This window comes from Streptomyces sp. NPDC002784, assembly GCF_053592135.1.
The window spans coordinates 277,251-389,835 of record NZ_JBSFVD010000004.1 but is presented as its reverse complement, the minus strand read 5'-3'; the positions used below and the strand labels follow the sequence as shown (position 1 = coordinate 389,835).

Here is a 112,585-nt window from a genome sequence, read left to right as displayed (position 1 = left end):
GATCCTGATCGCGGGCGTCTGGGCGTCATGGGGGACCGCCCAGCACGTGATGCTCACCAAGGGGCGCGAGCGCGGCACCGTAGAGGTGACCCGCTGCGCCGAGGACACCTGCACCGGCCCTTACACCCCCCTCTCCCAGGGCTCGCAGCCCCGCGAGCGCGTCGTCATCGAGCACACGGCCGCCGTCCGCAAGGGCAGTACCTACACGGTCATCATCAAACCGGGCTCCGACGACGTGGTCCGCTCCGGCCCGTCCGGCATCCTCTACGCCTGGGTCCCGTTGGGCGGCGCACTGCTGCTGGCCTCGGTCGTGGTGGCGGGCGGCCTCCGCCGCACCCGGGCCGCCTGGGCCCTGGCGGGCACCGGAACCGCCTTGCTCACGGCGGCCTTTGTCACCGTCTGAGCAGTAACCCTGTGAAGAAACCGAGTGTTGTCCGTTCGTGATTGACCTGGAGCCGGGGCCGGCCGGAAGCTGAGCCGCCCCCTCCACTTCCGCCCGTTCCCCGTCACGAAGCTGGACTGCCCATGCGTACCCTCACCCGCGCCGGCGCCCTGTCCGCCGTCGCCTCGGCGGCCCTGTTCCTCGCCCCCGCCGCCCATGCCACCCCGCCCGGGGACAACGGCACCGTGAAGATCCACGACGCCACCACCGACGAGGAGCTGCGCCACAACGAGCCCCGCGTCTGCTCCTTCTACCTCGACGCCTTCGGCTTCGACGGCGGCCAGCAGGTCGACTGGCACATCGAGTCCTGGGCCCCGACGGCCGGCGTCAAGGGCGAGACCGTGAAGTCCGGCGAGCTCACCCTGGACAGCGAGGGCCACGGCCGCAGCGACGACATGACGCTGCCCGACGGCCACTACAAGCTGTTCTGGAACTTCGAGGGCGAGAAGGGGTCCGCCAAGCACAAGGTCTTCTGGACGGACTGCGAGGAGACCGAGGAGACCGAGGAACCCGGCAAGCCCGGGCAGTCCGGCATCCCGTCCCCGGACACGAGCGCCACCCCCACCCCCACCGCCACTCCCCCTTCCGGCGCCGAGTCGTCGGCCGCCCCCTCCCCCCAGGGCGGCGGCAGCGGCCCCGAGGGCGACCTCGCCGAGACCGGCAACGGCGCCCCGGTCGGCCTGCTGACCGGCATCGCGGCCACCCTGCTCGCCGCCGGCGGCTACCTCCTCCACCGCCGCCGCTCGGCCTGACCCACCCCCCAGCACACGGCGGTGCCCCCGAGCCGGTACGAGGCTCGGGGGCACCGCCGTTGCGCGAGGAACCGTCAGCCGGTGTTGCGCAGCCCCGCCGCCACGCCGTTCACCGTCAGCAGCAGCGCCCGGGACAGCAGCGGATCCGCCTGCTCCCCGGCGGCCGCCGCCTCGCGCTGGCGCTTGAGCAGGGCGACCTGGAGGTAGGAGATCGGGTCCAGATAGGCGTCCCGGATCGAGAAGGTCTGCTTCAGCACCGGGGTCGCGTCCAGCAGCTCCGCCTCGCCCGTCACCTTCAGCACCTCGCGCACGGTCAGCTCGTGCTCGGCCTTGATGGTCTCGAACACGTGCTTGAGCTCGTCGGGGACGAGGGTGTCGACGTAGTGCTGGGCGATGCGCAGGTCCGTCTTCGCGAGCGTCATCTCCACGTTGGAGACGAAGTTGCGGAAGAAGTGCCACTGCTCGTGCATCTCGTCGAGCACGGTGCCCAGGCCCGCCTCGCGCAGCGCCTTCAGCCCGCTGCCGACACCGAACCAGCCGGGGACGATCTGCCGGGACTGGGTCCAGCCGAACACCCACGGGATGGCGCGCAGTCCGTCGAGGGAGACACCCGAGCCGGGACGGCGGGAGGGCCGCGAGCCGAGGTGCAGGTCGGCGAGCTGGTCCACCGGCGTCGACGCGAGGAAGTACGTCGGCAGGTCCGGGTCCTCCACCAGGCGGCGGTAGGCGGCGTGGGCCGCGTCGCTCACCACGTCCATCGCCGCGTCCCAGCGTGCGAGGGCCTCGTCGGACTGGCGCGGGGCGGTGTGCAGGGCGGACGCCTGGAGCGTGGCCGCGACCGTCAGCTCCAGGTTCTCCCGGGCCAGCGACGGCACCAGGTACTTGTCGGAGATGACCTCGCCCTGCTCGGTCACCTTGATCTCGCCCTCCAGGGTGCCCCAGGGCTGGGCGAGGATCGCGTCGTGCGAGGGGCCGCCGCCGCGGCCGACGGTGCCGCCGCGGCCGTGGAAGAGCCGCAGCCGTACGCCGTAGCGGTGCGCCACGTCACGCAGCCGCCGCTGCGCCCGGTGGATCTCCCACTGCGAGGTGGTGATGCCGCCGAACTTGGAGGAGTCGGAGTAGCCGAGCATGACCTCCTGGACATCACCCCGCAGCGCCACCAGACGCCGGTAGGACGGGTCGGAGAGCATGTCCTCCAGGATCGTGTCGGCGGCCTTGAGCTCGTCCGTCGTCTCCAGCAGCGGCACGATGCCGATCTTCGCCCAGCCGGCGTGCAGATCGATCAGCCCGGCCTCCCGGGCCAGCACGGCGGCGGCGAAGACGTCGTCGGCGCCCTGGCACATCGAGATGATGTACGACTCGATGACCTCGGGCCCGAAGACCTCCAGCGCCCGTCTGACGGTCTGGAAGACCCCGAGCGTCTTCTCCCCGGCCGCGTCCACCGGCGCCGGCGAGGGGGCCAGCGGCCGCCGGGACCTGAGCTCCTTGGCGAGCAGCTTGCCCCGGTAGTCGCGCGGCATGTCCGCGTACCGCCAGGACTCCTCGCCGAGCCGGTCGAAGAGCTGGCCGAGGGCGTGGTGGTGGGCGTCGGCGTGCTCGCGGACGTCCATCGTGGCGAGCTGCAGGCCGAACGCGGACAGCGTGCGGATCGTGCGGTTCATCCGACCGTCGGCGAACAGTCCCCCGCGGTGCTCGCGCAGCGAGGTCTGGATCAGCACCAGGTCGGCCAGCAGCTCGCCGGTGCCCAGGTAGTCGCGGCCCGGCTCGTGCGGGATGCCCTTGGCCAGGCGCTGCTTGGTGTTCTCCAGCTTCTGCCGGATGCAGGTGGCCTTGAGCCGGTAGGGCTCCTCGGCGTTCAGCCGCTTGTAGCGGGGGCTGATCTCCGGCAGGCGCTCCAGGTCCTCGTTCAGCGACTCCAGCAGCTCCGGCGTGGCGCCCGAGTAGCGGATGGAGTTCGACAGGAAGCCGCGCAGCTCGTCGATCATCTCCAGGGCGTCGTTGATGCCGTGCTCGTGCTGGAGGATCAGCACGTCCCAGGTGACCTGCGGGGTGACGTTGGGGTTGCCGTCGCGGTCGCCGCCGATCCAGGTGCCGAAGGTGAGCGGCCGGGTCTCGTCGGGCAGCTTGACCCCGACCCGCTCCAGCTCGGCGGTGAGGTCCTCCAGGACGTCCCCGACGGCGCCGGCGTGCAGCTCGTCGAGGTAGTAGATGGCGTTGCGGGCCTCGTCGGCCGGCTCGGGGCGCACGACGCGCAGTTCGTCGGTCTGCCAGATGAGGTCGATGTTCTCCGCCAGACGGGTGTCGTAGCGGCGGCGGTCGGACTCGATGACCGGGGTCTCCAGCAGGGCGGCGATGCGCCGGAGCTTGTTCAGCACCGAGCGGCGCGCGGCCTCGGTGGGGTGGGCGGTGAAGACCGGGCGGACGTTGAGGTTCTTCACCGTCGCCCGCAGGTGCTCGGGGTCGGCGTCCTTCAGCCGGTCGGCCGTGCGGGCCAGCAGACCGCCCTCGGCGGCGCGCTTGGCGCGCAGCTCCCGGCCGCGGTGCACCTGCTCGGTGACGTTGGCGAGGTGGAAGTAGGTGGAGAAGGCGCGGACCAGCTTGGCCGCGGTGTCCAGTTCGGTGCCGCGCAGCAGCTCCGCCGCGGCCTCGCCGTCCTCGCGGGTGAGTCGGCGGACCCTCTCGACCAGCTCGAGAAGCTCCGGACCCTCCTGCCGGACGAGAGTCTCGCCCAGGAGATCGCCCAGCCGCCTGATGTCGGCGCGCAGCTCGGTGCTGGTCGACGTGGTGCTCGTAGTCAGGTCGTCGGCACTGCTCACAGATGCGGCTCCTTGCAGTGTTGAAGCTCGTCCGGGAGGGAACCCGTCAGCACGTCCCGCGCGGCGGCTGCCGCATACGGGACGGAGATCCGGGAAAAATTCAGAGCGGACCGCGCTGTCCGACCGACTCCAAGGATAGGTGGCCGTGCGGACGCGCAGACTCACGGGCTCTTGCCGCCGGGCGACGCGCTGCCATACTTACGACGCCGTAGGTTACGGAACCGTAGGTACCGTTGTAACGGAACCAGGGCACGGTTCCCGGAACCACCCGGCATCAGCCTCACCACCCACGACCCCACAGGGGACGCCCATGACCACGAGCTCCGATGTGATCGAAGACGCCCCGCAGGCGAACGACGACACCCCCGTACCCCCCGCCACGCTGGGCGGCGAGAAGAAGGGGGCGCTCGAACAGTTCGCGCTGCTCCTCTTCATCGTCGTCCCGTTCCTGGCACTGGCCGCGGCGGTGCCGCTGGCCTGGGGCTGGGGCGTGAGCTGGCTCGACCTCGGTCTGCTGATCTTCTTCTACTACTTCGCCTGCCACGGTGTGACCATCGGCTACCACCGCTACTTCACCCACGGCTCCTTCAAGGCCAAGCGCCCGCTGCGCATCGCGCTCGCCATCGCCGGCTCGATGGCGGTCGAGGGCCCGCTGGTCCGCTGGGTCGCCGACCACCGCAAGCACCACAAGTTCTCCGACGCGGAGGGCGACCCGCACTCCCCGTGGCGCTACGGGGAGACCCTTCCGGCGCTGATGAAGGGCCTGTGGTGGGCGCACATCGGCTGGATGTTCGACGAGGAGCGCACCCCGCAGGAGAAGTACGCCCCGGACCTGATCAAGGACCGGGCGATCCGCACGATCTCCCGGCACTTCCTCTACTGGACGATCCTGTCACTGGCCCTGCCCGCTCTGATCGGCGGCCTGGTGACGATGTCCTGGTGGGGCGCGTTCACGGGCTTCTTCTGGGGCTCGCTGGTCCGGGTGGCGCTGCTGCACCACGTGACCTGGTCGATCAACTCCATCTGCCACGCGGTCGGCAAGCGGCCCTTCAAGTCGCGGGACCGGTCGGGCAACGTGTGGTGGCTGGCGATCCTGTCCTGCGGCGAGTCCTGGCACAACCTGCACCACGCCGACCCGACCTCGGCGCGGCACGGAGTGATGCGCGGGCAGGTGGACTCCTCCGCGCGGCTCATCCGCTGGTTCGAGCAGGCGGGCTGGGCGTACGACGTCCGCTGGCCGTCACGCTCGCGTATCGATTCCCGCCGGAACGCCGAGGATGACGGCTCCCGACGGGGGGCGGATGCCGCGAAGGCGGCATGATTGACGACGTGGCGACCGACTCCAGCAATACCCCGAGCAACGAGAAGCCGCGGCGCGCGCGCCGTACCCGGATGACCGGTGCGGAGCGTCGCCAGCAACTGCTGGAGATCGGTCGCACCCTCTTCGCCGCGAAGGGCTTCGAGGCCACGTCGGTGGAGGAGATCGCGGCGAAGGCCGGGGTCTCCAAGCCGGTGGTGTACGAGCACTTCGGCGGCAAGGAGGGCCTGTACGCGGTGGTGGTGGACCGTGAGATGCGCCGCCTGCTGGACATGGTCACCAGTTCCCTGACGGCGGGCCACCCGAGGGAACTGTGCGAACAGGCGGCGTTCGCCCTCCTGGACTACATCGAGGAGTACACGGACGGCTTCCGCATCCTGGTCCGCGACTCCCCCATCCCCCAGTCCACGGGCTCCTTCGCCTCCCTGATCTCGGACATCGCCACCCAGGTGGAGGACATCCTCGGCCGGGAGTTCAAGAGCCGGGGCTTCGACCCCAAACTGGCCCCCCTCTACGCCCAGGCCCTGGTCGGCATGGTCGCCCTGACCGGCCAGTGGTGGCTGGACGTCCGCCGCCCGAAGAAGGCGGAGGTGGCGGCCCATCTGGTGAACCTGGCCTGGCACGGCCTGGACGGCCTGGAGGCCAAGCCCCACCTGATAGGCCGCCGCAAGGCCTAGCGGCGCCGTGCGCCTCCCGGTGCGCCTGTCGAGTCGGACGGAAGTCCTCCTCAATGCCGAGGGAGCTGGACATGGTCGACGGCGGTGATCAGCCCGCCTCCTTGCGGGCCACGGCGAAGATGCGGCGGAACGGGAACATCGTGCCGTGCGGTCCCGCCGGGTAGGCCGCGCGCAGGGCCGCCCGGTACTCGGCGAGGAACGCCTCCCTGGCCTCCGGGTCGTCGGCGAGAGCCGCCAGCACGGGCCTGAGACCGGTGCCCTTCACCCAGTCCAGGACCGGGTCCTCACCGGGCAGGAGAGGGATGTACGTCGTCTCCCAGGCGTCGACCGTGCAGCCGAGGGCGGTCAGCCGCTCCAAGTAGGCCGCGGGCGTGAGCACCGCGTCGCCGTGGCGCAGGGTGCCGTCCAGGCCGTGCCGGTCGGCCAGCTCGCGCATCAGGCGGTGGCTCGGGGAGTCGAAGTTCCCGGGGACCTGGAAGGCGAAGGTGCCGCCGGGCACGAGTCCGTCGATCCAGTCGGCGAAACGGTCCGCGTGACCGGGGATCCACTGCAGGGTGGCATTGCTGACGATGAGGTCGTACGGCTCCGTGGGCGTCCAGATCCGGACGTCGGCGTGGGCGAAGTCGAGGCGGGGGTCTGCGTGGGCCCGGGCGTAGGCGAGCATCTCCGGGGAGTTGTCGTAGCCGGTGACGCGGGCGGTGGGCCAGCGCTCGGCGAGGACGGCGGTGACGTTGCCCGGCCCGCAGCCGAGGTCGGCGATGCGGGGGGCGGCGCCGGGCAGGTCGGGGACCCGGGCGAGCAGATCGGCGAAGGGGCGGGCGCGGTGACCGGCGTGACGCAGGTACTGCGCGGGGTCCCAGGTAGGGGCGGCGGCAGCGGACATGGCGGGGCCTCCTGTCTGTCGTTCTCCAGCCTGCCCCGAAGGTATCTTGACGTCAAGAGACTTCACATCGACACAACCACTACACTGATCGTCATGGAGGACGAGGTCGATCGGCTGGTCGCGGCGTGGCGTCGGGAGCGCCCGGACCTCGACGTGGAACCGCTGGAAGTGCTCAGCCGTGTCAGCAGGCTGGCCCGGCACCTGGATCGGGCGCGCCGGCTGGCCTTCGCCGAGCACAGCCTGGAGCCGTGGGAGTTCGATGTGCTCACCGCGCTCAGGCGCGCGGGCACGCCGTATCAGCTCTCCCCCGGGCAGCTGCTGACGCAGACCCTGGTGACCTCCGGCACGATGACCAACCGCATCGACCGGCTGGCGAAGAAGGGCCTGGTGGAGCGGCTCCCCGACCCCAGCGACCGCCGGGGCGTGCTCGTCCGGCTCACCGACGAGGGCCGCGACCGAGCGGACCAGGCCCTGGCCGGCCTGCTGGACCAGGAGCGCGCCATCCTCGCGGAGCTCTCCCGGGCCCAGCGCGGTGAACTGGCCGGGCTGCTACGCCAGTTGACGGCCCCGTTCGACAACATCCCGGGCTGAACCGCAGGGACGGGCCCCTCACGCAAGTTGGCCGCCCCGTTCCACCACGTCTCCCGTCAGGTCCACCGGGCCCACCCCTGCACGGCGTGCGAGCGCGACCGCGGCCAGGGTGCTGTGGACGCCCAGTTTGCCCAGGACGTTCTGCATGTGGGTGCGGACGGTGTGCGGGGACAGGTACAGGCGCTCGGCGACCGCCTTGCGCCCCAGGCCCGCCACCATGCACCGCAGGACCTCCCGCTCGCGCGGGGTCAGCGACTCCACCAGCCGCTCGCTCTCGGTGCGGTGCTTGCGCGCGGCCGTCAACTCGCGCAGGACGCCGGTGAGCAGGGCCGGCGGAAGATGCGTCTCCTCGCGCAGCACCCCGCGGATGACGGTCAGCAGCCGGGACAGCGAGCAGTCCTTGGCCACCCACCCCGACGCCCCGGCCTGGAGCGCCAGCGCCGCCCGCCGCGGGTCGTCCTTCTCGGCGAGCACCACGATCCGCACCCCGGGCTGCGCGGTCCGCACCCCGACCACGAGGGAGATGCCGTCGACCAGACCGTCCTCCCCCACCTCCTGGACCGGCACGGCGGACCGTACGCCCGGTGCCACGCCCCCCAGATCGGCGTCGACGAGCAGGACGTCGTACCGGCGCCCCTCGGCGGCGGCGCGCTCCAGGCTGCGCAGCGCGGCCGGACCGCTGCCCGCGGCGGAGACGTCGACGTCGGGCTCGGCGGCCAGGGCGGCGGCGAGCGACTCGGCGAAGATGCGGTGGTCGTCGACGACCAGGACTCGGATGCGAACCACTGATACCCCCACTGGTCCGGAGTACGAAGACCGGCGCGGGTACGACACCCAGGGGTGATCGCAGAGCCGCACGGCCGCCGCCGTGCAGAAACTGTTACCCCCACCGCGGGCGTCGTACCCGACTGTCTCGCCCCCTGATCAGCACCGGCCCCCACCGGCGCTGTTCATCAGAGTACGGGCGGGGGCCGGGAGCGGAAGGCAATTTGCAGAACTGGCCCGTTCACACGTTTATGGTGAGCCGCATGTTCCGAATGGTGACAGAAGTCGACAAAGAGCGGCGCGATCTTCTTCGCGCCCGGCTGCGGGAGACCAACACCGCGGCCTCCCCGGTCATCAGCGCGCTGCGCGGAACCCCGGGTGAGCGTGAACTGCCGCTCCACATCTGGATGCTGGACAGCGAGGGCGGCCTGGCCGGCGGCCTCGTCGGGCACACCTGGGCGACCTGGCTCCATGTGACGTACCTCTGGGTCGACGCACGGCACCGCGGGGCGGGGCTCGGTTCGCGGCTGCTCGCCGAGGCGGAGCGGCTGGCGCGCGAGGAGCGGGGCTGTGCCGCCGTACGCCTGGAGACGTGGGACTTCCAGGCGCCGGAGTTCTACCGGCGGCTGGGGTACGACGTGGTGTGCGTGATCCCCGACTATCCGCCGGGGATCACGGAGTTCACGCTGACCAAGCGGCTGGGCTGAGACGGCGGGCGCCCGCCGCGGGGACCGCCTCGAAGACGCGCGGGGCCGTGAACCCGGCTGCCGCGAACGCCTCCTGGACCGCCTTGGTGATGGTGTCCACGTCCGCCGCCTCGGCCAGCACGATCGCCGAGCCGCCGAAGCCGCCGCCGGTCATCCGGGCGCCCAGGGCGCCGGCCGCGAGGGCGGTGTCGACGACCAGGTCCAGTTCGGGGCAGGAGATCCGGAAGTCGTCGCGCAGCGAGGCGTGGCCCGCCACCAGCACGGGCCCGATCGCGCGGGTGTCGCCGGACTCCAGCAGCGACACGACGCGCTCCACCCGCTGGTTCTCCGTCACGATGTGCCGGACCAGGCGGACGATCTCCTCCTCGTCGCCGAGGCGTTCCAGCGCCGCGTCGAGCCCGTCGTACGGCACGTCCCTGAGCGCGTCGACGCCGAGCAGTGCCGCACCCTTCTCGCAGCCCGCGCGGCGCTTGCCGTACTCGCCCTCGTTGTGGGCGTGCTTGACGCGGGTGTCGACCACGAGCAGGCGCATGCCCTCGGCCGCGAGGTCGAAGGGGATCTGCTTCTGGGCGAGGTCCCGGGTGTCGAGGAACAGCGCGTGTCCCTCCTCGCAGCAGGCCGAGGCCGTCTGGTCCATGATCCCGGTGGGGGCGCCGACGTAGACGTTCTCGGCGCGCTGGCACAGCCGGGCCAGCTGCCACCGCGGGAGCCCGAGGCCGTACAGGTCGTTGAGCGCCAGGGCGATCACCACCTCCAGGGCCGCCGAGGAGGACAGGCCCGCGCCCGCCGGGACCGTCGAGGCGAGGTGGACGTCGGCGCCGGTGACCGGGTGCCCGGCCTCGCGCAGGGCCCAGACGACCCCGGCCGGGTACGCCGTCCAGTTCCGGTCGCTCTCCGGCGCGAGGTCGGCCAGGCGCAGCTCCACCACTCCGCCCTCGATGTCCGCCGAGTGCAGGCGCAGGACGCCGTCCGTGCGCCGGGAGACGGCCGCGACGGCCGTGTGCGGCAGCGCGAAGGGCATCACGAAACCGTCGTTGTAGTCGGTGTGCTCACCGATGAGGTTGACGCGGCCGGGCGCCGACCAGACTCCTTCCGGGCCGGTTCCGTAGAGCTCGACGAAACGGTCCCGCACCTGCTGCCCCACTACTGCTCCCTTGTGATCTTCTGCGCGAACTCCCAGGCGTCCGCGACGATCCCCGCGAGGTCGGCGCGCGACGGGTTCCAGCCCAGCTTCTCCCGGGCGGTGGCGGCGGACGCCACCAGGACCGCCGGGTCGCCGCCCCGGCGCGGGGCCACGATCTCGGGGATCGGGTGCCCCGTCACCTTGCGGACCGTCTCGATGACCTCGCGCACCGAGAAGCCGTTGCCGTTGCCGAGGTTGCAGATCAGGTGCTCGCCGGGCCGGGCGGCCCGCACGGCGAGCAGGTGGGCGTCGGCCAGGTCCGCGACGTGGATGTAGTCGCGCACGCAGGTGCCGTCCGGGGTCGGATAGTCGTCGCCGAAGACCGAGATGGCGTCCCGGCGGCCCTGCGCCACCTGGAGGACCAGCGGGATCAGGTGCGACTCGGGGTCGTGGCGCTCGCCGAACTCGCCGTAGGCGCCCGCCACGTTGAAGTAGCGCAGCGACACCGCGGCCAGGCCGTGGGCGACCGCCTCACTGGTGATCATGTGGTCGACGGCGAGCTTGGAGGCGCCGTACGGGTTGGTCGGCTCGGTCGCCGCGGTCTCGGTGATCGGGACCTGCGTCGGCTCGCCGTAGGTGGCCGCCGTGGAGGAGAAGACCAGCTTGCGCACGCCCGCCTCGCGCATGGCGCCGAGCAGGGCCATGCTGCCGCCGACGTTGTTCTCCCAGTACTTCTCGGGCCGTACGACCGACTCGCCGACCTGGGAGGAGGCGGCGAAGTGCAGCACGGCCTCGTAGGAGGGGTCCAGCCACTTGCCGGCGTCGCGGATGTCGCCCTCGACGAAGACCGCGCCCGCGGGCACGCCCTCGCGGAAACCGGTGGAGAGGTCGTCGAGCACGGTGACCTCGTGGCCCGCCTCCAGCAGATGCTGGGCGACCACACTGCCGACGTAACCCGCGCCACCGGTGACCAGGTACTTCATGAACTCGCTACCTCTCGCAGTCGCTCGGCCGCGCGCTCCGGCGGCACGTCGTTGATGAACACGCTCATGCCGGACTCGGAACCCGCGAGAAACTTCAGCTTGCCGGAGGTGCGGCGGATGGTGAAAAGCTCGAGGTGCAGCGCGAAGTCGTCACGGACGACACCGTCGAACTCCTCCAGCGCGCCGAACGGCGCCTGGTGCCAGGCGGCGATGTACGGCGTCACAGGCTCCGCCTCGCCGAAGATCCGGTCGAAGCGCTTCAAGAGTTCCAGATAAACCTGGGGGAATTCTGAGCGCGCGTCCTCGTCGAGCCCCAGCAGATCCGGCACCCGGCGGCGCGGATACAGGTGGACCTCGTACGGCCAGTGCGCGGTGTAGGGCACGAAGGCGACCCAGTGTTCACTCGCGAGGACTACGCGCTCGTCGGCGAGTTCACGCTCCAGGACGGCGTCGAAGAGGTTCTGGCCGCCGGTGGCCTCCTTGTGCTGGGCGACCTGGCGCAGCATCAGCGCGGTGCGTGGGGTGGTGAAGGGGTAGGCGTAGATCTGCCCGTGCGGATGCCCGAGGGTCACCCCGATCTCGGCGCCGCGGTTCTCGAAGCAGAACACCTGCTCGACGGAGGGCAGATGGGACAGCTCCGAGGTGCGGTCGGTCCAGGCGTCCAGCACGAGACGCGCCTGCTCCTCGGTGAGTTCGGCGAAGGAGGCGTTGTGGTCGGAGGTGAAGCAGACCACCTCGCAGCGGCCGGAGTCACCGGCCAGCGAGGGGAAACGGTTCTCGAACACCACGACGTCGTAGGAGGAGTCCGGGATCTCGCTGAGCCGGTCGCCCTGCGAGGGGCACAGCGGGCACTCGTCGGCCGGCGGGTGGTAGGTGCGGCCCTGCCGGTGCGAGGCGATGGCGACCGCGTCGCCGAGCAGTGGATCCCGCCGGACCTCGGAGGTGGTGACCGTGCGTTCCAACGGCCGCCGGTCCACCGCGTCCCGCACGCCGTCGTCGCGCAGGTCGTAGTAGATCAGCTCGCGACCGTCGGCCAGTCGGGTCGAGGTCTTCTTCACGCCGGACTCCCTATTCGAGCCACACACTCATCAAACAGAACTCAACACATCGAAACATGGCTCCCCTCAACCGTCAACATCACAATCCAACAAAGACGACCATCAGAAGTGTTCAATTACTGAACGCGGAGGCGTAGGTTCCGCTACGGATCAGTTCGCGCAACGAAGCGAGTACGTATGGAAACCCCCACATATCTGGCCGCCGAGCTACGGCTCCCCACCAACTGGCTCGACTACACGATCCTCGGCATCTACTTCGTCGTCGTCCTGGGCATCGGCTTCGCGGCCCGCCGCTCGGTGAAGACGAGCCTCGACTTCTTCCTCTCGGGGCGCTCCCTGCCCGCCTGGATCACCGGTCTGGCGTTCATCTCCGCCAACCTCGCCGCCACCGAGATCCTCGGCATGGCCGCCAACAGCGCGCAGTACGGCGCCTACACCGTGCACTGGTACTGGATCGGCGCCATCCCCGCGATGGTGTTCCTGGGCCTGGTGATGATGCCCTTCTACTACACCAGCAGGGTGCGTTCGGTCCCCGAGATGCTGCTCCTGCGCTTCGACAAGTGGGCGCATCTGCTGAGTTCGGCTCTGTTCGCTTTCGCCGCCATCCTGATCTCCGGTGTGAACCTGTACGCCCTCGCCATCGTGGTCGAGGCGCTGCTGGGCTGGCCGCAGTGGGTGGCGATCGTGGTCGCCGGCGCCTTCGTGCTGGCGTACATCACGCTGGGCGGTCTGTCGTCGGCGATCTACAACGAGGTGCTGCAGTTCTTCGTGATCCTCGCGGCGCTGATCCCGCTCGTCGTGCTGAGCCTGAAGAAGGCGGGCGGCTGGGACGGCCTGACCGACACGCTCACCAAGTCCCAGGGTGCGGACTTCACCACCGCCTGGGGCGGCACCGGCATCGGCAGCGACAACCCGCTGGGCGCCAACTGGCTGACGATCGTGCTGGGTCTGGGCTTCGTGCTGTCCTTCGGCTACTGGACGACGAACTTCGCGGAGGTCCAGCGCGCGCTGTCGGCGAAGAACCTCAGCGCGGCGCAGCGCACCCCGCTGATCGCCGCGTTCCCGAAGATCTTCATCGTCTTCCTGGTGATGATCCCCGGGCTCGCGGCGGCGGCCCTGGTCCCGGGCTTCGGCACGGCGGAGTCGGGCTACCAGTACAACGACGCCATCCCTTACCTGATGGAACAGCTGCTGCCCAACGGCGTGCTGGGCATCGCGGTGACCGGCCTGCTGGCGGCCTTCATGGCGGGCATGGCGGCCAACGTCTCGTCCTTCAACACGGTGTTCACCAACGACATCTGGGCGCGGTACGTGGTCAAGGGCCGCGAGGACGGCTACTACGTCGGCTTCGGCCGCCTGATCACGGTCATCGGCGTCTGCGCGTCGGTGGGCACGGCGTTCCTTGCCTCGTCCTTCTCGAACATCATGAGCTACCTCCAGACCCTGTTCTCCTTCTTCAACGTGCCGATGTTCGTGGTCTTCATCGTCGGCATGTTCTGGAAGCGGGCGTCCGCGAAGTCCGGTTTCTGGGGCCTGCTCGCGGGCACGGTCGCCGCGATGGTGAACTACTTCTGGGTCTACAAGCAGGGCATCGTCGACATCCCCACCGACCAGGGCGCCAACTTCGTCTCGGCGATCGTCGGCTTCGTGGCCGGCGGGGTCGTCATGGTCGCCGTCTCGATGTTCACCGCCCCGAAGCCGGCGGAGGAACTCGCGGGCCTGGTCTACGGCACCCGCTCGCCCGGCATGTCCGAGGCGCCGGCCGAGGGCGACGACGCCTGGTACCGCAAGCCGGCCCTGCTGGGCTGGGGCGCGATCGTGCTCGCGGCCGCCTGCTACATCCCGTTCTCGTTCTGACGCGGGAGGATTGAGAGACCATGTCTGACCACCACGGATACTCCGAGAAGGACGTCCAGCGGGAGGTCTCCGAGCTGGAGGCCCAGTCCGCCACCGCGGCCCGCATCTTCGACCTGCGCCGCATCATCGGCGGCCTCTTCGTCGTCTACGGCGTGATCGTCACCATCGCCGGCATCAACCCCTCGGACGCCACCCTGGACAAGGCCGAGGGCATCAACATCAACCTCTGGACCGGCCTGGGCATGCTGCTCCTCGGCATCTTCTTCCTGACCTGGCTGAAGCTGCGGCCCACACCGCCGCCGACGCCGGTCGAGGCGCCCGCGGACGAGCGGAAGTAATCGGCACGGGGGTGCCCGCGCGGGCACCCCCGACTCAGGCCTCCGGTGACGGCGACGAGGGCGGCAGCGGTCCCGCCCGGTCCAGCAGGCCCGTGCGGGCCGCCAGGGCCGCCGCCTCAAGGCGGGAGCCGACGCCCAGTTTCATCAGGACCCGCTGCACGTGCGTGCGGGCCGTCGACGGAGCGATGCCCATGCCCGCCGCGATCAGGCGGGTGTCCTCGCCGTCGGCGACGCGGACCAGGACCTCCACCTCCCTCGGGGTGAGCATCTGGAGCAGGCGCTGGCCCTCGTCGTCCGGCTGGGCCGCCGGGTTGAGCAGCTCGCTGAAGGCACCTTGGAGCAGTTGCGGGGCCACCGCGGCCTCACCCGCCCTCGCCTTCATGATCGCCCGTTCCACTCCCTCGATGCGCTCGTCGTGCCGTACATAGCCCGACGCCCCCGCCGCGAACGCCGCCGCGATTCCCCGGGGACTGGGCACCGGGCCCAGGACCAGCACCGCCACCTGCGGGCGTTCCCGCTTGATCTTCACCACCGGGTCGAACATCCCCGGCTCGGCCGGTGTCGCCGTCCCCAGCAGGCACACCTCCGGCGCCCTGGTGATCACCAGCTCCGCCGCCCCCGCGGCCGGTGCCGCCGCGGCCAGCACCCGGTGCCCCCGCAGCTTCAGGGCCGAGGCCAGCGCCTCGGCGAGCAATCGGTGGTCGTCGACCACCATGAGCCGAACTCCCATCGAGCAACCCCCCAGATCCCCACACGTCCCCACCCACACGTCCCCGGACGCACCCCCGGGGATGCCCCCGGAAGCTACACGCTTGTTCGACGTTGCGCTCCCCCTACTGGAGAGATGTGCCCCGGATCGCCGAAATTCCTCTCATTCGCGGGTGATGAGCGGTAAGTGCACGGCCCCGCCCCTGAACAGGGACGGGGCCGTGCCACAGGCGTTCGATCGGCTACTTCGCGCCGAAGCCGATCACCAGGTACTCCTCCTCGCCGGTGCTGCCGAGTTCGCTGGCGAAGACGTCCGACATGAACAACCGGCCCTGGCCGTACAGGATCTCGGCGTAGTCGGGCAGCATGCTGCGCTCCACGTCCATCACCGATTCCGTGGCCGGGTTCTCCATCAGCTTCGTCTCCTTGAAGGAGCCGCCGTCGAGGGACACGACCTGGCCGCCCTTGTCGTACGGGCCGCGCTTGTACGCGATCAGGTTCGGGCCGTCCATGCGCAGCGGCACCAGCTCGTAGTTGTCCCCGGCGTCGGCCCGCTGGCCGGTCGGCTTGCCGGTGGCCAGGTCGAAGGAGACGATCTCGTTGGTGTCGCTGTACTCGGCGGTGCCGTCGCGCTTCTCGGTCGGCAGGTAGAGCCGGTCGTTGCCCACGGCGAGCTGGCGGCACTCCTCGACCTTGGTGATGCCGTCGCAGCTGGCGTTGTACTGCTCGCCCGGCGCGGAGATGCGGGTGCGCAGCTTGCCGGTCTTGTTGTCGATGGAGAAGAAGTCCGAGATGCCGCTGCCGTCCCCGGCCGCGTCACCCACGTCGGCGGCCACCACCAGCGGCTCGGTGGAGACGACGCTGGCGTACTCGATGCCCGTGTCCATCTTGTACTCCGAGATCACCTTCCCGGACTTCGGGTCGATGTTCTGGATGCTCAGCTCACGGTCGCCGTACTGACCGCACTTGCGCACCGCCACCAGCTTGGGGCCGCCCGCGTAACCGGCGTCGTAGCAGGTGTCGGTCGCCTTGGGTGCCCAGAGCTGGTCGCCGGTGGCGATGTCGAAGGCGGCGCCGCCGCTGGTGCTGCCGGCGGCGACGGTGCTCGCGCTGACCGTGACGTTGTCGAAGCTGATCGGCTGGGTGCCGCTCTCGACCGTCTTGGTCCACAGCTTCTTGCCCGCGTCGAGGTCGATCGCCGCGACCTGGCTGCAGCCGTAGGACGGGTTGGCCTTGGTGGGCATCTTCGGCTGGTAGGTGATCGCCGTCTTGTTGTCCTCGGTGGCGTGGTTGCTGCCCTGGCAGACCGGGCCGGGGAGCTCGATCGTCCACAGCTTCGTGCCCTTGTCGGGGTCGTAGCCGACGACCTCGGCGACGCCGCTCTTGGCGTACACCGTGTCGGTGAGCCAGGAGCCGACCGTGGGGATGGTCCGGTCGTCCTTCACCTCGGGGGCCGGGACCTGGAAGAGCACCTTGGAGTTGGGGTCGGCGGGCACCTTCTCCGTCGCCTTGCCGCCCGCGGTGCCACCCGTGCCGCCGGTGTCGCCACCCTTGTCACCGCCCTTGTCGCCGCCACCGCCGGTGCCGCCGCTGGAGCTCGCGGTGTCGTCCTTGCCGCCGTCGTCGTCGGAGGACGAGGCGTACCAGACGCCGCCGCCGATGATCAGGGCGATCGCCACGACCGCGGCCACGATGATGGCCATCTGCGCGTTGATCTTCCGTCCACCGCCCGGCTGTCCCGGCTGCGGCTGCATCGGCATGGTGGGCTGACCGGGATAGCCGTAGCCGGGCTGCTGGCCGTAGGGCGGGGTCGGCGGCTGGCCGTACGCCGGCTGCTGGCCGTACGCCGGGGTGGCGGGCTGGCCGGGGTAGCCGTAGCCCGCGGGCTGCTGGGGATAGCCGTAGCCCTGCGGGGGCGTCGGCGGCTGCTGCGGTGCCTGGGGGGCGCCGAAGCCGGGCTGCTGGGCGGGCTGTTGGGGCTGCTGCGGCGCGCCGAAGCCGGGCTGCTGCGGCGGCTGGTCCTCGGGCGGGCCGAAACCGCCGCCCGAGGGGGGCTGGTTGGGCGGCGGGGGCGGGGGCTGGGTCATGGTGTGGCTACCTCGGGAAGGGGGACGACGGGGAACGGGACGCGGGAGCGGCTCACTTGCCGAAGGCGAGCATCAGCTTCTCCTCCGTCTCGTCGCTGCCGGACAGGCGCGTGGTCGACAGATAGAAGCGGCCGTCGACCCAGTCGTAGGTCCCGGAGTAGAAGCTGTCCTCGATGTCGGCCGTGCCCGTGGGGTTCTGCAGCAGCTTCACCGGCTTGTGGCCGCTGCCCGTGGTCGGGATCGACACGACCTGGCCGCCCGACTCCCAGGACGGCTTGACGTAGGCGATGAGCTTGCCGCCCTCGACCTTCAGCGGCAGCATCGTCTCCTCCGCCGGCGACTTCACGCGCCACTTCTCCTTGCCGCTGGCGAGGCTGATCGCGACGATCTCGTTGGCGCCGGTGGTGGCCTCGGTGGGCAGGTACAGCGTCGAGGCGTCGGCGGCCACGCCCTGGCAGCCGCGCAGGTCACGCTGGAGGACGGCCCAGCCGCACTCGGGGGAGAAGCTGTCGTCGACGTCGACCTGGGACTTGATGGAGCCGCCGGAGCCCAGCGTGGAGATGTTCCACGCGTCCTTCTTCTCGTTGGTGCTGTAGACGACGACCGGGTTCAGGGAGTAGATGCGCCCGACCGTCCAGCCCTTGTCGGGCTTCCAGGTCCACTTGGCCTTGCCGGTCTTCGGGTCGAGCTCCTGCACCTCGTCGTGCTCGTTGGTGCCGCCCGCGCCGCAGGACGAGACGGCGATCAGCTTCTCGCCGCCCGCGAAGGCGGTCGGGAAGCAGGCGTCGCCGTACTTCTTCTTGTCCCAGAGCTTCTTGCCGGTGGTGACGTCGTACGCCGTACCGGACTGCGAGCGGCCCACCATCAGCGTGTTGCCGGTGATGGACATCTCGATCTGGAGGGTGCTGTCGAAGAGTTCGCCGTCGGCCACCTCGCCCTGCCAGCCCTTCTCGCCGGTGTTCAGGTCGAGTTCCTGGAGCTGGTTGCACTCGGCGCGGTCGCTGGCGCCGCTCATGTACGCGATGACGACCTTGTCGTCGGCCGTCTTCTCCGGGGTGACCGAGCAGATCTTCTGCGGGAAGGTGATCGGGTCCCAGGCCGGGACGCCGTCGCCGACGCCGTAGGCGAAGACCTGCTTGTACGCGGCCTTCACCGCCGTCTTGTCGGTGATCCACATGCCGGGGGCGTCGGCACCGGAACCGGGCGCGTCCGGCGCCTCCTTGTACCAGAGCACCTTCGCCTCGCCGGCCTTGCGGCCCTCGTTGAGGTTCTCCGGGTCCTCGCCGCCGTCGCCGCTGCCGTCCCCGGGGTTGACCGGGTCGTCGGAACCCTTGGGGTCCTCGCTCCGCTGCGCGACCGGCTTCTTCTTCTTGCCGCCGTCGTCGTCACCGCCGGCCACCGCGAACACGGTGCCGCCGACGACGAGCAGGGCCACCACCGCGGCACCGACGACGAGCGCGGGCTTGCCCTTGAAGGGGTTGCGGGAGCCGCCGGGCGGGGTGGGCGCGCCGGGGTACTGGGGCTGCTGCGGGTAGCCGTACCCGGGCTGCTGGCCGTAGGCGCCCGGCTGCTGGGGCTGGCCGTAGGGACCCGGCTGCCCGTAGGGGCCCGGCTGCTGGGCGTACGGGCCGGGCTGCTGGGGTGCCTGCGGGTAGCCGTAACCGGGCTGGGGCCCGGCGGGCGGCGGGCCCTGCGGGGGCGGGGGCGTCTGAGGCGGGCCCTGCGGGGGCGGCGGGGTCCCCGGCGCGCCGAAGCCGCCCTGCGGCGGCGGGTCCTGCGGCGCGCCGAAACCGCCGTGCGGCGGCTGGTTGGGCGGCTGGCTCATCAGCGGTTTCCCCCTTGTGACCGATGTGGCGCCGCGCTCTGTGGCGCTGCGTTTCCGCCACACCCGTTGTATTCAGACGGTTCTCAGACCGCCTCCTTCTATCACTCGGCACCGACAACCCACCGGGCCGGTGAACGCCTGTTCCCAAGGGACGACCGGCTCGTGATACCGCCGTTACGCGCCTTCACCCGCCCTTCACGCCGCTTACGCGTCCTCCGCCAGCTCCAGCCAGCGCAGCTCCAGCTCCTCGCGCTGTCCGGCCAAGTCCCGCAGCTCGGCGTCGAGTTCCGCCACTTTCGCGAAGTTGGTGGAGTTTTCAGCCATTTGGGCGTGCAGCTTGGTCTCCTTCTCGGCGACCTTGTCGAGCTGGCGCTCGATCTTCTGCAACTCCTTCTTGGCGGCGCGCTGGTCGGCGGCGCTCCGGTCGGGGGCGGCCTTCTCGACGACGGGCGCCGCGGCGGCGGCCGCCTCCTCCATCCGCCGGCGCCGCTCGATGTACTCGTCGATGCCGCGGGGCAGCATCCGCAGGGTGGCGTCACCGAGCAGGGCGAAGACCCGGTCGGTGGTGCGCTCGACGAAGAACCGGTCGTGGGAGATGACGATCATCGAGCCGGGCCAGCCGTCGAGGACGTCCTCCAGCTGGGTCAGGGTCTCGATGTCGAGGTCGTTGGTGGGCTCGTCGAGGAAGAGGACGTTCGGCTCGTCCATCAGCAGCCGCAGCAGCTGCAGCCGGCGCCGCTCACCGCCGGACAGGTCGCCGACCGGCGTCCACTGCTTCTCCTTGTTGAAGCCGAACGTCTCGCACAGCTGCCCGGCCGTCATCTCGCGCCCCTTGCCGAGGTCGACCCGCTCCCGCACCTGCTGCACGGCCTCCAGCACCCGCAGGTTCGGGGCGAGTTCGGCGACCTCCTGGGAGAGGTAGGCGAGCTTGACGGTCCGGCCCACGGAGATCCGGCCGCCCGCGGGCTGCGCCTCCCCCTCGGTGCGGGCCGCCTCCGCCATCGCGCGCAGCAGCGAGGTCTTCCCGGCGCCGTTGACGCCGACGAGACCGATCCGGTCACCGGGACCGAGCTGCCAGGTGACGTGCTTGAGCAGCACCTTGGGACCGGCCTGGACGGTCACGTCCTCCAGGTCGAAGACGGTCTTGCCGAGCCGCGAGGAGGCGAACTTCATCAGCTCGCTGGTGTCCCGGGGCGGCGGCACGTCCTTGATGAGCTCGTTGGCGGCCTCCACCCGGAAGCGCGGCTTGGACGTGCGCGCGGGGGCGCCGCGGCGCAGCCAGGCCAGCTCCTTGCGGACCAGGTTCTGCCGCTTGGTCTCCTCGGTGGCGGCGATGCGCTCCCGCTCGGCCCGCGCGAAGACGTAGTCGGAGTAGCCGCCCTCGTACTCGAAGACGTCGCCCTTCTGCACGTCCCACATGCGCGTGCACACCTGGTCCAGGAACCAGCGGTCGTGGGTCACGCACACCAGCGCGGACCGGCGCTCGCGCAGGTGCTGGGCGAGCCAGGAGATGCCCTCGACGTCGAGGTGGTTGGTCGGCTCGTCGAGGACGATCAGGTCCTGTTCGTCGATGAGCAGCTTGGCGAGCGCGATACGGCGGCGCTCGCCACCGGACAGCGGCCCGATCACGGTGTCCAGGCCCTGCGGGAACCCGGGCAGGTCCAGGCCGCCGAAGAGGCCGGTGAGCACGTCCCTGATCTTGGCGTTGCCCGCCCACTCGTGGTCCGCCAGGTCCCGGATGACCTCGTGCCGCACGGTGGCGGCCGGGTCGAGGGAGTCGTGCTGGGTGAGCACGCCGAGGCGCAGCCCGCCGGAGTGCGTGACCCGGCCGGTGTCGGCCTCCTCCAGCTTGGCCAGCATCCGGATCAGGGTCGTCTTGCCGTCGCCGTTGCGGCCGACCACCCCGATCCGGTCCCCTTCGGACACGCCGAGGGAGACGCCGTCGAGCAGGGCACGGGTGCCGTACACCTTGCTGACGTTCTCGACATTGACCAGATTGACGGCCATTACTCTCCTGCCCAGGGGGATCGATCGACCCTCCAGGGTAGTCGTCGCGCCGGGCCCGCGGATCCGGTGTCCGGCGACGCCCCTACGCGGAGACCACGGTGGCGCCCGGCGCCGGTCCCGTGGCCACCCGTACCGCCCGGCAGGTGCCGGACGAGCGCAGCGACTCGGCCACCTTCAGCGCCGCCTCCGGGTCCCGCGCGAGGAAGGCCGTCGTGGGGCCCGAGCCGGAGACCAGCGCGGCCAGCGCACCCGCGGAGCGGCCCGCGGCGAGGGTGCCGGCGAGTTCGGGGAAGAGGGAGAGCGCGGCGGGCTGGAGGTCGTTGGAGACGGCCGCGGCGAGCGCGTCGGGGTCGCCCCCGGCGAGCGCGCCGAGGAGGTCCTCGGAGGCGACCGGCTCGGGGATGTCGCGCTCCTCGGCGAGCCGGTCGAACTCACGGAAGACGGCCGGCGTGGACAGCCCGCGCGAGGCCATCGCGAACACCCAGTGGAAGGTGCCGCCGGTCTCCAGCGCGCGCAGCTTCTCGCCCCGTCCGGTGCCGAGCGCGGCCCCGCCGACCAGGCTGAACGGCACATCGCTGCCCAACTCGGCGCAGATGTCGAGGAGTTCGTCCCGGGAGGCGCCCGTGCCCCACAGCGCGTCGCAGGCGAGCAGGGCGCCCGCGCCGTCCGCGCTGCCGCCCGCCATGCCGCCGGCGACGGGGATGTCCTTGGCGATGTGCAGCCGCACGTCGGGGCTGATGCCGTACCGCGCGGCGAGCGCCTCCGCGGCCCGCACGGCGAGGTTCGTACCGTCCAGGGGGACCTGGCCGGCGTCGGGCCCCGTGCAGGTGACGCGCGGGCCGCCCGCCGACGCGGTGACGGTGACCTCGTCGTACAGGCCGACCGCGAGGAAGACGTTGGCGAGGTCGTGGAAGCCGTCGGGGCGGGCGGCGCCCACCGCGAGCTGGACGTTGACCTTGGCGGGGACGCGGACGGTGACGCTCACTGGGGACCGGACTCCTTGTGCTCGGCGATCCGCGCGAACTCCTCGACCGTCAGGGCCTCTCCGCGCGCCTGCGGGGAGACGCCCGCCGCGACGAGCGCCGCCTCGGCGGCCGGCGCGGACCCGGCCCAGCCGGCGAGCGCGGCCCTGAGCGTCTTGCGCCGCTGCGCGAAGGCGGCGTCGACGACGGCGAACACCTCCTTCTTGGAGGCGGTGGTCCTCACGGGCTCGCCGCGGCGGACGAGCGACACCAGCCCGCTGTCCACGTTCGGGGCCGGCCAGAAGACCTTGCGGCCGATCGCTCCGGCCCGCTTGACCTCGGCGTACCAGTTCGCCTTCACGGACGGCACGCCGTACACCTTCGAGCCGGGCGGCGCGGCGAGCCGGTCGGCGACCTCCGCCTGCACCATGACGAGGGTGCGCTCGATGCTCGGGAAGGTGTCGAGCATGTGCAGCAGCACGGGTACGGCGACGTTGTACGGCAGGTTCGCCACCAGCGCGGTCGGGGCGGGGCCCGGCAGCCCGGTGACGTGCATCGCGTCGGAGTGGACCAGCGCGAACCGGTCGGCGCGGCCGGGCATCCGGGCGGCGACGGTGGCGGGCAGCGCGCCCGCGAGGACGTCGTCGATCTCCACGGCGGTGACCCGGTCGGCCACCTCCAGCAGCGCGAGCGTGAGCGAACCGAGCCCGGGCCCGACCTCCACGACCACGTCGTCGGGCCGCACGTCCGCGGTGCGGACGATGCGGCGCACGGTGTTCGCGTCGATCACGAAGTTCTGGCCACGCTGCTTGGTGGGCCGCACACCGAGCACGTCCGCGAGTTCACGGATGTCGGCGGGGCCCAGAAGGGCGTCGGGGGTGGGGCTGCTGCTCACGGGACAAGGGTACGGGCCGGGAAGCGGACGCCCTCACCCCTGCAGCCGCGCCCCGCAGTGCGGCCACGGGCTCGCCCCGCGCTGGACGTACAGCTTCTTCGCGCGCAGGGTCTGCTCCGCGGCCGGTGCGTCCTGGGGCCGTCCGCTGCCGCCGAGGCTCCGCCAGGTCTGCGTGTCGAACTGGTACAGGCCCCCGTACGTCCCCGACGGGTCCACCGCCTGGGGGCGCCCGCCCGACTCGCACGCCGCGAGCCCCTGCCAGTTCAGGTGGTCCGCCCCCCGCACGGACGTCGGCATGGGCCTCGTCCCCACCTTCACCACCTGGGTCCGGGGCGCGCGCACCACCTCGCTGCCGAGGCGCCGCGGCTTCTGCCGGACGCCGTTGACGGTGACCAGGGAGTACGTGACCCGGCGCAGCCCGGGCTGCCCGGCGCGCTCGACGACCTCGGTGCCCCGGAACAGCGAGGGATCCTCGCTGCGCCTGACGTCGAAGGGGATCTCCTCCTCGCGGACCTCCTTGGTGCCGGTGATCCGCAGCACGGTCACCGTCTGCCCGTCGCGCGGGAAGCTCCCGGGCGGCACGGAGGTGGCGTCCCGGCCGCGCAGGGTGATCCCGGCCTCCTCGACGACCTCCCGGACGGTCGCCGCGTTGGTGCGCACGGTACGGGCCCGGCCGTCCGCCATGATCGTCACGGAGCGCTCGGTGCGCACGTCGAGCGCGAGCCCCGCCCGTCCGATCCGCGTGGAGCGCGCGGCGGACAGGTAGGCCCCCTCCGCCCGCACCCCCCACTGCCCGAGCGCCTCCTCGACCGTGCGCGCCGTCGTCCACACCTCGCGCCGCTGTCCGTCGACCGTGAGCCGCACGGGGCGCCCGTAGCGCACCGCGACCTCGTCACCGCTGCTGAGTTCCGTCCCCGGGGCGGGGGCGACCACGTCGTGCGCCCCGACCTCCACGCCCTCCTGGGCGAGCAGTTCGGTGACGTCGTCGGCGAAGGTGTGCAGGGTGCGCGGGCGGCCGTCGACGTTCAGCTCGATCGCCTTGTCCTTGGCGACGAAGGCGGTGGTGCCGCCCGCCAGGAACGCGACCACCAGCGCCTGCGGCAGCAGCCGGCGCACGGAGCCGTCCGCACTGCCCGGGTACCGGCCCTTGCGCCGGCGCGCGCCCCGCCGCGCCGGAGCGGCCCGCACCACCGGCGCGAGCGCCTCCTCCTCGGGCACCCACGGCTCGTACGGTCCGGCCACCCCGTACGCCAGCGTCTCCGCGCTGTGCAGATCACCGGGGGGCGCGTCGAATCCGCCGTACGCCTGCGGCGGGTACGTCTCGTACTGCGACCTGCTGCTCACGTCGCCACGCTCCAGTGGGGCAGAGGGGTCCCGATCGGGCCCCCAGAACCTAGCGGAGCGAGTGTCACTCTCCAAAGCGACGCGACTACGCACCGTCGCGAGCCGGTGGGGCGTCAGTAGCCGAAGGCGCGGGCGGTGTTGGCGCCGAGGGCCGTCGCCAGCGCGTCCTCGTCGATCCCGCGCACCGCGGCCATCGCGCGCACCGTGACCGGAATGAGATAGGGGGCGTTGGGCCGTCCGCGGTAGGGCGCCGGCGTCAGGAAGGGGGCGTCGGTCTCCACCAGGAGCAGTTCCAGCGGGGCCACGGCCACCGCGTCCCGCAGGTTCTGGGCGTTCTTGAAGGTGACGTTGCCGGCGAAGGACATGAAGTATCCGGCCGCGGCGCAGATCTCCGCCATCTCGGCGTCACCGGAGTAGCAGTGGAAGACGGTCCGCTCCGGGGCGCCCTCCTCCTTCAGCACCCGCAGGACGTCCGCGTGCGCGTCGCGATCGTGGATGACCAGCGCCTTGCCGTGCCGCTTGGAGATCTCGATGTGGGCGCGGAAGGAGCGCTCCTGCGCCGCCTTGCCCTCGTCACCGGTGCGGAAGTGGTCGAGGCCCGTCTCGCCGACGGCCTTCACGTGCTCCAGCGCGGCCAGCCGGTCGATCTCGGCGAGCGCCGCGTCCAGCCCGGCGTCGCCGCCGGGTTCGCGTGCCCCCTGCCGGGACCAGCCGTCGGGGTCGCCGTGGACGATGCGGGGCGCCTCGTTGGGGTGCAGGGCGACCGCCGCGTGCACATTGGGGAACGCCGCCGCCGTGTCCGCGGCCCACTGCGAGCCGCGTACGTCGCAGCCGACCTGCACGACCGTCGTCACCCCGACCGACGCGGCCTTGGCGAGCCCTTCCTCCACGGTGCCGGTCTGCATGTCGAGGTGGGTGTGGGAGTCGGCGACCGGCACCCGGAGCGGTTCCGGGAGCGGCGGCGCCGCGTTCTTGTCGCTGGAGGAAGGCATGCCCCGATCCTACGAAAGGGGGCGCCAGCGACTGTTGGCCACCACCGCATCAGCGGCTCCCGGCCTGCCCCCACCGCGTCAGCGGCCCTTGGCCCGCCCCCACCACGTCAGCGGCTCCCGGCCGCCCCCACCACGTCAGCGGCTCTCGGCCGCCCCCACCTCAGCAGCGCCAGGCCCGCCACCACCCCGTCAACGGCTCTGGCCGCCACCACCGCGTCAGCAACTCCAGGCCGCCCCCACCCCGTCAGCGGCTCTCGGCCCGCCACTACCCCATCAGCAGCCCCAGGCCCGCCACCACCCCATCAGCAGCTCCAGGCCGCCCCTACCCCATCAGCAGCCCCAGGCCCGCCCCCAGCCCGTCAGCAGCTCTCGGCAGCCCCCACCGCGTCAGCGGCTCCCGGCCGCCCCCACCCCGTCACCGGCTCTTGGCTGCCACCACCGCGTCGAAGACGATCCGCTTGGGCAGGCCCGCCTCCGTCGCCACCGCCGCGATGGCCTCCTTGCGCCGTTCGCCCGCCTCCTCGCGCACCCGCACCCGGCGCACCAGTTCCTCGGGCCCGATCTCCTCGGGCCCCTTCTCCGGCGCGCCCTCCACGACCACGGTGATCTCGCCGCGCACGCCCTCGGCCGCCCACGCGGCCAGCTCGGAAAGCGGGCCGCGCTTGACCTCCTCGTAGGTCTTGGTCAGCTCCCGGCACACCGCGGCCCGCCGCTCCTCGCCGAAGACGGACGCCATCGCGGCGAGGGTGTCGTCCAGGCGGTGCGGGGCCTCGAAGTAGACGAGCGTGCGCCGCTCCTCGGCGACCTCCCGCAGCCGCGAGAGCCGCTCGCCCGCCTTGCGCGGCAGGAACCCCTCGAAGCAGAACCGGTCCACGGGCAGCCCGGACAGCGCGAGCGCGGTGAGCACGGCGGACGGCCCGGGCACGGCGGTGACCTTGATGTCCCGCTCGACGGCCGCGGCGACCAGCCGGTACCCCGGGTCGGACACCGACGGCATCCCCGCGTCCGTGACGAGCAGCACCCGCGCGCCGCCCAGCAGTTCGTCGACGAGTTCGGGGGTCCGGGCGGACTCGTTGCCCTCGAAGTAGGACAGGACCCGCCCCTTGGGCGTGACGCCGAGCGCCTGGGTCAGCCGGCGCAGCCGCCGGGTGTCCTCGGCCGCGACGACGTCGGCGCCGGCGAGTTCCGCGGCGAGCCGGGGCGGGGCGTCCGTGATGTCGCCGATCGGGGTGCCTGCCAAAACAAGGGTTCCTGTCACGTTTCCATCCTCGCAGGCGCCATGCGCGGGACTCCCACAGAAGGGTTCCCTACGATGGCGCGGTGACCAGTACAGCGTCGTCCATGGACTCCACGGACACCCGGCAGGGCCAGGCGCCGCACGACCAGCGGCCCTCGTGGCAGCAGCGGCTGCGCCGATTCGGATATTCGGCGGGGCCCAGAGCCGACGTCCGCGACCGCCTGGTGCCGCCGTACGTGCAGCCCGGTCCGCGGCTGTGGGCGGTGCTCGGAGCGCCGCCGGCCCTCGCCGGCCGGCTGGTGCGCTGGTCGGGCTGGGGCGGTCCGCTGCTGATCACGCTGTTCGCGGGCGTGCTGCGGTTCTGGAACCTGGGCAGCCCGAAGGCGGTGATATTCGACGAGACGTACTACGCCAAGGACGCCTGGGCGCTCGTCCACCGCGGCTTCGAGGTCAACTGGGACAAGAACGCCAACGACCTGGTCCTGTCCATGGGCGACAAGGTCCAGCTCCCGTCGGACGCGGCGTACGTCGTGCATCCGCCGGTCGGCAAGTACGTCATCGGGCTCGGCGAGCTCATGTTCGGGTTCGACCCGTTCGGCTGGCGGTTCATGACCGCGCTGCTCGGCACGCTGTCCGTGCTGATGCTGTGCCGCATCGGCCGCCGGATCTTCCGCTCCACCTTCCTGGGCTGCCTCGCGGGCGCCCTGATGGCGGTGGACGGGCTGCACTTCGTGATGAGCCGCACCGCGCTGCTCGACGGCGTGCTGATGTTCTTCGTGCTGGCCGCGTTCGGCTGTCTGGTCATCGACCGCGACAAGGCGCGCGAGAAACTCGCCGCCGCCCTGCCCGCGGACGCCGACGGCCGGGTCCGCCCGGACGCGCACCTCGCCGAGACCCTGCGCCTGGGGTGGCGCCCCTGGCGCTGGACGGCCGGCCTGATGCTGGGCCTGGCCATCGGCACCAAGTGGAACGGCCTGTACATCCTGGCCGCGTTCGGCCTGCTCACGGTCCTGTGGGACGTCGGTTCCCGCAAGGTGGCGGGCGCCCGCCGCCCGCATGCGGCGGTGCTCAAGCACGACCTGGGCTTCGCGTTCCTGGCCACCGTGCCGGTCGCGGTCCTCACGTACATCGTGTCCTGGACCGGCTGGATCCTCTCCCCCGCCGACGGCTCCGGCGGCTACTACCGCAACTGGGCCGCCACCGACGGCAGGAACAGCGACTGGTCGTGGCTCTTCCCGGACTGGTGGCGCAGCCTGTGGCACTACGAGTCCCAGGTGTACGAGTTCCATGTCGGCCTGTCCTCGCCGCACACGTACGAGTCCAACCCGTGGAGCTGGCTCGTCACCGGCCGCCCTGTCTCGTACTTCTACGAGTCCCCCGCGCCCGGCAAGGACGGCTGCCCGGTCGACGCGGGCGAGAAGTGCGCGCGCGAGGTGCTGGCGATCGGCACGCCACTGCTGTGGTGGGTGGCCGCGTTCGCGGTGCTGTACGTGCTGTGGCGCTGGTTCTTCCGCCGCGACTGGCGCGCGGGCGCCATCGCCTGCGGCATCGCGGCCGGCTATCTGCCCTGGTTCATGTACCAGGAGCGGACGATCTTCTTCTTCTACGCCGTGGTGTTCCTGCCCTTCCTGTGCCTGGCCGTCGCGATGCTGCTCGGCGCGATCGTCGGACCGCCGAAGTCGAGCGAGACCCGCCGGGTGGCGGGGGCGACCGGCGCGGGCGTGCTGGTGCTGCTGATCGCCTGGAACTTCATCTACTTCTGGCCGATCTTCACCGGCACCGCGATTCCGATCGACGACTGGCGTTCACGCATGTGGCTGGATACCTGGGTATAGCAACAATCCGGGAACACCCGCCCCCGCTGTCACACCCTCCCTTTACAGTGCGAAGACCACTGGGGAAACGGGGAGGGACAGCCCAATGGGCAAGGGGGTGAAGGCCGCCGTCATCGGGGGCGTGTTCGCGGTGATGGTGGGGGGCGCCGGATACGGCGCCTACAACGTGGTGTCGGCGCTGGACGGCGACGCGAACGGGCCCGCGGTCACGCGGACCGGGCCGCCGAGCGGGGACGAGGTCGAGGAGACGGCCGGGAAGTTCTTCGCGGCCTGGGAGAAGGGGCAGGCGGCCGAGGCGGCGTCGTACACCAACTTCGACCAGGCGGCCCAGCCGCTGCTGACCGCCTACGAACAGGCCGCGCACATCACCGGCGTGAAGATCACGCCGGGGGCGGCGAACGGCGGGGTCGTGCCCTTCACCGTCGACGCGAAGGTGTCGTACGAGGGGAAGAGCAAGCCGCTCACCTACAAGAGCGAGCTCAAGGTCGTGCGGGGAAAGACCTCCGGGAAGGCGCTGGTCGACTGGGATCCGGCCGTGGTCCACCCGGAGCTGAAGAAGGACGACACCCTCGTCACCGGTGAGTCGGAGAGCCCGCCCATCGAGGCCGTGGACCGCGACGGACAGGTGCTGACGAAGGCGAAGTACCCCTCGCTCGGCCCCGTCCTGGACACCCTGCGCGACCGCTACGGCGACAAGGCCGGCGGCACGCCCGGCGTCGAGCTGGTGATCCGGCACGCCGCCGAGGGCGCCGCCGACACCCCGCTGCTCACGCTCGCCGCGGGCAAGGCGGGCACGCTGCGCACCACGCTGAGCGCGGGCGTGCAGGCGGCGGCCGAGCGGGCGGTGAAGAGCTACGCCGAGTCGTCGGTGGTGGCCGTCAAGCCGAGCACGGGCGAGGTGCTGGCGGTGGCGAACCACCGCGAGGACGCCTTCAACGCCGCCTTCGAGGGCCGGGTCGCGCCCGGCTCCACGATGAAGATCATCACCGCGGCGATGCTGATCGACAACGGTGTCGCCTCGATGAACGGCCCCGCCCCCTGCCCGGACACCGCCACCTGGCAGAGCCAGACCTTCAAGAACCTGCCCGGCCTGGCCGCCAACGAGAGCGCCACGCTCGCCGACACGTTCATGCGCTCCTGCAACACCGGCTTCATCAAGCTCGTCGACGAGGAGCCGCTGACCGACGCCTCGCTGACCGCGGAGGCGCAGGAGCGGTTCGGGCTCGGCAAGGACAACTGGAAGACCGGCATCTCCTCCTTCGACGGCAGCGTGCCCGCCTCCACCGGACCGGACCGCGCGGCCAACGCCATCGGCCAGGGCCAGGTCCAGATGAGCCCGCTGAACATGGCGTCGGTCACAGCCACCGCGATCACCGGAACCTTCCGGCAGCCGTACCTCGTCTCCCCCGACCTGGACGGCCGGCCCCTGGCCACCGCCCAGGGCCTGCGGCCGGACACCGCCGCCCAGCTCAAGCAGATGATGCGGCTCACCGCGACCCAGGGCACCGCCCGGGACGTGATGGCCGGGCTCGGCGGCGACATCGGCGCCAAGACCGGCTCCGCCGAGGTGGACGGACAGACCGCCAACAGCTGGTTCACCGGCTTCCGCGACGACGTCGCCGCGGCGGCGATGAGCGTGTCCGGCGGACGCGGCGGCGAGGCGGCGGGCCCGATCGTGAAGGCGGTGCTGGCGGCGGGTGGCTGACGTCACCCGCCGGGGTTCGGGACTCTAGGGTGGTCCCCTCGTTGGGCTGACGGGAACCTCGGGATCTCGCGGAGGATCGGAAGACAGTGGGCAAGAGAAGGCGCGTCGCCGAGCGACGGAAGACGAGTCCCGCGGTGCTGGCCGGCGGGGCCATCGCCGTGGTCGCCGTCGGCGCGGCCGTGGCCGGCTACGCGCTGTACGGCGGCTCCTCGGCGGCCGAGGACCGCGGGCGCAGCACCTCCGCCGGCGAGAAGACGGTGAGGACGGGCCCCCTGTCCGCCCGGGAGGTCGCCACCGCCTCCCGTGCCTTCCTCACCGCCTGGCAGCAGGGCAGCGTCGCCGGGGCGGCCGCGGCCACGGACGACGCGGCGGCGGCCCGCAAGCTGCTCACCGGTTTCACCGAGGACGCCCGGGTGCGGGACGTCACGCTCACCGCGGGCACCCCCACCGGCGCCGAGGTCCCCTTCTCCGTCAAGGGCACGGTGACCCACGGCAAGCTCAGCAAGCCGCTGGCCTACGACAGCGCGCTGACCGTCGTACGGCGGCAGACCGACGGCGAACCGGTCGTCGCGTGGCGGCCGTCCGTCGTCCATCCCGACCTCAAGGACGGCGACACCCTGGTCACCGGCGAGTCCGGCACCCCGCCGGTCAAGGCGCTCGACCGGGAGGGCGGCCAGCTGACGACCGCGACGTACCCCTCGCTCGGCCCCGTCCTGGACTCGCTGCGCGAGAAGTACGGCAAGACGGCGGGCGGCAAGGCGGGCATCGAGCTGCGCGTGGCCCGCGCGAAGAAGTCCGAGGCGGCGGAGAAGACCCTGCTGGAGCTCAGCAAGGGCACGCCGGGCACCGTGAAGACGACCCTGGACCCGGCCCTCCAGGCCGCCGCCGAGGAGCAGGTCGCCAAGAAGGCGCGCTCCTCGGTGGTCGTGCTGCGCCCCTCCACCGGCGAGATCCTGGCCGCCGCGAACGCCTCCAAGGGCTTCAACACCGCCTTCCAGGGCTCCCTGGCGCCGGGCTCCACCATGAAGGTCATCACCTCCTCGCTGCTCATCGAGAAGGGCCTGGCCTCGGCGGACAAGGCGCATCCGTGCCCGAAGTACTTCACGTACGGCGGCTGGAAGTTCCAGAACGACGACAAGTTCCTGATCAAGGGCGGCACCTTCAAGGCGAGCTTCGCGCGCTCCTGCAACACCGCCTTCATCAGCCAGGCGCCCGAGCTGGACGACGACAGCCTCACCCAGCAGGCCCAGCAGGTCTTCGGCCTCGGCCTGAACAACTGGTCCGTGGGCGTCTCGACCTTCGACGGCGCCGTCCCGGTGCAGTCGAAGGCGCAGATGGCGGCCGAGCTGATCGGCCAGGGCGGGGTGCGGATGAACCCGCTGAACATGGCGTCGGTGTCCGCGACGGTGAAGTCGGGCGTCTTCCGCCAGCCCTACCTGGTCCCCCCCGAGGTGGACGGCCGCGAGCTGGCGACGGCCTCGCGCACGATGTCCGCCGGCACGCTGTCCCAGCTGCGCGAGCTGATGGCCTATACGGCGGCCTACGGCACGGCGGCCGAGGCGATGGCCGGGGTGAGCGGTGACGTCGGCGCCAAGACCGGCTCGGCGGAGGTCGACGGCCAGAAGAAGCCGAACGGCTGGTTCACCGCGTACCGGGGCGACCTCGCCGCCGCGGGCGTCGTCCAGGCGGCCGGGCACGGCGGGGAGACGGCGGGGCCGATCGTGGCCGCGCTGCTGAAGCGGGGCGGCTGACTCAGCCGCGTACGGGCTCGGCGGCCGCGATGTAGGTGCGGCGCAGGAAGCGCAGCAGCGCCTTGGTCTCGAACTGCACCACCGAGACGCCCTGCGCGGAGTGGAACTCCACCACCGCCTGCACCCGGCCGCACGGCCACACCCGGACCTCACCGCTGCCGGCCGGGGCGCGCAGCCCCTGTTCCAGCAGCGCCCGGTCGCACGTCCATTCGTGCGACCCGGGCAGTCCGAACCGCACCGCGCGGGGGTCGCGGTCGGGGTCGTAGCGCAGGACGACCGGTACCGCGTCCCGGTCCTCCTGCACGCGGACGTCCGTGTCCGTGACGATGTGGGCTCGTGCGTACTGCTCGACTACGGACATCGGACGGCCCCTTACGCTGAGCGACCTATGCGAAAGCTGTGAATCCGCTTCCTCTCCAATGTCGCATATTTCCCGCCGGGCGCCCGCGGGGGCCGGAGACTCTGCGCCGGTTGTTCACCTCCGCACGCTCTTGCAAGACGTTCGCAACAAGCCACTATCATCGAACGGTGCATGTGCCTGATGGATTCATAGACGCCCCCACGTCGGTCGCGACCGCAGCGGTCGCCGCCGCCGCGGTCGCCGTGAGCCTGCGCGGCGCGCGCCGCGAGCAGGGCGGAGAACGCGCCGCGCCGCTGGCCGGCCTGGTGGCCGCGTTCATCTTCGCGGTGCAGATGCTGAACTTCCCCGTCGCCGCGGGCACCAGCGGCCATCTGCTCGGCGGCGCGCTCGCCGCGATCCTCGTCGGCCCCTGCACGGGCGTGCTGTGCGTGTCCGTGGTGCTGCTGATGCAGGGCATCCTCTTCGCGGACGGCGGCCTGACCGCGCTCGGCGTGAACATCACCAACATGGCCGTGGTCACCACGGTCGTGGCGTACGGCCTCTTCCGCGCCCTGGTGAAGCTGCTGCCGCGCACCCGCCGCTCGGTGACCGTCGCCTCCTTCGTCGCCGCGCTGGTCTCGGTCCCGGCGGCGGCACTCGCCTTCACGCTGATGTACGCGATCGGCGGCACCACGGACGTCTCCATCGGCAAGGTCGCGGGCGCCATGGTCGGCGTGCACCTGCTGATCGGCATCGGCGAGGCGGCGATCACGGCACTGACCGTGGGCGCGGTGATCGCCGTACGCCCCGACCTCGTGTACGGCGCGCGGGACCTGCGTCAGCGGCTGCAGCTGCGGGTCGACGGCGAGCTGGTCGACGTCCCGGCGGCCGACGGGGCGGACGCGGCGCCCGTCGCGGCGCGTGCCTCCCGCCGGACGCTGTGGATCTCGGGCCTGGCCACCTCGCTCGTCCTCGCCGGCGTCGTCAGCTTCTACGCCTCCGCCGATCCGGACGGTCTGGAGAAGGTCGCCGCCGACAACGGCATCGACGAGAAGGCCGAGGAGCACGCCTACGCCGATTCGCCGCTGGCGGACTACGGCGTGAAGGACGTGGATGACGCCCGCCTGTCCGGGGGGCTGGCGGGCGTCATCGGCGTCGGGGTCACGGTCGTCGCGGGCACCGCGGTGTTCTGGACGGTGCGCAGGCGGCGCGCGCACGAGGACGCCTCGCCCGTGAGCACGAGCGTCTGACATGGGCGCCGGGCACGCCCACCGGCTCTACCGGCACGGGCACTCCCCCGTGCACGGCCTGCCGCCGCACACCAAGCTCGCCGCGACGATCGCGTTCGTGGTGGTCGTGGTGTCCACCCCGCGGGAGGCGATGTGGGCGTTCGGCCTGTACGCCGTCCTGCTCGCCGGCGTCGCCTGCCTCGCGCGCGTGCCCGCCGGCTTCCTGCTCAAGCGGCTGCTGATCGAGGTGCCCTTCGTCGCGTTCGCGGTGCTGATGCCGTTCGTGGCGGAGGGCGAGCGGGTCGAGGTGCTCGGCGTGTCGCTGAGCGTCAGCGGCCTGTGGGGCGCGTGGAACGTGCTGGCGAAGGGCACGCTCGGCGTCGCCGCGTCGGTGCTCCTGGCGTCCACCACCGAGCTGCGCGAGCTGCTGCTCGGCCTGCAGCGCCTGAAGCTCCCGCCCCTGCTGGTCCAGATCGCGTCCTTCATGATCCGCTACGGCGATGTCATCACCGACGAGATGCGGCGCATGCGCATCGCGCGCGAGTCGCGCGGGTTCGAGGCGCGCGGCGTGCGGCACTGGGGGGTGCTCGCGAAGACGGCGGGCGCCCTGTTCATCCGCTCCTACGAACGCGGCGAGCGCGTGCACCTGGCCATGATCAGCCGCGGGTACGCAGGTGCCATGCCGGTCATCGACGAGGTGACCGCGTCCCGGGCGCAGTGGACGTACGCGCTCACCCTCCCCCTCGCCGCCCTCGTCGTATGTCTGCTGGGATGGACGCTGTGACAGCTTCTCTGGAGGTCTCCGGCCTCGCCTTCGCCTACCCCGACGGCCACCAGGCCCTGTTCGGCGTCGACTTCCGTGTCGCACGCGGCGAACGGGTCGCGCTGCTCGGCCCGAACGGCGCCGGCAAGACCACCCTGGTGCTGCACCTCAACGGCATCCTGACCGGCGGCACCGGCACGGTGAAGGTCGCGGGGCTGCCGGTCGGGCGGGAACACATGGCGGAGATCCGGCGCAAGGTCGGCATCGTCTTCCAGGACCCCGACGACCAGCTCTTCATGCCGACGGTCCGGGAGGACGTGGCCTTCGGCCCCGCCGCGGCCGGGCTGAAGGGGGCCGCGCTGGAGGAGCGCGTGGACCGGGCGCTGGAGCAGGTCGGCATGGCCGCGTTCAAGGACCGGCCGCCGCACCATCTGTCCTTCGGGCAGCGCCGCCGGGTGGCCGTGGCGACGGTGCTGGCGATGGAACCGGAGATCCTGGTCCTGGACGAGCCGTCCTCCAACCTCGACCCCGCCTCCCGCCGCGAACTGGCGGACATCCTGCGCTCGTTGGACGTGACCGTGCTCATGGTCACCCACGATCTGCCCTACGCGCTGGAGCTGTGCCCGCGCGCGCTGGTCCTCAGCGACGGGGTGATCGCCGCGGACGGCCGGACCGGGGAACTGCTCGCGGACGAGGACCTGATGCGGGCGCACCGGCTGGAGCTGCCCTTCGGCTTCGACCCGCGGTCCGTCCCGGCCGCTCCCGCTCCGACGAGACCCGCGGGAACATCGGCGTGACGATCCTGCTTGGGTGAAGGGAAGACGCAGGCACCGGGCGGCGGGACGAGGAGTACGGGCGTGGACGTGAACGGCACAGTGGCCGAGGGCTTCGAGCCGGTCCGAGAGGCGTTCGCACGGAACTTCGCGGCGCTCGGGGACCGGGGCGCCGCGGTGGCCGTGTACCGGGACGGCCGCAAGGTGGCCGACCTGTGGGCCGGCACCAAGGACATCGACGGCACCGCCCCCTGGCGGCGCGGCACCGCGCAGGTCGTGCGCTCGGCGACCAAGGGCGTCGCCGCCGCCGTACCACTGCTGCTGCGGCAGCGGGGGCTGCTGGACCTGGACGCGCCGGTGGGTGAGTACTGGCCGGAGTTCAAGGCGCGGGGCAAGGAGCGGGTGCTGGTCCGGCACGTGCTGGGCCACCGGGCCGGGCTGCCGGTGCTGGACCGTCCGCTCAGCCCGGCGGAGGCGCTGGACCCGGCGAAGGGTCCCGAGGCGGTCGCCGCGCAGGCCCCGGCCTGGGAGCCGGGCAGCGCCCACGGCTATCACGCGCTGACCTACGGCTGGCTGCTCGACGGACTGGTGCGCCGGGTGACCGGGCAGGGCGCCGGGGAGTGGATCGCGGCGCAGATCGCCGGGCCGCTGGGCGCCGGCTTCTGGCTGGGGCTGCCCGCCGCGGAGGAAGCCGCGGGGCGGGCGGGACGGGTCGGCCGCATCGACGGTCCCGAGCCCTCCTCCGGTGCGGTGCTGCGCGCCCGGCCCAAGCGGTCGGTGACCGAGGCGTACGCCGACGCCGGCTCGCTCACCCGCCGGGCCTTCGCCGCGATCACCCCCTTCCCCGACCAGAACGACCCGGCGTACCGGGCGGCCGCGCTGCCCGCCACCAACGGCATAGCGACCGCCGACGGCCTCGCCCGCGTCTACGCGGCGCTGATCGGCGAGGTCGACGGCGTCCGGCTCTTCGACGAGGCCACCGCCCGGCTCGCCCGCACGGAGGAGTCGGCCGGCCCGGACCGGGTGCTGGTCGTCAACACCCGCTTCGGCCTCGGGTTCATGCTGCACGGCAGCGCGTCCCCGTTCCTGTCCCCCGACTCCTTCGGCCACCCCGGCCGCGGCGGCTCGCTCGGCTTCGCCGACCCCGCCTCGGGCATCGCCTTCGGCTATGTCACCAACGGCTTCCGCAAGACGGTGACGGCGGACCCCCGTGCGCAGGCACTGGTGCGAGCGGTACGGGAGTCGCTCACGCGGGGCGCGTGACCCTCAGGCCCCGCGCCTCATACGTGGATCGGGTGCGAGGTCCGCCCCGACGCCGCGTCGATCTCCCCGTGCGCCTTGGTCAGCAGCTGCATGGCGAGTTCATTCAGCGCACGCGCCCCGGCGATCTCCTCGCCGACCCGTGGCTGATTCGCGTCGGTGTGGTGGCGGCTGGCGTGCCCCTGGGCCCGTACCTCGGACCCGTCGGGCAGACGCACCATCGCCGCCGCGCGCGTGTGCTGGTCGTCCTCGCTGAACTCCATCTCCACGTGCCATCCCACTGTGGTCCGCATCATGACGATCACCTCCGGAACCGTTGCTTCCAGGGTGCTCCTCCAGCCACCTTCCGCACCACCGCACGCACCCGGAATGGGCGGGCGGTTCCGGGGCGTTGAGTGGATCATGACGTCCGACGAGCGCACGATCACCCACCCGGCCACGCTCCACGACCCCACCCCGTTCGGCTACAGCCACGCCGTCTGAATCAGCCCGGCCGTGAGGTGGGTGCGTCTCGGCCGACCCGAGCGGGGTCCGGTGCGTGCAGCTGCGAGGCGGAGGCGGCTGGGGTCCCTCTCTGGGGGAGGCCGTGCCAGACCCCGCGGCACCGGGGTGATCCCAACGGCAGGGGCTAACCCGCCCGCAGCATCAGTCCGATCCCCACCACCAGCAGGCCCGCCGCCACGATGCGTGGTGTTCCGAACCTCTCCTTGAAGAACACGGCGCCGATCGCCGCCCCGACGATGATCGAGGACTCCCGCAGTGCGGCGATCGGCGCCAGGGCCGCCCGGGTCTGGGCCCACAGGACGAGGGCGTAGGCCGCCACGGACAGGGCCGCGCCGAGCAGGCCGAGCGCGGCGAACGGCCGCAGGACCGCGGCCGTGCCGCCCCGCCAGCGGTGGAGCGCGTACGCCGGGATCACCACGCCCTGCACGGTCATCAGCCAGGCGATGTAGCCGAGGGAGGAGCCCGAGGCCCGCACGCCGAGGCCGTCGACGACCGTGTAGGCCGCGATGGTCAGGCCGGTCGCGAGGGCCGCGCCGATCGCCGCCCAGTCCGGCCGGCGTCCGCGCAGCCCCCACAGGGCGACCCCGGTCAGCCCCGCGCAGGAGACGACGACACCGGCGGCCGCCCAGCCGTCCGGTACCTCGTGGGCGAAGAGCGCGGCGAGCACCGTGACGACCAGCGGCGCGGTGCCGCGGGCGATCGGGTAGGCCTGCCCGAAGTCGCCGAGCCGGAAGGACCGCATCAGCAGGGCGTAGTAGCCGATGTGGATCACCGCGGAGGCGAGCAGATACGGCCAGGCCCCGGCCGCCGGAACCGCCGTGAACGGCATCAGCGCGAGCCCGATCACCACGCCGCCCCCGGAGATCAGGGCGAACCCGGCGAGCTTGTCGGGGATGTGGTGGGCGAGGGCGTTCCAGCCGGCGTGGGTGACCGCGGCCAGCAGGACGGCGGCCGCGACCAGTGGCGTCACGCGTCGCGCTCGCGCACGTCCACCAGGGTGCCGCCGGCGTGGGCGATCAGGGTCTTGGGTTCCATGGGGAAGACGGTGTACGGCGTGCCGGCGGCGGCCCAGACGAGGTCGTGGTCGAGCAGCGAGCGGTCGGCGAGCACCCGCGTACGCGTGCGGTGCCCGAAGGGCGGCACCCCGCCGATGGCGTACCCGGTGGTCTCCCGGACGACGTCCGCCTTCGGCCGGGTGACCTTCCCGGCGCCGAGTTCCCGGCGCACGAGCTCCACGTCGACGCGGGAGGCCCCGTCCATCAGGACCAGCACCGGCACCCCGTCGGCGGCGAAGATCAGGGACTTGCAGATCTGGCTGAGCTCGCACCCGATCGCGGCGGCCGCCTCCGCGGCGGTCCGGGTGGCCTCCGGAAAGCGCCGGATCCGTTCCTGCACGGCGCCGAGCCCCCGTTCCTCCAGGGCGGCGGCGAACCGGGGGTGTGCTCCTGAGTCGGCAGTCGTCATGCAGGGCACGCTAGCGGTCCGTGTACGAGACAGGCGACCGGATTCGGGGGCGGTGGGAACGAGGAAGCCGGTGAGGGCGCCACCGTCCCCACGTTGGCCCTCACCGGCTGGTCTCGCTCAGGAGCGGTACGTCAGGCGCGTACCAGCTCCTTGTCCTTGTCGGCGTGCGCCTCGGCCGCGGCCTTCAGGCCCTCGCCCTCGACGTCGACGTTCGGCAGCGCGCGGTCCAGCCACTTCGGCAGCCACCAGGCGCGCTTGCCGAGCAGTGCCAGTACCGCCGGGACGATCGCCATGCGGACCACGAACGCGTCGAAGAAGACCGCGATGGCGAGGCCGAAGCCGATCATCTTGACCATCGACTCGGAGGAGCCGATGAAGCCGGCGAAGACGGCCATCATGATCACCGCGGCGGCGGTGACCACCCGCGCCCCGTGCTTGAACCCGGTGACCACGGCCTGGCTGGGGTTCTCGCCGTGGACGTACGCCTCGCGCATCCGGGTCACGAGGAACACCTCGTAGTCCATCGCGAGTCCGAAGACCACGCCGACCATGAAGATCGGCATCATCGACATGATCGGGCCGGTCTCCTCCACGCCCATGAGGCCGGACAGCCAGCCCCACTGGAAGACCGCGACGACGGCACCGAGCGCGGCGAGCACGCTGAGCAGGAAGCCGAGGGCCGCCTTCAGCGGGACCAGGATCGAGCGGAACACCGCGATCAGCAGGAGGAAGGCGAGGCCCACCACCAGCGCGAGATACGGCACCAGCGCGTCGTTCATCTTCTGCGAGAAGTCGATGTTCATCGCCGTGGTGCCGCTGACCAGCACCTCGGTGCCGGTGTCGGCCTTGACGCCGGCGCCGGTGTCCCGGATCGCGTGGACCAGGTCCTCGGTCTGGGTGGAGGAGGGCTTGGAGTCGGGGACGACGGTGATGGTGAAGGTGTCCCCGGCCTTGTTGAACGTCGCCGGCGCGACCGTCACGACGCCGTCCAGGCCCTTGATCTCGTCGGCCACCTCGGCGGCGGCGGCCTTCGGGTCGTCGCTCCCCTTGGCGTCGCCGACGACCATCAGCGGCCCGTTGAAGCCGGGCCCGAAGCCCTCGGACAGCAGGTCGTAGGCGCGGCGCTGGGTGGTGGAGGTGGGCTGCGAACCGTCGTCGGGCAGGCCGAGCTCCAGGGAGCCGACCGGGACCGCGGCGGCGCCGAGCCCGATGATGCCGAACAGCAGGACGGCGACCGGGCGGCGGACCACGAAGCTCGCCCAGCGGGTGCCCATGTTGGGCGTGGCCGGGCGGTCCTCGGCGGCGGCCTTGCGGCGGCCGAACCGCTTGTTCCGCGCGCCCGCAGGCTGCACCTTGCGGCCCGCGTAGCCGAGCAGTGCCGGGATCATGGTGAGCGCGATCAGGACCGCGATCACGACCGTGCCGGCCGCGGCGACGCCCATCTTCGTCAGCATCGGGATGTTGACGACCGCCAGGCCCACCAGGGCGATCACGACGGTGAGACCGGCGAAGACCACCGCGGAGCCGGCCGTTCCGGCGGCGCGGCCGACGGCTTCCTCGCGGTCCCGGCCCTCGGCCAGTTCGGCGCGGTAGCGGGAGACGATGAACAGCGCGTAGTCGATGCCGACGGCGAGGCCGATCATCATGGCCAGCGTGGAGGTGGTGGAGCCCAGCTCCAGCGCGCTGGCCAGCGCGGTGATCGTCGAGACGCCGATGCCCACGCCGATGAGGGCGGTCAGCAGCGGCAGCCCGGCGGCGACCAGCGAGCCCAGGGTGATGACGAGGACGACGGCGGCGACCGCGATGCCGATGATCTCGGTGGAGCCGGTCTCGGGCGTGGCCTGGAGCGCGTCACCGCCGATCTCGACGGTCAGCCCGGAGTCGCGCGCGTCCTCGGCGGCGTGCTCCAGGGCCTCCTTGGTGGACTCCGCCAGCTCCATGCCGGAGACCTCGTAGCGGACCTGGGCGTAGCCGACGCTGCCGTCCTTCGAGACGGACTTGGTCTCGAAGGGGTCGGTGACCGAGACGACCTCGGAGCCGGTGCCGAGGTCCTTCACCGCCTCCTCGACGGCCGCCTTGTTCCCGGCGGCCGAGAGCTTCTGGCCGTCGGGCGCCTGGAAGACGACCCGGGCGGTCGCGCCGTCGGCGCTCATCCCGGGGAACCGTTCGTCCAGCAGGTCGAAGGCCTTCTGGGCCTCGGTGCCGGGTATGGAGAAGGATCCGCTGCCCGCTGCGGGCGCGGAGGCGGCGCCGACGCCGGCGAGCGTCAGCAGGGCCACCCAGATCAGGGCGACGAAGTGGCGCCGGCGGAAGGCGAACCGGCCGAGTCGATAGAGAAACGTGGCCACGGAGGCGTACTCCCGGTCATGTCGTGGGGGTGTTCAGGGCAGGGTGGATCAGCCCGGCGACGTGAGCGGTGACGTCAGGTGAGAGGGCTTGCTGGGGAGGTGTCAGCTGGTGGGCGCGCCGAGGGCGGGGAGGACCACGGCGTCGATGTACGAGATGAGGAAGGCCTGGGTCGGCGGCTGTTCGTCGATCATCGTGCGGGCGGCGAACCCGCCGATCATCATGTGCATCACGAACTCGATCGCGGGGTTGTCCGGACGGATCTCGCCGCGGTCGACCGCGCGCTGGATCACGCGCCGGAAGTCCGCCAGCTCCGGTTCGACGAGGTGCTCCCGGAACGCCCGCAGGAGGTCCGGGTTCGAGTGCACCGCCATGGCCAGGCCCCGCATGAGCGCGGAGTTCTGCTCCATCTGACAGTCGTCGGACCGCCTGGTGAGTGCGTGCAGATCGCCCCTGAGCGAGCCGGTGTCGATCCCGTCCAGGGTGCCGCCCGGCTTGCTGTGCCGTACGGCCTTCGCGACCAGTTCGGCCTTGCCGCCCCACTGGCGGTAGAGCGTGGCCTTGCTGGACTTGGTGCGCGCGGCGACCGCGTCCATGGTCAACGCGTCGTAGCCGACCTCGCGGAGCAGGTCGAGCACGGCTCCGTAGAGCTCGGCCGCCCGCTCGGGGGTGATGCGACTGCGACGTGCCGTGGCGGTCTCAGCCATGGCTCATCACCTTCTCCCACTCGCGAACGACACGGTTTCGTACGGTCCGAAGGTAGCGCAACCGCTCATCGAAACGAAACGGTTTCGTACGTGTCCTGGGTCACGCCGTCCGCTTGCGCACGAGTTGCTCCTGCCCATCCCGGGGCAAAGCATGAGGAGGTGAGCTATCTTCGCCTCCCTCATCTCAACGGTGACCTGCTGTGCTTCGTGGCCGAGGACGATCTCTGGCTGGCCCCCCTGGACGGACCCGGACGCGCCTGGCGGCTCACCGTGGACCGCACCAAGGCGGGCCACCCGCGCTTCTCGCCGGACGGCGAGCGGATCGCGTACACCAGCTGGCGCAGTCTCGTCCCCGAGATCCACCTGGTCCCGGCCGAGGGCGGACCGGCCCGCCGGCTGAGCTACTGGGGCAGCCCGGACACCCAGGTCACCGGCTGGACCCCGCCGGCCCAGGACGGGACGAGCGACATCCTCGCGGTCGCCTCCCACGGCGAGCCCTTCTCGTACTTCACCTGGGCCTACAAGGTCTCCCCCGACGGCTCCCCCGGCCGCAAGCTGCCCTGGGGCCCGGTCTCCGACCTCCAGGTCGCCGACCTGGACGGCGAGCGCAGGACCCTCCTGCTCACCGGCACCCCGCCGCACGAACCCGCCGCCTGGAAGCGCTACCGGGGCGGCGCCACGGGCCGCCTGTGGCTGCACGGCGAACGGCTGCTGGCCGACCTCGACGGCCATCTGGCCTGCCCCATGTTCGTCGGCGGCCGGATCGCCTTCCTCTCCGACCACGAGGGCGTCGGCAACCTCTACTCCTGCGCCCACGACGGCTCCGACCTGCGCCGGCACACCGACCACGACGCCTTCTACGCCCGGCACGCCGCGAGCGACGGGACTCGGGTGGTCTACCAGTGCGGGGGCGAACTGTGGATCGTGGACGGCCTGTCCGACGCGGACAAGCCGCGCAGGCTCGACGTCCGGCTGAGCGGCCCGCGCGCCGGGCGGCGCCGCTACCAGGTGCCGGCCGCCCAGCACGTCGACGGCATCTCGGTCGACGAGACGGGCCGCGCGAGCGCCGTCGTCATCCGCGGCAGCCTGTACTGGATGACCCACCGCGACGGCCCGGCCCGTACGATCACCGACACTCCCGGGGTACGGGTCAGGCTCCCGGAGATGCTCGGCTCGGTCGGCCAGGTCGCCTACGTCACCGACGCCGAGGGCGAGGACGCCGTCGAGATCGCGTACCTCCCCCGGGCGACCGGGGACCGCGAACCGCGCCGGATGGCCTCGGGCGAGCTGGGCCGGGTGCTGGAGCTGGTCTCGGATCCCGAGGGCGAGCGCCTGGCCATCGCCGCGCACGACGGACGGCTCCTCCTCCTCGACGCCACCGAGGACTCCGGCGGCGGGGTGACCGAGCTGATCCGGTCGGCCAACGGCCCGGTCCGCGACCTCGCGTTCTCCCCCGACGGCTGCTGGCTGACCTGGTCGCATCCCGGCATCGGCCGCTCCCTGCGCCAGATCAAGATGGCCCGGATCAAGGACCGGTTCGTCATCGACGTCACCAACGGCCGCTTCGAGGACGAGAACCCGGTCTTCACCAGCGACGGCCGCTACCTGGCGTTCCTGTCCTGGCGCGGCTTCGACCCGGTGTACGACGTCCACACCGGCGACCTGTCCTTCCCGCTCGGCTGCCGCCCCTATCTGGTGCCGCTCTCCTCGGCGACCCCCTCCCCGTTCGCGCTGAACCCCGAGGGCCGCCCGGCCGCCGGGGGCCTGGACCCGCTGGAGGAGGAGGGCGGCGAGGGCGGCACGGTGACCGTGGAGACCGAGGGCCTGGAGAGCCGGGTGACGCCCTTCCCGGTCGCCGCCTCCAAGTACTCGGCGCTGCACCCGGTCACGGGCGGCGGCCTGGTCTGGCTGCGCTGGCCGATCTCGGGGGCGCTCGGCGAGACGTTCGCCAACCCCGACGACACCAGCGGGCGGCCGACCCTGGAGCACTTCCACATCAGCAAGGCGAAGAAGTCCGAACTCGTCGAGCACCTGGACTGGTTCGCGGTCAGCGGCGACGGCAGCCGGCTCGTCGTGGTCGACGAGGGCGAGCTGCGCGCGGTCCCCGCCACCGAGAGCGGCGACAGCGACTCCACGGTGTGGATCGACGCCCGCCGCATCCTGCACGAGGCCGACCCCGCCGCCGAGTGGCGCCAGGCGTACGAGGAGGCGGGCCGGCTGATCCGCGCCTACTTCTGGGACCCCGGCATGTGCGGCATCGACTGGGACGCGGTGCTGGCGCAGTACCGGCCGCTGGTCGAACAGGTGGCGTCCCCGGACGAGTTCGCCGATCTGCTCCGGGAGGTGCTGGGCGAACTCGGCACCTCCCACGCCTACGTCGCCGCGGCCCGCCGCAACGAGGGCCCGCCCCACTACCAGCGCCGCCAGGGCCTGCTCGGCGCCAACTTCGTGCGCCGTGACGACGGCTGGACGCTCCGGCGCATCCTCCCCGGCGACTCCTCCGACTCCAAGGCCCGCTCCCCGCTCGCCGGCACGGGCATCCGCGAGGGCGCCGTGCTGACCCACGTCGACGGCCGCCCGGTCGACCCGGTGACGGGCCCGTATCCGCTGCTCGCGGGGGCGGGCGGTACGACGGTGGAGCTGACGTTCACCCCGGCCGAGGGCGAAGGGCGCTCCCGCCGGGTCGCCGTGGTCCCGCTGATCGACGAACGCCCCTTGCGCTACCAGGACTGGGTGGCCAAACGCCGTCAGGTCGTACGGGAGTTGAGCGACGGACGCTGCGGCTATCTGCACATCCCCGACATGGGCGGTTCCGGCTGGGCCCAGTTCAACCGCGATCTGCGCATGGAGGTGTCCCGCCCCGCCCTGATCGTCGACGTCCGCGGCAACGCGGGCGGCCACATCAGCGAACTGGTGGTGGAGAAGCTGACCCGCACGATCCTCGGCTGGGACCTCACCCGCGACGCCCAGCCGGTGTCGTACGCCTCGAACGCGCCGCGCGGGCCGGTGGTGGCCCTGGCGGACGAGGCGACCTCCTCCGACGGCGACATGATCGCGGCCGCCTTCAAACTCCTCAAGCTCGGCCCGGTGGTGGGCCAGCGCACCTGGGGCGGCGTGGTCGGCATGACCGGCCGCCACCAGCTGGGCGACGGCACGGTGATCACGGTACCGATGAACGCGGCCTGGTTCGACGCGTACGGCTGGTCGATCGAGAACCAGGGCGTCACCCCCGACCTGGAGATCCTGCGCACGCCCCTGGACTGGGCGGAGGGCCGCAACACCCAGCTGGACGACGCGGTGCGGCTCGCGCTGGACCTCCTGGAGACCAACCCCCCGGCCGGACCGCCCGACTACTCCCAGGTACCGGACAGGTCGAGACCGCAACTGCCGCCCCGCACATGAGCCCTCGTACATGAGCCCCCGCTCATGAGCCCTCACACATGGGAGAGGGTGCCCCGGTCCGGGGCACCCTCTCCGCTCAGCGCGCAGCGTCAGGCGTCGAAGTCCTGGTCGAAGCGGTCGCGCTCCTCCGGCTGGCGGCGCTCCGGCTCCTCGTCGCGGTCCCGCTGCTTGCCGCGCTGCGAGGCCTGCTCGCGGGCCTGCTGCATCTTGTCCTTGGCCTGCTGCGAGAACTGCTCGGACTTCTCCTGGAACTGGTCCTTCATGCCCATGAGTTTTCACTCCCGTGATGGGTGAGGGGATCAAGCTCGACCAGATTCACACGCCCGGTGACGCTTCGCATGTCGATCAGTTACGGTGCGTAGCCATCTCCTGTTCGTCGGCCGCACCGCCCGCCCCGACGAGCCCGATCCGCATCCCGTCCAGCCGGTCCGCGAACCGCCGCATCTCGCGCTGCCCGACCGTCCCGATGACCGCCGGCAGATATCCCCGCACGCCCTGCATCCCGCGCAGCCACCACTGCCCGTACACATGACTGGACCGGCGCTCGATCCCGGCGACGATCCGGTCGACCGCGGGCCCCAGCGGATACGTCTTGTTCGACGGCCACGGCAGCCGCTGCCGCAACTCCCGCATGACGTCGTCCTGGTCGGCGCCGCGCACCATGTCCGTGTCGGTCCAGGACAGGTACCCCACGCCCACCCGCACGCCCTTGTAGCCGACCTCGGCGCGCAGGCTGTGCGCGTACGCCTCCACGCCCGACTTGGACGCGCAGTACGCGGTCATCATCGGCGCCGGAGTGATGGCGGCGAGGGAGGCGATCTGGAGCAGGTAGCCGCGGCTCTCCATGAGCACCGGCAGGAACGCCCGCGCGGTCACCGCCGACCCGATGAGGTTCACCTCGATGACCCGCCGCCACGCCACCGGATCGGAGTCCACGAAGGGCCCCCCGGAGGCGACACCGGCGTTGGCCACCACGATGTCGACCTTCCCGAACCGCTCCTTGACCTCCCGCGCCACCCGCGCCATCGCCTCGTGGTCGGTGACGTCGGCGTGCCAGTGGTCGCTCTCGCTGTGCAGCCGCTCGGAGACCTGCTTGAGCGCGTCCGGCTCCAGCCCGACCAGCGCCACCTTCGCCCCGCGCGCGGAGAGCTTGCGGGCGAGCAGTTCGCCCACGCCCCGCGCCGCTCCGGTGACGACGGCGACCTGTCCTTCGAGGCTCACCCTGCTCATGCGCCCTCCTTGATCTGTGCGTAAGTGACGACGAGTTCACGAATCCGGGCGCTGATCAGTTCGGGCGCCTCCACCGGCGTCATGTGCCCGATGCCGGGCAGCTCGGTGAGCCCGACGCAGGTGGGCAGCGCGGCGGCCAGCGACCGGGCGTGCACCGGCGGGGTGAGCCGGTCGGCTGACCCGACGACGACCGCGGCCGGTACCGTCAACTCCCGTATGCCGTGGTCGAGATCGAGCAGGTCCAGCACCTGCGACCAGGAGTGCCGCACCGCTCGCGGACAGGCGTGCACGATCCGCGCGCACGCCTCGACCATGTGCGGCGCCGAACCGGGCCCCATGGTGGCGTACTTGAGGATCCGCCGCGCGAGCGGTGTGACCGGCCCGAGCGGCGCCCGCGACCCGAGCACCCGCTTGGTCAGCCACGTCCGCAGCCGCCCGGCCCGCATCGGCAGGACCGTGGCCTCGGCCACCAGCCGCGACGAGCCGGTGCTGCACAGCAGCACGGCGGCCGCGTGCTCCCGGAACGCCGGCCGCCCGGCCGTGGCCAGCACCGTCATGCCGCCCATGGAATGCCCCACGATCACGGCCTTCTCGGCCGGCGCGAGGGTCTCCTTCAGTACGGCTTCCAGGTCGTCGGCGAGTGCCTCGGTGCCGCAGGCGCGGCTCGCCGGGCTGCGTCCGTGGCCGCGCTGGTCGTAGGCGATGACCCGGTGGTCGGTGGCCAGTTCGCGGATCTGGGCCGCCCAGAAGGCGGTCGAGCAGGTCCAGCCGTGGGCGAGGACGACAGGGGGCGCGCCGTCGGGTCCGTGCACCTCCACGTGCAGGCGCGCGCCGTCCGCGGAGGTCGCGGTGAGTTCGCGGGTGGGGGTGGGCGGGGCGTAGGGGCCGGAGCTCACGTGCGTCAGGCGGCTCACGCGTCCACCTCCGAGCGCTCGCCGGCGCCTGCGGACCCCTCGGCCACGGCCGCGGCACTCGGCGCACCCTCGTGCTCCCCGGCGCGCACCACGGTGTACTCCGCGAGATCCACCCGCCGGGTCGCCCGCCGGAACTCGCTCGTGGTGCCCGGCCAGATGGTGGTGTTGCGCCCGTTCTCGTCCAGGTACCAGCTGGTGCAGCCGCCGGTGTTCCACACCGTGCGCCGCATCCGCTCCTGCACCCGCCGGTTCCAGGCGTGCACGGCGTCCGCGCGGGCGTCGAGCGCGACCCGTCCGCCGAGCACGTCCAACTGGCGCAGGAAGTCGGCCAGGTAGTTGAGCTGGCTCTCGATCATCAGGATCATCGACGAGTTGCCGAGGCCCGTGTTGGGCCCGATGATCGTCATCCAGTTCGGGAAGCCGGCCGCGGACGCGCCCCGCAGCGCCTCCATGCCGCCCTTCCACGTCTCGGCCAGCGTCTGGCCGTCGGCGCCCACGACCCGGTCCGCGATGGGCATGTCGGTGACATGGAAGCCGGTGCCGAAGACGATCGCATCGACCTCGGTCTCGGTGCCGTCGGCGGCGACGACCGTCGAGCCGCGGATCTCGGCGAGCCCGCTGGCGACGACGTCGACGTTCGGCCGGGCGATCGCCGGGTAGTACTCGCTGCTGAGCAGGATCCGCTTGCAGCCGATGCGGTAGTCGGGGGTGAGCTTGGCGCGCAGCGCCGGGTCCTTGATGGCGCGGGCCATGTTCTGCCTGGCCAGCTTCTCCACCAGGCCCAGCTCGTTCGGGCGCTTGGTGAACGCCTGGACCTGCAACTCCCGGATGCCCCACAGCAGTCCGCGCCGGGCCTGGGTGGTGAAGGGCAGCCGCTTGTGCAGCCAGCGCTCCGCCCCGCTGATCGCGCGGTCCATGCGCGGCATCACCCACGGCGGGGTGCGCTGGAAGAGGGTGAGCCGGGAGACCTCCGGCTGGATGGCCGGCACGATCTGGATGGCGGAGGCGCCGGTGCCGACCATCGCGACGCGCTTGCCGCGCAGGTCGTAGTCGTGGTCCCAGCGGGCGGAGTGGAAGACCTTGCCCGGGAAGGAGTCCAGCCCCGGGATGTCCGGCACCTTCGGGTCGGACAGCGGCCCGGTCGCGGAGACGACGACGTCGGCGGAGAGGTTCCCGCTGGTGGTCTCGATGTCCCAGCACAGCCGCTCGGCGTTCCACGCCATCCGCTTCACCTCCGAGTCGAAGCGGATGTGCGGGCGCAGCCGGAAGACGTCCGTGACGTGCTCCAGGTAGGCGCGGATGTGCTCCTGCCCGGAGAAGGTGCGCGGCCAGTCCGGGTTGGGCGCGAAGGAGAAGGAGTACAGGTGGGAGGGGACGTCACAGGCACAGCCGGGATAGCTGTTGTCCCGCCAGGTGCCGCCGACGCTCGACGCCCGCTCCAGGACGACGAAGTCGGTGACGCCCTCGCGCCGCAGCCGCACCGCGGCCCCGAGCCCTCCGAACCCGGATCCGACCACCGCCACCCGTACATGCTCGTGTTCGGTCATCCCGAAGCCCTCCACAGCCGTGCGACCCTGCCAGTAAACACTGGCGCAATGGGGAGGGTAGAGCAGCTCCGTACTCATGGGTAGGGGGTGGACGAAGGAAAGTTACCCCCGGTACGCCATAGGCTTCCCGCGTGGCAGAAGACGCTGGACGACCCGAGGGCCGACACGAGTACCGCATGGAGGAGCTGGCCCGGCTGGCCGGCATCACCGTGCGCACCCTGCGCTTCTACCGCGAACGGGGGCTCATCCCGCCACCCCGCCGCGAGGGCCGTATCGCCTGGTACGACGACCGCCACCTGGCCCGGCTGCGCACGATCTCGGCCCTGCTGGAACGCGGCCACACCCTCAGCGGCATCGCGGACCTCGCCGAGGCCTTCGACCACGGCCGGGACGTCGCCGACCTGCTCGGCATGGACACCCCCACCGAGGAGATCCCGGTCCGCCTCACCCCCGAGGAACTCGCCGACCGCTTCGCCGGCGAGGTCACCCCGGAGAACTTCGCCGCCGCGCTGGAGCTCGGCTATCTCGCCACCGACGGCCAGGACATCGTCCACATCAGCGGCCGGCTGCTGGAGGTGTCGGCGGCCCTGGTCCGCGAGGGCATCCCGCTGGCCGAGGTCCTGGCGGCGGGCAAGGAACTGCGCGTGCACGCGGACGTCCTGGCCGACCTGTTCGCCGACCTGATCCTGCGCCACGGCACCGAGGAGGACCTGCCCCGCCTGCGCCCCCTCGCCAAGAGCGTGGTGGAGGCGGAGCTGTCCCTCGCCCTGGACCGAAGGCTGCGCAAGCGGTCGTAGGCAGTCCTAGGGCTGCCGGCGGTCGTAGACCACCGTGACCGGCGCGTGGTCGGACCAGCGCTCCGCATGGCTGGCGGCACGCTCCACGAACCCCTTGACCGCCCGGCCCGCGAGCCCCGGGGTCGCCATCTGGTAGTCGATGCGCCAGCCCGTGTCGTTGTCGAAGGCCCGTCCCCGGTACGACCACCAGGAGTACGGCCCCTCGGCGTCCGGGTGCAGGGCGCGTACGACGTCGACGTACCCGCCCTCGGCCGGGTCGAGCACCCGCCCGAGCCAGTCGCGCTCCTCGGGCAGGAACCCGGAGTTCTTGGTGTTGCCGCGCCAGTTCCGCAGGTCCGCCTGCTGGTGGGCGATGTTCCAGTCGCCGCAGACCACGACCTCGCGCCCGTCGGCGGCGGCACGTTCGCGCAGTTCCTTGAGGTAGGCCAGGAACTCGCCCATGAAGCGGACCTTCTCGTCCTGGCGCTCGGTGCCGACCTCCCCGGAGGGCAGGTACAGGGAGGCGACCGTCACACCGGGCAGATCGGCCTCGACGTACCGTCCGCTCGCGTCGAACTCGCCCGACCCGAAGCCGACCTGGACCCGGTCGGGCTCGCGCCGCGCGTAGAGGGAGACTCCCGCGCGCCCCTTGGCGGCGGCGGGCGCGTGCACCACGTGCCAGCCCTCGGGCGCGCGCACGGCCTCGGGCAGCTGCTGGGGCTCGGCGCGCACCTCCTGCAGGCACAGCACATCGGCGGCGGTCCCGGCCAGCCACTCCACGAAGCCCTTCTTCGCGGCGGCACGCAGCCCGTTCACATTTACGGAGGTCACAGTGAGCACCCGGGCACGATACCGGCACACTGGACGGAGTCCAGATTCCGACTGCCCATGAATGTACGGTTGCCCGCATGCACATACGTCGCGTCCCCTTCGACCACCCCGACGCCATGAAGCTCAACGACGCGGTCCAGGCCGAGTACGACGTCCGCTACGGAGACGGCGGTGACGCCACTCCCATGGACCCGGCCGACTTCGAACCGCCGAACGGCGTGTACCTGATCGCCTACGACGCGTACGACTCCCCGGTCGCCTCGGGCGGCTGGCGCGTCCAGGACGCCAACGGCGAGGGCAACCTCGACGGGGACGCCGAACTGAAGCGGATGTATGTGATCGACGCCATGCGCGGCCGTGGCCTCGCCCGGCGCATCCTCGCCGCTCTGGAGGAGGACGCCCGCGCGGCCGGACGGCTGCGCATGGTGCTGGAGACGGGCATGAAGCAGCCGGAGGCCGTCGCCCTGTACCGCTCCAGCGGCTATGAGCCGTGCGCGAAGTTCGGCTACTACCGCTTCCACGATCTGAGCCTGTGCTTCGCCAAGCCGCTCGCGCCCTGAGACGGGCCGGCCGCCCGCGGGCGGCTGGGAGTTCGGGGCAGTTCGGGGCAGTTCGGGGCAAAAAAAGATCCCGCCCGATCAACCGATCGGACGGGATCTCATCAACTGCCCCGATTTCTCAAGTGCAGTTGTTGCGGTGGACCTGAGGGGATTCGAACCCCTGGCCCCCTCGATGCGAACGAGGTGCGCTACCGGACTGCGCCACAGGCCCTTGCAACGAGTGAAACTCTAGCATCCCGATCCGCCCGCCTGGAAATCCGTTCCCGGCGCCTACTCGTTGGCCGCGCGCGGCCGCCCGCCGTCGTCGTACTGGTCGAACAGGGGGGTGCGTCCCCGCTCACGGGCCCGCCGGGCGGACGCGGCCCGGCGGGCGTCACTGCGCCCGCCGCCGTCCGCCCGCTCCTCCTCGTCCGCCGCCTCCGGCTGCTCGGCCGCGGCCGGACGGGACTCCGTCTCGTGCTCCGGCGCGACCGCGCTGGACCGCGCCGAGCTCCACGCGTCCGGCGCCCCGAGATCCACATCGGCGGTGGCCCGCGGCGCGACCGGGGCGGTCACATAGGTCGGCAGCGGCACCGGCACCGGGTCCCAGCTGTCGCCCTGTCCCGGCCGCCGCTGACGCTCGCGCTGCTGATCGACCCACTCGGCGTGATCGGTCTGCTCGACCAGCGCCCGCCGGTCCGCGGCCAGCGCCGACAGCCCCGGGTCGGTCCCCGCGGCGGGTCCCTCGCCGGGCTCCTCCGGGTGCGCGCCGGGGTCGGCGGGGGTGCGCCGGCGCGGCTGGCGCGCGCGCTCCTTCAGCCGCTGCGCGGCGACCTCGGCCCGACGGCGGTCCATCTGGTAGGCGAAGCGGCGGCGCTCCTGGCTGCGCAGATACGCGATGTACCCGCTCAGCAGCACGGCCGGCACGCCGGGCGCCCACAGGAACGCGAGCCCTCCGACGGCGGCGACGATCGTGCCGCAGGTGAAGGCGAGGAAGAGCATCACGGTGGTACGCCGCCGACGGGCGAGCACCTTGGTACGCCGGGCGCGCGCCGCGGCCGCCTCCGCGGCTGCCGTGGGCGGCGTGCGCCGTGCGGCGGGGACCGCCTTCTGGGGCTGCTGGGGCTGCTGGGCCTTCTGGGTTGGTACGGGTTCGGGCGCCGGGGCGGCCGGCTGCGCGCGCACCGGTTCGGGCCGTTCCTTCTCCTCCGCGCGCTCCTGCGCCCGCTGCTCGGCGCGCTCCTGCGCCCGCTCCTCCGCGCGCGTGGGCACCACCGCCTGCGCCTGGGGGCGGGTCGGGGGCATGGCGAAGGCCCGGACGTCCACCGAAGCGGTGACGCCGTCCGGGTCGACGGCGCTGGGCTCCCCCTCGTCGGCGGAGCGCGCACGCAGGTCCTTGGCGTACCGGCGCTCCATCCCGGCCCGTCCGGACAGCAACCGGATGGCTGTGCTGAAGCGTTCCGTCGGACGGGCCTCGTTCAGCTCGTCCTGCCTACGGAGCCACATCGGCACCAAGTAGGCGGCCCAGGCCCCGACAATGACTGCGTAGATGAGGCCGCTGCTGCTCACGCCTCACACGGTAGAGGGGTTTGTGTGAGGCCATCTGCCAATTGAGCCGGTGTGTCGCACGATCTGGCTGATATTTCGAAATTTTTTTGTGACCGATGCGATCAGCAGATCGCAGAGGATGGGTAATTCAGAGTGCCGAGACGGTCACACTGCGATCAATTTCGAACATTTATTCAATTACCGGGGTTGTGCGGGATTCCCCTGCGTGTGCGGTGTGTCCGGTGCCAGCGGCTCAGCAGCCCGTCCGGCACCTCTTCCGCCGTGAGGGCGAACACGAGATGGTCGCGCCAGGCGCCGTCGATGTGGAGATAACGGGGCCGGAGCCCCTCCTCGCGGAATCCGAGTTTCTCCACCACCCGGCGGCTCGGTCCGTTCTCCGGGCGAATGCAGACCTCGACGCGGTGCAGTCCGACGGTCCGGAAACAGTGGTCCACCACGAGCGCCACGGCCGTCGGCATCACCCCGCGGCCGGCGACACTCTCGTCCACCCAGTAGCCGACGTGCCCCGAGCACATGGAGCCCCAGGTGATCCCGGCGACCGTCAACTGCCCCACCAGACGGCCCTGGTACTCGATGACGAAGGGCAGCATGCGGCCCGCGTTCGCCTCGGAGCGCAAGTGCCGGACCATCTGGCGGTAGGTCGGCCGGTGCGTGATCGGCCCGCTGGGGGTGGGCGGCGGAATGGTCGCCTCCCAGGGGCGCAGCCAGTCCCGGTTGCGCCGGTTGACCTCGCGCCAGGCCCGCTGGTCGCGCAGTTTTATCGGCCGGAGGACGACATCGCCGTCCGCCAGCACGACGGGCCAGGAAGGGCTGTTCAGCTCGCACCCCCGCTGCCGGCGCCGGGTCTGGGGTGATCGCCGCCGCGGAGCTGGTCGACGGCGTGGACCAGCAGGGGCTCCAGGACGGCGAGTCCGTCCTTCACCCCGCCGGTGGAACCCGGCAGATTGACGATCAGCGTGCGACCGGCGACCCCGGCCAGTCCTCGGGAGAGCGCCGCGGTCGGCACCTTCTCGCGGCCGAACGCCCGGATCGCCTCCGCGATGCCCGGCACCTCGTGGTCGATCACCGCGCGGGTCGCCTCGGGCGTGCGGTCGGTCGGCGAGATGCCGGTGCCGCCGGTGGTGACGACGACGTCGTACCCGGCGTCCACGGCGGCGCGCAGCGCGGCCTCCACGGGATCCCCGTCGGGCACGACCTGCGGGCCGTCGACGGCGAACCCGAAGCGCTTGAGCCCCGCGGCGATCAGGGGGCCGCCCTTGTCCTCGTAGACGCCCGCGGAGGCGCGGTTGGAGGCGGTCACGACGAGGGCGCGGCGGGTCCCGGCGGTCATGCCCGGCTCCAGTCGCCCGACTTGCCGCCCGTCTTCTCCTCCACCCGTACGTCGGTGATGACCGCTCCCTTGTCGACCGCCTTGACCATGTCGATCACGGTGAGCGCGGCGACGGAGACCGCGGTGAGGGCCTCCATCTCGACGCCCGTGCGGTCGGTGGTCTTCACGGTGGCCCGGATCTCCACGGCGTCGTCCGCGACCGACAGGTCCAGTGTCACACCCGACACCGACAACGGGTGGCACAGCGGGATCAGGTCCGGGGTGCGCTTGGCGCCCATGATGCCCGCGATCCGCGCGGTGGCCAGCGCGTCGCCCTTGGGCACGCCCTCGCCGCGCAGCAGCTCGACCACGCGGGGCGAGACCAGGACGCGCCCGCTCGCGCGGGCGGTGCGCGCCGTCACGTCCTTCTCCGATACGTCGACCATGCGGGCCGCGCCCGCCTCGTCGATGTGGGTCAGTCGGTCCTGCGTACTCATGCTGTGTGGCGCTCCCGGTCCGGGCCCGTGGCGGTGCGGCGCTGGGCCTGCTGTGCGCGACACGGTACCGCCAAGTCGGCGCGCGCACCGGAGCAGGACCGGCACGCGCGCGTGCGCTCAGCCGAGCAGCACGACCTCGACCTCGGCGCCGGGCTCCACGGACTCGGTGTCCTCGGGGACGACGATCAGCGCGTCGGCGTGCGCGAGAGCGGCGACCAGGTGCGATCCGGCGCCGCCGACCGGGGTCACGGCACCGTCGGCGTAGCTGCCGCGCAGGAACTGCCGGCGCCCCTTCGGCGAGGTCAGCGCCTTGTCCGCCGTCAGGGTCGCCGTCACGCGCGGCCGGTGCACGTCCTCCAGGCCCATGAGCGTGCGGATCGCGGGCCGGACGAACAGCTCGAAGGAGACGTACGACGACACGGGGTTGCCGGGGAGGGCCAGCAGCGGGGTGTGGTCGGGGCCGATGGAGCCGAAGCCCTGGGGCTTGCCGGGCTGCATGGCGAGCTTGCGGAAGTCGATGCCGCTGCCCGCCTCGTCCTCGTCGGCGACGGACTGCAGCGCCTCCTTGACGACGTCGTACGCCCCGACGCTCACCCCGCCGGTGGTGACCATGAGGTCGGCGCGCACCAGCTGGTCCTCGATGGTGTCGCGCAGCGTCTCGGCGTCGTCGGCGACGGCGCCCACGCGGTAGGCGATGGCACCGGCGTCCCGGGCGGCCGCGGTGAGGGCGAAGCTGTTGGAGTCGTAGATCTGGCCGTCGCGCAACTGCTCGTCGGGCTGGACGAGTTCGCTGCCGGTGGACATCACCACCACGCGCGGGCGCGGGCGTACCCGGACCGTGCCGCGGCCGATCGCGGCGAGCAGCGCGATCTGCGGCGGGCCGAGGACGGTGCCGGCCTCCAGGGCGCGGTCACCGGCCTTGACGTCGCTGCCCTTGGCGCGCACATGCGCGCGTGCCGCGGCGGGCCGGTACACGTGCACGTGTCCGGAGGCGCCCTCGGGGGCGAGGCTGCGCGCGCGCATCCCGGCCACCGGGCCCTCGCCGAGGCCGCCGTCGGTCCACTCGACGGGGACGACCGTCTCCGCGCCGGGCGGCAGCGGGGCGCCGGTCATGATGCGGGCGGCCTGGCCGGGGCCCACCTGAAGCAGCTCCGCCTGCCCCGCGGCGACGTCCCCGACGACCTCCAGGACCGCCGGGAACTCCTCGCTCGCGCCCGCGACATCGGCGACCCGCACCGCGTACCCGTCCATGGAGCTGTTGTCGAACGGCGGCAGGGAGACCGGCACCGTGACGTCGTCGACCAGGACACAGCCCTGGGCGTCGAGGAGTTGCAGCTCGATGGGTTCCAGGGGGCGGACGGTCGCGAGGATGTCCTCCAGGTGTTCGTCCACCGACCACAGGTGGTCCCGGCCGGTGGTGCGGGGCGCGGCGCTGCTCAAAGTGGCTACATCTCCTCGGCTACGTAACGGCGAAGCCAGGTCCGGAAGTCCGGGCCCAGGTCTTCACGTTCGCATGCGAGTCTGACAATGGCACGCAGGTAATCGCCACGGTCACCGGTGTCATAGCGGCGTCCCTTGAAGACGACGCCGTGCACCGGGCCGCCGACCTTCTCGTCCTCGGCGAGCTGCTGGAGGGCGTCGGTGAGCTGGATCTCGCCGCCGCGACCGGGCTCGGTCTTGCGCAGTATGCCGAAGATGTGCGGGTCGAGGACGTACCGGCCGATGATCGCGTAGTTCGACGGGGCGTCCGCGGCGTCGGGCTTCTCCACCATGCCGGTCACCTTGACGACGTCGCCGTCCTCGGTGGGCTCGACGGCCGCACAGCCGTAGAGGTGGATCTGCTCGGGAGCGACCTCCATGAGCGCGATGACGCTGCCGCCGCGCTGCTCCTGGACGTCGACCATCCGCTTGAGCAGCGGGTCGCGCGGGTCGATGAGGTCGTCGCCGAGGAGGACGGCGAAGGGCTCGTCGCCCACGTGCGGGGCCGCGCACAGCACGGCGTGGCCGAGGCCCCTGGGGTCGCCCTGGCGCACGTAGTGCATGGTCGCGAGGTCGCTGGACTCCTGCACCTTGGCGAGCCGGCCGGCGTCGCCCTTCTTCTGAAGGGCGGACTCCAGCTCGTAGTTGCGGTCGAAGTGGTCCTCCAGGGGGCGCTTGTTACGGCCCGTGATCATGAGGACGTCGTCGAGGCCCGCCGAGGCGGCCTCTTCGACCACATACTGGATCGCCGGCTTGTCGACGACCGGCAGCATCTCCTTGGGAGTGGCCTTGGTGGCCGGCAGGAACCGGGTGCCGAGACCTGCTGCGGGGATGACAGCCTTGCTGATCCGAGGGTGCGACTGAGTCATGCGCGCAACCTTATCCGGTGCCTTTGTAGTGAATCTGTGACTCCGGTTAATTAGCTCTCATATGAGCGTATTGAAAGGGTACGGGTACGACCATTGCGTCAGATCGGACGTCCGGCTGAGCCTGACAAGCGAACGTTGCGGCGAGAGTTCCTCGCGGTGAGAAACAGGTTGACGGCCGATGACCTGCGGGAGTCGGCGGTCGCGCTGGCGAGTCGCGCGCTGGAGCTGCCCGAGTTGGCGCAGGCGCGCACGGTGGCGGCGTACGTCTCTGTCGGGAGCGAGCCGGGCACGCCGGCGCTGCTGGACGCGCTGCGCGCGCGGGGCGTGCGCGTCCTGCTCCCCGCGCTCCTGCCCGACAACGACCTCGACTGGGGCGCGTACAGCGGCGACGGCTCCCTCGCGCGGGTCCGGCACGGCGGCCGGATGGCCCTGTTCGAGCCGTCCGGGGAACGTCTCGGACCCGACGCCGTTTCCACCGCGGACGTGGTGCTGCTGCCCGGGCTCGCGGTCGACGCGCGCGGCATGCGCCTGGGCCGCGGCGGCGGCTCCTACGACCGGGTGCTCGCCCGCCTGGAGCGCGCGGACGCGCACCCGGCGCTGGTGGTGCTGCTGTACGACACGGAGGTCGTCGAGCACGTCCCGGCGGAGCCGCACGACCGGCCGGTGCACGCGGTCGTGACGCCGACGCGCGTACGCCGCTTCCCGGCGCCCTGAGCGCCCTTCCGTCCGTTCACCGGCCGCCGCTCATGGCTTCAGGACCAGGGTGTCGCTCGTGCTCTTGTCGACCGCGCCGTCGGAGAAGGGCCAGTCCAGCAGCTCGCCGTCGGCCCACTTGTCCGTCTGGTCGGTGTAGTGGGCGCTGTAGGCGTGTCCGGAGGCGCCGGTGAGGTTGATCCACTTCGACTTGTCGAGGTCGCCGAGGTTGACCACCATCCGCATCGACGGCACCCAGACCACGCCGTAGCCGCCGGCGGCGTTCCAGCCGGTGGCGTTGACCGCCGCCTCGCCGCCGCTGAGCTTCCAGGGGCCGCGGTTGAGGACGTACTGGAGGAAGCCGGGGCCGTCGGTGCCGAGGGTCTGGTTCTTCAGGAACAGGCGGTGCAGCCGGCCCCAGCTCCAGGTGTCGATGTCCTTGCCGAGCTTGGCGGTCAGCTCCCAGCGGGCGTCGATCATGGCGCGCTCGAACAGCTCGTCACGGTTGTCGGCCTTGGGGCGGGTGCCCGACTTCGGCGTCGTCCACCAGTCGCTCTCCTCGTCGTCCATCAGGGTGCGGACGACCTCGAACCAGCGGTCGCCGCCGTCCGGCTGGGCCTGCTCGGCGTCGCGCTGGCCGCACTCGCGGACCTTCTCCGTCTCGTCCGCCGGACCGGTGGTGTTCACCGGGTCGACCCACAGGCACTGGCCCTTGACCCGTACTTCCTTGGGCAGCTTGTGGCTGAAGGCGAGCTTGAGGATGTTGCGCCAGACCGAGTTGAAGTAGGCGGCGGCGGCCGAGTCGGCGTCCTGGGTGTAGTCCCAGCCCTCCAGGAGCTTCTGGGCCTCGCGGACGTCCTTGTCGTCGATGTCGATCTTCAGCAGCTTGGGCACCAGCAGCTTGGCGATCTCGCTGGAGTTGTCCAGCTGCATCTGCCGCATGTCGTCGGTGGAGATCTTGCCGCCGTCGTCGGTCTTCGACTTGATCAGGTCGATGATGCGCTGGCTGCGCGTGCCGTAGCCCCAGTCGGTGGTGAGCGTGTGGGGGTACTTGTCCTGGTCGATCACGGCCTGGTTGGCGGTGACGATGTACCCGCGCGCGGGATTGAACTCGAAGGGCAGCTCGTCCTGCGGGATGTAGCCGGTCCAGCGGTACTTGGAGTCCCAGCCGGGCTGCGGGATCGAGCCGTCGACGTTCTCCGCGCGCGTGGGGATCTTTCCGGGCAGGGTGTAGCCGATGTTGCCCTCGGTGTCGGCGTAGACCAGGTTCTGCGAGGGCACCTCGAACAGGGCGGCCGCGGCGCGGAAGTCGGTCCAGTTCGCCGCCCGGTTCATCGCGAAGACGGCGTCCATGGAGGTGCCCGCCTCCAGGGCGGTCCAGCGCAGGGAGATGCCGTAGCCGTCGCCGCGGTCGGGCGCCGAGGTGTCGACGGCGGCCTTCTTGCCGACCTTGACCAGTTCGTCGCTGCGGTCGGAGAGCAGCGGACCGTTGTTGGTCTCGCGGACGACGATCGTCTTGGCGCTGCCGCCGGCGACCTTGATGGTCTCCTCGCGGGTGGTGAACGGCTTGACCTTGCCGTCGTACTGGTAGCCCTCACCGGTGAGCTTCTCCAGGTACAGGTCGGTGACGTCGACACCGGAGTTGGTCATGCCCCAGGAGATGTTCTGGTTGTGGCCGATGATCACACCGGGCAGGCCCGCGAAGGTGTACCCGGTGACGTCGTACTGGCACTTGCTGGAGACGCTGCGGCAGTGCAGGCCCATCTGGTACCAGACGGACGGCAACGACGCCGACAGGTGCGGGTCGTTGGCCAGCAGCGGCTTGCCGGTGATGGTGTGGTTGCCGGAGACGACCCAGGAGTTGGAGCCGATGCCGTTGCCGTTCACGCCGACGGCCGTGGGGAGGTCCTCCAGGACGCCGTAGAGGCCCGAGAGCTGGCTCTGCATGCCCGCGGTGCCGCTCACGGGCGTTCCGGCCGTGGCCGCGTCACCGGTGGACGTCCCGGCCGCGGGGGTGGTGCCGTCGGCGGCGCCGTCCCCCTGCCCGTACGTCTCGGTCAGCTCGTCGTACTGGCCTTCCTGGACGATCGCCTTGTTCCGGTCGTACGGGTACTGCGGGTAGAGGTCCTTGATCTGCTGCGGGCCCAGACGACTGGTCATCAGGGCGCGGTCGATCTCGTCCTCCATGTTCCCGCGCAGGTCCCAGGCCATCGCCTTCAGCCACGAGATCGAGTCGATCGGGGTCCACTGCGCGGGCTTGTAGTCGTTGGCGAAACCGAGGGCGGCGTACTCCAGGGAGAGCTCCTTGCCCTCCTTGCCCGCCAGGTAGGCGTTGACGCCCTTGGCGTAGGCCTGGAGGTACTTCTTGGTGGCGTCCGACAGCTTGCTGTCGTACTCCTCCTTGGCGATCCGGTCCCAGCCCAGGGTGCGCAGGAACTCGTCGGTCTCGACCTGGCTCTTGCCGAACATCTCCGACAGGCGCCCGGACGTCATGTGACGGCGCACGTCCATCTCGTAGAACCGGTCCTGCGCCTGGACGTAGCCCTGCGCCATGAACAGGTCCTCGTCGGAGGAGGCGTAGATCTGCGGGATGCCGTAGCCGTCGCGCTTCACATCGACCGGGCCCGACAGGCCGTCGAGCGAGATCGAGCCCTTGGTCTGCGGGAAGGAGGCGCGAACGGTACTGATGGACCAGTACGCCCCGTACGCGACGCCCCCGATGAGGGCCAGCACGAGCACGAGCACGATCAGACGGGCTTTGCGCCCCTTCTTCCTGCCGGACTTGCCGGGCTGCTGACCCGTAGAGGCGGTGGTGTTGGGGGGCATCGCTGTCCTTGCTGTCCTAACGCGAGCGGCAGGCGGGGCTGTGACTTTGAATGAGCGCTGGAGCAACCATAGGCGCAGGGCCCGGTGCCACTTGACGCGGAGTGGGGAACCAGGACGGACGAGCGTTCGATCATGACCGGCGAAGCGTCAAGAAATCGTCAAGAGTTAGGTAAGGTAACGAAGTAGTTGGGTACGGAGTCCGCCACTTCGTGTCCTATGTACGGAGCTCACGCGCGTGTGCCCGTGAGCCAGGGAAAGGGAACGGCCGCTGACTGTCCACGACCTCAACGAGCTCCTGCTCGTCTGCTCGCTCGTCCTGCTCGTCGCCGTCGCAGCGGTCCGGATCTCCTCGCGCAGCGGGCTCCCCAGCCTGCTCGTGTACCTGGGCATCGGCGTCGCCATGGGCCAGGACGGCATCGGCGACATCAAGTTCGACAACGCCGGGCTGACGCAGGTCATCGGGTACGCGGCCCTGGTCGTGATCCTCGCCGAGGGCGGTCTGGGCACGAAGTGGAAGGAGATCAAGCCGGCCCTTCCCGCCGCCACCGCGCTGGCGCTGGCGGGCGTCGCGGTGAGCGTCGGCGTGACGGCGGCGGCCGCGCACTACCTGACCGGTCTCGAGTGGCGTCAGGCGCTCATCGTCGGGGCCATCGTGTCCTCCACGGACGCCGCCGCGGTCTTCTCCGTCCTGCGGAAAATCCCCCTCCCCGCGCGCGTGACGGGCACTCTGGAAGCGGAGTCCGGCTTCAACGACGCCCCCGTGGTCATCCTGGTGGTCGCCTTCTCGCAGGCCGGTCCGGTCGAGCACTGGTACGTGCTGGTCGGCGAGATACTGCTGGAACTGGCCATCGGCGCCGCCATCGGCATCGCGGTGGGCTGGCTGGGCGTCTGGGGCCTGCGCCATGTGGCGCTGCCCGCCTCCGGCCTCTACCCGATCGCCGTCATGGCCATCGCCGTCGTCGCGTACGCGGCGGGCGCCCTGGCCCACGGCAGCGGCTTCCTGGCGGTCTACCTCGCCTCGATGGTGATGGGCAACGCCCGGCTGCCCCACTGGCCGGCCACCCGCGGGTTCGCCGACGGGCTCGGCTGGATCGCCCAGATCGGCATGTTCGTCCTGCTGGGCCTCCTGGTCACCCCGCACGAACTGGGCGACGACATCCTGCCCGCCCTCGTCATCGGCCTGGTGCTGACGATGATCGCCCGCCCGCTCAGCATCGTGCTCTGCCTCACGCCGTTCCGGGTGCCGTGGCAGGAGCAGACGCTGATGTCCTGGGCCGGTCTGCGCGGCGCCGTCCCCGTCATCCTGGCGACCATCCCGATGGTCGGCGGCGTCGAGGACAGCCGCCGGATCTTCAACATCGTCTTCGTCCTGGTCGTCGTCTACACCCTGGTCCAGGGCCCGACCCTGCCCTGGCTCGCCCGCAAGCTGCACCTGGGCGGGGACGCGGACGCCGCCGCCGACCTCGGCATCGAGTCCGCGCCGCTGGAGCGGCTGCGGGGGCACCTGCTGTCGATGGTGATCCCGCCGGGCTCGAAGATGCACGGCGTCGAGATCAACGAGCTGAGGCTGCCCGCGGGCGCCGCCGTCACCCTGGTGGTGCGGGAGGGGACCTCGTTCGTGCCGCTGCCCACGACGGTGCTGCGGCGCGGGGACGAACTGCTCGTGGTCGCCACCGACCCGGTGCGGGACGCCGCCGAGCGGCGCCTGCGGGCGGTGGGCCGGGGCGGCAAGCTGGCCGGGTGGCTGGGGACGAACGGGGACGCCCCCGATCGTTGACGCCTCCGACCGTTGGCGCCTCCGTCCGTTGAGGGCGCTTTTCATGCTGTTCACACCCACCCGTTCATTCACAGGCGCTCCGGCGCTGTGGTGCTCGTTTTCACAGGGCCACACCCCGGTGATCCCTGTACGATGAAGGCGCACCTTGATCGAACCAACTCTGCCTGACGCAGAGCTGGCGCGACCGTATGGCGGCCGTGACGCCCTCCCGCAGTGGCGCCGGTATCTACCGCAGTTCCGCGCAAGAGGACAGCTCTCGGCACCGCCCCTGACCGGGGCCGCGCTACCAGGCGGCAGAAAGGCACGGGCCGTGGAATCCACGGTCACCACCGAGCCGTCGACGACCTCGCCGGCTTCCTCCCGCCCGGGATACGGACAGCTGCTGCGCACCCGCGGCGCCTGGACGTTCCTGCTCCCCGGCTTCGCGGCGCGCCAGCCGTTCGCGATGCTCACCATCTCCATCGTGCTGCTCGTGCAGCACACCACCGGCTCCTACGGCGCCGCGGGCGCCGTGGCGGCCGTCACCGGCGTCTCCATGGCGCTGTTCGCCCCCTACACCGGGCGCCTCGCCGACCGGTACGGGCAGCGTCCCGTCCTGATCCCCGGCGTGCTGGTGCACACGCTGGCGGGTCTGACCCTGACCGCGCTCGCGCTGGCGGACGCCCCCCTGTGGGCGCTGTTCGTGGCGGCCGTGCCCACCGGCGCCTCGGTTCCGCAGGTCGGGCCGATGGTCCGGGCCCGCTGGGGCGTGAAGCTCCAGGGCTCGCCCCTGATGACCACCGCGGCGGCCTTCGAGTCCGTCACCGACGAGCTGACCTTCGTGATGGGCCCGCTGCTCGCCACCGCGCTGTGCACCACCGTCGACCCGGCCGCCGGCCTGGTCACGGAGGCCGCGCTGACGCTGATCGGCGGCCTGCTGTTCGCCGCGCAGAAGAGCACGCAGCCCTCCGTCGCCGTCGACGGGCACGCACGCGTGCAGCGCGTTTCCGCGCTGAGCATCCCCGGGGTGCGCGTGCTGATCGTGACCTTCCTCGGCATCGGCTCCGTCTTCGGCGGCATGCAGGTGTCGCTGGCCGCGTTCACCGAGTCGATCGGCGAGCCCGGTCTGAACGGCGTCCTGTACGGCGTCTTCGCCGCCGGGAACATGATCTCCGGCCTCGCCTGCGGCGCCATCGCCTGGAAGGTGGCCCCGCAGCGCCGCCTCGTCCTCGGCTACGCCGCCCTCGCGCTCGCCGCGTCCGGCCTGTGGGCCGCGCACTCCGTGCTCGTCCTGGCGGGCCTCGGCCTCCTGGTCGGCATGTGCATCGCGCCCGCCCTGATCACCGGCTACACCCTGGTCGAGGGCCTGGTCCCGGCCGGCGCCCGCACCGAGGCCTTCACCTGGCTGACCGGCGCGGTGGCCCTCGGCCAGGCGGCCGCCGTCACGGTCGCCGGACAGCTGGAGGACCGCTTCTGGGACGGCGCCGGATTCCTGGTGCCGATGGTCGGCACGCTGCTCGCCCTGGCGACGCTCCTGGCGCTGCGTTCCCGGCTCGCGGCGCGCCCCCGAAGCCGTACCGTCGCACGTGGCGTCGGTCACCGAGTGCCGGTGACGGTGGACTGATCCCGAGGAATACGTCACTATGGATCGTCGTTAGCACTCATTGAGTGAGAGTGCCAGGAGGAAGACAGTGCCGACCTACCAGTACCAGTGCACCGAGTGCGGCGAGGGCCTCGAGGCGGTGCAGAAGTTCACCGACGACGCCCTGACCGAGTGCCCCAACTGCAGTGGCCGCCTGAAGAAGGTGTTCTCCGCAGTCGGCATTGTCTTCAAGGGCTCCGGGTTCTACCGCAACGACAGCCGCGGCTCCTCGTCGAGCACCTCGCCGGCGTCGAAGTCGTCGACATCCGCCTCGTCGACGTCCTCGGACTCGAAGTCGTCGGACGCGAAGTCGTCGAGCTCGACGTCGTCGGGCTCGGGCACCTCGACCAGCAGCAGCTCCGCCGCGTAGCACCTCGCTCACGAAGACCCCGCCGTCACCGGACGGTGGGGTCCTCCGTGTTTCCCGCGGCCCCTCTCGGCGGCGGGCGGACGGCGGTTAGTGTGACCGCATGGCGAACGCAGAGATCGGTGTAATCGGCGGCTCGGGCTTCTACTCGTTCCTGGACGACGTGACCGAGATCCAGGTGGACACCCCGTACGGGCCGCCCAGCGACTCCCTCTTCCTGGGCGAGATCGCCGGCCGGCGCGTCGCCTTCCTGCCCCGGCACGGGCGCGGCCACCATCTGCCGCCGCACCGGATCAACTACCGGGCCAACCTGTGGGCGCTGCGTTCGGTGGGGGTGCGCCAGGTCCTGGGCCCGTGCGCGGTGGGCGGTCTGCGTCCCGAGTACGGGCCGGGCACGCTCCTGGTGCCGGACCAGCTGGTCGACCGGACGAAGTCGCGGGCTGCCTCCTATTTCGACGGGCTGCCGCTGCCCGGCGGTGCCATGCCCAACGTGGTGCATGTGTCGCTGGCCGACCCGTACTGCCCGGCCGCGAGGGCGGCCGCGCTGAAGGCGGCACGCGGGCGGGACTGGGAGCCGGTGGACGGCGGGACGCTGGTCGTGATCGAGGGGCCGCGCTTCTCCACCCGTGCGGAATCGTTGTGGCACCAGGCGCAGGGCTGGTCGGTGGTGGGCATGACCGGTCACCCCGAGGCGGCGCTCGCCCGTGAACTCGAGCTCTGCTACGCGTCGATGACGCTGGTCACCGATCTCGACGCGGGCGCCGAGACCGGCGAGGGCGTCTCGCACGACGAGGTGCTGCGGGTGTTCGCGGCGAACGTGGACCGGCTGCGGGGTGTGCTGTTCGACGCGGTGGCCGCGCTGCCCGCGAACGAGGAGCGGGACTGTCTGTGCACGTCCGCGCTCGGGGGGATGGACCCCGGGTTCGAGCTGCCGTAGGGCCCGGGGCGCGGGTCCGCTGTGGATCCGCGGGGCGTGCCTGTGGGCGGAACCTCCCGTTCGGGTGGGGGAGTTGTCCACAGCCTCTCGGTTGTCCACCGGTCTCGGCGGGCGGCGGCGCGAAGCCACATCGTGGACTCGCAAGCCGTTCTCTCGTGGCAGGTGGTGGTTCCCCATGTCCCTCGGTCAGTCCCCGACACCCTCTCCCTCCCCTCTTTCCCCGCGCCCGCTCGGCACCGACGCTCCTGCGACCTGCGAGGTGCCCCACTTCGCGCCGGTGCGGGTGCGCGGCGGGCGGCTCCGACTCCGCAGGCTGGTACGGCATCGACGGCGGGCCGTGGCCGCGGGGCTGGCCGTCACGGCCGCCGCGCTCGTGGCGGCAGGCCCGCGGGACACGGACCGGGCGCGTGGGCATCCGGCGGCGGATCCCGTACGGGAGCGGCGCGCCGTCGAGATGGTGACCGCGCCGGTGCGGATCGCCGACGGGGCGACGGTGCGCCTGCTGCGGCCCGGTGACCGGGTGGACGTCATCGCCGCCGAGGAGGCGGCCTCGGGCGGCGGCGCGCGCGTGGTCGCACGGGGGGTGCGGGTGACGAAGGTGCCCGAGCCCCTGGACGACGAAGTCGACAGCGGCGCGCTGGTCGTGCTGACGGTGCCGCGCTCCGCCGCGGCGCGGCTCGTGGGTGCCAGTGCGACGGCTCGGCTGGCGGTGACGCTGTGCTGAGCGGGGTGGCCCGCCTGGTGCGTGACTGCCTGTCACGTCGCAGGATCCCGCGACCCGACTGGACAGAGCGGCCCGGCCCTGACGTAGGTTGCGGAGCGGTCCGTTCCACAGCGTGCGCGTGCGAGGAGAGTCCCCGAGGTGAGCGAGAAGAAGGAACCGAGCGTCCTGGACGGCTTCAAGGCCTTCCTGATGCGCGGGAACGTCGTCGACCTGGCAGTAGCGGTGGTCATCGGCGCCGCCTTCACCAACATCGTCAACTCGGTGGTGAAGGGCGTGATCAACCCGCTCGTCGGAGCGATCGGCACCAAGAACCTCGACAGCTACAGCTCGTGCCTGAAGGGTCCCTGCGGGAAGGCGGCGGACGGCTCGGTCACCAGCGGCGTGATGATCCTGTGGGGCTCGGTCCTGGGGGCGGCGCTCAGCTTCGTGATCACCGCCGCGGTCGTCTACTTCCTGATGGTGCTGCCGATGTCGAAGTACCTCGCCCGTCAGGAGGCCCGCCGGAAGTCGAAGGAAGGCACCCAGGAGATCGTCGAGCTGACCGAGCTGGAGGTGCTGAAGGAGATCCGGGACGAGCTGGTCGCGCAGCGCGGGCCGGGGCGCAGCGAGTCGGAGCGGCGCTCGTAGGGATCCTGCGGGCGGGGGCCGGCCGGGTTCAGAGGTGGTGGGGCGGCTTCTCGTCGAGGAAGCGCTTCAGGTCGGCCGCGCTGTCGCCGCCGGCGCCCGGCCGCTCGCCCCATCCGCTGTCCGTGTCGTCCGAGGACTGCTGGTCCAGCGGGTCGTCGAAGACCAGCGCGGCCTTCGGCTCACGCGGCTCGGGGTGGGGTTCGGGGGCGGTGTCCATACCTCAAGGGTACGGTCCTGTCGGCGGTGGCGGTCCTGCCGTCGCGCGGGCGCCGAGGCGGCGTGCGGCGGGTCCGACCCGGCCCGGGCTGGACGACACTGACTCCATGACAGTTGACGCGATCACGGACGTCGCCGGTGTGCGGGTGGGGCATGCGACGCGCATCGGTGGCGGTTGGCTCACCGGCACCACTGTCGTCCTCGCTCCGGAGGGCGGGGCCGTTGCCTCGGTCGATGTGCGGGGCGGCGGACCCGGCACCAAGGAGACCGACGCGCTGGATCCGCGCAACCTCGTGCAGAAGGTCGAGGCGATCGTCCTGACCGGCGGCAGCGCCTACGGGCTCGACGCGGCGTCCGGGGTGATGGCCTGGCTGGAGGAGCAGCGGCGCGGGGTGCGCGTGAGCCCGGATCCGGCGCACGTCGTGCCCGTGGTGCCCGCGGCGTGCGTCTTCGACCTGGGGCGGGGCGGCGACTTCCGTGCCCGGCCGGACGCGGCCATCGGGCGCGCGGCGGTCGAGGCGGCCGCGGCGAGCGTGCCCGGCGCCCGGGTCCGGGAAGGGTGCGTCGGGGCCGGGGCGGGGGCGGTCGTCGGGACGCTGAAGGGCGGGGTGGGGACGGCGAGCGTGGTGCTCGGGTCGGGGGTCACCGTCGCGGCGCTGGTGGTGGCGAACGCGGCGGGGGGAGCGATGGATCCGGAAACGGGCGTGCTGTACGGCGAGTTGTTCCAGGGGCGGGTGGAGTATCCCGAGGCGGGCGTCCACGGCAGCGCGCTGCGGCGGCTCGCCGAGGTCTCGGCGAGGAACGCCCCTCCCCCGCTGAACACGACCCTCGCCGTCGTCGCCACCGACGCGGACCTCTCCAAGGCGCAGGCGCAGAAGATGGCGGGTACCGCCCACGACGGCATCGCGCGCGCCGTGCGGCCGGTGCATCTGCTCAGCGACGGCGACACGGTGTTCGCGCTGGCCACGGGCGCCCGTCCGCTCGACGCCGCGAACCCGCTCGCGCTGAACGACATCCTCGCCGCGGGCGCGGACGTGGTGACGCGGGCGATCGTCCGCGCGGTGCGGGCCGCGGAGTCGGTGGACGGGCCGGGTGGGGCATGGCCGTCGTACGGGGAGCTGTACGGGAGTGGTGCCGTGGGGGCCTGAGCGGCGCGAGGTGCTCCCGCTCCACCACCTCCGCCCGTGATTGTCGCGGTTCTGTCACGTGATGGCGTTCACCGCGCAGGGAGGGAACCCGACCCCTCGCGGATTCCCTCTCTCTGCACGCACCGGATCAGACCACGCACATCACGCGAACTTGGAGCAGCTTGTGGCAACGTCGGACAAAGCAGCACGGCGCGTACTGGGGACCTGTGCCGTCCTGATGGCCGGCGCGCTCGGCCTCACCGCCTGCGGCAGCAGCGCCGACGCCAAGGACGAGGACGGCAAGGGCGGGGACTCCGCCGCGACGTCGGCCGCGAAGATCGTGATCTCGGCGGAGGACGGCTCGTCGGGCGCGTCGATCAACTCGACCCGGGTGAAGGTCAGTGGCGGCGAACTCACCGACGTCAGGATGACGGAGGCCGGGACGGGGCAGGCCGTGCCGGGGGCGATATCGGCGGACGGCGCGAGCTGGAAGCCGAAGGAGCAGCTGGAGCGCGGGACCGAGTACGAGATATCGGCGAAGGCGAAGGACGCGGACGGCAAGGGCGTCGCGGCCGGTTCCAGCTTCACCACGGTCACGGCGGAGAAGAGCTTCATCGGGACGTACACGCCGGACGACGGCACCACGGTGGGCGTCGGGATGCCGGTGTCGTTCACCTTCGACAAGGCGATCAGCGAGAAGAAGGCCGTGCGGTCGGGGATCACGGTCACGTCGAGCAGCGGGCAGAAGGTCGTGGGCCACTGGTTCGGGGAGCGGCGGCTCGACTTCCGGCCCGAGGAGTACTGGAAGGCCGGCTCCAAGGTCACCATGAAGATCGACCTGGACGGGGTCGAGGGCGCCAACGGCGTCCAGGGCGTGCAGAAGAAGACGGTGACCTTCACCATCGGGCGCTCGCAGGTCTCCACGGTGGACGTCGACACGCAGACCATGACGGTCGTGCGGGACGGCAAGACGCTCAAGTCGGTGCCGATCTCGGCGGGCAGCGCGGAGTTCCCGACGTACAACGGGCAGATGGTGATCTCCGAGAAGCTCGTGAAGACGCGGATGAACAGCCAGACGGTGGACCTCGCCGACGCCTACGACATCCCGGACGTGCCGCACGCGATGCGGCTGACGACCTCGGGGACCTTCCTGCACGGCAACTACTGGTACAACAAGGCCAACCCGCCCTTCGGGCGGCAGGGCACCAGCCATGGGTGCGTGGGGCTGCAGGACGTGCGGGGCGCGCAGAGCGACACGACGGCGAAGTGGTTCTTCGACAACTCGCTCCTCGGCGACGTGGTGATCGTGAAGAACTCCCCCGACAAGTCGGTGGCGCCGGACAACGGCCTCAACGGATGGAACATGCAGTGGAGCGAGTGGACCGCGGGAAGTGCCGCCTGAGCAGGGTGTTCTGACGGTTCGTAGGGGCAGGTGGGAACCGTGCGCGCGGCCCGGGCGTTTTACGTGCGTACGTTTTCTCGGTTCCCGGACATGATGTCCGACCGAGGGGCTACGGTATGCACCCACAAGGTGACATGCAGCAACGCCGGGAGAAACCTTGAGCGTTCCGTACGAGACGGCAGCGTACGAATCCCATGAGTCGCCGGAGTCTCCGGAGGAGCACCTCGCGCGACTGCTCGGCCGTGCCATGAACTCGTTCGAGCTGCCCGACGAGGTGATACGGCGGCTCGACTGCGCGCTGGCGCACGACAGTTCGCTGCACTCCGCGCATCACAGCGCGGGACGGCACCGGGAGACGTACCGGCACACCTGGCTGCTCGCCGACGGCTCGGCGCTCACCCTGTGGGAGCTGGTCCACAACACCGCGCGGGGCAGCATGCCGCAGCACGAGGTGTATGTCGACGAGGAGGAGTTGCGCGCGGCGACCGGGAGGCTGCCGTTGCCGCCGGACGCCCCGGACTTCGAGCTGCCGGTGACGGTGCAGCTGTCGCCGGTGCACGCGCCGCGCCACGCCTATGTGACGGACGACTCCGCCGACCACGCGCGCCGGCTGCTGCGCCGGGCGGAGAACACCGACCGGCCGGACGCGGCGACCGCCGCGCTGCTGGCCACGGCGTTCGCGCACCAGATCACCCAGGCCTTCGGACGCCCGTGCCGCGCGGGGCGCGCCGGGCTGTGCTTCTCGCTCTACGAGCACGCCTTCCTGCTGCGCGACGGCAGGGAGATCTCCCTGTGGGAGGTCGAGCACACGGCGACGCCGGACGGGCGGCACATGTGCGAGGTGTACGTCAGCGAGGACGCGGCGCGGGACGCGATGGAGCGCCGGGCGGCGCAGGTGTCGTAACGGGCGCGGGCGTTCAGCGTCCGTCGCTGAGCTGCCGTACCAGGCCCGCGAAGGCGTCCTGTTCGGCCGGGGTGAGCTGTACCGACTCCAGCTGCGGGGGCGCCTGCCGCTGGTGCGGGAGGGCGGGCAGGGCGGGGCCGGTGGGCCACGGGGCGGCGCCCGCGCGGACGGCGCGCAGGACGCGGGCGAGGCCGATCACCCAGGTGACCGTCAGCAGGACGAGCAGGCCCACGCCCAGCAGTTGGTAGATCGAGACGTGCTCAGGCATGCGGCCCAGTACACACCACGGTCCGGGACTTTGGCCCCGGACCGTGACGTATCTCGCAGGTGCCGTGAACCACTCACAGCTCCCCAATAGGGGCGGCCCGGTGTCCTCAGGCCGCCACCGGCTGCTTCGACTCCGCGCCCGCCGCCGCCGTACCGGGCTCCGCGGACGCCGTGCCCGGGACCGGCCTGCGCATGCCCTTGAGGACGACGACCAGCGCGGTGGTGACGCAGACGCCCGCCGCGATGGCGACCAGGTACAGCAGCGGGTTGCCGATCAGCGGGACCACGAAGATGCCGCCGTGCGGGGCGCGCAGGGTGGCGCCGAACGCCATCGACAGCGCTCCGGTGACCGCGCCGCCCGCCATGGAGGCCGGGATGACGCGCAGCGGGTCGGCCGCCGCGAACGGGATGGCGCCCTCGGAGATGAAGGAGGCGCCGAGGACCCAGGCGGCCTTGCCGTTCTCGCGCTCGGTCCGGGTGAAGAGCTTGCCGCGGACCGTGGTGGCCAGCGCCATCGCCAGCGGCGGGACCATGCCGGCGGCCATCACCGCGGCCATGACCTGCATCGCGGAGTCGCTGGGGTCGGCGACGGCGATACCGGCCGTGGCGAAGGCGTACGCGACCTTGTTGACCGGGCCGCCGAGGTCGAAGCACATCATCAGGCCGAGCAGGACGCCGAGGAGGACGGCGTTGGTGCCGGAGAGACCGTCCAGCCAGTCCGTCATGGCCTGCTGGGCCTCGGCGATCGGCTTGCCGATCACCACGAACATCAGGAAGCCGACGATCAGCGTGGAGATCAGCGGGATCACCACCACCGGCATGATGCCGCGCAGCACCGGCGGGATCCGCACCCGCTGGATGGCCATCACCACCGCGCCGGCGATCAGACCGGCCGCGAGGCCGCCGAGGAAGCCCGCGTTGATGGTCAGCGAGATCGCGCCGCCGACGAAGCCGGGGACCAGGCCCGGCCGGTCCGCCATGCCGTAGGCGATGTACCCGGCCAGGACCGGGACCAGGAAGCCGAAGGCGACGCCGCCGATCTGGAAGAGCAGGGCGCCCCAGCTGTCGACCTGGGTCCAGGCGAAGTGGTCCATCACCGAGGGGGCCTTGTTGATCTCCCAGCCGCCGATGGCGAACCCGAGGGCGATCAGCAGGCCGCCCGCGGCGACGAACGGGACCATGTAGCTGACGCCGGTCATCAGCCAGGTGCGGAGCTTGGTGCCGTAGCCCTCGCCGGGCTCACCGGCGCGCTCGACCGGCGTGCCCGCGCCCGCGGGCGCCCCGGCGCTCACCTCGCCGCGCGCCGCCTTCTCGCGGACCTCGGCGATGAGTTCGGCGGGGCGGTTGATGCCCGCCTTCACGCCGACGTCGACGGTCGGCTTGCCCGCGAAGCGGTCCTTCTCCCGTACGGGCACGTCGTGCGCGAAGATCACGCCGTCCGCCGCCGCGATGACCGCCGGGTCGAGCCGGGCGAATCCGGCCGAGCCCTGCGTCTCGACGACGAGTTCGACGCCCGCGTCGCGCCCGGCGCTCTCCAGGGACTCGGCCGCCATGTAGGTGTGCGCGATGCCGGTCGGGCAGGAGGTGACGGCGACGATCCGGAAGGGGCGCCCGTCGGGGGCAGTGCCGTTCTCGGGGTCCGTACCCGGTGCCGGGTCGGTGCTGCCCGCTGCGGTGCCGGCGGAGGCCGCCACCGGCACCGCAGCGGAGTCCTTGGTGGCGCCGCGCGCGCCGGACGCGCCCCCAGCCGTGCCGCTCGCGCTCTCTTCCGCGCCGCCTGCGCCACGCACGCTGCCTGCGCTCTGTTCCGCGCCGCCCGCGCTCCCCTCTGCGCCGTCCGCGCCGTTCAGGCCGCCGTTCACGCCGCCGTTCACGCCGCCGTCCGCATCGCCCGTGCCGCGTGCGCTCCCTGCCGCGGCTGCCGTGCCGTCCGCGCTCCCCTCCGCGCCCCGCGCACCCTTTGAGGCGCCGTCAGCAACAGCGTGCGCCCCCGGTGCCTCGTTCGCCCCGATGGCCTCCGGAGTCGACGCCACCTCATCCCCCCGGATCAGCGCCGCCGCCGACCCCGCGTCCCGCGCTGCCCGCAGGGCGTCCGTGAAGGCGGCGTTCATCAGCCGGCGTGCCAGGGAGGACAGGATCGTCAGGTGGGCGTCGTCCGCGCCGGCGGGTGCCGCGATCAGGAAGATCAGGTCCGCGGGACCGTCCGCCGCGCCGAAGTCGACGCCCGCCGCGCTGCGCCCGAAGGCGAGCGTCGGCTCGGTGACGTGCTCGCTGCGGCAGTGCGGGATGCCGATGCCGCCGTCGAGGCCGGTCGGCATCTGCGCCTCGCGGGCGGCGACGTCGGCGAGGAAGCCGTCGAGGTCGGTCACCCGGCCCAGGGCCACCATGCGCTCGGCGAGGGCACGGGCCGCCGCTTCCTTGGTGTCGGCGGACAGGTCGAGATCGACCAGGTCCGCGGTGATGAGGTCGCTCATCGCGGGCTCCTTCGCACGCGTGTCGCCCGGGAAGTGGGGTGGGCGAGGGTGGGGACGGGGGTGCAGTGGGGGAAGGGGGCGGAGGGTATGGAGGGGGCGGAGGGAGCGGAGGCGAGTAACGGGGACCCTCGCCGCTTCGCAGCCGGTGCGCCAGGCGTGAGCGGTGCGTACGTCATGACACCGGCTCCTTCAGTACCCAGTTCACCGGCACCTCGGCGGTGACCGTGACGGCCGACGGGTCCAGGTCGCCCGGCGCCGGCATCACGCTGCCGGGCAGCTGTACGGCGGCGGCGCCGTGCGCCACGGCGGACGCCAGCGCCTCCGGTCCGCTGCCGCCCGCGAGCAGGAAGCCGGCGAGCGAGGAGTCGCCCGCGCCGACGTTGGAGCGCACCACGTCCACGCGCGCGCTGCCGAACCAGGTGCCCTCGCCGTCCACCAGCAGCTGTCCGTCCGCGCCCAGGCTCGCGAGCACGGCACCCGCGCCCATCCCGCGCAGTTCCTCGGCCGCCTTCACCGCGTCGCCCACCGTGGACAGGGGCCGGCCGACGGCCTCGGCGAGCTCCTCGGCGTTCGGCTTCACCACGTCGGGCCGCTCCCGCAACGCCTCCAGCAGCGCCCGCCCCGAGGTGTCCAGCGCGATCCGCGCGCCTCCCGCGTGCGCCCGCGCGACGACATCGGCGTACCAGGCCGGAGCGAGACCCCGCGGCAGGCTGCCGCAGCACGCGATCCAGTCCGCGTCCCGCGAGTGCTCCCGCACCGTCTCCAGCAGCAGCTCCTGCTCCGCGGCCGTGAGTTCCGGACCCGGCGCGTTGATCTTCGTGAGCACCCCGTCCGTCTCCGCGAGCGCGATGTTGGAACGGGTGGCTCCGGCGATCCGCACCGCGGTGACCTCGATGTCCTGCGCGGCGAGCAGCTCGGCGACGACCGCACCGGGCGCACCGCCCAGGGGCAGCACCGCCACCGTGCGCCGTCCGGCGGCGGCGACGGCACGCGAGACGTTGACGCCCTTGCCGCCCGGGTCCATGCGTTCCCCGGTGGCGCGGACGACCTCGCCGCGCTCCAGGGCCGGGACCTCGTAGGTGCGGTCCAGGGACGGGTTCGGGGTGACGGTGAGGATCATGCGCGCACTACTTCCGTGCCGCCGCGCTCGATGGCGGCGGCGTCGTCGGGGCTCAGCCCGCTGTCGGTGATCAGCAGGTCCACATCGCTCAGGTCGCCGAAGCGGGCGAAGTGCTCCTGGCCGTGCTTGGCGGAGTCGGCGAGCAGCACCACCCGGCGGGCCGCTGCCACCGCAGCGCGCTTCACCGCGGCCTCGGCGAGGTCGGGGGTGGTCAGACCGTGCTCGGCGGAGAAGCCGTTGGCCGCCACGAAGAGGACATCGGCCCGGATCTCGCCGTACGCCCGCAGCGCCCAGGCGTCCACGGCGGCGCGCGTACGGTGCCGTACGCGCCCCCCGACGAGATGGAGCTGGATGCCGGGGTGGTCGGCCAGGCGGGCCGCGATCGGCAGGCTGTGGGTGACGACGGTGAGCGAGGCCTCCAGCGGGACGGCACCGGCGAGCCGCGCGACCGTCGTACCGGCGTCGAGGATCATCGTGCCCTCGGCCGGCAGTTCGGCGAGGGCGGCCTTGGCGATGCGGTCCTTCTCGTCGGCGGCGGTGGACTCGCGTTCGGCGAGGTCCGGCTCGAAGTCGAGGCGGCCGACCGGGATGGCGCCGCCGTGCACCCGGCGCAGCAGGCCCGCCCGGTCCAGCGCCTTCAGGTCCCGGCGGATGGTCTCCGCCGTCACCTGGAACTCCTCGGCCAGCGACAGCACGTCGACCCGGCCGCCGTCCCGGGCGATCCGGAGGATCTCCTGCTGCCGCTCCGGTGCGTACATGTCCGTTCGCCTCCGACCAGTGCCCGAACTTGTGGTTTCGCCGGACACTACGCCGTGGTTTCGGGAAAGTAAACAGGTTCGGGCGCGATTCGGGCATGAACGGACTTCGGGGCATGGGCCGCCGACCACCGCTCGCGCCACGAGGAAAGGCCCCGCGCCGAAGCGCGGGGCCTTTGGTCCCAGTACTCCACCAGTACGGGTTCACTCTGCCGGGTCAGGCGACGGGCACCGGCTCCTTCGCCTCGCCCCGCTCGCCCACGAGATCCGTCCCGCCGGTCCCGTCCGTACCGTCCATTCCCTCCAGCTGCTGCGCGGGCCGCCGCGGCAGGGCGAACATCAGCAGGAAGATCGCGGCCATCACCGCGGCCACCCACCCCAGCGCATTCCGGAACGCGTCCACGAAGGCCGGTCCGGCGGCGCTGCCGGCACCCAGCCGGTCGTCGAGCACGCCGTAGAACACCAGCGACACCAGCCCGAGGCCCACCGCGTAACCCATCTGCTGCACCGTGTTGAGCAGCCCGGACGCCGAACCGGCGTGCTCGCGCGGCACCTCCGAGAGGATCGCGTCGGTCAGCGGAGCGACGATCAGGCCCATGCCGACGCCCATCACGGTCAGCGGAAGCGCCATCTGCCACGGCTCGATGCCGAGGCCGTACCGCTCGGACTCCCACAGGTAGACAAGGACGCCCAGCCCCATCACCAGCGCACCCGCCTGGAGCACCTTGCGCCCGAAGCGCGGCACCAGCTTCTGCACCGACAGACCCGCCGCCGTGGACACCGCGAGCGAGAACGGCACCCCGGTCAGCCCCGCCTTCATCGGGCCCCAGCCCAGGCCCAGCTGCATGTACAGCGTCCACACCAGGAAGAAGATGCCGAGAGCGACCCCGAACACGGTCTGTACGGCGATACCGGCCGCGAAGCTCTTCACCTTGAACAGGGACAGCTCGATCAGCGGGGAGCCGTCCCGTGCCGTCTTGCGCTTCTCGAAGGCCACCAGCACCCCGAGCACGACGAGCGCGCCGGCCATCGACAGGTACCCCCACAGCGGCCAGCCCAGCTCACGGCCGCGGGTCAGCGGGTAGAGCAGCATCAGCAGTCCGAGCGTCACCAGGCCCACGCCGACCAGGTCGAGCCGGGGGGCCTTCGCAGCCTTGGACTCGGTGATGTAGCGGCTGCCGAGGATCAGGCCCGCGATGCCGACCGGCAGGTTGATCAGGAAGATCGGGCGCCATTCCAGACCGAAGAGGTTCCACTCGGTGAGCAGGGCGCCGAGCAGCGGACCGCTGACCGCGCCGAGCCCCACGACCGCGCCGAACAGGCCGAACACCTTGCCGCGCTCGTGCGCCGGGAAGGTGGCGTGCACGATCGACAGCACCTGCGGCACCATCAGCGACGCCATCGCGCCCTGGAGGATGCGGGAGGCGACCAGCATCTCCGGGTTCGCGGCGAAGCCGCACAGCGCGGAGGCGAGGGTGAAGCCGCCGATGCCGATGAGGAACAGCTTCTTGCGGCCGTGGATGTCGCCGAGGCGGCCGCCGGTGATCAGGCCCGCCGCGAAGGCGAGGGCGTAACCGGCCGTTATCCACTGGATCTGGCTGTCGGTGGCACCGTCGTGGTGCTGGATCGACGGGATCGCGATGTTGACGATCGTGACGTCGACGAGGTCCATGAACGCGGCGGTCATCACGATCGCCAGGGCGAACCAGCGCCGCTTGTCTCCGACGGGTGTCGTCTCTTGGGTCATGTGGAAGAAGTTAGACCCCGAATAGGTCAGATCATGTCCTAGTTCTGCGGCATCCTCGGACGCATGACGACAGACACCCCGGCTCGGCTCCTTCAGCTCCTCTCCCTCCTCCAGACACCCCGCGAATGGCCCGGCGGCGAGCTGTCCGACCGGCTCGGGGTCTCCCGGCGCACCGTCCGGCGGGACATCGACCGGCTGCGTGAACTCGGCTATCCGGTGCAGGCGACCAAGGGCTCCGAGGGCGGCTACCGGCTCGTCGCGGGCAAGGCCATGCCGCCGCTCGTCCTCGACGACGAGGAGGCGGTCGCCATCGCGGTCGGCCTGCGCGCCGGCGCCGGGCACGCGGTGGAGGGCGTCGACGAGGCGTCCGTCCGGGCGCTCGCCAAGCTGGAGCAGGTCCTGCCCAGTCGGCTCCGGCACCGCGTCGCCACCCTCCAGGCCGCGACCACCCCGCTGACCAGCGGCGACGGCGCGTCCATCGCACCGGAGACGCTGACCGTGATGGCCTCGACGGTGGCCGGCCAGGAGCGGCTGCGGTTCGCCTACCGGGCGGGCGACGGCACGGAATCCCGCCGCCTCACCGAGCCCTACCGCCTCGTCTCCACCGGCCGCCGCTGGTACCTCGTCGCCTACGACCTCGACCGCGACGACTGGCGGACCTTCCGCGTCGACCGGGTCAGCGACCCCTTCGCGACGGGCGCCCGCTTCACGCCCCGGGAGCTGCCGACGGGCAGCGCCGCGGAGTATCTGCGCCAGTCCATGTACCGCCGCCAGGAGACCTACGAGTTCTCGGTCACCTTCGCCGCCCCGGCCCCCTTCATCGCGGCCCGCCTGCCCCAGTGGCTCGGCACCCCGGAGCCGGTCGACGACACCAGCTGCCGCCTGCGGGCCACGACCGGCGACGCGGTGGAGTGGATGGCGGTACGGCTGGCCATGGCCGGCTGCGAGTTCACCGTGCACGAACCCGAGGAACTGGTGCGCTGCGTACGGGAACTGGGCGGGCGGCTGAGCAGGGCGGCGAGGGCCTGACGCGTACAGCTGCTGCTACGGCGGCGGAAACCTGAAGCGTACGGCTGCTACGGCCGCCCCCGCCCCGCCGGACTCACGCACGCCGCCCCACCAGGCTCACCCCCGCCCCGCCACTTCCCCCCAAGGAAAGTCCCGCAGCACCGCGAGATGCCGCAGGGCCAGGGCGCCCGGCCCCTCGGCTCCCTCCGGCCGTGCCTCCCCCGCCGCCCAGGACTCCACGGCGACCCGCACGGCCGCGCCCGCCACCGCCGCCGCGAACCGCAGCTCGGCAGGAGGACCGGCAACGTTGTCCCCGCCGTCCATGCCGAGCCGCTCCCCCAGCGCCTCCGCCAGCGTCCGCTCGGAGGCGTGACAGACCTCCGCCCACACCTTGCCCAGCGCGGGGCTGCCGGTGGCGAGACGGATCAGGGTGCGCACCCATTCCCAGGACGACGCCGACACCCCCACCCCCGGCGTCAGCGTGTGCCGCACCGCGTGTTCCAGTGCCTCGGGCACGGACAGTCCGGCGGGCGCCAGCCGTACCGCCTGCGCCCAGCGCTCGGCGCCCGCCGCGTAGAGCGGGGCGACGGCCTCTTCCTTGGTGGCGAAGTACCGGTAGAACGTGCGCGGGGCGATACCGGCGGCCTGGGCGATGTCCTCGGCGCGGGTGGCGCGCAGGCCCTGCCGGACGAAGAGGGCGGCCGCGGCGCGGGCGATCTGCATACGGGTCTCCGCCTTGCGCCGTTCCGTCAGGGAGAGGGGGGCGGCGGAGTGTGGTGCTGGGGTGGGGCTGCTCACGTTCGGCAGGCTATGCCTCTATGACACAATCTGCCATTCGGCGGGCCACCCCGGGGTTCAGGTACGGGGTGACCCGCCTTCCAGCATGCCTGCCGTCGAACGCCCTGCCCGCCCCGGAAAAGAGCCGGACCCCGGCGCCCAGGGGGGGGAGGGCGCCGAGGTCCGGCTTGGGAGAGTCCCGGCGCCGGGGGGGTATGACGGCGGGACTGTGGTTTCAGGAGGGCCCGCGAGGGGGGATCGCGGGGACCGAACTCCTGGACCCTGAAAGGTTGTTCCCAGGGTCCCGGGAGTTGAAGCGGCGTTACGTCGCCATGTTTGCGCGGTCTTTCGCCACCCGGCGTACGCGCCGGGGGCGTTCTTACGCCCCCGGATTCGCGCTCCGGGTCAGGCGGCGGCGTCGAACCCGGTGTCCCGGGCCAGCTTCTTCAGCTCCATCAGCGCGTGCTTCTCGATCTGCCGGATGCGCTCGCGCGTCAGACCGTGTTCCTTGCCGACCTCGGTCAGGGTGCGCTCGCGGCCATCCTCGATGCCGTACCGCATCTTGATGATGGAGGCCGTGCGCTGGTCGAGGCGGCCGATCAGGTCGTCCAGTTCCTCGCTGCGCAGCAGCGTCAGCACCGACTGCTCGGGCGACACCGCGGACGTGTCCTCCAGCAGGTCGCCGAACTGGGTCTCGCCCTGGTCGTCCACCGGCATGTTCAGCGACACCGGGTCGCGGGCCCAGTCGAGGACGTCCGTGACGCGCTCCGGGGTGGTGGCCAGCTCGGCGGCGATCTCGGTGGGCTCCGGGTCCCGGCCGTGCTCACGGTTGAACTCGCGCTGCACGCGCCGGATCCGGCCCAGCTCCTCCACCAGGTGGACGGGGAGCCGGATGGTGCGGGACTGGTCGGCTATCGAGCGGGTGATCGCCTGACGGATCCACCAGGTGGCGTACGTCGAGAACTTGAAGCCCTTGCGGTAGTCGAACTTCTCGACCGCGCGCACCAGGCCGGCGTTGCCCTCCTGGATCAGGTCCAGCAGCGGCAGTCCGCTGCGCGGGTAGCGGCGGGCGACAGCGACGACCAGGCGGAGGTTGGAGCGGATGAAGACGTCCTTGGCACGCTCCCCCTCGGCGACCAGCGCCTCGAGCTCCTCACGGGAGGCGTCCGCCTTGGACTCCTCGAATCCGTCGAGCACCTGCTGCGCGAACACACCCGCCTCGATGATCTGAGACAGCTCGACCTCCTTGGCGGCGTCGAGCAGCGGTGTGCGCGCGATCTCGTCGAGGTACATGCCGACCAGGTCGCGATCGGCGATCTCGCCGCCATGGGCGCGAACACTGTTTGCCGCATCGGTCGTCCCGCCGGTGGCGGACTGACGACGGGCGACGGCACGGGTTGCCATGCGTGCTCCCTTGCGATGGTGGGCTGGCGGGTGGTCCTTGGTTGCCCGGCACTCTCCCGGGTGCCCTGCTTCCGATGGAAACAACGACTGGAATCAGGACAGAATTCCCACCGCGTCCCCCTATTTTTCTGATCATGCAGTACCCTGTCCGGCCACACAGGGAGGAGTGATGTTGACGGCACGTACAGAGGTGCAGGTCAGGCCGGGAGTCGAGGGTGACCTCGGAGCCCTCACCGACATCTACAACCACTACGTACGACACACGCCGATCACCTTCGACACGGCGGTCTTCACTCCGGAAGAGCGCCGCCCCTGGCTGCTCTCCCACCCTGAAGACGGGCCGTACCGCCTGATGGTTGCCGTGGCGGGGGACCCCACGGGGAACTCACAGCGGATTCTGGGGTACGCCACATCCAGCCCTTACCGGCCGAAGCCCGCGTACGCCACGTCCGTGGAGGTCACGGTCTACCTCGCCCCGGACGCGGGCGGCCGAGGCGTCGGCACCCTGCTCTACCAGTCCCTCTTCGCGGCCCTGGCCGAGGAGGACCTGCACCGCGCCTACGCGGGCATCGCCCAGCCGAACGAGCCCTCCACCCGGCTGCACGAGCGCTTCGGCTTCCAGCACGTCGGCACGTACCGCGAAGTGGGCCGCAAGTTCGGCCGGTACTGGGACGTGGCCTGGTACGAGAAGCCGCTGTAGGCCCTGCCGTCCGGATCGTCCCGGGCTCAGCCGAACTGCACCGACCGCTTCGCCAGCCCCATCCAGAACCCGTCGATCACCGACTTCGGCACGGCCGGATCACCCCCCGCCCCGGCCGCGCCCATGGTCACGAACAGCGGGGCGAAGTGCTCGGTGCGCGGATGGGCGTACCGCCCGGCCGGGGACTTGTGCAGGAAGTCCAGCAGCGCGTCCCAGTCCTGGCCCTCCAGTGCCCGCCGGCCCCAGTCGTCGAACTCCGCGGACCAGGCGGGGATGCCGCTCTGGCGGAGCGCGGCGAGATTGTGGGTGAAGAAGCCGGAGCCGACGATGAGGACGCCCTCGTCGCGCAGCGGCGCCAGCTTCCGGCCGATCTCCATGAGCCGGGCCGGGTCGAGGGTCGGCATGGAGATCTGGAGGACGGGGATGTCGGCGGCCGGGTACATCTCCACCAGCGGGACGTAGGCGCCGTGGTCGAGGCCGCGGTCCGGGATGTCCTGCACGGGCATGCCCGGGGCGCGCAGCAGTTTGCGTACGGACTCCGCGAGGGCGGGGGCGCCGGGGGCGTCGTAGGTCACCCGGTAGTAGTGCTCGGGGAAGCCCCAGAAGTCGTACACGAGGGGGACGGGTTGTACCGCGCCGAGGGCGAGCGGGGCCTCCTCCCAGTGGGCGGAGACCATGAGGATCGCCTTGGGGCGGGGCAGCCGCGCGGACCAGGCCGCGAGTTCGCCGGGCCAGACGGGGTCGTCCGCGAGGGGCGGGGCGCCGTGGCTGAGGTAGAGCGCGGGCATGCGTTCCTGGGTGGCGGCGGACATGGCGGCGGCTCCTCCGGGCGATTACTTGAAGTCTAAACCTCACACCCAGAGTATGGCGATTTGTTTTAAGTTTCAAGGAGGTGGCTCGTAGAGTGAAGCCATGAACACGGCATCCGCACCCGAATCCGCGTCCGAATCCGCACCGGCATCCCCTTCCGCATCCGCTTCCGCTGAAGCGCCCCGCTGGCTCACCGACGAGGAGCAGTGCGTCTGGCGCGCCTACCTCCAGGCCACCACGCTGCTGGAGGACCACCTGGACCGCCAGCTCCAGCGCGACGCGGGCATGCCGCACATCTACTACGGACTGCTGGTCAAGCTCGCCGACTCCCCTGGGCGGCGGCTGCGGATGACCGAGCTGGCGATGTACGCGAAGATCACCCGCTCCCGGCTCTCCCACGCCGTCGCGCGGCTGGAGAAGAACGGCTGGGTGCGCCGCGAGGACTGTCCCTCGGACAAGCGCGGCCAGTTCGCGGTGCTGACCGACGAGGGGCTCGCGGTGCTGCGGCGCACCGCGCCGGGCCATGTGGCCGCCGTGCGGAGCGCGCTCTTCGACCGGCTCACCCCGGAACAGCGGAAGTCCCTCGGCGAGATCATGCGGATCGTCGCCGAGGGACTGGAGCCCGATGAAGCGGGTGCGGACCTGCCCTGGCTCCGCTGAGCCGCTCACTCAGCGAAACCAGGGCAGATCCTGGGTCGTACGTCTGGGGCGTCCCCTTCCCCGTCCGTACGGGTCGGTCGTCCCGAAGGGGTCCGTCGTCAGTGGGCGACGACCGGCACCAGCAGTTCCTCCTCGGCGCCGTCCTCGGACGAGGCCACCGGGCCGCTGCCCGGCTTGCCGGCGTTGACGAAGGTGAAGGCGATCAGCGCGGCGGCGACCAGGATGCCGACGGCCGCCCAGATCGCGGTGGTGTAGCCCTCGACCATGGCCTCCAGCTGGACCAGCTGCTGCTGGGCCGGGGTGCCGGCGCCGCCGATGTGGTCGGCGACGTAGGTGGTGGTGGCCGAGGCGGCGATCGTGTTCAGCAGCGCCGTACCGATCGCGCCGCCCACCTGCTGGGAGGTGTTGACCATCGCGGAGGCGACACCGGAGTCCTGCGGCTTGACGCCCATGGTGGCCAGGGACATGGCCGGCATGAACGCCGTACCCATGCCGAGGCCGAGCAGCAGCATCGCCGGCAGCAGCAGGGCGGTGTAGGAGGAGTCGACCTCCAGCTGGGTCAGCATCAGCATGCCGACCGCGGCGACCAGGAAGCCGGGGCCCATCAGCAGCCGCGGCGCGACCCGGGTCATCAGCCGGGTGCCGATCTGGGTCGAGCCCGTGATCATGCCCACGATCATCGGCAGGAAGGCGAAGCCGGTCTTGACCGGCGAGTAGCCCTGCACGATCTGCAGGTAGTAGGTCAGGAACAGGAACAGACCGAACATGCCGATGATGGCGAGGCCCAGCGAGAGGTAGATCCCGCCGCGGTTGCGGTCGGTGATCACGCGCAGCGGCAGCAGCGGGGCCTTGACCTTGGCCTCGGTGACGACGAACGCGACCAGCAGGACCACGGAGGCGACGAACATGCCGACCGTCACCGTGTCGCCCCAGCCCTCGGACTCGGCGCGGGTGAAGCCGTAGACCAGCGCGACCAGACCCAGGGTGGACAGCAGGACGCCGGGGATGTCGAGCGGGTTGCGGTTGCGGGCGCCCTCGGGCTCACGGATGACGAACCAGGCACCGGCGGCGGCGACCACGGCGAACGGGATGTTCACGAAGAACGTCCAGCGCCAGTCCAGGTACTCGGTGAGGAAGCCGCCGAGGATCAGGCCGACGGCACCGCCGGCACCGGCGATGGCGCCGTAGATGCCGAACGCCTTGGCGCGCTCCTTGCCGTCCGTGAACATCACGGCGAGCAGCGAGAGCGCGGCGGGCGCGAGGAGGGCGCCGAAGACACCCTGGAGGGCACGGGCGCCGAACATCATCGCCTCGTTGGTGGCGGCGCCACCGAGCGCGGAGGCCACGGCGAAGCCGGCGAGACCGACGACGAAGGCGCGCTTGCGGCCCCACAGGTCGGCGATCCGGCCGCCGAAGAGCAGCAGACCACCGAAGGCGAGGGCGTAGGCCGTGACGACCCACTGCCGGTTGCCGTCGGATATGCCGAGGTCCTGCTGGGCGGAGGGAAGCGCGATGTTCACGATGGTGGCGTCGAGGACGACCATCAGCTGGGCGAGCGCGATGAAGACGAGCGCTTTCCAGCGGTTGGAATCAGGGACGGATGGAGCCTTTACGGCCGCTTGAGACATGGGGGTACCCACTTCGGGACTTCGTGACGGAAAGAGTGTGAATAAAGAGGTGTGAATAAAGCGATGCAGACAGGGACTGGTGTCGCGGGCTGGACTAATCGGCTTGGCGCAGGTCCTCCAGGGTCACGGCCGTGCCGGGCAGGACGGAACGGGCCGGGGCCCGCAGTCCGTCCAGGAAGAGCTGCAGGTGGCGGTGGACGAAGCGGTCGACGTCCAGGCAGCCCGTGCCCGCCGGGGGCCGGCTCAGCTGGGCCACGGCGACCATCAGGTCCCCGACACCGACGTCCGTACGGAGCTGCCCGGCCGCCCGGGCGCGCTCCATCACCGCCTCGATGACCTGCTCACTGCGCTCGCGCGCGGCTTCCAGGTCCGGGTGGTTCTGGTCGAAGGTGCTGGAGATCATCGGGCACAGCGCGCTGATCCGCTCGTCGGCGGACGTGTGCACGAAGCGCTCCAGGGCCTCGAAGGCGTCGCCGCTCTCGGTGAGCGCGGTCTCGGCCGCGGCCACCGTGCGGTCCATGACGGAACAGACGACCTCGCGGACGAGCGCGTCGCGGTCCGGGAAGTTGCGGTACACCGTGGCATTGCCGACGCCGGCCCGGCGGGCGATCTCGTCGAGCGGCACGTCCGGACCGTGCTCGACGAACATCTCCCGGGCGGCGGTGACGATCCGCTCCCGGTTGCGCAGGGCGTCGGCGCGCGGCCGGGTCACCTTGTGCTGCGCGGGGGCTGCGGTCTGCACGGTGTACTCCTGAGTGGCGTGTGGTGCTGCTGTGGTGCGATCCGGGGAACCTCTCCCCGTTTCGCGCGGACACAGGTCTAAACGGGGAAACGATCCCCGGTTATTTCCCGCCTTCGAAGAGATTTCCTGTGACCTGAGTCACAGCCTTTCCGGGTGCCACGTTCGGGCTCATCCAGCGCGCGCCCGCGCTCCCCTCGGCCGAGGGTGATCGCAAGGGCGCAGCCGGTCCGGCGGCTGCCGTGGACGAAGGGCCCTTGCATGCAGCCGTCCAACCGTCGGATACGCCCCCGCCGGGCAGCCGCCCTCGCCTCCGTGACCGCGCTGACCTTCGCGATCAGCACCTCGGCCGGCTCCGGACACCTCTCGGCGGGCGGTACGACGGCCAAGGCGGGCCCGATAGCCCTGTCCCGCACCTCCGCGCTCGGCCCCTGCATGATCAGCGGCAGCCCTTCGGTCCAGATGTCCGAGGGCGTCCCCACCCCGGGCGGCTACTCCCGCTCCACCGGCACGGTCCGCGCCCTGACCCTGATGGTCGACTTCTCCGACGCCCGCGGCCAGGGCCGCGCCCGGGACCGCTTCCGCGAGTTCTTCCCGCAGACCCGGGACTGGTTCCGCACGAGTTCCTACGGCCGCCTCGACTACCGGGCCGAGACCCCGATACCCGGCTGGCTGCGCATGCCGAAGCCCTTCGCCGAGTACGGCATAGAACGCGGCGCCCCCTTCGACCCCGGCTACCGGGAACTGGTCCAGGACATCGTGGCCGCGGCCGACCCGAAGGTGGACTTCCGGCGCTACGACTTCCTGAACGTCCTGGTCACCCCGAACGCGGGCCCCTCCGCCCTGGACACGGTCCTGTCGGTCACCTTCGCCGGCAACACCGAGGCACCGGTCGCCGACGGCGTCCCCGTCGCGAACGCCTCCTTCGTCTACTCCCGCCAGGACGACGGCTCCGGCACCTACGACCGCACCGGCTATCGCGTCCTCCCCCACGAGAACGGCCATGTCTTCGGCCTGCCCGACCTCTACACCCAGGAGGGCGGGGGCGCGGTCGGCCACTGGGACATCATGAGCGAGGACTGGGGCGCCAACAACGACCTGCTCGGCTGGCACAAGTGGAAGCTGGGCTGGCTGGACGCGGACCAGGTCCGCTGCGCGACGGCGCCCGGGACATCGGAGTACCGGCTGACCCCGCTGTCCCGCACCGGCGGCCCGAAGCTGGTCTTCGTCCCGCTGGACGGCCGTACCGGCTACGCCGTCGAACTGCGCACCCGCGGCGGCAACGACGAGGCGGTCTGCCGGCCGGGGGTACTGATCTACAAGGTCGACGCGGACGTGGACACCGGCCAGGGCCCGGTACGGGTCTTCGACAGCGCCCGCGACAGCGGCGGCTGCACCCGCAGCCCGAACGTCCACGCGGAACTCTCGGACGCCCCCTTCCGCCCCGGCGAAAACTTCAGGGACCCACGACGGGGGATCCGCATAACGGTGACAGCGCAACTGTCCGGGGACCATGTGGTGCGGGTTACCCGGAGGTGAGGGGGTCGGGGGAGGAGGGCGTCGGGGGAGGAGGCGTTCTGGCCCGCCCGCGGGGACGGGTCAGGTGTGGGGGACGGGTCGTGGCACGGGCTCGGGCGGGCGGTGCGGGATGTGGGGGGCGGCGCGGGATCCGGGGGTGTTGCGGGATCCGGGGGTGTTGCGGGATTGCGGGATCCGGGGAATGTTGCGGGCTCGGGCGGGCGTCGCGGGATCCGGCGGGCGCTGCGGGCTCGGGCGGGAGCGGGCGGCGGGATCCAGGGCGCGGTGCTGGGCCCGGCGGGAGGTACGGGCTCCGGGTGGCGGCTCGGAGTCGGCGGGCGCTGCAGGCGTCGGGGGCGGCGCGGGCCCAGCGGGCTCCGGGCGAGGGGCGAGGGCTCGCGGGCGGTGCGGGCTGCGGGGTGGGATTACCGTAGGCGTGCTGAGATCGCCGTATCGGAGGGCTGATGCCCGTGCACACCACGACCGTCGTCGATGAGGCCGCTGTGCCGGCCGAGGCGGTCGCGCCGTTGATCCGGGGGGTCTCGGTGCTGCGGGAGCTGACGGAGGCCGGCGGGACGATGAGCCCCAGCGGGCTGGAGCGGGCCACGGGCCTCGCCCGTTCCACGGTCGACCGCATCACCTCCACCCTCGCCCGCATGGGGTACGTCCGTCTCGACGGCCGGGACGTGATCCTGGCCCCCCGTCTGATGGACCTCGGCAACGCCTACCTGGCGTCCCTGCGCCTGCCCGCACTCCTCGCGGCCCACGCCGACGCGCTGGCCGACGAACTGGACGAGTCGGTCTCCCTCGCCGTGCCCGACGCCGACGGCATCCGCTTCATCCACCAGGCCACCCGCCGCCGCGCGATGTCCCTGAGCTTCCGCATCGGCGACCTCCTCCCCGCCGAACGCACCGCCCCGGGACCGCTGTTCGCCACGCAGTGGACGGAGCAGGACTGGCACGGCTGGCGCGCGCGCAGGGCGCGGGACCCGGAGAACAGGGCCTTCCCGGCCGTACCGCCGAGCGAACGGCCGTTCAGGGACGAGGAGTTCACCGACCGGGTGGCGCGGGCCCGGGAGGACGGCTGGGCGCTGGACGACCAGTTGATCGAACCGGGACTGGTGGCGCTGTCGGTTCCGGTACGCGCTCCCGGCACGCACCGGATCGCCTGCGTGGCCAGCGTGGTGAGCCACACGAGCCGCCACCCGGCGACAAACCTGCGCGAGGCGCTGCTGCCGAGGCTGCGGCGGGCGGTGGCGACGATGGAACGGGAACTGAGAAGGGCCCCCGCCGCGGCCCCGGCCCCGCCGCCCTCCGCCCTGGCGGCCTGGACGGGCGGGTCGAAGCGGGAACTGGGCCGGGACTTCGTGGAGTCGCTGGCCCGGGGCCTGACGGTCCTGACGGCGTTCGGCGAGGGCCGGGCACGCCTGACGCTGACGGAGGTGGCCCAGGCGACGGGCCTGGCCAGGGCGACGGCACGCAGAGCACTGATCACGTACGAACACCTGGGCCTGGTGACCCGCCCGGACGAGCGTACGTACGCCCTGACCCCCAGGGTCCTGTCGCTGGGCTTCCCCCCGCTCTCCCGAACGACGCTTCCCCGCCTGGCGACCCCTCACCTGACGGACCTGACGACCCGACTCCAGGAGTCGGCAACCCTCGCGACCCTCTCCCCCGACGGCAAGGAGATCGTCCACACGGCGGAAGCCACCGCCCACCGCGTCATGAGCGTGACGATCCCCCCGGGCACCCGGGCCCCGGCCGCGGAAACGGCACTGGGCCAGGTACTCCTCTCCCCCGACCGGGACCACGCCCTGCTGGACGAGGAACGCGAGGCGGGCCTGCGCACCCTCGCCGTCCCGATCCACGACGCCCGCACGGGCACCCGGGTGGCCGCGGTCGGCGTGGCCATGCACGCGGCACGCCACACCCCCGAGGAGTGCGTCCGCACGATGCTCCCGCCCCTCCGCTCAACGGCCCAGGCCATCGAAGCGGACCTCCACGCCGCCTCCCGCTTCACCCACGTCCCGATCACCTGACCCCACCCCGACGCAATCCGGTACCCTGACGCCTGTGCCCCTCCGTGGGCACCCCGTCCGCCTTCGTAGCTCAGGGGATAGAGCACGGCTCTCCTAAAGCCGGTGTCGCAGGTTCGAATCCTGCCGGGGGCACCAGCCAAAAGGCCCCGGACCGATCATGGTCCGGGGTCTTTGACATCTACTTTTGACATCAACGGAGTGCCCAAGGATCTCCATCACGACGCGGGGCGCGACCCCGGCTGCAGTGAGGAGCGTCGCCGTGCCAGGGCGAGTGTCATGCAGCCGGATCACGCGGAGCCAGGGATCCTGGGCTACGCGGGTGAAAGACCTGTAGATGTTGCGCGGCTCGATCGGCCGACCGGTGCGGGTGATGACGACGTGGTCGGAATTTGACGTCAGCAGCCGCGGCCAGCCGTCGTTATCGCTCCTCACGCAGCCACACGAGATCAGAGGCGAGCGAGCCCATTCACGCCGCAGGCGTCGAAGGCCACAATCGGCAGATGACTGCTCCCAGCGGAAATGAGCAACCGCTCGACAGCCTCGGACAGATGTCGGCCGCCACTTTCACCGTCGTACGCGGTGCGCAGGAAGCCGACGTGATCCGGCTCTTCGGCGGCCAACCTGAGCATGCCCGGCAGGTCACACTGGCCACGTTCCTCACGGACTACGACGTCGAGCGCATCGCCGTCTCCCGGTCAGGATCGACGGTCGTCATCCTGGAGAACAACGGCTACCAGGGTTCCCGCGAAGAGGTACTGCGCCCGCTGTCTCAACTGGGGCGCGCGGCAAGTGCCTTCTGGAACGTCAACGCCCACTCCCAGCTCAGTCTCGCCGAGGAGGGCCTCATTCTCTCCTCGTTCGACAGCCTGTTCCCCGACGACATCTACGGCACGCGCCCCGACGCGTGGCAGCCCCTGCTGCAGGGAATCAGCTTCGGCACCTCCGACTGGGGCGCAGGGCTCGTCGCCCTCCAACGCGCCACCGGTGCGCGCCTGGACGACGCATGGGCGGCTGGCCCACACCTAGCAGTAAACATCGTTCCGGTACGACGGTCCCTGGTCCCCCAAGAGCTCGTCGGATCACCCCTGTTGCAACAGGAGCCGTTCGCGAGCTACGTGACCGACCTCGGCCCCCACTTGCTGCCGCAGATGCAGCGATACGCACTCGAACTGGCGATCTCTCACGCCGGCATCTCCGATCACGCCTTGGTCGTTGCTAGCCCTTGAAGCTAAGGACACCCCCGCTGTCGCGCGGGAACGCCTGCGGGACGAACTCACCACCGCGTACCACGAAGGCGTATATGAAGGGCGCCAACTCAGAATCACGGACCCTGATGACAACCGCCCTGAGTGGGAACTTCCTTCGCACCTCGCTGCCCGCCGTGCCATCGTCCTCCACGCCCTGGCGGAATATCTCGCCCCAGATCTGACCCGCGACATGGGCCACCACGACCCGGAATACACCCTGACTGCCGCGATGACCGGTGAGGGCGACGCCACCAAGCGCTTCTGGCTGCTTCATCCTCTCTACAAGGCGTCCCAGCCCACCTGAAGGCATGACGGCGACCTGTATCGACACAGAAGCCAGCCGATAGCCAGACATACCACGACCGAATTTTCCGCAGGTCAAAGCCATGATCAGAGGAAACCGGCCGCGGTGAAGAGGGTGGCCGTGCCGTGGCGGGCGTCGTGGAGACACGGTTGACGCGGAAGCCGGCGGACTCGGTGACCCGGGTGAATGAGCGGTAGAGGTTGCGCTGCTCGACCGGACGGCCGGTGCGGGTGCCGAAGACGTAGTCCGAGTCCTGCCACGTCTATCCCGCCTTTGTCCGGGCGTCCGTCTGTCGCATGCGGTGCCAGCGCAGAGGTGTGATGCAGAGGCACGGCCCGACGGCGGCGGCTCTTGGGGCCGTCGTACAGGACGCCGCAGCGGCGCTAGACCCGGTGGCGGACGTGGAGAACGCGGTTGTCGAGGTCGAGGTCCGACCACCGGAGGCCGACGATCTCTCCTCGGCGGAGGCCGATGGCTATGGCGAGCACGAAGGCGGCGTAGAGCGGGTCCTCACGGGAGGCGGCGAGGAAGTCGAGGGTCCAGGGACGCAGCTCGAGCGTGTCCGTGCGAGGCGGCTCGACGAGCTTGGCGACATTGCCGCATATTCGAGGTCTACGCGATCCGACTCCTGGACGCCCTGGATGACAAGGCCTTCACGTACGAAGCCACGACGGCAAACAACCGATCCCAGCGGGATAAGACTTTCCCTACTTCATCACGGCCCGCCCACGGCGGCGCGCTCCGTGCATGCGGGCGAAGAGCGGGAGAAACCCTGTGTGGCTGGCGCGATCGGCTCGAAGGCTTTAAGGCAGCCACTTTGGGGCAAGCCTCTAAGATCATGGCCCCAACGTCGTGCTTTAACAGGCAGGTCCACAGACTGCCCGACTCACCGGAAGCTTAAGGGGCCATGATCACTCGCCACAAAGCCGCCCCACCGACCTCGTCATCCGGCACACATGCTCCCCGCTCGCTGTCAAAATGGATACAGGGGCCAGTCCGAAGGTGAGGGGGACGGTAGTGAGCCAGCAGGAGCTAGTTTCCTACTTTAAGCAGGCCACCATGGAAATGCAGCTTGAGTACGAGCGAATCCGCACACGTGCCACCGAAGATCCCGGAACGGCTGGAGATGAAGGCGAAGAGAATTGGGCCTCACTTTTCAGGAAATGGCTTCCAGGGGATTTGCAGCTCGCCACAAAAGGACGGGTTCTTTGCGGCAGCGGAGAAGCAACGGATCAAGTTGACATAGTGGCCCTGTCTGCCTCGTATCCGCACGGGATGCTCGGAAAGAAAATGCACCTCGCCTCCGAAGTGATGGCCATATTCGAATGTAAAGCGACTCTGAAAGCGCACCACATTGAGAAGACGATCGTGAGCGCCAATCGCGCGAAGGAGACTATCTACAGAGCACACGGAAAGGAAGTAATTTACGGACTCGTGGCGCACTCTCACTCGTGGGGAAGTGATAGGTCAAAAGTCGTAGAGAGGATCTCCAGCAAGCTTGCAGAGGCCAGCAGTGCTCATGTCGAGCACCCGAACAACTCGCTAGATTTTGTGTGTATCGCCGACCTCGGCTCATGGACTCTTCGAATGGAGTGGGACGAAGACTACTACGGGCCAGGAGTAGTTAGTTACTACTCCGGCCCGTCATTCGCCAGCCTCAACGGAAAGTCCGGCGTCGACACATCGCCTATCGGGAGAATGGTCACCTACACACTGCGGCGCCTGTCCTACCTAGATGATAAGTATCGGGGGTTGGCCTCATATTTTGGAATGTCAGGCCTTGAAGGGGTAGGTTCCTGGACATCGAGTGACCTTCGCATTTGGACAGATTTCAATAGCAAGCGCAGGCATGTCGATCTCTTCTACTAGCCCAGACGTCACCAGCGATCTTCCCGGCCTGTGACTCGAAGATCTGGGCCCCAACGTCGTGCTTTAACGGGCAGGTCAACAGCCCAATGTGCCAGCAGCTTACGGGCCATGATCACTCGCGCCAAAGCGGATCCCGACCAAAGTCGTTCCGTCAACCTTGGATTACCAGGACACCACGAGCAGCCAGCAGACAAGGAACAGTCCACATGCAATAGTCGCATGCAAGGCTTGCTTGAAGTGTTCGTGTTTCCATTTTGCGGGCCGGTCCACAGACTGCCCCAGGAGGAACGGCCGCGTTCGCGTCTTGCGGGCGGCGCCGGGGCGATCGCTGGGCGCCCGGTGCCGTCCCACGCCCCCGCGGTCACTCGACGACAACCGACAGGACAGTCGAGCTACAGCTACTACCCACGAACCCCCAGGTCACAGGCTCCCTGTCATACGGGTTACCACCTAAGGGTGGACGTCAGGCAGGATGAGGCGTTTCTTGCTACATCCGGTTAGACATCGTCAGGCGACCGGTCCAGGAGGCCTCATGAGCACTGTCCGCGTACGCATCGGGGACTACCGGACGAAGTACCACACGAACGCGGACTGTCCGTCGCTGAACGGGAAGCAGGATACCCACCTGGGCCAGGAGTCGATGTCCGAGGAGCAGGCCAAGGATCAAGGGCTCACAGCCTGCCAGCACTGCAACAGGACGGGTACGACTACCGCGCCGTGAGCATCGTGCCCAGGCGCGTCTAACATCCACGGCTGACATCAACGAGGCCGGACGGCGGCATACAGCAGCACCACGGGGTGGCCGTCGGACCAGCCGTCGACGGCCCAGAGGCGGGCGTAGATCGCACTCCTAAAGCGGGTGTCGCAGGTTCGAATTCTGCCGGGGGCACGGCGCAAGGCACTCTGTTCGGCCTCGGACTTCTCGTCCGGGGCCGTTTTGCGTGCCGGGCGAAGGGCGGACAGTACGCTGAAGCCAGCGGGATCGGGCCCGCGGCACACGTGTCCGGGAGGTGCTTCATGACGGCCGAGATGATGGCTCCGGCGTGGATGCATGAGCAGATCACGGCGGAGGAGTACGAGTCCTGGTCCGATGAGCAGTGCGCCGGCATCGAGATCGTGGACGGGATGGTCGTCGTGAGTCCGAGCGCGTCCAAGCGGCACAACCGGCTGGCCCGAATTCTGGCGAACGCCCTGGATGCCGCCTCGGGCCCGGAGTGGAACGCTGACACGGACTTCGACGTCCGGCTGCAGGACGTCCCGCTGACCAATCGCCGCCCGGACGTCGTCGTGTACCGCGCGGACACGATCGACCTCAGCCCCACCCGCCCTGAGCACATCCTCATGGTCGTCGAGGTGGTGTCGCCGGGCTCGGAGACCACCGACCGGATCGTGAAGGTCGACCAGTACGCCAAGGCGGGCATCGGCTTCTACTGGAGGGTCGAGCAGGCCGCGACCGGCGTTCCTCTCGTGTACACCTACATTCTCGACCCCGCGACGAAGGCTTACCGGGACGGAGACGTGTTCACCGGCGTCATCAAGGCAGCGGCCCCCTTCCCGGTGGAGATCGACCTCGGCCAGGTCTGATTTCTGGCCATCCGCTGGTCTCAGCCTCGTCGGCGCTCTCAGGGATCCGGTGTCGCCCTGTGCGTGCCGGTGTGGATGAGGATTTGGTCGGCCTGGGTGATGTTGCCCGTGCGGACGGCTTCGGTCATTGCTGCGCGGGCGGCGTCCGGGGTGGCGTGCGGGGGGATCACCAGCAGGGAGAAGAGGTCCTGTTCGGCGGGGGTGATGAGGACCGTGTCGTCGCCGACCGGGAAGGAGTCGATGTGCACGACCCGGCCCTCGATGACCAGCCTCGTCGGCAGCGCCTCCCACGCACTGGCGTCCAGGCCGACCCGGGTGACCGGTCCGACGTGCTCGGTCAGGGCGGCGATCAGGGCGGGGAGCTCCGCGGCGATGTCCCGGGACCGCGGCCACCACGCTCCGTCGAGAGCGGCCTGGCGGTCCTGGGTCGTCTCCAGCCGTACGACCGCCGTCCCGGGGCGCACGGCCTGGTGGACGGTGTCCGGCGGGAGCCTGGTCACGCGCGGGGAGCCGGAGTCGGACATCGCACTCGCCTGCCTGACGGGGAGGAAAACGCAGCCACTGCCTGGCTTTCACCGTACTCCGCAGCCCGGGCCGATGCCCTGGCCCGCCGGTCTGGCGCGAGGACCACGGGGCGGGCGGGAGTAGAGTGAAAGATCCTTCCCGTTGCTCAGTGCGCCATGTCGAGGTCTCCATGCAGTCCACGGAAACACCCCCGGACGGGTACGCCGAGGTAGGTATCGTCGCGGCCTCCCCCGAGGTCGCCCGTCGTGTCGCGGAGGTGCTCCGTCAGTGCTTCGCCGCCACCGAGCAGCGCAGCTATCCCGCGGACAGCAAGGGAGGGACCCGTCTCCAGCTCACCGTGGACACCACCCGCCCCGCGGAACCGGCACGGTCCTGGCTGGAGACCAGCCGCTCCGGGGAGGACGACCACGAAGCGGAGTGAGCCGCGCGGATGAGGTGGGGGGCACCCGTCGCCGCGGCCACGAGCGGGTCCGCGGGCTCCTCCCTCGTGTCCCGGACCTCGCTCCTCCGTCGGACGCCAGGTCGCCGCGTTGACATGCGGTGCCGCCGGACGTTGACTGACCGGGCGGTGCGGGGGCAGTCGGGACAGGCGGCCCCGGTGCCGCGGCAGGGTCGACAGGGTCTTCGTGTGCTGGAACAGGCCGTCGCGGAGACCGACGGCGCCTTCGGGCGGAACGAAAGCGGTCCTTGATGATGTACGACCAGACACGCGCTCAGCAGCCCGCGGGCCAGGGCCAGAGCCAGAGCCAGGGCTCCGCCCAACGGCGTCCCCAGGGCCCGGAGCCGCTGCTGCCGTCGGCCGAGCGGGACGAGGTCCTCACGCGCCTTCGGCACGCCATGAACACCTTCGCCGACAGTCCGCGCGAGGCGCTGGAAGAGGCCGAGAGCGCCTACGACGAGGCCACCGCCCACCTGGTGAACGCCCTCGCGGAGCGGCGACGCCTGCTGCGCGCCGGGTGGCAGGACCAGGAGCCCGGCGCGGAGGCCGACGATCTGCGGCAGGCGCTGCGGCAGTACCGGGAGATCACCCAGCGGATGCTCCAGCTCTAGCGTCGGCTGAAGCGGCTCAGCCCGGGTAGGGGGCCGCCTCTCGTGCCGTGCGCAGGGCACCGGCCCACCAGGACAGCTGGTCCAGGAGGGTCTTGGCGTAGCCGGGGGTCTCGGGGTCCAGGGGGCGGCCGTCCTGCCAGGTGGTGAAGTACATGGGGAAGGCCAGGCCGTCCCGGATGGTCACCGCGTGGAGTTCCGTCAGGACGTTCTCCAGGTGGAGGACCGCGTGGCGGCCGCCCGCCGCTCCGCCGTAGCTGACGAAGGCGACCGGCTTGGCCGTCCACTGGGTGAAGTGCCAGTCGATGGCCGCCTTCAGCGAGGCCGGGTAACTGTGGTTGTACTCGGGGGTGATCACGATGAACGCGTCCGCGCTGTCCAGGGCCGCCGTCAGCGGTGCCATCCCGGCCGGACGGGGGTAGTCGTCGCCCGCGAACTTCGGCGAGGCCGCCGGCAGGGCCAACGGGAGGTCGATGTCGGCCAGATCGACGACCTCGACCTCGAAACCCCCGTGCGCCGCCGCTTGTTCGGCGACCCATGAACCCACGACCGGGCCGAATCGTCCGTCCCGGACGCTGCCCACGATGACCACCAGCTTGTGCTTGCTCGTCTTCTGCATGCCCACCACGATCAGGGCGCGCGCCGGAGCCAGCCAGACCGTGTTCAGGCTGGCCCCCGCAGGGCCACGCTGAGCACTCCGCGGGCGGCCGGCGGCGACCTATGCTCCCGGTATGGGCACGCCACTGGGGGACTTCATCCGGGCCAAGCGCGACAGCATCCAGCCCGCGGCGCTGGGGCTGCCCGAGCGCGGGCGCCGCCGGTCACCGGGGCTGCGGCGGCTCGATCTCGCCGGCCGGGCCGGTATCAGCGTGGAGTATCTGACCCGTATCGAGCAGGGCCGCGACCGCAATCCCTCCATCGCGGTCGTCAACGCGCTCGCCGACGCCCTCAGCCTCGACCCCGCCGAACGCAGCCACCTGCGCTACCTCGCCAAGATCACCGGCGGTGAGTGCTCCGCGCACAGCCGGCCCGCGCCCCCGCGCCGGGAGGTCCGTGCGACGGTCCTGGAGACCCTGCGCCTGCTGGAGCCGGGCATCGCGGTGGTGACCAACAGGCTGGGCGACCTCCTCGCCCGTACCAGCGGATACGAGGCGGTGGCCAGGGGGACCGGGCTGCTCGACTCCGACGCCCCGAACCTCACCCGGTACCTCTTCAACGACCCCCGCGCCCGGGCGTTCTTCGCGGACTGGGACGACATCGCGGACGAGCAGGTCTTCGATCTGTGGCTCGCGCCCTCCGTCGAGAACTCCGAGTGGTTCACCTCGGAACTCGCCCCCGTCGCGGGGCCCGACTTCACCCGCCGGCTGAACCGGCACACCGTTCCGCACCGGGGCGAGCTGCGCCTGAACCACCCCGCCGGACCCGAACTCCGGCTGCGCCGCGAGATTCTTGAACTCTCCGCGGACGACCAGCAGTTGGTGGTCCTCCTGCCCGCCGACGAGGCCACGGCCGGGGCCGTCGAGGAACTCCGGCGCCCGCCGGGCGGCAGCCGGCTGCGGGCCATCTCCTGACGGACGGCAGGGCCCGCGGCGCCGGCCGCGGGCCCCTCCCGAAGGATCAGCAGGTCAACTCGTCGTGGGATCGGACGGTCAACTCGTCGTGCAGGTCGCGCCGTTCAGGGTGAAGGCCGTCGGGGACGGGTTCGTCGTCCCCCGCGTGCCGGTGAAACCGATCGTGACGGAACCCGACGCCGGGATCGTCGTGGTGTACGACGCCGGTGCCACCCGGACCGCGGCCGCCGTCTGCGTCGGAACTCCGCCCCACATGTTGGTCACCGTCTGGCCCGCCGGGAAGGAGAAGCCGAGGGTCCAGCCGTTGACCGGGGCGGTGCCGGTGTTGCGGACGGTCAGGTCCGCCTGGAAGCCGCCCGGCCATTCGTTCACCACGCGGTAGGCGACCGCGCAGGTGCCGGTGGGCGGGCTGGTCGTCGTCAGCGTCGTCGTCGCCGAGCGGGACGAGCGGTTGCCCGCCGCGTCCTTCGCGTACACCGCCAGCGTGTACGTCGTGTTCGGGGACAGGCCGGTGAGGGCCGCCGAGGTCGTCGTCGACGCCGCCAGGGCGGTCTCCGTCGTCCCCGTCACCCGGACGATCTCGTACGCCGTGACGCCAACGTTGTCAGTCGCCGCCCGCCAGTTCAGCGTCGCCGACGTCGAGGTCACCGCGGACGCCGTGGGGGTGCCGGGGGCGGTCGGGGCCTGGGTGTCGGTGCCCCCGCCGCTGAAGATCGTGGCCTCCTCGGACGTCTGGGCGATGCCGTTCGCGCCGTGGAAGATGCGCTGCCCCCACGAACTCAGCCGGTTGGGGTCGAAGCCGATCGCCAGGTCCAGGATCGGATCGGTGTTGCCGCTCCAGGACCAGGCCAGATAGCCGAGGTCCAGGCGTTGCGCCGCGGCCATCATGGTGTCCTCGTCCGGATCGCCCCACTGGTCCGCCGGGCCGCCGAACTCACCGATCAGGATGGGCAGTTTCGCCGCCACGAAGGCGTTCAGATAGTCCGTGATCTCCGCCGCCGTGTCGTACACGCTGTACATGTGGATGGAGAAGATGAGGTTGCCGGTGGGGTCCGCCGCGTACACCGCCTGGGCGTTGGCGCGCATCACGCCCTGCCAGTCCTGACCCCAGTTCGGCGCGTCCACCATGATCGTGTGGTCCAGGCCCGCCGCCCGCAGCTTCTTCACCGAGGCGATGGTCGGGTCCGTCCAGCCCGCCGGGTCGGTGTTGCCCCAGGGCTCGTTGCCGATGTTGACGATGACGTAGTCCTCCTGGCCGGCCAGTACGTCCTTCAGGCCGATCCAGTAGTCCGCCGCCGAGTCGAGCGTGGCGGCCGCCGCCTCCTCGCCGTAGCCGGTCGTGTCATGCACCTCCAGTACGCAGATCAGGCGGTTCGCCTTGCAGCTCGCGATGACCGCGGCCACGTCCTCGGGCGTGTTACGGGTCCAGCGGTGGCCGTTGGACAGGACCACCCGGACGCTGTTGGCGCCCAGCGCCTTGATGTCGGCCAGCGACTGGGTCTCGCCGGGATACCAGGTGTGAGCGTGGTTCACACCGCGCATCACGAAGTCGTTGCCGTTCGCCTCCAGGAGGCGGCCGTTGCTGATGTGCAGGCCCACGGCCTGCGGCCGTACCTCCTGCGGTTCCGCGGCCTGGGACGGGGTCGCGCCCAGGGCCAGCAGACCTAACAGGGTGGCCAGCGCCGTCAGCAGCGTCGCCGCCGCCGAACTCTTGTGTGTTCTCACTGCGACTCCTGAGAAATGAGCACCGGAAAACTTCGGAAGAAAAATGTGGGAGCGCTCCCACACATGTATCCACTACGCCAGGGACACGTCAAGACAATGCGCGCTCCTCGCTTTCCGCGGGCACCGGTGCGCGCAGCCCTCGCGCGAGCCACCCCGTCACCGCCAGTGACGCCGCCGCCATGGCCGTCATCGCCGTCGCGGGCGAGGTCAGCTGGGCGACCGACCCGGCCAGCGTGGCGCTCACGCCCTGCAGGGTCAGCATCCCGGCGGAGTGCAACCCCAGGGCGTGTCCGCTCAGTTCGTCCGGTGTGAGGGCCATCAGCCGCTCCTGCTGCACCAGGCTCGCCCCGAACCCGACCGACGCCAGCGCGACGGCGAGGGCCGCGAGTGGCAGCGGCGGACCGAGCACGAACAGGAGGTACGGCGAGGCCAGCAGCACCAGCAGCGGCACCCCGAGCCGGGCGCGCCGGGCGGGCGGGATCAGGCGGCCCACGGCCACATCGCCGGCCAGCATGCCGAGGGCGGCGCAGGCGAAGAGGGTGCCGGCGGACTCGGGGGCGTAGGAGACGTAGAGCGATTCGCAGCCGACCACCAGGCCGTTGGGGATCCACAGGGCGAGCAGGACCGTGCGGCGAGGGCGGGAGGACCACAGCAGGGCGTTGGTGCGCCAGGTCGCCGCGACCGACGGGCGGCCGGTGGCGCGTGGGGGCCGGGGGGTGAGGCCGAGGCGGACTGTGGCCGCCGCGAGGACGTACAGCGCGGCCGAGAGCAGCAGTACCGGGCGGGGGGACAGGACCGCGACCAGCGCGCCGCCCGTGGCGTATCCGGCGATCTGCAGGAGCCCGCTCATCATGTTGAAGACCGAACGGCCCAGTAGGTAGCCGTCCTTGGCGAGGATCTCGTTCAGCAGGCCCCAGCGGACTCCCCCGCCGAGCGAGGCGATCAGGCCCTGCGCCGGCAGGACGACGAAGACGGCCCAGATCGGCAGGCCCGGTACCGCGAGGAGCGCGGTGGCCACGGCGAAGGCCGCAGAGATGCCGGTCAGGGTCGCCCTCGGGGGGAGGCGGTCGGCGCCGGAGAGGAACAGGGAGGCGCCCAGCACCTGGGCGAGCGAGGGGCCGAACATGCTCACCGCCGACAGCAGCGGGGAGTCGGTCGCCCGGTACACGAGGGTGGCGAGCGCCAGGCCGCCGACCGTCTGGGCCGCGATCTGGGCCGAGGAGGCGAGGAAGAGGGGGGTGAATTCGGGCGTGCGGAAGAGGACTTGGTAGCTGTTGCTGCGCATGTGCGGGAGTCTCGGGCGGTGTTCGGAGGGGCCGTTAATGTTTCGCGCAGGCGCGAAAGTGCGTGGCGGGAAGGGAGGGAGTGGGTTTGGGCTGGTGGCAGGTCAACGCGGACACGCTCGCGCGCAGCCGGTTCGTGCTCTCCCCGCTCGCGGAGACCTTCGCGAGCCTGAAGCTGCTGCACGCGGGGGTGGGCGCGCATCCCGGGGAACGGGACTGGCTGCGCGCGCACCTGCCCGGCTACCGGGCGCTGCTCGCCGCCGACCCGGTGACCGGGCTGCTGGTGCGGGCCGGGCTCGGGCGGGACTGGATCGCCGACTTCCTCACCCCTACGCCGCTGGACGGGGAGAGCTTCGAGGAGGGCGTGGCCCGGGTGCGGGCGGCCCGCCCCGAGGAGGCGCGCGCCCATCTCGTCCTCTCCCTCGCCGGTCCGCTGCCCGCCGGGCTGGACCGTGACGACCTGCCCGAGCGGGCGGCGGCGCTGCTGCGGTACGTCTGGGAGGAGACGGTACGGCCGGACTGGGACCGGCGCCGGCGGGTCCTGGAGGCGGATGTGGTCGCCCGGACCGTGCAGGTGAGCCGGAGCGGCTGGGCGGCGGTGCTGGACTCGCTGCGGCCGGGGACGCGGTGGCTCGGGGAGAGCAGGTTCCAGGTGAACCGGCACGAGTATCCGCCGCGGGAGATCTCGGGGGCGGAGCTGGTGTTCGTGCCGGTGACGCCGAAGACGGGGTGGGTGTCGTGGGAGGGGCGGGAGCGGTACGCGGTGGTCTACCCGTGCACCGGCGTGCTGGCCTCGCAGCACGACCGCCGAGCCGTTCCGACGGGCCTCGGCGCGCTGCTGGGCTCCGCGCGGGCGGGGGTGCTCGTCCTGCTCGGGGCGCCGATGAGCACGAGCCAGCTGGTCGCGGTGACCGGCCAGGGGCTCGGGTCGGTCGGCCGGCACCTGCGGGTGCTGCTGGACGCGGGGCTGGTGGAGCGGCGGCGGGCGGGCCGCTCGGTGCTGTACGCGCGTACGGCGGCGGGTGAGGTGTTGGTGGAGGCGGCGGGGGCGTGACCGGTACGGGGGCTTTGCCGGCGGTGGGTTCGGCTGCCCGCGCCGGCGGGAGTGCCGCCACGGGCTGAAGCGGGCGACGAGGGCTGACCGGTGCCCGGGGCCGCGCGGAGCGGTGGGTCCGCTTCCCCGCGTCGGCGGGGTGCCACCAAGGGCTGAAGCGGGCGGCGAGAGCTGACCGGTGCCCGGGGCCGCGCGGGGCGGTGGTCCGCTTGCCCGCGCCGGCGGGGTGCCGCCGCGGGCTGAAGCGGGCGGCGAGAGCTGACCGGTGCCCGGGGCCGCGCGGGGCCGTGGGTCCGCTTACCCGCGCCGGCGGGGTGCCGCCGCGCCCACCCGTGCCGCCCTGCGGCACGACTGCCCGCGGCTAGGGGGCTACGCGGCGGCCCCTGCCGGGTGGGGCCTCCGCCTGCGGCACGACTGGCAGCGGCTGCGCGACTGCGCGACTGACCCTGCGGGCGAGGTCTCTCGCCGCGGCACCACTGGCCGCGGCTACCGACCCACGGAGCCACGCGAGTGGGACGGCGGCCCCTGCCGGGAGGGCTCTCCCCTGCGGCACGATTGCCGCCGGCTGGGCGGCTGCGCGGCGGGGCCTGCCGGGTGGGCCCCCTGCGGCACAACCGGGCGCGGCTGGGCGGGTGTGTGGCGGGCCCTGGCGGGTGGGGCCTCTCAGAGCGGCACTACAGGGCGCGGATCCGGAGCCGCGCGGGCGGGGCTAGCATCGCCGTATGACTGTAGATGGCATTAATGGTGGTCCTCTTGGTGTGGAGATCGGGGCGCTTCAAGGGGGGTCCGCGGAGGTCAAGCAGTATGTCGGGCAGGTTGTGCTGGTGGTGAATGTGGCTTCCAAGTGTGGGCTGACACCGCAGTACTCCGGGCTCGAGCGGCTGCAGGAGCGGTACGCGGAGCGGGGGTTCACCGTGCTCGGGGTGCCCTGTAATCAGTTTCTCGGGCAGGAGCCGGGCAGCGCCGCGGAGATCGCCGAGTTCTGTTCGGCGACGTACGGCGTGAGCTTCCCGATGACCGAGAAGGTCGAGGTGAACGGCGCGGGGCGGCATCCGCTGTACGAGCGGCTCGTCGGGTTCGCCGACGCCGAGGGGCACAGCGGTGACGTCCGCTGGAACTTCGAGAAGTTCCTGATCGGACGGGACGGCCAGGTCGTCGCCCGGTTCTCCCCGCAGACCGAGCCGGACGCCGCGGAGGTCGTGGCGGCGGTGGAGAAGGCCCTCGGTCAGTAGCGGTTGACCTTGCCCCTGGGGCAGGGCCGAGCGTCCTCCGTGCCGGGCGGAAAGGCCACCCGGTGACGGAGGATGAGGCCGTGGACGACGAACTGCTCACCATCGGCGCGTTCGCCGCGCGGGCGAGGCTCTCGGCCAAGGCACTGCGCCGGTACGACCGCCTCGGGCTGCTGGCGCCCGCGCACATCGACGAGGTCACCGGCTACCGCTACTACCGCGTCGGCCAGATCGAACGCGCCCGCACGGTCGCGCTCCTGCGCCAGCTCGACATGCCGCTCGCCCGCGTCGCGGAGATCGTCGAGGCGCCGGACGCGGCCACGGCCGCCGACCGGCTCGCCGCGTACTGGGCGGACGTCGAGACCCGGGTGGCGGGGCAGCGCACGCTCGCCGAGTACCTCCGTGGACGGCTGTCGGGAAGGAACTCCGAGATGTACGAGAACGTCGTGGTCGAGACCGTGGACGTGCCCGAGCAGGTACTGATCACCGAGACCCGGCACGTGCTGGCGGGCGAACTGCCGGCGTGGATCGGCGCGTCGCTGGGACGGCTGGAGGAGGCGGCGAAGGAGTGCGGCGGAATCACCGCGGCGCCGTTCGTCGTGTACCACGCCGAGGTGTCGATGGACAGCGACGGACCGGCCGAGTCGTGCGTGCCGGTGGCGGACGAGGCGGCGGCAAGGGCGTGGGCCGAGCGGCAGGGCCGTACCCACGGGGCGAAGGTGCGGGTGGAACCGGCCCAGCGGCTGGCGTACACCCGGATCACCAAGGCGCAGGTGGCCCATCCGCAGATCCTGGCCGCCTTCGAGGCGGTGGAGCAGTGGATCCCCCGGCAGGGGCTGCGGCAGGCGGGCCCGTGCCGCGAGGTGTACTTCGCGGACTGGGACGCGGCGGGCGCCGGGGACCCGGTCTGCGACGTCGCCTTCCCGGTGAGGTGAACGGCCGTGCCCGGCAGGCGCGGTGTGCGGCTGCCGGGCACAAGCCGAGCCCCCTCGGCAAGGACGGCGGGCTCGTCGAGAGGGCTCTTGGGTCGTGCTTGTGGAGTTGTCGGTCATCGTCGGTCGGGACTCAGGGAAGCAGTCCCCCTTACGCCTTGACCGAGGCCACGAAGGCGTTCCACGCGGTCGCGGGAAACGCCAGGACGGGACCTTCGGTGACCTTGGAGTCCCGGACGGCCATTGCCGACAGGACCGGGGACTTGATCTCGACGCAGGCGCCATTGCCCTGCGAGTACGAGGACTTGACCCACGAGTCGGTGACGCCCTGCTTGATTGCCATGTTCGCTCCGGTAACCAGTTGCTGAGTGCTGTCGCGTGCCGGACGGGTGTCTTGAGGTCCGCACGGCACGTTTTCGCCAACGGTGTTGTTCGGTGGCGTGATCGACGCTACTCGCCACCATCGATGTGCGGAGCGACTATTCACTCGACTGGATGGCATATTCCAGTGGGGACTTCCGCCGGGACTGGCCGAAGGTGTATCTTCCGGCGCCGCGGATCAGCGGGCGTAGTCCTTGGCCGCGTTCGCGATGAACTCGCGGCTCTGGTCGGCGTTCAGCGCCTGGGCGCGCAGGTGCTCGTACATCACGCTGTACTTCTGTACGTCCTGCGCCTTCTCCAGGTAGAGGTCGCTGGTCACGCCCTCGATGTAGACCACGCTGGAGTCGGCGGCGTCCGGGAACTCCAGGATCGCGTACTGGCCGCTGACGCCGGGGTGGGCGCCCATGGTGAACGGGATCAGCTGCACGGTGACATGGGGCAGCCGGGACATCTCGATGAGGTGCTCCAGCTGCTCGATCATCACGTGCCGGCTGCCCACCTCGCGGCGCAGCGCCGCCTCGTCCAGGACGGCCCACAGGCGCAGCGGGTTCTCCGGGGCGGAGATACGTTCCTGTCGGCGCAGGCGCACCTGGACCCGCTTGTCGACGTCGGTCGGCGCGACCTCCGGCAGCGCGCCCGAGATCAGCGCCTCCGCGTAGCTCTTGGTCTGCAACAGGCCCGGGACGACCTGGGGGTCGTACACCCGGAGGCTGGCCGCGTCCGTCTCCAGGCCGATGTAGACGCTGTACGGGATGTCGCCGAAGGAGTGCCACCAGCCCTGCTGGCGGGAGTCCTTGGCCATCTGCATCAGGGAGTCCACGATCCGGACGTCCTCGACCTCGTAGACCCCGCACAGGTCACGGACGTCGCGCTGGCTGATGCTGCGCCGGCCGTTCTCCAGCCGGCTGATCTTCGACTGGGAGACCAGCAGCCGCTCGGCCACCTCCTCGGCCGTCATGCCCTTGAGCTCGCGGAGCCGGCGCAACTCCTGACCCAGACGGCGGCGCCTGACAGTGGGATTGACATTGGACGCCACGGGACGTGCACCTCCGGCTGCAAGTACTGCTTGCGACTTTGCGTATCTGCTGTTGAGCAGATTGCCACCAAGGTGCTTTCTACCGCTGGGAAACGGTGGATATGCGCTGCGTACACGCCAGTTCGGGCACATGCGGCCGCGCGGGGCGGCGGGGCCGTGTCGTCGTCCGGACACATACGGCCCCGCCACCCCGCGCGGACCAGCGGCTCCCGTACCGGGCCTCGGGGACTGCGGTGCGGCGCTCAGTCGTGCGGAATGCGGTGGTGTACGTCGTGGCGCTACGGCTCAGTGCGCCACGACACGCGCCATCGAACCTCGGCGCGGTTGCATCGGAACACCGCGGGCGGGTTCCGGTGCGGCCCTGCCTCCGGCGGCCGGCTGGCGGCCCGCCGGTGCCGGGCTGCGGCGCGGCTGGGCCGCGACGCCGTTCTGGACGTCCATCACGGCGTGCGCGACGAGACCGCCCATGGGGTCGTGTCTGATCAGGTCCCGCAGCCGGGAGCGAGAGGAACGTCCCTCGTTGCCCGGATACAGGTGCTTGCCGAGACCGACCGCGTGCGCCAGTGCGGCGAGCGCCGCGGTCCGCGGGTCCGGTGGTACGCCGGTGCGGATCGCGGAGTCCAGCCGGGATCTGATCTCCCTGCTGATCTCGTTGTCGGTCGCCTGGTAGCGAGTCGTCGGCAGCACCCCGCACATCTGTCCCGCCACGGCATGCACCATGCCGCACCGTTCCAGATGCGAGAGGTAGGTCTGGCGCAGCCCCAGGCGGGGCCCGCCGATCCAGTGGACGGCACGCACGGGAGCGCCACGCCTTCGCAGCAACTCCAATGCGCAGTCCAAAGTCGGATCTCCAGTCGGCCGTGGTACGACCACGGCGATACGATCCCCGTCTGGGGCTATCCGTCCGGCCAGCGCCAGCTCCACTAGCTGTGCTCCGGCCAGACCGAGGTCGAGCGACTGCGGCTGTGCAGTGGTACCCGTGGCCGGGTCCAGTGCCAGCAGCAGAAGCTCCTCCGGAATTGTTCTGCGGCTCCTGCCCATCCATGCCTCCCCGCGTGGATGAATGACAGGGTGACCCCTCTCACATTGGTCTGTCGAGGGTGCGTGACCTGTTTGTAAGGGAACCAGTAGGTATGTCGTTCTCGTCTAACGCGTCGGTCAAGCCCGCACACAGGACACTGGTACATGGTTCGGACACCGCTGCGAAGCGGTGTCCCGGGCGGCGGCGGTTCAGACGGAGCACGGTCTAGGAGGCATCGGTGGCGGGCGAGTCCCCCGACAGTTCGAAGCAGCGCGAGTCGTCGGCAGAACCGACGTCGGGGAGCGCGGGTCCGGTTCCGGAGGCGCGGAACGAATCCACCGACCCCCGTCTCGCCATGGCCCGCGCGGCCGTGGACACGGCCACCCGGGTCCTGTCGGCCCAGGAGCTGGCGGACGCGAGGAAATCTTCCCCGGACCCGGAACCCCCCACCCCCAAGCCCGACGACGACCGCCTGCGCGCGGCGGTGGCAGCGTGGGTAGCCACGGACACCGACCCGTCGGAGGCTCCGGGCAGCGCGGAGGGTCCGGCCAGCGCGGAGGAGCGGGCCGGGGCGTCGGATACGGCGGAGGAGCGGGCCGGGGCGTCGGATACGGCGGAGGAGACCGGCGAGGCCGAGGCGGACACCGGCGCCGGCGCCGAGGCCGACACCGGCGTTGGCGGCGAGCCCGACGCTGAGCAGGCGGCGCAAGCCGCCACCGAGACGCCCGAGGAGCAGCCGGAGAGCGACAGCGCCGAGGCGGCCCCGAAGGACGCCACACCGGAGCGGGACGCGTCTGCGGCCCCCGAGGACGACCGCCCGGAGCCGGAGGCGTCCGCGGACGCCGAGAGCCCCACCCCCGCCGCCGAGCCCGCCGACGCGGAGCCGGACGGCGCCAAGGGCGCTGCCGCGGACGCCAAGGCTCCCGTGGACGACGAAAACGCTCCGCACGCCGGGCAGACCCCCGCGGGTGGCAAGGCGGCCCCGGCCGCCGCTGGCAAGCCCACCTCGGACGCCAAGACTCCCGTCGGCGCCAAGGGCGCGCCCGCTGACGCGAAGACCGACGCGGGCGTCGAGCCGCAGACGGCCGATGCCCAGCCTGCCGGGAAGGCCGACCCGCGGGACACCGCCGCAGCCGCCGACGGCGAGGTCCCCCCGCCAGGGCCACCCGCAGCCGACGACGAAAGCCGCACGGGTGGTGCGGGTGGGAAGCAAGACGCCGCCGCAGGCGGCGCTCCCCGGGCCGGGAAGGCCGAGCCGCAAGACGCCCCCGCAGGCGGCGTCGGTCGGGTTGATCAGCCCACGACCGCCTTCCGGGCCGTGCAGCCCCAGCCCCGGCCTCGGCCCTCCGTGGATCAGCCGACCAGCAAGTTCGTCGCCCTCAAGCCGGACATGCCGGCGAAGTCGGAGGTCACGACCGCCGTTCCGCAGGTCGGGCCCGAGCGCACCACGCAGCAGCCGCTGCCGCCCAAGCCCCCGCTGGACCTGCTCGCCGAGCTGACGAACACTCCGCCGCCGCCGGAGACGCCTGTCCGCACTCTGGTCAGGCGGGTCAAGATCTGGACCCCCCTCGTCCTGCTGCTGGTCGTCGTGTTCGCGATCGTGCAGGCCGTACGACCGCTCCCGACGCCCACGCTGGACCTCACCGCGGAGTCGACGTACACCTTCGACGGCTCCCGGGTCGACATCCCCTGGCCCGCCGACGGACAGGCCGCGCTCGACGTGCAGGGCATCGGCTCCTTCGGCTCCTCCGGTGACCAGAAGCCCGTCCCGATCGCCAGTGTCGCCAAGGTCATGACGGCGTACGTCATCCTCCGCGACCACCCGCTCAAGAGCGGCGCGGACGGCCCGAAGATCAAGATCGACCAGGCCGCCGAGGAGCAGTCGGACGCCGGCCAGGAGTCCACCGTGGACGTCTTCGCCGGTGACTCCATCACCGAGCGCGAGGCCCTGGAGAGCATCCTCATCGCGTCCGCGAACAACGTGGCCCGCCTGCTGGCCCGCTGGGACGCCGGGTCGGAGAAGGGGTTCGTGGAGAAGATGAACGCCGCCGCCGACGACCTCGGCATGACCAACACGACGTACACCGACCCCTCGGGCCTGAACAACACGACGGTCTCCACGGCCGTGGACCAGGTCAAGCTCGCCAAGGCGGCGATGGAGTTCCCCGTCTTCCGCGAGGTCTCCGCGATGATGTCGTACGACGACTACAAGGGTAAGAACCACGGCAACTGGAACCAGCTCGTCGGCAAGAACAACGTCGTCGGCATCAAGACCGGCACCACCACCTCCGCCCTCGGCAACCTGGTGTTCGCCGCGAAGCAGAAGGTCGGCGGCGAGATGCGGACCATCGTCGGCGCCGTGGTGCGCCAGCCGGACACGGGCGGCGGCATCCTCGCCGCGGCGCTCGACTCCGGCGACCGGCTGATCCGGGCCGCGCAGGGCGCGCTGGAGTCGGCGACGCTGCTGAAGAAGGGCGACGTCGTCGGTTACGTCGACGACGGCCTCGGCGGCCGGACCCCCGTCGTGGCCACGAAGGACGTCAAGGCGGCCGGCTGGGCGGGCCTGAAGGTGGAGCTGGACTTCGCCGCCGACGCCGTACCGCACGAGGCGAAGGCGGGCACCAAGGTCGGCACGCTCACCGTGGGCGACGGCGGCACCGCGGGCGCGGTCAAGGTACCGGTGGCGCTGAAGTCGGACCTCGTCGAGCCGGGCTTCACGGACCGGCTGACCCGCATCGGCTGACCCGCATCGGCTGACCCGCATCGGCTGACCCGCCGCGCAGCGCAGCCCGCCGGGCGGCCCCCACCCCGGGAGCCGCCCGGCGGGCTGCGTGCTAGCGTCACGAATCGGGTCAGGTCGTCGTTCACACGGCGCGACCGGGGAACCCTCAGGGACAGGGCCGACAACACGCGGGAAACGGGACGCGGCCAGAACAGCAGCCAGGACACCACGGGAGTGCCTTGACGGTGGCCACCGCCGAGCCGAAACACGCCGACGACGCCGATCCGGGCCCGGAAGCCGGCCCGCGAATACGCGTACCCGCAGCTTCCCCGCAGGACCGCCAGGAGGAGCGCGAGGAGGACCCTCCCTCCCCCGCGAAATCCCCCGCGAACTCCCGCGCGAAGGCCGCCTTCCTCACCGTACGTGAGCGTCTGCTGCGGCACCCCGTCCTGTCCGTCACCGCCCTGGCCGGCGTCCTGCACGTCGTCTGGTTCTTCACCTCCGCCAACAGCGGCGGCGACCTCGCGGCCCAGGACGCCTGGGCCGAGTTCGTCGGCCGCCACCCGGACTCCGCGTACAACCTCGCCTGGTACGGCGGCATGCACCCGGTGTCGTACAGCGTGGTCTCGCCGTATCTGATGTCGGTGCTCGGCGTCCGTACGACGATGATGATCGCCGGGACCGTCTCCGCCGGGCTGCTCACGCTCGTCCTCATCCGCAGCCGGTCCGTGCGCAATCCGCTGTGGGCGGCGCTGGCCGGGGTGTTCGCGTTGCTGTGCAACGCGGCCTCGGGGCGGGTCACCTTCGGGCTCGGCATGATGTTCGCGCTCGGTGCGGTGGCGGTGGTTTTCTGCTGGCCGTACCCGTGGCGCTACAAGCGCTGGGCGAAGGCGCTGTGCGCCGCCCCGCTGGCCGCCCTCGCGACGATGGCCTCGCCGGTGGCCGGTCTCTTCGTGGGGCTGGTCGCGGTGGCGCTGTTCCTGCAGAAGCGGCGGCCGGGCGCCTGGGCGCTGGGGCTCGCGCCGACCGCGGTGGTGGCGGTGTCGGCGTGGCTGTTCCCGTTCTCCGGGACGCAGCCGATGAACGTGGCCTCGGTGCTCCTGCCGTTCGCCTCCGCGGTGCTGGCCCTGCTGCTCGTCCCCAAGGAGTGGACGACGGTCCGGCTGACCTCGGCGGTGTACGCGCTGTCGGTCGTCCTGGTGTGGCTGATCAGCTCGCAGATCGGCTCCAACATCACCCGGCTGTCGATGCTGTTCGCGGGGGTGGCGCTGGTGGCGGCGCTGCCGTTCACGGTGCCGCGCTCGCGCAAGTGGTACGCGATCGTGCTGTCGGTCGTCGGGTTCAACGTGTGGATCGGCGTGAAGTCGGTCGTCGACATCGTGCACACCACGCCCGCCGCCTCCTGGGCCCGCGAGCTGGCCCCGCTGGTCAACGAGCTCCAGGAGGTCGGCGCCGAGAAGGGCCGGGTGGAGGTCGTGCCGGTCCGCTCGCACCGGGAGGCCTCCGCGCTCGCGCCGTACGTCAACCTCGCGCGCGGCTGGAACCGCCAGGCCGACATGGAGCGCAACCCGCTCTTCTACGACGACACCCTGAACTCTGCCAACTATCTGGAGTGGCTGAGGCGGTGGGCCGTGCACTACGTCGTGCTGCCGAAGGACAAGCCGGACGGGGACGGCGGGGAGCGCGAGCGGCAGCTGGTGCAGCGCGGGATGCCGTATCTGAAGCAGGTGTGGGGCGACGCGAACTGGCAGCTGTTCCAGGTGCTCGACCCGGCGCCGCTGGCCGAGCCGAACACGGTGGTGGAGCGGGCCGAGCAGGGCGAGTGGACGATGCGGGTGAGCAAGCCGGGGCGGGTGCTGATCCGGATCCCGTACTCGCCGTGGCTGAGCATCGTCGACGCCGAGGGCAGGAAGCTCGACCCGCCCCGGGAGACGGAGGCCTCCGAGGACCGTCCCGACGGCGAGCCGAAGGCGTACGACAACGTCAACGGCTGCCTGATGGAGACCGAGGAGGACGCGCTCGGGGACAAGTGGACGATGCTGGTGGCCCCGAAGGCGGGGACGTACCGGCTGGCGGCGCCCTACGACGTGCCGCGCGGCACTCCGTGTCCCGACGAGCTGAAGTAGCCCGGCCCCGTCCCCGGCCCCGTCAGCGCAGCCGGTCCACGTACCGGTCGGTGCCCGGCACCGTCGGCACGAACGGCGCGAGCAGTTCCAGCGTGCCCAGGCCCGACTCGGCGACCTGGGTGTCGATGCCCGTGAACCACGGCTCCCAGCACTCCCGGGGGTCCGCCTCCAGGAACCACAGCAGCGTCAGCCGGGTGTCCACGCCCTCGACCTGCTTGACGTAGCTCATCCGGTCGCCGGGCAGGGGGGTGGGCCGGAAGACGGTCACCATGGCCGCCGGGGAGCCCGTGAGGCGCCGGGGCAGGTGGCGGGAGCGCAGCCACTCCAGCAGTTCCGCGCGCCGCTCGGCCGAGGCGGCGTCGATCACCTCCAGCACCAGGCCCGCGTAGGGGTGGTCCAGCGCGTGGACGTCGCGCGGTCCCGCGGCCCCGTCCCGGTACACGGTCGCCTCGTGGTCGTGGAAGGCGGTGAAGACGTGGGTACGGTCCTGGTAGACGCGGGCGTCCCGGTTCAGGCGCTGGTTGATGGCGACGGTCCACTTCATGTGGTCGTCGTAGCGTCCTGCCGTGATCCAGTACGTGGAGAGGTAGCAGCCGGTGGTGACGGGCCGGGCGACGGCCGACTTCTCGGGCACGCGCAGGAGTTGCAGGTCCCGGGTGGCGACCCAGCGGCGGCCCGCGTACATCCAGGGCATGGCCATGGCGCCGGCGTAGTAGTGGTCGTCCTCGTACCAGCGGTTGTAGGCGTACTCGTGGCCCGGGTGCGGTTCGACCAGGGTGATCAGGGCGTGGCCCGGGCGGACGCCGTACGGGCCGACGGCGGCCAGTTCGGCGTAGACGTCGCTGTGGGTGTCCATGGCGTTCCCCTTTCCTCGCGTCGCTCATACTCTGACGCTCCGTCAGATGATTGACCAGAGAGGGGAAGCGGCGATGTCCCTGCTCCACGGCAAGACGGTGGTCGTCTCGGGGGTCGGGCCCGGACTCGGCCATCAGGTCGCGGCAACGGTCGTACGGGACGGGGGGAATGCCGTGCTGGGGGCGCGGACGGAGGCCAACCTCGCCAGGAGCGCGGCCGGGATCGACCCGGGCGGGGCGCACACGGCGTACCGGCGGACCGACATCACCGACGAGCAGCAGTGCCGGGAGCTCGCCGGGCTGGCGCGGGAGCGGTTCGGGCGGATCGACGCGGTCGTCCATGTGGCCGCCTGGGACAGCTGCTTCGGGGGCCTGGAGGACGCGGACTTCGCCACCTGGCAGTCGGTGCTCGACGTGAACCTGCTGGGCTCCCTGCGGATGACCCGCGCCTGTCTGCCCGCGCTCAAGGCGGACGGCGGCTCGGTGGTGTTCATCGGGACCCAGTCGGCGGTGGCCGCCCCCTCGCAGGTGCGGCAGGCCGCGTACGCCGCCTCCAAGGGGGCGCTGACCAGCGCGATGTACTCGCTGGCCCGGGAGCTGGGGCCGCACCGGATCCGGGTCAACTCCGTGCTGCCTGGGTGGATGTGGGGGCCGCCGGTGCGGGCGTACGTCCGGTTCGCGGCGCGGTCCGAAGGGCTGGCGGAGGATGCCGTGCTCCAGCGGCTGACGGAGCGGATGGCGCTGCCGGAGCTGGCCACGGACGGGGATGTGGCGGACGCGGTGGCGTTCCTGGTGTCGGACCGGGCCCGGGCGATCACCGGACAGTCACTGCTGGTCAACGCCGGGGAGCTGATGCGATGAGTTCAGATATCTGAACCAGAACCATCATGCCGAATACTTTTACCTCCCTTTGACCTTACGCCCGCTTGTCGTGTTCACGCGCCAGCGCCCACGATGAGCGCCGGGCTGAACCCTGGGAGGGCGCACATGAACGGTCTCGACTGGGCCGTGCTCATCGGCTACTTCGGCGTGATGGTGGCGATCGGCATCTGGTCGCACAAGCGCGTGGACAACGTGAGCGACTTCTTCACGGCCGGCGGGAAGATGCCGTGGTGGCTCTCCGGCATCTCGCACCATATGTCGGGCTACAGCGCGGTGATGTTCACCGGGTACGCGGGCATCGCCTACACCTACGGCGTCACGTCCTTCGTGACCTGGTCCTTCCCGATCGCCCTGGGCATCGCCATCGGGTCGAAGCTGTTCGCGCCGCGCATCAACCGGCTCCGCTCACGGCTCCACGTGGCCTCCCCGCTGGAGTATCTGAAGAACCGGTACGACCTGAAGACCCAGCAGGCCCTGGCGTGGTCCGGGATGCTGCTGAAGATCGTGGACGTGGGCGCCAAGTGGGCGGCGATCGCCACCCTGCTGTCGGTGTTCACCGGGATCTCGCTGAACCAGGGCATCCTGATCACGGGTTCCATCACGGCCGTGTACTGCACCATCGGCGGGCTGTGGGCGGACGCGCTGACCGAGCTGGGCCAGTTCGTGATCCAACTCCTCGCCGGTGTCGCGATGTTCGTGGCCGTGGTCATGGAACTGAACGACAAGGGCATCGGGTTCTTCGGCGCCTGGGACGAGCCGGAGCTCCAGGGCCACGGTGAGCCGCTGGTGGGGCCGTACGGGACCGTCTTCCTGCTGGCCTTCCTGTTCATCAAGCTGTTCGAGTACAACGGCGGCATGCTCAACCAGGCGCAGCGGTACATGGCGACGAAGAACGCGCGGGAGGCGGAGCGGTCGGCGCGGCTGTCGGCGATCCTGTGGCTGGTCTGGCCGCTGGTCCTGTTCTTCCCGATGTGGATGTCACCGCTGCTGGTGGAGTCGCAGAAGCCGGACGGCTCGGACTCCTACGGCCTGATGACCGAACAGCTCCTGCCGCACGGCCTGCTGGGTCTGGTCATCGTCGGCTTCTTCTCGCACACCATGGCGATGTGCTCCTCCGACGCCAACGCCATCGCCGCGGTGTTCACCCGGGACTGCGCGCCGGTGATCTGGCGCCGGGCGCGCGGCTGGAGCGAGGGGCAGGGCCTGCGGGTGGCCCGCATCGCGACCGTGACCTTCCTCGGCCTGTCCATGGCGGCGGCGACGCAGGTCAACTCGCCGACGTTCGGGGACATCATCACGGTGGTCATCAAGTGGGTGGCCGGTCTGATGGGCCCGATGGCGATCCCGATGATGCTCGGCCTGCTGCGGCCGTTCCGCCGCTCCGGGCCGACGGCGGCGCTGACCAGCTGGTCGATGGGTCTGCTGGCGTTCTGGCTGGTGAACTACCCGATCAACTGGAACGTCGACGGTGGCGTGCCGTTGCAGTACCAGGTGTCCATTCCGCTGGCCGTGTCCCTGGTGCTGTACATCCTGATCGGCTTCATCAAGCCGGAGGACACCCCGGAGCGGATGGCGATCATCGACAAGGTGAACTCGGACGACGACGGGTCGGCCGCCGCGGCGGTCCCGGCTCCGGCCGCCCCCCGGGACGAGGTGGCTCAGCCGCGCGGATAACGGGCGAGCCAGCCCGGGGACGAACCCGCCGGACCGTGCAGCGCCGGGCCCTGGGTCATCTCCATCGCGAAGTCGTCGGCCAGTTCCAGGATCGTGGAGCGGCCCTCCAGCTCGGCCAGCCAGGCCGGGGGGAGGGCCGTCTCGCCGTGCAGGGCGCCCAGCAGGCCGCCGGTCAGCGCGCCCGTCGCGCCCGAGGGGCCGTCGTGGTTGACCGCCAGGCACAGGCCATGGCGGACGTCCTCACCCACCAGCGCGCAGTACACGGCCACCGCAAGTACGCCCTCCGCCGTGCCCTCCCCCAGCAGTTCCTCGACCCGGGCCGGCGTCGGTATCCCCTGCCGTACCGCCCCCAGCGCGTGCTGGAGCGCGTCCGATACGGGCTGATGGCCGGGGCGGGCCGCCAGCAGCGCCAGCGCCCGCTGCACGGCCCCGTCGAGGCTCTCGCCACAGGCCAAGGCATGCACGATGACGGCATACGCGCCCGCCGAGAGGTACCCCACCGGGTGGCCGTGCGTCTGCGCCGCGCACTCGATCGCCAGCTGGGCCACCAGTTGGGGCTCCCAGCCGACCAGGAGCCCGAAGGGCGCCGACCGCGCCGCCGCCTCCGGTCCCGCCTCCCCCAGGTTCTTCGGCGCGTCCAGCGTGC

The 112,585-nt window shown here is 71.5% G+C and carries 101 protein-coding genes, 2 tRNA genes and 3 pseudogenes (2 of these 106 only partly in view); 50 read left to right on the top strand and 56 right to left on the bottom strand.

Annotated elements, in window-relative coordinates; all coding sequences use genetic code 11:
* A protein-coding gene (locus ACWD1Z_RS11745; RefSeq protein WP_451117732.1) for a hypothetical protein crosses the window boundary here: on the top strand, window positions 1-403 show its 3' portion. Its footprint begins 86 nt before the window's first position; only the last 403 of its 489 coding nucleotides appear in the window; its start codon lies beyond the left edge, outside the window; the stop codon is at window positions 401-403.
* A gap of 122 nt (window positions 404-525) precedes the next feature.
* A complete protein-coding gene (locus tag ACWD1Z_RS11740; protein ID WP_451117730.1) occupies window positions 526-1,194 on the top strand; it encodes an LPXTG cell wall anchor domain-containing protein in 669 nt (222 codons plus the stop codon).
* A 74-nt stretch (window positions 1,195-1,268) separates the two neighbouring features.
* On the opposite strand, the gene ppc is transcribed toward ACWD1Z_RS11740, so the two are convergent.
* Window positions 1,269-4,010, bottom strand: a complete 2,742-nt coding sequence (gene ppc, locus ACWD1Z_RS11735; RefSeq protein WP_451117728.1) for a phosphoenolpyruvate carboxylase — start codon at window positions 4,008-4,010, stop codon at window positions 1,269-1,271.
* Between the two features lie 310 nt (window positions 4,011-4,320).
* Here ppc and ACWD1Z_RS11730 point away from each other — a divergent pair, with 310 nt between their 5' ends.
* Window positions 4,321-5,331, top strand: a complete 1,011-nt coding sequence (locus ACWD1Z_RS11730; RefSeq protein ID WP_451117726.1) for an acyl-CoA desaturase — start codon at window positions 4,321-4,323, stop codon at window positions 5,329-5,331.
* Window positions 5,328-6,005, top strand: a complete 678-nt coding sequence (locus ACWD1Z_RS11725; RefSeq protein WP_250077522.1) for a TetR/AcrR family transcriptional regulator — start codon at window positions 5,328-5,330, stop codon at window positions 6,003-6,005. The genes ACWD1Z_RS11730 and ACWD1Z_RS11725 overlap by 4 nt, the downstream gene beginning before the upstream one ends.
* Window positions 6,006-6,093: 88 nt before the next feature.
* Here ACWD1Z_RS11725 and ACWD1Z_RS11720 read toward each other — a convergent pair whose 3' ends face one another.
* Window positions 6,094-6,888 (bottom strand): trans-aconitate 2-methyltransferase, encoded by a 795-nt coding sequence (locus tag ACWD1Z_RS11720; protein WP_451117724.1) that lies wholly within the window; start codon window positions 6,886-6,888, stop codon window positions 6,094-6,096.
* Window positions 6,889-6,981: 93 nt separating this feature from the next.
* On the opposite strand from ACWD1Z_RS11720, the gene tamR reads away from it, so the two are divergent.
* A complete protein-coding gene (gene tamR / locus ACWD1Z_RS11715) occupies window positions 6,982-7,479 on the top strand; it encodes a MarR family transcriptional regulator TamR (RefSeq protein ID WP_030941878.1) in 498 nt (165 codons plus the stop codon).
* Between the two features lie 18 nt (window positions 7,480-7,497).
* Here the strand turns inward: tamR and ACWD1Z_RS11710 are convergent, their stop codons facing one another.
* The gene (locus ACWD1Z_RS11710; protein ID WP_451117722.1) at window positions 7,498-8,265 is read right to left on the bottom strand and encodes a LuxR C-terminal-related transcriptional regulator; all 768 of its coding nucleotides are present in this window, start codon (window positions 8,263-8,265) and stop codon (window positions 7,498-7,500) included.
* A gap of 230 nt (window positions 8,266-8,495) precedes the next feature.
* Here ACWD1Z_RS11710 and ACWD1Z_RS11705 point away from each other — a divergent pair, with 230 nt between their 5' ends.
* Window positions 8,496-8,951: a GNAT family N-acetyltransferase gene (locus tag ACWD1Z_RS11705; protein ID WP_451117721.1), complete on the top strand. Its 456-nt coding sequence runs from the start codon at window positions 8,496-8,498 to the stop codon at window positions 8,949-8,951.
* Here the strand turns inward: ACWD1Z_RS11705 and galK are convergent.
* Genes galK through galT form a run of 3 tightly spaced genes read right to left on the bottom strand, consistent with a single transcriptional unit; the run spans window position 8,926 to window position 12,115 of the window.
* Window positions 8,926-10,095 (bottom strand): galactokinase, encoded by a 1,170-nt coding sequence (gene galK, locus ACWD1Z_RS11700; RefSeq protein ID WP_451117720.1) that lies wholly within the window; start codon window positions 10,093-10,095, stop codon window positions 8,926-8,928. The two genes, ACWD1Z_RS11705 and galK, sit on opposite strands and share 26 nt — an antisense overlap.
* A complete protein-coding gene (gene galE, locus ACWD1Z_RS11695) occupies window positions 10,095-11,057 on the bottom strand; it encodes a UDP-glucose 4-epimerase GalE (protein WP_451117718.1) in 963 nt (320 codons plus the stop codon). Before galE ends, galK begins: the two co-directional genes overlap by 1 nt.
* Window positions 11,054-12,115, bottom strand: coding sequence for a galactose-1-phosphate uridylyltransferase (galT, locus tag ACWD1Z_RS11690; protein ID WP_389418308.1), 1,062 nt, complete (start codon window positions 12,113-12,115; stop codon window positions 11,054-11,056). Before galT ends, galE begins: the two co-directional genes overlap by 4 nt.
* A 177-nt stretch (window positions 12,116-12,292) precedes the next feature.
* Between galT and ACWD1Z_RS11685 the strand changes: the two genes are divergently transcribed.
* A complete protein-coding gene (locus ACWD1Z_RS11685; RefSeq protein WP_451117716.1) occupies window positions 12,293-13,972 on the top strand; it encodes a sodium:solute symporter family protein in 1,680 nt (559 codons plus the stop codon).
* Between the two features lie 20 nt (window positions 13,973-13,992).
* Window positions 13,993-14,310: a hypothetical protein gene (locus ACWD1Z_RS11680; RefSeq protein ID WP_451117714.1), complete on the top strand. Its 318-nt coding sequence runs from the start codon at window positions 13,993-13,995 to the stop codon at window positions 14,308-14,310.
* A 34-nt stretch (window positions 14,311-14,344) separates the two neighbouring features.
* Here the strand turns inward: ACWD1Z_RS11680 and ACWD1Z_RS11675 are convergent, their stop codons facing one another.
* The 9 genes from ACWD1Z_RS11675 to rsmI form a co-directional block, all read right to left on the bottom strand.
* On the bottom strand, window positions 14,345-15,040 hold the full coding sequence (locus ACWD1Z_RS11675; RefSeq protein WP_250077532.1) for a helix-turn-helix transcriptional regulator: 696 nt from the start codon (window positions 15,038-15,040) through the stop codon (window positions 14,345-14,347).
* 220 nt (window positions 15,041-15,260) lie between these two features.
* Window positions 15,261-17,105 carry an outer membrane protein assembly factor BamB family protein gene (locus ACWD1Z_RS11670; RefSeq protein WP_451117712.1) on the bottom strand — a complete coding sequence of 615 codons (1,845 nt, stop codon included), beginning with the start codon at window positions 17,103-17,105 and terminating at the stop codon, window positions 15,261-15,263.
* Between the two features lie 52 nt (window positions 17,106-17,157).
* Entirely contained in the window at window positions 17,158-18,930 is a 1,773-nt protein-coding gene (locus ACWD1Z_RS11665) for an outer membrane protein assembly factor BamB family protein (RefSeq protein WP_451117711.1), read from the bottom strand.
* Between the two features lie 204 nt (window positions 18,931-19,134).
* The gene (locus tag ACWD1Z_RS11660) at window positions 19,135-20,937 is read right to left on the bottom strand and encodes an ABC-F family ATP-binding cassette domain-containing protein (protein WP_451117710.1); all 1,803 of its coding nucleotides are present in this window, start codon (window positions 20,935-20,937) and stop codon (window positions 19,135-19,137) included.
* 82 nt (window positions 20,938-21,019) lie between these two features.
* Entirely contained in the window at window positions 21,020-21,922 is a 903-nt protein-coding gene (locus tag ACWD1Z_RS11655; protein ID WP_451117708.1) for a 4-(cytidine 5'-diphospho)-2-C-methyl-D-erythritol kinase, read from the bottom strand.
* Complete coding sequence (gene rsmA / locus ACWD1Z_RS11650; protein WP_451117706.1) at window positions 21,919-22,794, bottom strand: 16S rRNA (adenine(1518)-N(6)/adenine(1519)-N(6))-dimethyltransferase RsmA; 876 nt, start codon at window positions 22,792-22,794, stop codon at window positions 21,919-21,921. The genes ACWD1Z_RS11655 and rsmA overlap by 4 nt, the downstream gene beginning before the upstream one ends.
* A 33-nt stretch (window positions 22,795-22,827) precedes the next feature.
* Complete coding sequence (locus tag ACWD1Z_RS11645) at window positions 22,828-24,138, bottom strand: ubiquitin-like domain-containing protein (RefSeq protein WP_451117704.1); 1,311 nt, start codon at window positions 24,136-24,138, stop codon at window positions 22,828-22,830.
* Window positions 24,139-24,251: 113 nt separating this feature from the next.
* Entirely contained in the window at window positions 24,252-25,130 is an 879-nt protein-coding gene (locus ACWD1Z_RS11640; protein ID WP_451117702.1) for a TatD family hydrolase, read from the bottom strand.
* A 415-nt stretch (window positions 25,131-25,545) separates the two neighbouring features.
* Complete coding sequence (gene rsmI, locus ACWD1Z_RS11635; RefSeq protein WP_451117700.1) at window positions 25,546-26,388, bottom strand: 16S rRNA (cytidine(1402)-2'-O)-methyltransferase; 843 nt, start codon at window positions 26,386-26,388, stop codon at window positions 25,546-25,548.
* 62 nt (window positions 26,389-26,450) lie between these two features.
* Here rsmI and ACWD1Z_RS11630 point away from each other — a divergent pair, with 62 nt between their 5' ends.
* From ACWD1Z_RS11630 to ACWD1Z_RS11620, 3 genes are all read left to right on the top strand, one after another.
* A complete protein-coding gene (locus ACWD1Z_RS11630; RefSeq protein ID WP_451117699.1) occupies window positions 26,451-28,202 on the top strand; it encodes a dolichyl-phosphate-mannose--protein mannosyltransferase in 1,752 nt (583 codons plus the stop codon).
* Window positions 28,203-28,287: 85 nt separating this feature from the next.
* The gene (locus ACWD1Z_RS11625; RefSeq protein ID WP_451117697.1) at window positions 28,288-29,907 is read left to right on the top strand and encodes a penicillin-binding transpeptidase domain-containing protein; all 1,620 of its coding nucleotides are present in this window, start codon (window positions 28,288-28,290) and stop codon (window positions 29,905-29,907) included.
* Window positions 29,908-29,993: 86 nt separating this feature from the next.
* On the top strand, window positions 29,994-31,658 hold the full coding sequence (locus ACWD1Z_RS11620) for a penicillin-binding transpeptidase domain-containing protein (RefSeq protein WP_451117696.1): 1,665 nt from the start codon (window positions 29,994-29,996) through the stop codon (window positions 31,656-31,658).
* 1 nt (window position 31,659) lies between these two features.
* On the opposite strand, the gene ACWD1Z_RS11615 is transcribed toward ACWD1Z_RS11620, so the two are convergent.
* Window positions 31,660-32,019, bottom strand: a complete 360-nt coding sequence (locus ACWD1Z_RS11615) for an SsgA family sporulation/cell division regulator (RefSeq protein WP_451117694.1) — start codon at window positions 32,017-32,019, stop codon at window positions 31,660-31,662.
* Between the two features lie 167 nt (window positions 32,020-32,186).
* On the opposite strand from ACWD1Z_RS11615, the gene ACWD1Z_RS11610 reads away from it, so the two are divergent.
* Genes ACWD1Z_RS11610 through ACWD1Z_RS11595 form a run of 4 tightly spaced genes read left to right on the top strand, consistent with a single transcriptional unit; the run spans window position 32,187 to window position 36,026 of the window.
* Window positions 32,187-33,248, top strand: a complete 1,062-nt coding sequence (locus ACWD1Z_RS11610; RefSeq protein WP_451117692.1) for an energy-coupling factor ABC transporter permease — start codon at window positions 32,187-32,189, stop codon at window positions 33,246-33,248.
* A 1-nt stretch (window position 33,249) separates the two neighbouring features.
* The gene (cbiQ, locus tag ACWD1Z_RS11605; protein WP_451117691.1) at window positions 33,250-34,011 is read left to right on the top strand and encodes a cobalt ECF transporter T component CbiQ; all 762 of its coding nucleotides are present in this window, start codon (window positions 33,250-33,252) and stop codon (window positions 34,009-34,011) included.
* Window positions 33,999-34,787, top strand: coding sequence for an energy-coupling factor ABC transporter ATP-binding protein (locus ACWD1Z_RS11600; protein ID WP_451117689.1), 789 nt, complete (start codon window positions 33,999-34,001; stop codon window positions 34,785-34,787). The genes cbiQ and ACWD1Z_RS11600 overlap by 13 nt, the downstream gene beginning before the upstream one ends.
* Window positions 34,788-34,847: 60 nt before the next feature.
* Window positions 34,848-36,026, top strand: coding sequence for a serine hydrolase domain-containing protein (locus tag ACWD1Z_RS11595; RefSeq protein ID WP_451117687.1), 1,179 nt, complete (start codon window positions 34,848-34,850; stop codon window positions 36,024-36,026).
* Between the two features lie 17 nt (window positions 36,027-36,043).
* Here the strand turns inward: ACWD1Z_RS11595 and ACWD1Z_RS11590 are convergent, their stop codons facing one another.
* Window positions 36,044-36,319 carry a DUF1876 domain-containing protein gene (locus ACWD1Z_RS11590; RefSeq protein ID WP_451117685.1) on the bottom strand — a complete coding sequence of 92 codons (276 nt, stop codon included), beginning with the start codon at window positions 36,317-36,319 and terminating at the stop codon, window positions 36,044-36,046.
* Window positions 36,320-36,425: 106 nt separating this feature from the next.
* Between ACWD1Z_RS11590 and ACWD1Z_RS11585 the strand changes: the two are divergent.
* Window positions 36,426-36,503, top strand: a pseudogene (locus ACWD1Z_RS11585) (RidA family protein); the annotation flags it as partial.
* Window positions 36,504-36,651: 148 nt separating this feature from the next.
* Here the strand turns inward: ACWD1Z_RS11585 and ACWD1Z_RS11580 are convergent.
* The 4 genes from ACWD1Z_RS11580 to ACWD1Z_RS11565 all read right to left on the bottom strand — a co-directional run bounded on the left by ACWD1Z_RS11580 (window position 36,652) and on the right by ACWD1Z_RS11565 (window position 41,044).
* Window positions 36,652-37,497, bottom strand: coding sequence for an EamA family transporter (locus ACWD1Z_RS11580; RefSeq protein ID WP_451117684.1), 846 nt, complete (start codon window positions 37,495-37,497; stop codon window positions 36,652-36,654).
* Window positions 37,494-37,991 carry a YbaK/EbsC family protein gene (locus ACWD1Z_RS11575; RefSeq protein ID WP_451117682.1) on the bottom strand — a complete coding sequence of 166 codons (498 nt, stop codon included), beginning with the start codon at window positions 37,989-37,991 and terminating at the stop codon, window positions 37,494-37,496. The genes ACWD1Z_RS11580 and ACWD1Z_RS11575 overlap by 4 nt, the downstream gene beginning before the upstream one ends.
* 131 nt (window positions 37,992-38,122) lie before the next feature.
* A complete protein-coding gene (locus ACWD1Z_RS11570; protein WP_451117680.1) occupies window positions 38,123-40,339 on the bottom strand; it encodes an MMPL family transporter in 2,217 nt (738 codons plus the stop codon).
* 102 nt (window positions 40,340-40,441) lie between these two features.
* Entirely contained in the window at window positions 40,442-41,044 is a 603-nt protein-coding gene (locus ACWD1Z_RS11565) for a TetR/AcrR family transcriptional regulator (protein ID WP_451117678.1), read from the bottom strand.
* A 159-nt stretch (window positions 41,045-41,203) separates the two neighbouring features.
* Here ACWD1Z_RS11565 and ACWD1Z_RS11560 point away from each other — a divergent pair, with 159 nt between their 5' ends.
* Window positions 41,204-44,446 (top strand): S41 family peptidase, encoded by a 3,243-nt coding sequence (locus ACWD1Z_RS11560; RefSeq protein ID WP_451117676.1) that lies wholly within the window; start codon window positions 41,204-41,206, stop codon window positions 44,444-44,446.
* 89 nt (window positions 44,447-44,535) lie between these two features.
* Here the strand turns inward: ACWD1Z_RS11560 and ACWD1Z_RS11555 are convergent, their stop codons facing one another.
* From ACWD1Z_RS11555 to ACWD1Z_RS11540, 4 genes are all read right to left on the bottom strand, one after another.
* Window positions 44,536-44,715: a hypothetical protein gene (locus ACWD1Z_RS11555; protein WP_250077555.1), complete on the bottom strand. Its 180-nt coding sequence runs from the start codon at window positions 44,713-44,715 to the stop codon at window positions 44,536-44,538.
* Between the two features lie 76 nt (window positions 44,716-44,791).
* Complete coding sequence (locus ACWD1Z_RS11550; protein WP_451117674.1) at window positions 44,792-45,676, bottom strand: SDR family oxidoreductase; 885 nt, start codon at window positions 45,674-45,676, stop codon at window positions 44,792-44,794.
* Window positions 45,673-46,590 carry an alpha/beta fold hydrolase gene (locus ACWD1Z_RS11545; RefSeq protein WP_451117672.1) on the bottom strand — a complete coding sequence of 306 codons (918 nt, stop codon included), beginning with the start codon at window positions 46,588-46,590 and terminating at the stop codon, window positions 45,673-45,675. The genes ACWD1Z_RS11550 and ACWD1Z_RS11545 overlap by 4 nt, the downstream gene beginning before the upstream one ends.
* Entirely contained in the window at window positions 46,587-48,137 is a 1,551-nt protein-coding gene (locus ACWD1Z_RS11540; protein ID WP_451117670.1) for a flavin-containing monooxygenase, read from the bottom strand. Before ACWD1Z_RS11540 ends, ACWD1Z_RS11545 begins: the two co-directional genes overlap by 4 nt.
* A 176-nt stretch (window positions 48,138-48,313) precedes the next feature.
* On the opposite strand from ACWD1Z_RS11540, the gene ACWD1Z_RS11535 reads away from it, so the two are divergent.
* Complete coding sequence (locus ACWD1Z_RS11535) at window positions 48,314-48,934, top strand: MerR family transcriptional regulator (RefSeq protein ID WP_389418433.1); 621 nt, start codon at window positions 48,314-48,316, stop codon at window positions 48,932-48,934.
* 6 nt (window positions 48,935-48,940) lie between these two features.
* Here the strand turns inward: ACWD1Z_RS11535 and ACWD1Z_RS11530 are convergent, their stop codons facing one another.
* The gene (locus tag ACWD1Z_RS11530; RefSeq protein WP_451117668.1) at window positions 48,941-49,774 is read right to left on the bottom strand and encodes an exodeoxyribonuclease III; all 834 of its coding nucleotides are present in this window, start codon (window positions 49,772-49,774) and stop codon (window positions 48,941-48,943) included.
* 47 nt (window positions 49,775-49,821) lie between these two features.
* On the opposite strand from ACWD1Z_RS11530, the gene ACWD1Z_RS11525 reads away from it, so the two are divergent.
* Window positions 49,822-50,304 carry a GNAT family N-acetyltransferase gene (locus ACWD1Z_RS11525; protein ID WP_451117666.1) on the top strand — a complete coding sequence of 161 codons (483 nt, stop codon included), beginning with the start codon at window positions 49,822-49,824 and terminating at the stop codon, window positions 50,302-50,304.
* A 137-nt stretch (window positions 50,305-50,441) separates the two neighbouring features.
* Here ACWD1Z_RS11525 and ACWD1Z_RS11520 read toward each other — a convergent pair.
* The 7 genes from ACWD1Z_RS11520 to galU form a co-directional block, all read right to left on the bottom strand.
* A tRNA-Ala gene (locus tag ACWD1Z_RS11520) sits at window positions 50,442-50,515 on the bottom strand.
* Between the two features lie 59 nt (window positions 50,516-50,574).
* Window positions 50,575-51,852, bottom strand: a complete 1,278-nt coding sequence (gene sepX, locus ACWD1Z_RS11515) for a divisome protein SepX/GlpR (RefSeq protein ID WP_451117664.1) — start codon at window positions 51,850-51,852, stop codon at window positions 50,575-50,577.
* A 173-nt stretch (window positions 51,853-52,025) separates the two neighbouring features.
* Complete coding sequence (locus tag ACWD1Z_RS11510; protein ID WP_451117663.1) at window positions 52,026-52,646, bottom strand: GNAT family N-acetyltransferase; 621 nt, start codon at window positions 52,644-52,646, stop codon at window positions 52,026-52,028.
* A 20-nt stretch (window positions 52,647-52,666) separates the two neighbouring features.
* Window positions 52,667-53,182, bottom strand: coding sequence for a MogA/MoaB family molybdenum cofactor biosynthesis protein (locus ACWD1Z_RS11505; RefSeq protein WP_451117661.1), 516 nt, complete (start codon window positions 53,180-53,182; stop codon window positions 52,667-52,669).
* Window positions 53,179-53,658, bottom strand: coding sequence for a cyclic pyranopterin monophosphate synthase MoaC (gene moaC / locus ACWD1Z_RS11500; protein WP_389418272.1), 480 nt, complete (start codon window positions 53,656-53,658; stop codon window positions 53,179-53,181). Before moaC ends, ACWD1Z_RS11505 begins: the two co-directional genes overlap by 4 nt.
* 117 nt (window positions 53,659-53,775) lie before the next feature.
* Entirely contained in the window at window positions 53,776-55,098 is a 1,323-nt protein-coding gene (gene glp, locus ACWD1Z_RS11495) for a molybdotransferase-like divisome protein Glp (protein ID WP_451117658.1), read from the bottom strand.
* Between the two features lie 5 nt (window positions 55,099-55,103).
* The gene (galU, locus tag ACWD1Z_RS11490) at window positions 55,104-56,006 is read right to left on the bottom strand and encodes a UTP--glucose-1-phosphate uridylyltransferase GalU (RefSeq protein WP_451117654.1); all 903 of its coding nucleotides are present in this window, start codon (window positions 56,004-56,006) and stop codon (window positions 55,104-55,106) included.
* Between the two features lie 93 nt (window positions 56,007-56,099).
* Between galU and ACWD1Z_RS11485 the strand changes: the two genes are divergently transcribed.
* On the top strand, window positions 56,100-56,720 hold the full coding sequence (locus ACWD1Z_RS11485; protein ID WP_451117653.1) for a 5-formyltetrahydrofolate cyclo-ligase: 621 nt from the start codon (window positions 56,100-56,102) through the stop codon (window positions 56,718-56,720).
* 30 nt (window positions 56,721-56,750) lie between these two features.
* Here the strand turns inward: ACWD1Z_RS11485 and ACWD1Z_RS11480 are convergent, their stop codons facing one another.
* A complete protein-coding gene (locus ACWD1Z_RS11480) occupies window positions 56,751-59,525 on the bottom strand; it encodes a penicillin acylase family protein (protein ID WP_451117652.1) in 2,775 nt (924 codons plus the stop codon).
* A 268-nt stretch (window positions 59,526-59,793) separates the two neighbouring features.
* Between ACWD1Z_RS11480 and ACWD1Z_RS11475 the strand changes: the two genes are divergently transcribed.
* The 6 genes from ACWD1Z_RS11475 to mscL all read left to right on the top strand — a co-directional run bounded on the left by ACWD1Z_RS11475 (window position 59,794) and on the right by mscL (window position 65,578).
* Complete coding sequence (locus tag ACWD1Z_RS11475) at window positions 59,794-61,302, top strand: potassium/proton antiporter (protein ID WP_451117855.1); 1,509 nt, start codon at window positions 59,794-59,796, stop codon at window positions 61,300-61,302.
* A gap of 310 nt (window positions 61,303-61,612) precedes the next feature.
* The gene (locus ACWD1Z_RS11470; protein WP_451117650.1) at window positions 61,613-62,905 is read left to right on the top strand and encodes an MFS transporter; all 1,293 of its coding nucleotides are present in this window, start codon (window positions 61,613-61,615) and stop codon (window positions 62,903-62,905) included.
* Window positions 62,906-62,972: 67 nt separating this feature from the next.
* A complete protein-coding gene (locus ACWD1Z_RS11465; RefSeq protein WP_451117648.1) occupies window positions 62,973-63,293 on the top strand; it encodes an FmdB family zinc ribbon protein in 321 nt (106 codons plus the stop codon).
* 100 nt (window positions 63,294-63,393) lie between these two features.
* A complete protein-coding gene (locus ACWD1Z_RS11460; protein ID WP_451117646.1) occupies window positions 63,394-64,227 on the top strand; it encodes an S-methyl-5'-thioadenosine phosphorylase in 834 nt (277 codons plus the stop codon).
* A gap of 175 nt (window positions 64,228-64,402) precedes the next feature.
* Complete coding sequence (locus ACWD1Z_RS11455) at window positions 64,403-64,951, top strand: hypothetical protein (protein WP_451117645.1); 549 nt, start codon at window positions 64,403-64,405, stop codon at window positions 64,949-64,951.
* 138 nt (window positions 64,952-65,089) lie between these two features.
* Window positions 65,090-65,578, top strand: a complete 489-nt coding sequence (mscL, locus tag ACWD1Z_RS11450; RefSeq protein ID WP_451117643.1) for a large conductance mechanosensitive channel protein MscL — start codon at window positions 65,090-65,092, stop codon at window positions 65,576-65,578.
* 28 nt (window positions 65,579-65,606) lie between these two features.
* Here mscL and ACWD1Z_RS11445 read toward each other — a convergent pair whose 3' ends face one another.
* Window positions 65,607-65,795, bottom strand: a complete 189-nt coding sequence (locus tag ACWD1Z_RS11445; protein ID WP_451117641.1) for a hypothetical protein — start codon at window positions 65,793-65,795, stop codon at window positions 65,607-65,609.
* 106 nt (window positions 65,796-65,901) lie between these two features.
* Between ACWD1Z_RS11445 and ACWD1Z_RS11440 the strand changes: the two genes are divergently transcribed.
* From ACWD1Z_RS11440 to ACWD1Z_RS11430, 3 genes are all read left to right on the top strand, one after another.
* Entirely contained in the window at window positions 65,902-66,942 is a 1,041-nt protein-coding gene (locus tag ACWD1Z_RS11440; RefSeq protein WP_451117639.1) for a P1 family peptidase, read from the top strand.
* Window positions 66,943-67,105: 163 nt separating this feature from the next.
* Window positions 67,106-68,323 carry a L,D-transpeptidase gene (locus tag ACWD1Z_RS11435; protein ID WP_451117637.1) on the top strand — a complete coding sequence of 406 codons (1,218 nt, stop codon included), beginning with the start codon at window positions 67,106-67,108 and terminating at the stop codon, window positions 68,321-68,323.
* A gap of 157 nt (window positions 68,324-68,480) precedes the next feature.
* Entirely contained in the window at window positions 68,481-69,227 is a 747-nt protein-coding gene (locus tag ACWD1Z_RS11430; RefSeq protein ID WP_451117635.1) for a DUF6227 family protein, read from the top strand.
* 13 nt (window positions 69,228-69,240) lie between these two features.
* Here ACWD1Z_RS11430 and ACWD1Z_RS11425 read toward each other — a convergent pair whose 3' ends face one another.
* The 5 genes from ACWD1Z_RS11425 to ACWD1Z_RS11405 all read right to left on the bottom strand — a co-directional run bounded on the left by ACWD1Z_RS11425 (window position 69,241) and on the right by ACWD1Z_RS11405 (window position 75,590).
* Complete coding sequence (locus tag ACWD1Z_RS11425; RefSeq protein WP_451117634.1) at window positions 69,241-69,495, bottom strand: hypothetical protein; 255 nt, start codon at window positions 69,493-69,495, stop codon at window positions 69,241-69,243.
* Window positions 69,496-69,601: 106 nt separating this feature from the next.
* Window positions 69,602-71,968 carry a PTS fructose transporter subunit IIABC gene (locus ACWD1Z_RS11420; RefSeq protein WP_451117632.1) on the bottom strand — a complete coding sequence of 789 codons (2,367 nt, stop codon included), beginning with the start codon at window positions 71,966-71,968 and terminating at the stop codon, window positions 69,602-69,604.
* 172 nt (window positions 71,969-72,140) lie between these two features.
* Window positions 72,141-73,088 (bottom strand): 1-phosphofructokinase, encoded by a 948-nt coding sequence (gene pfkB, locus ACWD1Z_RS11415; RefSeq protein ID WP_451117630.1) that lies wholly within the window; start codon window positions 73,086-73,088, stop codon window positions 72,141-72,143.
* A complete protein-coding gene (locus tag ACWD1Z_RS11410; RefSeq protein WP_389418255.1) occupies window positions 73,085-73,846 on the bottom strand; it encodes a DeoR/GlpR family DNA-binding transcription regulator in 762 nt (253 codons plus the stop codon). Before ACWD1Z_RS11410 ends, pfkB begins: the two co-directional genes overlap by 4 nt.
* 214 nt (window positions 73,847-74,060) lie before the next feature.
* On the bottom strand, window positions 74,061-75,590 hold the full coding sequence (locus ACWD1Z_RS11405; protein ID WP_451117627.1) for an MFS transporter: 1,530 nt from the start codon (window positions 75,588-75,590) through the stop codon (window positions 74,061-74,063).
* A 63-nt stretch (window positions 75,591-75,653) separates the two neighbouring features.
* On the opposite strand from ACWD1Z_RS11405, the gene ACWD1Z_RS11400 reads away from it, so the two are divergent.
* Window positions 75,654-76,619 (top strand): helix-turn-helix transcriptional regulator, encoded by a 966-nt coding sequence (locus ACWD1Z_RS11400; RefSeq protein WP_451117625.1) that lies wholly within the window; start codon window positions 75,654-75,656, stop codon window positions 76,617-76,619.
* Window positions 76,620-76,715: 96 nt separating this feature from the next.
* Here ACWD1Z_RS11400 and ACWD1Z_RS11395 read toward each other — a convergent pair whose 3' ends face one another.
* Window positions 76,716-77,396 carry a TetR/AcrR family transcriptional regulator gene (locus ACWD1Z_RS11395; protein WP_451117624.1) on the bottom strand — a complete coding sequence of 227 codons (681 nt, stop codon included), beginning with the start codon at window positions 77,394-77,396 and terminating at the stop codon, window positions 76,716-76,718.
* A 384-nt stretch (window positions 77,397-77,780) separates the two neighbouring features.
* On the bottom strand, window positions 77,781-78,779 hold the full coding sequence (locus tag ACWD1Z_RS11390) for a sigma-70 family RNA polymerase sigma factor (RefSeq protein WP_451117622.1): 999 nt from the start codon (window positions 78,777-78,779) through the stop codon (window positions 77,781-77,783).
* A gap of 169 nt (window positions 78,780-78,948) precedes the next feature.
* Between ACWD1Z_RS11390 and ACWD1Z_RS11385 the strand changes: the two genes are divergently transcribed.
* A complete protein-coding gene (locus ACWD1Z_RS11385; protein ID WP_451117620.1) occupies window positions 78,949-79,479 on the top strand; it encodes an N-acetyltransferase family protein in 531 nt (176 codons plus the stop codon).
* Between the two features lie 26 nt (window positions 79,480-79,505).
* Here the strand turns inward: ACWD1Z_RS11385 and ACWD1Z_RS11380 are convergent, their stop codons facing one another.
* Window positions 79,506-80,291 (bottom strand): dioxygenase family protein, encoded by a 786-nt coding sequence (locus ACWD1Z_RS11380; protein ID WP_451117618.1) that lies wholly within the window; start codon window positions 80,289-80,291, stop codon window positions 79,506-79,508.
* A 100-nt stretch (window positions 80,292-80,391) separates the two neighbouring features.
* Between ACWD1Z_RS11380 and ACWD1Z_RS11375 the strand changes: the two genes are divergently transcribed.
* On the top strand, window positions 80,392-80,949 hold the full coding sequence (locus ACWD1Z_RS11375; RefSeq protein ID WP_451117616.1) for a MarR family winged helix-turn-helix transcriptional regulator: 558 nt from the start codon (window positions 80,392-80,394) through the stop codon (window positions 80,947-80,949).
* A 98-nt stretch (window positions 80,950-81,047) separates the two neighbouring features.
* Here ACWD1Z_RS11375 and ACWD1Z_RS11370 read toward each other — a convergent pair whose 3' ends face one another.
* Both ACWD1Z_RS11370 and ACWD1Z_RS11365 read right to left on the bottom strand, forming a co-directional pair.
* Window positions 81,048-82,577 carry an MFS transporter gene (locus ACWD1Z_RS11370; RefSeq protein ID WP_451117614.1) on the bottom strand — a complete coding sequence of 510 codons (1,530 nt, stop codon included), beginning with the start codon at window positions 82,575-82,577 and terminating at the stop codon, window positions 81,048-81,050.
* 94 nt (window positions 82,578-82,671) lie between these two features.
* Window positions 82,672-83,319 carry a TetR/AcrR family transcriptional regulator gene (locus tag ACWD1Z_RS11365; RefSeq protein ID WP_451117612.1) on the bottom strand — a complete coding sequence of 216 codons (648 nt, stop codon included), beginning with the start codon at window positions 83,317-83,319 and terminating at the stop codon, window positions 82,672-82,674.
* 258 nt (window positions 83,320-83,577) lie between these two features.
* On the opposite strand from ACWD1Z_RS11365, the gene ACWD1Z_RS11360 reads away from it, so the two are divergent.
* From ACWD1Z_RS11360 to ACWD1Z_RS11350, 3 genes are all read left to right on the top strand, one after another.
* Window positions 83,578-84,855, top strand: a complete 1,278-nt coding sequence (locus ACWD1Z_RS11360; RefSeq protein WP_451117610.1) for a M6 family metalloprotease domain-containing protein — start codon at window positions 83,578-83,580, stop codon at window positions 84,853-84,855.
* A gap of 443 nt (window positions 84,856-85,298) precedes the next feature.
* Entirely contained in the window at window positions 85,299-86,873 is a 1,575-nt protein-coding gene (locus ACWD1Z_RS11355) for an IclR family transcriptional regulator domain-containing protein (RefSeq protein ID WP_451117609.1), read from the top strand.
* A gap of 59 nt (window positions 86,874-86,932) precedes the next feature.
* A tRNA-Arg gene (locus ACWD1Z_RS11350) sits at window positions 86,933-87,008 on the top strand.
* Between the two features lie 60 nt (window positions 87,009-87,068).
* Here the strand turns inward: ACWD1Z_RS11350 and ACWD1Z_RS11345 are convergent.
* Window positions 87,069-87,260 (bottom strand): annotated as a pseudogene (locus ACWD1Z_RS11345) (tyrosine-type recombinase/integrase); the annotation flags it as partial.
* Window positions 87,261-87,373: 113 nt separating this feature from the next.
* Between ACWD1Z_RS11345 and ACWD1Z_RS11340 the strand changes: the two are divergent.
* The gene (locus ACWD1Z_RS11340) at window positions 87,374-88,099 is read left to right on the top strand and encodes a DUF6461 domain-containing protein (RefSeq protein WP_451117607.1); all 726 of its coding nucleotides are present in this window, start codon (window positions 87,374-87,376) and stop codon (window positions 88,097-88,099) included.
* Window positions 88,086-88,424: a hypothetical protein gene (locus ACWD1Z_RS11335; RefSeq protein WP_451117606.1), complete on the top strand. Its 339-nt coding sequence runs from the start codon at window positions 88,086-88,088 to the stop codon at window positions 88,422-88,424. Before ACWD1Z_RS11340 ends, ACWD1Z_RS11335 begins: the two co-directional genes overlap by 14 nt.
* A gap of 95 nt (window positions 88,425-88,519) precedes the next feature.
* On the opposite strand, the pseudogene ACWD1Z_RS11330 reads toward ACWD1Z_RS11335, so the two are convergent.
* Window positions 88,520-89,029 (bottom strand): annotated as a pseudogene (locus ACWD1Z_RS11330) (tyrosine-type recombinase/integrase); the annotation flags it as partial.
* 412 nt (window positions 89,030-89,441) lie between these two features.
* Here ACWD1Z_RS11330 and ACWD1Z_RS11325 point away from each other — a divergent pair.
* The 3 genes from ACWD1Z_RS11325 (at window position 89,442) to ACWD1Z_RS11315 (ending at window position 91,877) form a co-directional block, all read left to right on the top strand.
* Window positions 89,442-90,293: a DUF6602 domain-containing protein gene (locus ACWD1Z_RS11325; protein ID WP_451117604.1), complete on the top strand. Its 852-nt coding sequence runs from the start codon at window positions 89,442-89,444 to the stop codon at window positions 90,291-90,293.
* 532 nt (window positions 90,294-90,825) lie between these two features.
* Complete coding sequence (locus ACWD1Z_RS11320) at window positions 90,826-91,014, top strand: hypothetical protein (RefSeq protein ID WP_451117602.1); 189 nt, start codon at window positions 90,826-90,828, stop codon at window positions 91,012-91,014.
* A 296-nt stretch (window positions 91,015-91,310) separates the two neighbouring features.
* Window positions 91,311-91,877 carry a Uma2 family endonuclease gene (locus ACWD1Z_RS11315; protein ID WP_451117600.1) on the top strand — a complete coding sequence of 189 codons (567 nt, stop codon included), beginning with the start codon at window positions 91,311-91,313 and terminating at the stop codon, window positions 91,875-91,877.
* Window positions 91,878-91,915: 38 nt separating this feature from the next.
* On the opposite strand, the gene ACWD1Z_RS11310 is transcribed toward ACWD1Z_RS11315, so the two are convergent.
* Window positions 91,916-92,401 carry a DUF5994 family protein gene (locus ACWD1Z_RS11310; RefSeq protein ID WP_451117598.1) on the bottom strand — a complete coding sequence of 162 codons (486 nt, stop codon included), beginning with the start codon at window positions 92,399-92,401 and terminating at the stop codon, window positions 91,916-91,918.
* Between the two features lie 170 nt (window positions 92,402-92,571).
* Between ACWD1Z_RS11310 and ACWD1Z_RS11305 the strand changes: the two genes are divergently transcribed.
* Both ACWD1Z_RS11305 and ACWD1Z_RS11300 read left to right on the top strand, forming a co-directional pair.
* On the top strand, window positions 92,572-92,823 hold the full coding sequence (locus ACWD1Z_RS11305; protein ID WP_451117854.1) for a hypothetical protein: 252 nt from the start codon (window positions 92,572-92,574) through the stop codon (window positions 92,821-92,823).
* A 269-nt stretch (window positions 92,824-93,092) separates the two neighbouring features.
* Complete coding sequence (locus tag ACWD1Z_RS11300; protein WP_451117596.1) at window positions 93,093-93,452, top strand: hypothetical protein; 360 nt, start codon at window positions 93,093-93,095, stop codon at window positions 93,450-93,452.
* A 16-nt stretch (window positions 93,453-93,468) separates the two neighbouring features.
* Here ACWD1Z_RS11300 and ACWD1Z_RS11295 read toward each other — a convergent pair whose 3' ends face one another.
* Window positions 93,469-94,068, bottom strand: coding sequence for an NADPH-dependent FMN reductase (locus tag ACWD1Z_RS11295; protein ID WP_451117594.1), 600 nt, complete (start codon window positions 94,066-94,068; stop codon window positions 93,469-93,471).
* Between the two features lie 112 nt (window positions 94,069-94,180).
* On the opposite strand from ACWD1Z_RS11295, the gene ACWD1Z_RS11290 reads away from it, so the two are divergent.
* Window positions 94,181-95,020: a helix-turn-helix domain-containing protein gene (locus ACWD1Z_RS11290; protein WP_451117592.1), complete on the top strand. Its 840-nt coding sequence runs from the start codon at window positions 94,181-94,183 to the stop codon at window positions 95,018-95,020.
* A gap of 78 nt (window positions 95,021-95,098) precedes the next feature.
* Here ACWD1Z_RS11290 and ACWD1Z_RS11285 read toward each other — a convergent pair whose 3' ends face one another.
* Complete coding sequence (locus ACWD1Z_RS11285; protein WP_451117590.1) at window positions 95,099-96,745, bottom strand: cellulase family glycosylhydrolase; 1,647 nt, start codon at window positions 96,743-96,745, stop codon at window positions 95,099-95,101.
* 88 nt (window positions 96,746-96,833) lie between these two features.
* Window positions 96,834-98,030 (bottom strand): MFS transporter, encoded by a 1,197-nt coding sequence (locus ACWD1Z_RS11280; protein ID WP_451117588.1) that lies wholly within the window; start codon window positions 98,028-98,030, stop codon window positions 96,834-96,836.
* 86 nt (window positions 98,031-98,116) lie between these two features.
* Here ACWD1Z_RS11280 and ACWD1Z_RS11275 point away from each other — a divergent pair, with 86 nt between their 5' ends.
* From ACWD1Z_RS11275 to ACWD1Z_RS11265, 3 genes are all read left to right on the top strand, one after another.
* Window positions 98,117-99,082 (top strand): ArsR/SmtB family transcription factor, encoded by a 966-nt coding sequence (locus tag ACWD1Z_RS11275; protein WP_451117586.1) that lies wholly within the window; start codon window positions 98,117-98,119, stop codon window positions 99,080-99,082.
* Between the two features lie 722 nt (window positions 99,083-99,804).
* Entirely contained in the window at window positions 99,805-100,314 is a 510-nt protein-coding gene (locus tag ACWD1Z_RS11270; RefSeq protein ID WP_451117585.1) for a glutathione peroxidase, read from the top strand.
* Between the two features lie 62 nt (window positions 100,315-100,376).
* Window positions 100,377-101,246 carry a MerR family transcriptional regulator gene (locus ACWD1Z_RS11265; RefSeq protein WP_451117583.1) on the top strand — a complete coding sequence of 290 codons (870 nt, stop codon included), beginning with the start codon at window positions 100,377-100,379 and terminating at the stop codon, window positions 101,244-101,246.
* A gap of 148 nt (window positions 101,247-101,394) precedes the next feature.
* On the opposite strand, the gene ACWD1Z_RS11260 is transcribed toward ACWD1Z_RS11265, so the two are convergent.
* The 3 genes from ACWD1Z_RS11260 to ACWD1Z_RS11250 all read right to left on the bottom strand — a co-directional run bounded on the left by ACWD1Z_RS11260 (window position 101,395) and on the right by ACWD1Z_RS11250 (window position 103,701).
* Window positions 101,395-101,586: a DUF397 domain-containing protein gene (locus ACWD1Z_RS11260; protein ID WP_451117581.1), complete on the bottom strand. Its 192-nt coding sequence runs from the start codon at window positions 101,584-101,586 to the stop codon at window positions 101,395-101,397.
* A gap of 216 nt (window positions 101,587-101,802) precedes the next feature.
* Window positions 101,803-102,660, bottom strand: coding sequence for a helix-turn-helix domain-containing protein (locus ACWD1Z_RS11255; RefSeq protein WP_250072021.1), 858 nt, complete (start codon window positions 102,658-102,660; stop codon window positions 101,803-101,805).
* Window positions 102,661-102,945: 285 nt separating this feature from the next.
* On the bottom strand, window positions 102,946-103,701 hold the full coding sequence (locus ACWD1Z_RS11250) for a GOLPH3/VPS74 family protein (RefSeq protein ID WP_315884221.1): 756 nt from the start codon (window positions 103,699-103,701) through the stop codon (window positions 102,946-102,948).
* Between the two features lie 218 nt (window positions 103,702-103,919).
* Here ACWD1Z_RS11250 and ACWD1Z_RS11245 point away from each other — a divergent pair, with 218 nt between their 5' ends.
* Entirely contained in the window at window positions 103,920-106,424 is a 2,505-nt protein-coding gene (locus ACWD1Z_RS11245; protein WP_451117578.1) for a D-alanyl-D-alanine carboxypeptidase, read from the top strand.
* Window positions 106,425-106,648: 224 nt separating this feature from the next.
* Window positions 106,649-108,529: an MFS transporter gene (locus ACWD1Z_RS11240; RefSeq protein ID WP_451117577.1), complete on the top strand. Its 1,881-nt coding sequence runs from the start codon at window positions 106,649-106,651 to the stop codon at window positions 108,527-108,529.
* A gap of 22 nt (window positions 108,530-108,551) precedes the next feature.
* Here ACWD1Z_RS11240 and ACWD1Z_RS11235 read toward each other — a convergent pair whose 3' ends face one another.
* Window positions 108,552-109,385 (bottom strand): hypothetical protein, encoded by an 834-nt coding sequence (locus tag ACWD1Z_RS11235; RefSeq protein WP_451117575.1) that lies wholly within the window; start codon window positions 109,383-109,385, stop codon window positions 108,552-108,554.
* Between the two features lie 73 nt (window positions 109,386-109,458).
* On the opposite strand from ACWD1Z_RS11235, the gene ACWD1Z_RS11230 reads away from it, so the two are divergent.
* A complete protein-coding gene (locus ACWD1Z_RS11230; RefSeq protein WP_451117852.1) occupies window positions 109,459-110,244 on the top strand; it encodes an SDR family oxidoreductase in 786 nt (261 codons plus the stop codon).
* 126 nt (window positions 110,245-110,370) lie between these two features.
* Complete coding sequence (locus ACWD1Z_RS11225; protein WP_451117574.1) at window positions 110,371-111,939, top strand: sodium:solute symporter family protein; 1,569 nt, start codon at window positions 110,371-110,373, stop codon at window positions 111,937-111,939.
* On the opposite strand, the gene ACWD1Z_RS11220 is transcribed toward ACWD1Z_RS11225, so the two are convergent.
* On the bottom strand, window positions 111,924-112,585 hold the 3' portion of the coding sequence (locus tag ACWD1Z_RS11220) for an ADP-ribosylglycohydrolase family protein (RefSeq protein ID WP_451117572.1). 454 nt of this gene lie beyond the right edge of the window; only the last 662 of its 1,116 coding nucleotides appear in the window; the start codon falls outside the window, past its right edge — the gene reads right to left on this strand; it ends in the stop codon at window positions 111,924-111,926. The genes ACWD1Z_RS11225 and ACWD1Z_RS11220 overlap by 16 nt on opposite strands.

What these genes read in the sequence shown, in the direction of transcription:
- ACWD1Z_RS11575 (WP_451117682.1), bottom strand. Translation starts at nt 37,991, where the DNA reads ATGACGACTGCCGACTCAGGAGCACACCCCCGGTTCGCCGCCGCCCTG.
- ACWD1Z_RS11445 (WP_451117641.1), bottom strand. Translation starts at nt 65,795, where the DNA reads ATGGACACCGCCCCCGAACCCCACCCCGAGCCGCGTGAGCCGAAGGCC.
- ACWD1Z_RS11360 (WP_451117610.1), top strand. Translation starts at nt 83,578, where the DNA reads ATGCAGCCGTCCAACCGTCGGATACGCCCCCGCCGGGCAGCCGCCCTC.
- ACWD1Z_RS11625 (WP_451117697.1), top strand. Translation starts at nt 28,288, where the DNA reads ATGGGCAAGGGGGTGAAGGCCGCCGTCATCGGGGGCGTGTTCGCGGTG.
- galE (WP_451117718.1), bottom strand. Translation starts at nt 11,057, where the DNA reads ATGAAGTACCTGGTCACCGGTGGCGCGGGTTACGTCGGCAGTGTGGTC.
- ACWD1Z_RS11550 (WP_451117674.1), bottom strand. Translation starts at nt 45,676, where the DNA reads ATGAGCAGGGTGAGCCTCGAAGGACAGGTCGCCGTCGTCACCGGAGCG.
- ACWD1Z_RS11685 (WP_451117716.1), top strand. Translation starts at nt 12,293, where the DNA reads ATGGAAACCCCCACATATCTGGCCGCCGAGCTACGGCTCCCCACCAAC.
- ACWD1Z_RS11340 (WP_451117607.1), top strand. Translation starts at nt 87,374, where the DNA reads ATGACTGCTCCCAGCGGAAATGAGCAACCGCTCGACAGCCTCGGACAG.
- ACWD1Z_RS11295 (WP_451117594.1), bottom strand. Translation starts at nt 94,068, where the DNA reads ATGCAGAAGACGAGCAAGCACAAGCTGGTGGTCATCGTGGGCAGCGTC.
- ACWD1Z_RS11280 (WP_451117588.1), bottom strand. Translation starts at nt 98,030, where the DNA reads ATGCGCAGCAACAGCTACCAAGTCCTCTTCCGCACGCCCGAATTCACC.
- ACWD1Z_RS11600 (WP_451117689.1), top strand. Translation starts at nt 33,999, where the DNA reads ATGGACGCTGTGACAGCTTCTCTGGAGGTCTCCGGCCTCGCCTTCGCC.
- ACWD1Z_RS11420 (WP_451117632.1), bottom strand. Translation starts at nt 71,968, where the DNA reads ATGAGCGACCTCATCACCGCGGACCTGGTCGATCTCGACCTGTCCGCC.
- ACWD1Z_RS11225 (WP_451117574.1), top strand. Translation starts at nt 110,371, where the DNA reads ATGAACGGTCTCGACTGGGCCGTGCTCATCGGCTACTTCGGCGTGATG.
- ACWD1Z_RS11565 (WP_451117678.1), bottom strand. Translation starts at nt 41,044, where the DNA reads ATGGCTGAGACCGCCACGGCACGTCGCAGTCGCATCACCCCCGAGCGG.
- ACWD1Z_RS11385 (WP_451117620.1), top strand. Translation starts at nt 78,949, where the DNA reads ATGTTGACGGCACGTACAGAGGTGCAGGTCAGGCCGGGAGTCGAGGGT.
- ACWD1Z_RS11740 (WP_451117730.1), top strand. Translation starts at nt 526, where the DNA reads ATGCGTACCCTCACCCGCGCCGGCGCCCTGTCCGCCGTCGCCTCGGCG.
- ACWD1Z_RS11675 (WP_250077532.1), bottom strand. Translation starts at nt 15,040, where the DNA reads ATGGGAGTTCGGCTCATGGTGGTCGACGACCACCGATTGCTCGCCGAG.
- moaC (WP_389418272.1), bottom strand. Translation starts at nt 53,658, where the DNA reads ATGAGTACGCAGGACCGACTGACCCACATCGACGAGGCGGGCGCGGCC.
- ACWD1Z_RS11390 (WP_451117622.1), bottom strand. Translation starts at nt 78,779, where the DNA reads ATGGCAACCCGTGCCGTCGCCCGTCGTCAGTCCGCCACCGGCGGGACG.
- tamR (WP_030941878.1), top strand. Translation starts at nt 6,982, where the DNA reads ATGGAGGACGAGGTCGATCGGCTGGTCGCGGCGTGGCGTCGGGAGCGC.
- ACWD1Z_RS11315 (WP_451117600.1), top strand. Translation starts at nt 91,311, where the DNA reads ATGACGGCCGAGATGATGGCTCCGGCGTGGATGCATGAGCAGATCACG.
- ACWD1Z_RS11300 (WP_451117596.1), top strand. Translation starts at nt 93,093, where the DNA reads ATGATGTACGACCAGACACGCGCTCAGCAGCCCGCGGGCCAGGGCCAG.
- ACWD1Z_RS11375 (WP_451117616.1), top strand. Translation starts at nt 80,392, where the DNA reads ATGAACACGGCATCCGCACCCGAATCCGCGTCCGAATCCGCACCGGCA.
- ACWD1Z_RS11720 (WP_451117724.1), bottom strand. Translation starts at nt 6,888, where the DNA reads ATGTCCGCTGCCGCCGCCCCTACCTGGGACCCCGCGCAGTACCTGCGT.
- ACWD1Z_RS11460 (WP_451117646.1), top strand. Translation starts at nt 63,394, where the DNA reads ATGGCGAACGCAGAGATCGGTGTAATCGGCGGCTCGGGCTTCTACTCG.
- ACWD1Z_RS11250 (WP_315884221.1), bottom strand. Translation starts at nt 103,701, where the DNA reads ATGGGCAGGAGCCGCAGAACAATTCCGGAGGAGCTTCTGCTGCTGGCA.
- ACWD1Z_RS11380 (WP_451117618.1), bottom strand. Translation starts at nt 80,291, where the DNA reads ATGTCCGCCGCCACCCAGGAACGCATGCCCGCGCTCTACCTCAGCCAC.
- ACWD1Z_RS11670 (WP_451117712.1), bottom strand. Translation starts at nt 17,105, where the DNA reads ATGACCCAGCCCCCGCCCCCGCCGCCCAACCAGCCCCCCTCGGGCGGC.
- ACWD1Z_RS11305 (WP_451117854.1), top strand. Translation starts at nt 92,572, where the DNA reads ATGCAGTCCACGGAAACACCCCCGGACGGGTACGCCGAGGTAGGTATC.
- ACWD1Z_RS11705 (WP_451117721.1), top strand. Translation starts at nt 8,496, where the DNA reads ATGGTGAGCCGCATGTTCCGAATGGTGACAGAAGTCGACAAAGAGCGG.
- ACWD1Z_RS11230 (WP_451117852.1), top strand. Translation starts at nt 109,459, where the DNA reads ATGTCCCTGCTCCACGGCAAGACGGTGGTCGTCTCGGGGGTCGGGCCC.
- ACWD1Z_RS11370 (WP_451117614.1), bottom strand. Translation starts at nt 82,577, where the DNA reads ATGTCTCAAGCGGCCGTAAAGGCTCCATCCGTCCCTGATTCCAACCGC.
- ACWD1Z_RS11505 (WP_451117661.1), bottom strand. Translation starts at nt 53,182, where the DNA reads ATGACCGCCGGGACCCGCCGCGCCCTCGTCGTGACCGCCTCCAACCGC.
- ACWD1Z_RS11410 (WP_389418255.1), bottom strand. Translation starts at nt 73,846, where the DNA reads ATGTACGCACCGGAGCGGCAGCAGGAGATCCTCCGGATCGCCCGGGAC.
- cbiQ (WP_451117691.1), top strand. Translation starts at nt 33,250, where the DNA reads ATGGGCGCCGGGCACGCCCACCGGCTCTACCGGCACGGGCACTCCCCC.
- pfkB (WP_451117630.1), bottom strand. Translation starts at nt 73,088, where the DNA reads ATGATCCTCACCGTCACCCCGAACCCGTCCCTGGACCGCACCTACGAG.
- ACWD1Z_RS11425 (WP_451117634.1), bottom strand. Translation starts at nt 69,495, where the DNA reads ATGCCTGAGCACGTCTCGATCTACCAACTGCTGGGCGTGGGCCTGCTC.
- ACWD1Z_RS11660 (WP_451117710.1), bottom strand. Translation starts at nt 20,937, where the DNA reads ATGGCCGTCAATCTGGTCAATGTCGAGAACGTCAGCAAGGTGTACGGC.
- ACWD1Z_RS11400 (WP_451117625.1), top strand. Translation starts at nt 75,654, where the DNA reads ATGACGACAGACACCCCGGCTCGGCTCCTTCAGCTCCTCTCCCTCCTC.
- ACWD1Z_RS11290 (WP_451117592.1), top strand. Translation starts at nt 94,181, where the DNA reads ATGGGCACGCCACTGGGGGACTTCATCCGGGCCAAGCGCGACAGCATC.
- ACWD1Z_RS11725 (WP_250077522.1), top strand. Translation starts at nt 5,328, where the DNA reads ATGATTGACGACGTGGCGACCGACTCCAGCAATACCCCGAGCAACGAG.
- ACWD1Z_RS11355 (WP_451117609.1), top strand. Translation starts at nt 85,299, where the DNA reads ATGCCCGTGCACACCACGACCGTCGTCGATGAGGCCGCTGTGCCGGCC.
- ACWD1Z_RS11235 (WP_451117575.1), bottom strand. Translation starts at nt 109,385, where the DNA reads ATGGACACCCACAGCGACGTCTACGCCGAACTGGCCGCCGTCGGCCCG.
- ACWD1Z_RS11405 (WP_451117627.1), bottom strand. Translation starts at nt 75,590, where the DNA reads ATGACCCAAGAGACGACACCCGTCGGAGACAAGCGGCGCTGGTTCGCC.
- galU (WP_451117654.1), bottom strand. Translation starts at nt 56,006, where the DNA reads ATGACTCAGTCGCACCCTCGGATCAGCAAGGCTGTCATCCCCGCAGCA.
- ACWD1Z_RS11590 (WP_451117685.1), bottom strand. Translation starts at nt 36,319, where the DNA reads ATGATGCGGACCACAGTGGGATGGCACGTGGAGATGGAGTTCAGCGAG.
- ACWD1Z_RS11525 (WP_451117666.1), top strand. Translation starts at nt 49,822, where the DNA reads ATGCACATACGTCGCGTCCCCTTCGACCACCCCGACGCCATGAAGCTC.
- ACWD1Z_RS11680 (WP_451117714.1), top strand. Translation starts at nt 13,993, where the DNA reads ATGTCTGACCACCACGGATACTCCGAGAAGGACGTCCAGCGGGAGGTC.
- ACWD1Z_RS11455 (WP_451117645.1), top strand. Translation starts at nt 64,403, where the DNA reads ATGTCCCTCGGTCAGTCCCCGACACCCTCTCCCTCCCCTCTTTCCCCG.
- ACWD1Z_RS11730 (WP_451117726.1), top strand. Translation starts at nt 4,321, where the DNA reads ATGACCACGAGCTCCGATGTGATCGAAGACGCCCCGCAGGCGAACGAC.
- ACWD1Z_RS11270 (WP_451117585.1), top strand. Translation starts at nt 99,805, where the DNA reads ATGACTGTAGATGGCATTAATGGTGGTCCTCTTGGTGTGGAGATCGGG.
- ACWD1Z_RS11480 (WP_451117652.1), bottom strand. Translation starts at nt 59,525, where the DNA reads ATGCCCCCCAACACCACCGCCTCTACGGGTCAGCAGCCCGGCAAGTCC.
- ACWD1Z_RS11320 (WP_451117602.1), top strand. Translation starts at nt 90,826, where the DNA reads ATGAGCACTGTCCGCGTACGCATCGGGGACTACCGGACGAAGTACCAC.
- ACWD1Z_RS11555 (WP_250077555.1), bottom strand. Translation starts at nt 44,715, where the DNA reads ATGGGCATGAAGGACCAGTTCCAGGAGAAGTCCGAGCAGTTCTCGCAG.
- ACWD1Z_RS11310 (WP_451117598.1), bottom strand. Translation starts at nt 92,401, where the DNA reads ATGTCCGACTCCGGCTCCCCGCGCGTGACCAGGCTCCCGCCGGACACC.
- ACWD1Z_RS11260 (WP_451117581.1), bottom strand. Translation starts at nt 101,586, where the DNA reads ATGGCAATCAAGCAGGGCGTCACCGACTCGTGGGTCAAGTCCTCGTAC.
- ACWD1Z_RS11615 (WP_451117694.1), bottom strand. Translation starts at nt 32,019, where the DNA reads ATGTCCGTAGTCGAGCAGTACGCACGAGCCCACATCGTCACGGACACG.
- ACWD1Z_RS11665 (WP_451117711.1), bottom strand. Translation starts at nt 18,930, where the DNA reads ATGAGCCAGCCGCCCAACCAGCCGCCGCACGGCGGTTTCGGCGCGCCG.
- ACWD1Z_RS11540 (WP_451117670.1), bottom strand. Translation starts at nt 48,137, where the DNA reads ATGACCGAACACGAGCATGTACGGGTGGCGGTGGTCGGATCCGGGTTC.
- ACWD1Z_RS11535 (WP_389418433.1), top strand. Translation starts at nt 48,314, where the DNA reads ATGGAGGAGCTGGCCCGGCTGGCCGGCATCACCGTGCGCACCCTGCGC.
- ACWD1Z_RS11640 (WP_451117702.1), bottom strand. Translation starts at nt 25,130, where the DNA reads ATGCCTTCCTCCAGCGACAAGAACGCGGCGCCGCCGCTCCCGGAACCG.
- ACWD1Z_RS11440 (WP_451117639.1), top strand. Translation starts at nt 65,902, where the DNA reads ATGACAGTTGACGCGATCACGGACGTCGCCGGTGTGCGGGTGGGGCAT.